Annotated in this window: 129 protein-coding genes, 2 pseudogenes and 1 riboswitch (2 of these 132 only partly in view); of the genes and pseudogenes, 64 read left to right on the forward strand and 67 right to left on the reverse strand. The window is 59.4% G+C overall.

Features of this window, described 5'->3' with window-relative positions; genetic code table 11:
• On the reverse strand, positions 1-3 hold the 5' portion of the coding sequence (locus NOX35_RS19630; RefSeq protein ID WP_256496949.1) for an HNH endonuclease signature motif containing protein. Its footprint begins 294 nt before the window's first position; only the first 3 of its 297 coding nucleotides appear in the window; it begins with the start codon at positions 1-3; the stop codon falls past the left edge of the window.
• A 63-nt stretch (positions 4-66) separates the two neighbouring features.
• On the opposite strand from NOX35_RS19630, the gene NOX35_RS19635 reads away from it, so the two are divergent.
• Positions 67-297 carry a hypothetical protein gene (locus NOX35_RS19635; protein WP_256494454.1) on the forward strand — a complete coding sequence of 77 codons (231 nt, stop codon included), beginning with the start codon at positions 67-69 and terminating at the stop codon, positions 295-297.
• Between the two features lie 475 nt (positions 298-772).
• Here the strand turns inward: NOX35_RS19635 and NOX35_RS19640 are convergent, their stop codons facing one another.
• The 10 genes from NOX35_RS19640 to NOX35_RS19685 all read right to left on the reverse strand — a co-directional run bounded on the left by NOX35_RS19640 (position 773) and on the right by NOX35_RS19685 (position 5,943).
• The gene (locus NOX35_RS19640; protein WP_256494456.1) at positions 773-1,768 is read right to left on the reverse strand and encodes a hypothetical protein; all 996 of its coding nucleotides are present in this window, start codon (positions 1,766-1,768) and stop codon (positions 773-775) included.
• Positions 1,762-2,004, reverse strand: a complete 243-nt coding sequence (locus NOX35_RS19645; protein ID WP_256494462.1) for a DUF3310 domain-containing protein — start codon at positions 2,002-2,004, stop codon at positions 1,762-1,764. Before NOX35_RS19645 ends, NOX35_RS19640 begins: the two co-directional genes overlap by 7 nt.
• Positions 1,995-2,252, reverse strand: coding sequence for a hypothetical protein (locus NOX35_RS19650; protein WP_256494463.1), 258 nt, complete (start codon positions 2,250-2,252; stop codon positions 1,995-1,997). Before NOX35_RS19650 ends, NOX35_RS19645 begins: the two co-directional genes overlap by 10 nt.
• Entirely contained in the window at positions 2,249-2,632 is a 384-nt protein-coding gene (locus NOX35_RS19655) for a DUF1064 domain-containing protein (RefSeq protein ID WP_256494464.1), read from the reverse strand. The genes NOX35_RS19650 and NOX35_RS19655 overlap by 4 nt, the downstream gene beginning before the upstream one ends.
• 8 nt (positions 2,633-2,640) lie before the next feature.
• Positions 2,641-3,420, reverse strand: a complete 780-nt coding sequence (locus NOX35_RS19660) for an ATP-binding protein (RefSeq protein WP_256494465.1) — start codon at positions 3,418-3,420, stop codon at positions 2,641-2,643.
• Positions 3,420-4,199 (reverse strand): helix-turn-helix domain-containing protein, encoded by a 780-nt coding sequence (locus tag NOX35_RS19665; protein WP_256494466.1) that lies wholly within the window; start codon positions 4,197-4,199, stop codon positions 3,420-3,422. The genes NOX35_RS19660 and NOX35_RS19665 overlap by 1 nt, the downstream gene beginning before the upstream one ends.
• Positions 4,196-4,939, reverse strand: a complete 744-nt coding sequence (locus tag NOX35_RS19670; RefSeq protein ID WP_256494468.1) for a phage regulatory protein/antirepressor Ant — start codon at positions 4,937-4,939, stop codon at positions 4,196-4,198. Before NOX35_RS19670 ends, NOX35_RS19665 begins: the two co-directional genes overlap by 4 nt.
• Positions 4,932-5,411, reverse strand: a complete 480-nt coding sequence (locus NOX35_RS19675; protein ID WP_256494470.1) for a phage regulatory CII family protein — start codon at positions 5,409-5,411, stop codon at positions 4,932-4,934. The genes NOX35_RS19670 and NOX35_RS19675 overlap by 8 nt, the downstream gene beginning before the upstream one ends.
• Positions 5,412-5,513: 102 nt before the next feature.
• Complete coding sequence (locus NOX35_RS19680) at positions 5,514-5,696, reverse strand: hypothetical protein (RefSeq protein ID WP_256494472.1); 183 nt, start codon at positions 5,694-5,696, stop codon at positions 5,514-5,516.
• A complete protein-coding gene (locus tag NOX35_RS19685; RefSeq protein WP_256494474.1) occupies positions 5,689-5,943 on the reverse strand; it encodes a YdaS family helix-turn-helix protein in 255 nt (84 codons plus the stop codon). The genes NOX35_RS19680 and NOX35_RS19685 overlap by 8 nt, the downstream gene beginning before the upstream one ends.
• Positions 5,944-6,025: 82 nt before the next feature.
• Here NOX35_RS19685 and NOX35_RS19690 point away from each other — a divergent pair, with 82 nt between their 5' ends.
• From NOX35_RS19690 to NOX35_RS19775, 19 genes and pseudogenes are all read left to right on the forward strand, one after another.
• Positions 6,026-6,646 (forward strand): LexA family transcriptional regulator, encoded by a 621-nt coding sequence (locus NOX35_RS19690; protein WP_256494476.1) that lies wholly within the window; start codon positions 6,026-6,028, stop codon positions 6,644-6,646.
• Positions 6,647-6,717: 71 nt separating this feature from the next.
• A pseudogene (locus NOX35_RS28830) lies at positions 6,718-6,873 on the forward strand (DUF4236 domain-containing protein); the annotation flags it as partial.
• Between the two features lie 117 nt (positions 6,874-6,990).
• Positions 6,991-7,866: a hypothetical protein gene (locus NOX35_RS19695; RefSeq protein ID WP_256494477.1), complete on the forward strand. Its 876-nt coding sequence runs from the start codon at positions 6,991-6,993 to the stop codon at positions 7,864-7,866.
• 829 nt (positions 7,867-8,695) lie between these two features.
• Positions 8,696-9,253 (forward strand): hypothetical protein, encoded by a 558-nt coding sequence (locus tag NOX35_RS19700; protein ID WP_256494478.1) that lies wholly within the window; start codon positions 8,696-8,698, stop codon positions 9,251-9,253.
• Between the two features lie 31 nt (positions 9,254-9,284).
• Positions 9,285-9,506, forward strand: a complete 222-nt coding sequence (locus tag NOX35_RS19705) for a hypothetical protein (RefSeq protein ID WP_256494479.1) — start codon at positions 9,285-9,287, stop codon at positions 9,504-9,506.
• Positions 9,507-10,141: 635 nt separating this feature from the next.
• Positions 10,142-10,279 (forward strand): hypothetical protein, encoded by a 138-nt coding sequence (locus tag NOX35_RS19710; protein WP_202788964.1) that lies wholly within the window; start codon positions 10,142-10,144, stop codon positions 10,277-10,279.
• A 47-nt stretch (positions 10,280-10,326) separates the two neighbouring features.
• Positions 10,327-10,524 (forward strand): hypothetical protein, encoded by a 198-nt coding sequence (locus NOX35_RS19715; protein WP_256494480.1) that lies wholly within the window; start codon positions 10,327-10,329, stop codon positions 10,522-10,524.
• A gap of 64 nt (positions 10,525-10,588) precedes the next feature.
• A complete protein-coding gene (locus NOX35_RS19720) occupies positions 10,589-11,524 on the forward strand; it encodes a recombination-associated protein RdgC (RefSeq protein WP_256494481.1) in 936 nt (311 codons plus the stop codon).
• A 371-nt stretch (positions 11,525-11,895) separates the two neighbouring features.
• The gene (locus NOX35_RS19725) at positions 11,896-12,294 is read left to right on the forward strand and encodes a hypothetical protein (protein ID WP_256494483.1); all 399 of its coding nucleotides are present in this window, start codon (positions 11,896-11,898) and stop codon (positions 12,292-12,294) included.
• 269 nt (positions 12,295-12,563) lie between these two features.
• Positions 12,564-13,784, forward strand: coding sequence for a GGDEF domain-containing protein (locus NOX35_RS19730; protein ID WP_256494484.1), 1,221 nt, complete (start codon positions 12,564-12,566; stop codon positions 13,782-13,784).
• Between the two features lie 123 nt (positions 13,785-13,907).
• Positions 13,908-14,165: a hypothetical protein gene (locus NOX35_RS19735; RefSeq protein ID WP_148728243.1), complete on the forward strand. Its 258-nt coding sequence runs from the start codon at positions 13,908-13,910 to the stop codon at positions 14,163-14,165.
• Positions 14,166-14,302: 137 nt separating this feature from the next.
• The gene (locus NOX35_RS19740; protein ID WP_046462749.1) at positions 14,303-14,995 is read left to right on the forward strand and encodes a hypothetical protein; all 693 of its coding nucleotides are present in this window, start codon (positions 14,303-14,305) and stop codon (positions 14,993-14,995) included.
• A gap of 52 nt (positions 14,996-15,047) precedes the next feature.
• Positions 15,048-16,397: a hypothetical protein gene (locus NOX35_RS19745; protein WP_256494485.1), complete on the forward strand. Its 1,350-nt coding sequence runs from the start codon at positions 15,048-15,050 to the stop codon at positions 16,395-16,397.
• A 102-nt stretch (positions 16,398-16,499) separates the two neighbouring features.
• Positions 16,500-16,742 (forward strand): hypothetical protein, encoded by a 243-nt coding sequence (locus tag NOX35_RS19750; RefSeq protein ID WP_256494486.1) that lies wholly within the window; start codon positions 16,500-16,502, stop codon positions 16,740-16,742.
• Entirely contained in the window at positions 16,726-16,941 is a 216-nt protein-coding gene (locus NOX35_RS19755; RefSeq protein ID WP_034380602.1) for a phage protein, read from the forward strand. The genes NOX35_RS19750 and NOX35_RS19755 overlap by 17 nt, the downstream gene beginning before the upstream one ends.
• On the forward strand, positions 16,938-17,969 hold the full coding sequence (locus NOX35_RS19760) for an integrase (RefSeq protein WP_256494488.1): 1,032 nt from the start codon (positions 16,938-16,940) through the stop codon (positions 17,967-17,969). The genes NOX35_RS19755 and NOX35_RS19760 overlap by 4 nt, the downstream gene beginning before the upstream one ends.
• A gap of 346 nt (positions 17,970-18,315) precedes the next feature.
• Positions 18,316-18,648 carry a hypothetical protein gene (locus NOX35_RS19765; protein ID WP_256494426.1) on the forward strand — a complete coding sequence of 111 codons (333 nt, stop codon included), beginning with the start codon at positions 18,316-18,318 and terminating at the stop codon, positions 18,646-18,648.
• Between the two features lie 520 nt (positions 18,649-19,168).
• Entirely contained in the window at positions 19,169-19,705 is a 537-nt protein-coding gene (locus NOX35_RS19770; protein WP_059441086.1) for a hypothetical protein, read from the forward strand.
• 12 nt (positions 19,706-19,717) lie between these two features.
• On the forward strand, positions 19,718-19,876 hold the full coding sequence (locus NOX35_RS19775) for a hypothetical protein (RefSeq protein ID WP_193751141.1): 159 nt from the start codon (positions 19,718-19,720) through the stop codon (positions 19,874-19,876).
• Between the two features lie 161 nt (positions 19,877-20,037).
• Here the strand turns inward: NOX35_RS19775 and NOX35_RS19780 are convergent, their stop codons facing one another.
• The 9 genes from NOX35_RS19780 to NOX35_RS19820 form a co-directional block, all read right to left on the reverse strand.
• A complete protein-coding gene (locus NOX35_RS19780; protein ID WP_256494427.1) occupies positions 20,038-20,538 on the reverse strand; it encodes a hypothetical protein in 501 nt (166 codons plus the stop codon).
• On the reverse strand, positions 20,535-21,005 hold the full coding sequence (locus NOX35_RS19785; protein WP_256494428.1) for a lysozyme: 471 nt from the start codon (positions 21,003-21,005) through the stop codon (positions 20,535-20,537). Before NOX35_RS19785 ends, NOX35_RS19780 begins: the two co-directional genes overlap by 4 nt.
• Positions 21,002-21,361, reverse strand: coding sequence for a hypothetical protein (locus tag NOX35_RS19790; protein WP_256494430.1), 360 nt, complete (start codon positions 21,359-21,361; stop codon positions 21,002-21,004). The genes NOX35_RS19785 and NOX35_RS19790 overlap by 4 nt, the downstream gene beginning before the upstream one ends.
• Positions 21,362-21,366: 5 nt before the next feature.
• The gene (locus tag NOX35_RS19795; protein WP_256494431.1) at positions 21,367-23,874 is read right to left on the reverse strand and encodes an SGNH/GDSL hydrolase family protein; all 2,508 of its coding nucleotides are present in this window, start codon (positions 23,872-23,874) and stop codon (positions 21,367-21,369) included.
• Between the two features lie 138 nt (positions 23,875-24,012).
• Entirely contained in the window at positions 24,013-26,325 is a 2,313-nt protein-coding gene (locus NOX35_RS19800; RefSeq protein WP_256494432.1) for a hypothetical protein, read from the reverse strand.
• Positions 26,310-26,714 carry a hypothetical protein gene (locus tag NOX35_RS19805; protein WP_256494433.1) on the reverse strand — a complete coding sequence of 135 codons (405 nt, stop codon included), beginning with the start codon at positions 26,712-26,714 and terminating at the stop codon, positions 26,310-26,312. The genes NOX35_RS19800 and NOX35_RS19805 overlap by 16 nt, the downstream gene beginning before the upstream one ends.
• A complete protein-coding gene (locus NOX35_RS19810; RefSeq protein WP_256494435.1) occupies positions 26,711-27,292 on the reverse strand; it encodes a hypothetical protein in 582 nt (193 codons plus the stop codon). The genes NOX35_RS19805 and NOX35_RS19810 overlap by 4 nt, the downstream gene beginning before the upstream one ends.
• Positions 27,279-28,226, reverse strand: a complete 948-nt coding sequence (locus NOX35_RS19815) for a hypothetical protein (protein WP_256494437.1) — start codon at positions 28,224-28,226, stop codon at positions 27,279-27,281. Before NOX35_RS19815 ends, NOX35_RS19810 begins: the two co-directional genes overlap by 14 nt.
• A gap of 176 nt (positions 28,227-28,402) precedes the next feature.
• On the reverse strand, positions 28,403-28,780 hold the full coding sequence (locus NOX35_RS19820; RefSeq protein WP_256496971.1) for a hypothetical protein: 378 nt from the start codon (positions 28,778-28,780) through the stop codon (positions 28,403-28,405).
• A gap of 111 nt (positions 28,781-28,891) precedes the next feature.
• Between NOX35_RS19820 and NOX35_RS19825 the strand changes: the two genes are divergently transcribed.
• A complete protein-coding gene (locus NOX35_RS19825) occupies positions 28,892-30,118 on the forward strand; it encodes an IS256 family transposase (protein ID WP_256493548.1) in 1,227 nt (408 codons plus the stop codon).
• A gap of 522 nt (positions 30,119-30,640) precedes the next feature.
• On the opposite strand, the gene NOX35_RS19830 is transcribed toward NOX35_RS19825, so the two are convergent.
• Positions 30,641-31,606, reverse strand: coding sequence for a phage antirepressor N-terminal domain-containing protein (locus NOX35_RS19830; RefSeq protein ID WP_256494438.1), 966 nt, complete (start codon positions 31,604-31,606; stop codon positions 30,641-30,643).
• Positions 31,607-31,961: 355 nt separating this feature from the next.
• Here NOX35_RS19830 and NOX35_RS19835 point away from each other — a divergent pair, with 355 nt between their 5' ends.
• Positions 31,962-32,534 carry an Arc family DNA-binding protein gene (locus NOX35_RS19835; protein ID WP_256494439.1) on the forward strand — a complete coding sequence of 191 codons (573 nt, stop codon included), beginning with the start codon at positions 31,962-31,964 and terminating at the stop codon, positions 32,532-32,534.
• A 48-nt stretch (positions 32,535-32,582) separates the two neighbouring features.
• Here NOX35_RS19835 and NOX35_RS19840 read toward each other — a convergent pair whose 3' ends face one another.
• The 13 genes from NOX35_RS19840 to NOX35_RS19900 all read right to left on the reverse strand — a co-directional run bounded on the left by NOX35_RS19840 (position 32,583) and on the right by NOX35_RS19900 (position 40,768).
• A complete protein-coding gene (locus tag NOX35_RS19840; RefSeq protein ID WP_256494440.1) occupies positions 32,583-32,924 on the reverse strand; it encodes a DUF3168 domain-containing protein in 342 nt (113 codons plus the stop codon).
• Positions 32,917-33,507, reverse strand: a complete 591-nt coding sequence (locus tag NOX35_RS19845) for an HK97 gp10 family phage protein (protein WP_256494441.1) — start codon at positions 33,505-33,507, stop codon at positions 32,917-32,919. The genes NOX35_RS19840 and NOX35_RS19845 overlap by 8 nt, the downstream gene beginning before the upstream one ends.
• Positions 33,504-33,833 (reverse strand): phage head closure protein, encoded by a 330-nt coding sequence (locus NOX35_RS19850; protein ID WP_256494442.1) that lies wholly within the window; start codon positions 33,831-33,833, stop codon positions 33,504-33,506. The genes NOX35_RS19845 and NOX35_RS19850 overlap by 4 nt, the downstream gene beginning before the upstream one ends.
• A complete protein-coding gene (locus NOX35_RS19855; protein ID WP_256494443.1) occupies positions 33,830-34,171 on the reverse strand; it encodes a head-tail connector protein in 342 nt (113 codons plus the stop codon). The genes NOX35_RS19850 and NOX35_RS19855 overlap by 4 nt, the downstream gene beginning before the upstream one ends.
• 2 nt (positions 34,172-34,173) lie before the next feature.
• On the reverse strand, positions 34,174-34,326 hold the full coding sequence (locus tag NOX35_RS19860) for a hypothetical protein (protein ID WP_256494444.1): 153 nt from the start codon (positions 34,324-34,326) through the stop codon (positions 34,174-34,176).
• A gap of 42 nt (positions 34,327-34,368) precedes the next feature.
• Positions 34,369-35,607, reverse strand: coding sequence for a phage major capsid protein (locus tag NOX35_RS19865; protein ID WP_256494445.1), 1,239 nt, complete (start codon positions 35,605-35,607; stop codon positions 34,369-34,371).
• A 64-nt stretch (positions 35,608-35,671) separates the two neighbouring features.
• Positions 35,672-36,514 carry a head maturation protease, ClpP-related gene (locus NOX35_RS19870; RefSeq protein WP_256494446.1) on the reverse strand — a complete coding sequence of 281 codons (843 nt, stop codon included), beginning with the start codon at positions 36,512-36,514 and terminating at the stop codon, positions 35,672-35,674.
• A complete protein-coding gene (locus NOX35_RS19875; RefSeq protein ID WP_256494447.1) occupies positions 36,492-37,730 on the reverse strand; it encodes a phage portal protein in 1,239 nt (412 codons plus the stop codon). The genes NOX35_RS19870 and NOX35_RS19875 overlap by 23 nt, the downstream gene beginning before the upstream one ends.
• A gap of 11 nt (positions 37,731-37,741) precedes the next feature.
• Positions 37,742-39,445 (reverse strand): terminase large subunit, encoded by a 1,704-nt coding sequence (locus NOX35_RS19880; RefSeq protein WP_256494448.1) that lies wholly within the window; start codon positions 39,443-39,445, stop codon positions 37,742-37,744.
• Positions 39,446-39,447: 2 nt separating this feature from the next.
• Entirely contained in the window at positions 39,448-39,858 is a 411-nt protein-coding gene (locus tag NOX35_RS19885; protein WP_256494450.1) for a terminase small subunit, read from the reverse strand.
• A gap of 182 nt (positions 39,859-40,040) precedes the next feature.
• A complete protein-coding gene (locus NOX35_RS19890) occupies positions 40,041-40,223 on the reverse strand; it encodes a hypothetical protein (RefSeq protein ID WP_256494451.1) in 183 nt (60 codons plus the stop codon).
• Entirely contained in the window at positions 40,220-40,468 is a 249-nt protein-coding gene (locus NOX35_RS19895) for a hypothetical protein (protein ID WP_256494452.1), read from the reverse strand. The genes NOX35_RS19890 and NOX35_RS19895 overlap by 4 nt, the downstream gene beginning before the upstream one ends.
• Before the next feature lie 3 nt (positions 40,469-40,471).
• Positions 40,472-40,768, reverse strand: a complete 297-nt coding sequence (locus tag NOX35_RS19900) for an HNH endonuclease signature motif containing protein (RefSeq protein ID WP_256496949.1) — start codon at positions 40,766-40,768, stop codon at positions 40,472-40,474.
• Positions 40,769-40,831: 63 nt separating this feature from the next.
• Here NOX35_RS19900 and NOX35_RS19905 point away from each other — a divergent pair, with 63 nt between their 5' ends.
• Positions 40,832-41,062 (forward strand): hypothetical protein, encoded by a 231-nt coding sequence (locus NOX35_RS19905; protein WP_256494454.1) that lies wholly within the window; start codon positions 40,832-40,834, stop codon positions 41,060-41,062.
• 475 nt (positions 41,063-41,537) lie between these two features.
• On the opposite strand, the gene NOX35_RS19910 is transcribed toward NOX35_RS19905, so the two are convergent.
• The 10 genes from NOX35_RS19910 to NOX35_RS19955 all read right to left on the reverse strand — a co-directional run bounded on the left by NOX35_RS19910 (position 41,538) and on the right by NOX35_RS19955 (position 46,708).
• Positions 41,538-42,533 carry a hypothetical protein gene (locus tag NOX35_RS19910; RefSeq protein WP_256494456.1) on the reverse strand — a complete coding sequence of 332 codons (996 nt, stop codon included), beginning with the start codon at positions 42,531-42,533 and terminating at the stop codon, positions 41,538-41,540.
• Positions 42,527-42,769 (reverse strand): DUF3310 domain-containing protein, encoded by a 243-nt coding sequence (locus tag NOX35_RS19915; RefSeq protein ID WP_256494462.1) that lies wholly within the window; start codon positions 42,767-42,769, stop codon positions 42,527-42,529. The genes NOX35_RS19910 and NOX35_RS19915 overlap by 7 nt, the downstream gene beginning before the upstream one ends.
• The gene (locus tag NOX35_RS19920) at positions 42,760-43,017 is read right to left on the reverse strand and encodes a hypothetical protein (protein WP_256494463.1); all 258 of its coding nucleotides are present in this window, start codon (positions 43,015-43,017) and stop codon (positions 42,760-42,762) included. Before NOX35_RS19920 ends, NOX35_RS19915 begins: the two co-directional genes overlap by 10 nt.
• Positions 43,014-43,397, reverse strand: a complete 384-nt coding sequence (locus NOX35_RS19925) for a DUF1064 domain-containing protein (RefSeq protein WP_256494464.1) — start codon at positions 43,395-43,397, stop codon at positions 43,014-43,016. Before NOX35_RS19925 ends, NOX35_RS19920 begins: the two co-directional genes overlap by 4 nt.
• Before the next feature lie 8 nt (positions 43,398-43,405).
• Positions 43,406-44,185, reverse strand: a complete 780-nt coding sequence (locus tag NOX35_RS19930) for an ATP-binding protein (RefSeq protein WP_256494465.1) — start codon at positions 44,183-44,185, stop codon at positions 43,406-43,408.
• Positions 44,185-44,964 (reverse strand): helix-turn-helix domain-containing protein, encoded by a 780-nt coding sequence (locus tag NOX35_RS19935; protein WP_256494466.1) that lies wholly within the window; start codon positions 44,962-44,964, stop codon positions 44,185-44,187. The genes NOX35_RS19930 and NOX35_RS19935 overlap by 1 nt, the downstream gene beginning before the upstream one ends.
• Entirely contained in the window at positions 44,961-45,704 is a 744-nt protein-coding gene (locus NOX35_RS19940) for a phage regulatory protein/antirepressor Ant (RefSeq protein ID WP_256494468.1), read from the reverse strand. The genes NOX35_RS19935 and NOX35_RS19940 overlap by 4 nt, the downstream gene beginning before the upstream one ends.
• Positions 45,697-46,176, reverse strand: coding sequence for a phage regulatory CII family protein (locus tag NOX35_RS19945; protein WP_256494470.1), 480 nt, complete (start codon positions 46,174-46,176; stop codon positions 45,697-45,699). The genes NOX35_RS19940 and NOX35_RS19945 overlap by 8 nt, the downstream gene beginning before the upstream one ends.
• Before the next feature lie 102 nt (positions 46,177-46,278).
• On the reverse strand, positions 46,279-46,461 hold the full coding sequence (locus tag NOX35_RS19950) for a hypothetical protein (protein ID WP_256494472.1): 183 nt from the start codon (positions 46,459-46,461) through the stop codon (positions 46,279-46,281).
• Positions 46,454-46,708, reverse strand: a complete 255-nt coding sequence (locus NOX35_RS19955; protein ID WP_256494474.1) for a YdaS family helix-turn-helix protein — start codon at positions 46,706-46,708, stop codon at positions 46,454-46,456. The genes NOX35_RS19950 and NOX35_RS19955 overlap by 8 nt, the downstream gene beginning before the upstream one ends.
• A gap of 82 nt (positions 46,709-46,790) precedes the next feature.
• Here NOX35_RS19955 and NOX35_RS19960 point away from each other — a divergent pair, with 82 nt between their 5' ends.
• The 16 genes and pseudogenes from NOX35_RS19960 to NOX35_RS20030 all read left to right on the forward strand — a co-directional run bounded on the left by NOX35_RS19960 (position 46,791) and on the right by NOX35_RS20030 (position 58,734).
• Positions 46,791-47,411 (forward strand): LexA family transcriptional regulator, encoded by a 621-nt coding sequence (locus tag NOX35_RS19960; RefSeq protein WP_256494476.1) that lies wholly within the window; start codon positions 46,791-46,793, stop codon positions 47,409-47,411.
• 71 nt (positions 47,412-47,482) lie between these two features.
• Positions 47,483-47,638: pseudogene (locus tag NOX35_RS28835) on the forward strand (DUF4236 domain-containing protein); the annotation flags it as partial.
• A gap of 117 nt (positions 47,639-47,755) precedes the next feature.
• A complete protein-coding gene (locus tag NOX35_RS19965) occupies positions 47,756-48,631 on the forward strand; it encodes a hypothetical protein (protein ID WP_256494477.1) in 876 nt (291 codons plus the stop codon).
• An 829-nt stretch (positions 48,632-49,460) separates the two neighbouring features.
• A complete protein-coding gene (locus NOX35_RS19970) occupies positions 49,461-50,018 on the forward strand; it encodes a hypothetical protein (protein ID WP_256494478.1) in 558 nt (185 codons plus the stop codon).
• A gap of 31 nt (positions 50,019-50,049) precedes the next feature.
• Positions 50,050-50,271: a hypothetical protein gene (locus NOX35_RS19975; RefSeq protein WP_256494479.1), complete on the forward strand. Its 222-nt coding sequence runs from the start codon at positions 50,050-50,052 to the stop codon at positions 50,269-50,271.
• A 635-nt stretch (positions 50,272-50,906) separates the two neighbouring features.
• Complete coding sequence (locus NOX35_RS19980) at positions 50,907-51,044, forward strand: hypothetical protein (RefSeq protein WP_202788964.1); 138 nt, start codon at positions 50,907-50,909, stop codon at positions 51,042-51,044.
• A 47-nt stretch (positions 51,045-51,091) separates the two neighbouring features.
• Positions 51,092-51,289: a hypothetical protein gene (locus NOX35_RS19985; protein ID WP_256494480.1), complete on the forward strand. Its 198-nt coding sequence runs from the start codon at positions 51,092-51,094 to the stop codon at positions 51,287-51,289.
• Between the two features lie 64 nt (positions 51,290-51,353).
• Positions 51,354-52,289, forward strand: coding sequence for a recombination-associated protein RdgC (locus NOX35_RS19990; RefSeq protein WP_256494481.1), 936 nt, complete (start codon positions 51,354-51,356; stop codon positions 52,287-52,289).
• Positions 52,290-52,660: 371 nt separating this feature from the next.
• Positions 52,661-53,059 carry a hypothetical protein gene (locus NOX35_RS19995; protein WP_256494483.1) on the forward strand — a complete coding sequence of 133 codons (399 nt, stop codon included), beginning with the start codon at positions 52,661-52,663 and terminating at the stop codon, positions 53,057-53,059.
• A gap of 269 nt (positions 53,060-53,328) precedes the next feature.
• Entirely contained in the window at positions 53,329-54,549 is a 1,221-nt protein-coding gene (locus NOX35_RS20000; protein ID WP_256494484.1) for a GGDEF domain-containing protein, read from the forward strand.
• Positions 54,550-54,672: 123 nt separating this feature from the next.
• Positions 54,673-54,930 (forward strand): hypothetical protein, encoded by a 258-nt coding sequence (locus NOX35_RS20005; protein ID WP_148728243.1) that lies wholly within the window; start codon positions 54,673-54,675, stop codon positions 54,928-54,930.
• A 137-nt stretch (positions 54,931-55,067) separates the two neighbouring features.
• Entirely contained in the window at positions 55,068-55,760 is a 693-nt protein-coding gene (locus NOX35_RS20010; protein ID WP_046462749.1) for a hypothetical protein, read from the forward strand.
• Positions 55,761-55,812: 52 nt separating this feature from the next.
• Positions 55,813-57,162, forward strand: coding sequence for a hypothetical protein (locus NOX35_RS20015; RefSeq protein ID WP_256494485.1), 1,350 nt, complete (start codon positions 55,813-55,815; stop codon positions 57,160-57,162).
• A gap of 102 nt (positions 57,163-57,264) precedes the next feature.
• On the forward strand, positions 57,265-57,507 hold the full coding sequence (locus NOX35_RS20020; RefSeq protein ID WP_256494486.1) for a hypothetical protein: 243 nt from the start codon (positions 57,265-57,267) through the stop codon (positions 57,505-57,507).
• Complete coding sequence (locus NOX35_RS20025) at positions 57,491-57,706, forward strand: phage protein (RefSeq protein WP_034380602.1); 216 nt, start codon at positions 57,491-57,493, stop codon at positions 57,704-57,706. Before NOX35_RS20020 ends, NOX35_RS20025 begins: the two co-directional genes overlap by 17 nt.
• Positions 57,703-58,734, forward strand: coding sequence for an integrase (locus tag NOX35_RS20030; protein ID WP_256494488.1), 1,032 nt, complete (start codon positions 57,703-57,705; stop codon positions 58,732-58,734). The genes NOX35_RS20025 and NOX35_RS20030 overlap by 4 nt, the downstream gene beginning before the upstream one ends.
• 394 nt (positions 58,735-59,128) lie before the next feature.
• Here the strand turns inward: NOX35_RS20030 and NOX35_RS20035 are convergent, their stop codons facing one another.
• The 3 genes from NOX35_RS20035 to NOX35_RS20045 all read right to left on the reverse strand — a co-directional run bounded on the left by NOX35_RS20035 (position 59,129) and on the right by NOX35_RS20045 (position 61,606).
• A complete protein-coding gene (locus NOX35_RS20035; protein WP_182283821.1) occupies positions 59,129-59,275 on the reverse strand; it encodes a hypothetical protein in 147 nt (48 codons plus the stop codon).
• Between the two features lie 322 nt (positions 59,276-59,597).
• Complete coding sequence (locus NOX35_RS20040; protein ID WP_182283823.1) at positions 59,598-59,936, reverse strand: RNA-binding protein; 339 nt, start codon at positions 59,934-59,936, stop codon at positions 59,598-59,600.
• A 356-nt stretch (positions 59,937-60,292) separates the two neighbouring features.
• The gene (locus tag NOX35_RS20045) at positions 60,293-61,606 is read right to left on the reverse strand and encodes a ferric reductase-like transmembrane domain-containing protein (RefSeq protein ID WP_182283825.1); all 1,314 of its coding nucleotides are present in this window, start codon (positions 61,604-61,606) and stop codon (positions 60,293-60,295) included.
• A gap of 328 nt (positions 61,607-61,934) precedes the next feature.
• Between NOX35_RS20045 and NOX35_RS28840 the strand changes: the two genes are divergently transcribed.
• Together NOX35_RS28840 and NOX35_RS20055 are read left to right on the forward strand one after the other, a co-directional pair.
• Complete coding sequence (locus NOX35_RS28840; RefSeq protein WP_371878554.1) at positions 61,935-62,612, forward strand: transposase; 678 nt, start codon at positions 61,935-61,937, stop codon at positions 62,610-62,612.
• 73 nt (positions 62,613-62,685) lie between these two features.
• The gene (locus NOX35_RS20055) at positions 62,686-63,537 is read left to right on the forward strand and encodes an AlpA family phage regulatory protein (RefSeq protein WP_182283827.1); all 852 of its coding nucleotides are present in this window, start codon (positions 62,686-62,688) and stop codon (positions 63,535-63,537) included.
• A gap of 433 nt (positions 63,538-63,970) precedes the next feature.
• Here the strand turns inward: NOX35_RS20055 and NOX35_RS20060 are convergent, their stop codons facing one another.
• A complete protein-coding gene (locus NOX35_RS20060) occupies positions 63,971-64,738 on the reverse strand; it encodes a response regulator transcription factor (RefSeq protein WP_256494492.1) in 768 nt (255 codons plus the stop codon).
• A 578-nt stretch (positions 64,739-65,316) separates the two neighbouring features.
• Between NOX35_RS20060 and NOX35_RS20065 the strand changes: the two genes are divergently transcribed.
• The 3 genes from NOX35_RS20065 to NOX35_RS20075 all read left to right on the forward strand — a co-directional run bounded on the left by NOX35_RS20065 (position 65,317) and on the right by NOX35_RS20075 (position 67,120).
• On the forward strand, positions 65,317-65,940 hold the full coding sequence (locus NOX35_RS20065; protein WP_232538001.1) for a hypothetical protein: 624 nt from the start codon (positions 65,317-65,319) through the stop codon (positions 65,938-65,940).
• Between the two features lie 76 nt (positions 65,941-66,016).
• Positions 66,017-66,757 carry a hypothetical protein gene (locus tag NOX35_RS20070; RefSeq protein WP_256494493.1) on the forward strand — a complete coding sequence of 247 codons (741 nt, stop codon included), beginning with the start codon at positions 66,017-66,019 and terminating at the stop codon, positions 66,755-66,757.
• A 30-nt stretch (positions 66,758-66,787) separates the two neighbouring features.
• Entirely contained in the window at positions 66,788-67,120 is a 333-nt protein-coding gene (locus NOX35_RS20075; protein WP_034349562.1) for a hypothetical protein, read from the forward strand.
• A gap of 481 nt (positions 67,121-67,601) precedes the next feature.
• Here the strand turns inward: NOX35_RS20075 and NOX35_RS20080 are convergent, their stop codons facing one another.
• Positions 67,602-67,736: a hypothetical protein gene (locus tag NOX35_RS20080; protein WP_256494494.1), complete on the reverse strand. Its 135-nt coding sequence runs from the start codon at positions 67,734-67,736 to the stop codon at positions 67,602-67,604.
• Between the two features lie 268 nt (positions 67,737-68,004).
• On the reverse strand, positions 68,005-68,223 hold the full coding sequence (locus NOX35_RS20085) for a hypothetical protein (RefSeq protein WP_003078700.1): 219 nt from the start codon (positions 68,221-68,223) through the stop codon (positions 68,005-68,007).
• Between the two features lie 196 nt (positions 68,224-68,419).
• On the opposite strand from NOX35_RS20085, the gene NOX35_RS20090 reads away from it, so the two are divergent.
• The gene (locus NOX35_RS20090) at positions 68,420-68,809 is read left to right on the forward strand and encodes a CidA/LrgA family protein (protein ID WP_182283834.1); all 390 of its coding nucleotides are present in this window, start codon (positions 68,420-68,422) and stop codon (positions 68,807-68,809) included.
• Complete coding sequence (locus NOX35_RS20095) at positions 68,806-69,546, forward strand: LrgB family protein (RefSeq protein ID WP_182283836.1); 741 nt, start codon at positions 68,806-68,808, stop codon at positions 69,544-69,546. Before NOX35_RS20090 ends, NOX35_RS20095 begins: the two co-directional genes overlap by 4 nt.
• Positions 69,547-69,595: 49 nt before the next feature.
• On the opposite strand, the gene NOX35_RS20100 is transcribed toward NOX35_RS20095, so the two are convergent.
• Entirely contained in the window at positions 69,596-70,534 is a 939-nt protein-coding gene (locus NOX35_RS20100; protein WP_232538002.1) for a DMT family transporter, read from the reverse strand.
• Between the two features lie 87 nt (positions 70,535-70,621).
• Here NOX35_RS20100 and NOX35_RS20105 point away from each other — a divergent pair, with 87 nt between their 5' ends.
• Complete coding sequence (locus tag NOX35_RS20105; RefSeq protein WP_182283840.1) at positions 70,622-71,566, forward strand: LysR family transcriptional regulator; 945 nt, start codon at positions 70,622-70,624, stop codon at positions 71,564-71,566.
• A 9-nt stretch (positions 71,567-71,575) separates the two neighbouring features.
• On the opposite strand, the gene NOX35_RS20110 is transcribed toward NOX35_RS20105, so the two are convergent.
• Entirely contained in the window at positions 71,576-72,046 is a 471-nt protein-coding gene (locus tag NOX35_RS20110; protein ID WP_256494495.1) for a hypothetical protein, read from the reverse strand.
• Positions 72,047-72,416: 370 nt separating this feature from the next.
• Positions 72,417-73,088, reverse strand: coding sequence for a thiaminase II (gene tenA, locus NOX35_RS20115; RefSeq protein WP_182283843.1), 672 nt, complete (start codon positions 73,086-73,088; stop codon positions 72,417-72,419).
• 316 nt (positions 73,089-73,404) lie between these two features.
• On the opposite strand from tenA, the gene NOX35_RS20120 reads away from it, so the two are divergent.
• Together NOX35_RS20120 and NOX35_RS20125 are read left to right on the forward strand one after the other, a co-directional pair.
• Positions 73,405-74,592, forward strand: coding sequence for an aromatic ring-hydroxylating dioxygenase subunit alpha (locus NOX35_RS20120; protein WP_256494496.1), 1,188 nt, complete (start codon positions 73,405-73,407; stop codon positions 74,590-74,592).
• Between the two features lie 312 nt (positions 74,593-74,904).
• Positions 74,905-75,558, forward strand: a complete 654-nt coding sequence (locus NOX35_RS20125; RefSeq protein WP_182283847.1) for a TetR/AcrR family transcriptional regulator — start codon at positions 74,905-74,907, stop codon at positions 75,556-75,558.
• Between the two features lie 14 nt (positions 75,559-75,572).
• On the opposite strand, the gene NOX35_RS20130 is transcribed toward NOX35_RS20125, so the two are convergent.
• Positions 75,573-76,529 (reverse strand): LysR family transcriptional regulator, encoded by a 957-nt coding sequence (locus NOX35_RS20130; protein ID WP_256494497.1) that lies wholly within the window; start codon positions 76,527-76,529, stop codon positions 75,573-75,575.
• Positions 76,530-76,726: 197 nt separating this feature from the next.
• Between NOX35_RS20130 and NOX35_RS20135 the strand changes: the two genes are divergently transcribed.
• The 3 genes from NOX35_RS20135 to NOX35_RS20145 all read left to right on the forward strand — a co-directional run bounded on the left by NOX35_RS20135 (position 76,727) and on the right by NOX35_RS20145 (position 80,552).
• Entirely contained in the window at positions 76,727-77,920 is a 1,194-nt protein-coding gene (locus NOX35_RS20135; RefSeq protein ID WP_256494498.1) for an acyl-CoA dehydrogenase, read from the forward strand.
• Between the two features lie 288 nt (positions 77,921-78,208).
• Entirely contained in the window at positions 78,209-79,471 is a 1,263-nt protein-coding gene (locus NOX35_RS20140; protein WP_182283853.1) for a CaiB/BaiF CoA-transferase family protein, read from the forward strand.
• A gap of 112 nt (positions 79,472-79,583) precedes the next feature.
• A complete protein-coding gene (locus NOX35_RS20145) occupies positions 79,584-80,552 on the forward strand; it encodes a tripartite tricarboxylate transporter substrate binding protein BugE (RefSeq protein WP_182283855.1) in 969 nt (322 codons plus the stop codon).
• 106 nt (positions 80,553-80,658) lie between these two features.
• Here NOX35_RS20145 and NOX35_RS20150 read toward each other — a convergent pair whose 3' ends face one another.
• From NOX35_RS20150 to NOX35_RS20160, 3 genes are all read right to left on the reverse strand, one after another.
• Positions 80,659-81,708, reverse strand: a complete 1,050-nt coding sequence (locus tag NOX35_RS20150) for a porin (RefSeq protein WP_256494499.1) — start codon at positions 81,706-81,708, stop codon at positions 80,659-80,661.
• Between the two features lie 71 nt (positions 81,709-81,779).
• Positions 81,780-82,988, reverse strand: coding sequence for a sugar transporter (locus NOX35_RS20155; RefSeq protein ID WP_182283859.1), 1,209 nt, complete (start codon positions 82,986-82,988; stop codon positions 81,780-81,782).
• Between the two features lie 129 nt (positions 82,989-83,117).
• Complete coding sequence (locus tag NOX35_RS20160; RefSeq protein ID WP_182283862.1) at positions 83,118-83,771, reverse strand: NAD(P)-dependent oxidoreductase; 654 nt, start codon at positions 83,769-83,771, stop codon at positions 83,118-83,120.
• A 108-nt stretch (positions 83,772-83,879) separates the two neighbouring features.
• Between NOX35_RS20160 and NOX35_RS20165 the strand changes: the two genes are divergently transcribed.
• A complete protein-coding gene (locus NOX35_RS20165) occupies positions 83,880-84,791 on the forward strand; it encodes a LysR family transcriptional regulator (RefSeq protein ID WP_182283863.1) in 912 nt (303 codons plus the stop codon).
• A gap of 145 nt (positions 84,792-84,936) precedes the next feature.
• On the opposite strand, the gene NOX35_RS20170 is transcribed toward NOX35_RS20165, so the two are convergent.
• Together NOX35_RS20170 and NOX35_RS20175 are read right to left on the reverse strand one after the other, a co-directional pair.
• On the reverse strand, positions 84,937-86,073 hold the full coding sequence (locus tag NOX35_RS20170) for a branched-chain amino acid ABC transporter substrate-binding protein (protein WP_182283873.1): 1,137 nt from the start codon (positions 86,071-86,073) through the stop codon (positions 84,937-84,939).
• A 240-nt stretch (positions 86,074-86,313) separates the two neighbouring features.
• A complete protein-coding gene (locus NOX35_RS20175) occupies positions 86,314-86,856 on the reverse strand; it encodes a 6,7-dimethyl-8-ribityllumazine synthase (RefSeq protein ID WP_182283875.1) in 543 nt (180 codons plus the stop codon).
• Between the two features lie 93 nt (positions 86,857-86,949).
• Positions 86,950-87,118, reverse strand: a riboswitch (FMN riboswitch).
• Positions 87,119-87,388: 270 nt separating this feature from the next.
• Here NOX35_RS20175 and NOX35_RS20180 point away from each other — a divergent pair.
• Both NOX35_RS20180 and NOX35_RS20185 read left to right on the forward strand, forming a co-directional pair.
• A complete protein-coding gene (locus tag NOX35_RS20180) occupies positions 87,389-87,949 on the forward strand; it encodes a hypothetical protein (RefSeq protein WP_256494505.1) in 561 nt (186 codons plus the stop codon).
• Between the two features lie 87 nt (positions 87,950-88,036).
• Entirely contained in the window at positions 88,037-88,723 is a 687-nt protein-coding gene (locus tag NOX35_RS20185) for a DUF4124 domain-containing protein (RefSeq protein ID WP_256494506.1), read from the forward strand.
• A 118-nt stretch (positions 88,724-88,841) separates the two neighbouring features.
• Here the strand turns inward: NOX35_RS20185 and NOX35_RS20190 are convergent, their stop codons facing one another.
• On the reverse strand, positions 88,842-89,729 hold the full coding sequence (locus NOX35_RS20190; RefSeq protein ID WP_256496950.1) for an SDR family oxidoreductase: 888 nt from the start codon (positions 89,727-89,729) through the stop codon (positions 88,842-88,844).
• Between the two features lie 169 nt (positions 89,730-89,898).
• Here NOX35_RS20190 and NOX35_RS20195 point away from each other — a divergent pair, with 169 nt between their 5' ends.
• Both NOX35_RS20195 and NOX35_RS20200 read left to right on the forward strand, forming a co-directional pair.
• A complete protein-coding gene (locus NOX35_RS20195) occupies positions 89,899-90,945 on the forward strand; it encodes a CDP-6-deoxy-delta-3,4-glucoseen reductase (protein WP_182283882.1) in 1,047 nt (348 codons plus the stop codon).
• 120 nt (positions 90,946-91,065) lie between these two features.
• Entirely contained in the window at positions 91,066-92,034 is a 969-nt protein-coding gene (locus tag NOX35_RS20200; RefSeq protein ID WP_232538003.1) for a tripartite tricarboxylate transporter substrate binding protein, read from the forward strand.
• A 110-nt stretch (positions 92,035-92,144) separates the two neighbouring features.
• Here the strand turns inward: NOX35_RS20200 and folK are convergent, their stop codons facing one another.
• The 4 genes from folK to hda are packed head-to-tail and all read right to left on the reverse strand — an operon-like array spanning position 92,145 to position 95,675.
• The gene (folK, locus tag NOX35_RS20205; RefSeq protein ID WP_256494507.1) at positions 92,145-92,663 is read right to left on the reverse strand and encodes a 2-amino-4-hydroxy-6-hydroxymethyldihydropteridine diphosphokinase; all 519 of its coding nucleotides are present in this window, start codon (positions 92,661-92,663) and stop codon (positions 92,145-92,147) included.
• Entirely contained in the window at positions 92,656-94,221 is a 1,566-nt protein-coding gene (pcnB, locus tag NOX35_RS20210; protein ID WP_182283901.1) for a polynucleotide adenylyltransferase PcnB, read from the reverse strand. The genes folK and pcnB overlap by 8 nt, the downstream gene beginning before the upstream one ends.
• Entirely contained in the window at positions 94,218-94,919 is a 702-nt protein-coding gene (locus NOX35_RS20215; protein WP_256494509.1) for an HAD family phosphatase, read from the reverse strand. Before NOX35_RS20215 ends, pcnB begins: the two co-directional genes overlap by 4 nt.
• Positions 94,920-94,976: 57 nt before the next feature.
• Positions 94,977-95,675: a DnaA regulatory inactivator Hda gene (gene hda / locus NOX35_RS20220; protein ID WP_003070849.1), complete on the reverse strand. Its 699-nt coding sequence runs from the start codon at positions 95,673-95,675 to the stop codon at positions 94,977-94,979.
• A gap of 624 nt (positions 95,676-96,299) precedes the next feature.
• On the opposite strand from hda, the gene purM reads away from it, so the two are divergent.
• Positions 96,300-97,352 carry a phosphoribosylformylglycinamidine cyclo-ligase gene (gene purM, locus NOX35_RS20225; RefSeq protein ID WP_182283907.1) on the forward strand — a complete coding sequence of 351 codons (1,053 nt, stop codon included), beginning with the start codon at positions 96,300-96,302 and terminating at the stop codon, positions 97,350-97,352.
• 37 nt (positions 97,353-97,389) lie between these two features.
• Positions 97,390-98,448 carry an AI-2E family transporter gene (locus NOX35_RS20230; protein ID WP_182283910.1) on the forward strand — a complete coding sequence of 353 codons (1,059 nt, stop codon included), beginning with the start codon at positions 97,390-97,392 and terminating at the stop codon, positions 98,446-98,448.
• Positions 98,449-98,472: 24 nt separating this feature from the next.
• Here the strand turns inward: NOX35_RS20230 and NOX35_RS20235 are convergent, their stop codons facing one another.
• The gene (locus NOX35_RS20235; protein WP_182283912.1) at positions 98,473-99,321 is read right to left on the reverse strand and encodes a SirB1 family protein; all 849 of its coding nucleotides are present in this window, start codon (positions 99,319-99,321) and stop codon (positions 98,473-98,475) included.
• Between the two features lie 104 nt (positions 99,322-99,425).
• Complete coding sequence (gene murJ / locus NOX35_RS20240; RefSeq protein WP_182283916.1) at positions 99,426-100,991, reverse strand: murein biosynthesis integral membrane protein MurJ; 1,566 nt, start codon at positions 100,989-100,991, stop codon at positions 99,426-99,428.
• Between the two features lie 234 nt (positions 100,992-101,225).
• On the opposite strand from murJ, the gene rpsT reads away from it, so the two are divergent.
• From rpsT to NOX35_RS20255, 3 genes are all read left to right on the forward strand, one after another.
• Positions 101,226-101,519: a 30S ribosomal protein S20 gene (rpsT, locus tag NOX35_RS20245; RefSeq protein WP_003052598.1), complete on the forward strand. Its 294-nt coding sequence runs from the start codon at positions 101,226-101,228 to the stop codon at positions 101,517-101,519.
• A gap of 324 nt (positions 101,520-101,843) precedes the next feature.
• Complete coding sequence (gene mqo / locus NOX35_RS20250; protein WP_256494513.1) at positions 101,844-103,538, forward strand: malate dehydrogenase (quinone); 1,695 nt, start codon at positions 101,844-101,846, stop codon at positions 103,536-103,538.
• A gap of 111 nt (positions 103,539-103,649) precedes the next feature.
• A complete protein-coding gene (locus tag NOX35_RS20255; protein WP_182283922.1) occupies positions 103,650-105,026 on the forward strand; it encodes an MATE family efflux transporter in 1,377 nt (458 codons plus the stop codon).
• Positions 105,027-105,105: 79 nt separating this feature from the next.
• On the opposite strand, the gene NOX35_RS20260 is transcribed toward NOX35_RS20255, so the two are convergent.
• Positions 105,106-105,432, reverse strand: coding sequence for a DUF3579 domain-containing protein (locus NOX35_RS20260; protein ID WP_003052588.1), 327 nt, complete (start codon positions 105,430-105,432; stop codon positions 105,106-105,108).
• 236 nt (positions 105,433-105,668) lie between these two features.
• Here NOX35_RS20260 and NOX35_RS20265 point away from each other — a divergent pair, with 236 nt between their 5' ends.
• Positions 105,669-106,865, forward strand: a complete 1,197-nt coding sequence (locus NOX35_RS20265) for an aspartate aminotransferase family protein (protein ID WP_182283924.1) — start codon at positions 105,669-105,671, stop codon at positions 106,863-106,865.
• Positions 106,866-106,883: 18 nt separating this feature from the next.
• Positions 106,884-107,301, forward strand: partial view of an ornithine carbamoyltransferase gene (argF, locus tag NOX35_RS20270; RefSeq protein ID WP_182283926.1) — the start only. It continues 503 nt past the right edge of the window; only the first 418 of its 921 coding nucleotides appear in the window; its start codon is at positions 106,884-106,886; its stop codon lies off the right edge, out of view.

Consider the following 107,301-nt stretch of genomic DNA (forward strand, 5'->3'; position numbering starts at 1 on the left):
CATCGGCACCGCTGACTTCAACGTTTGGAGCTTGGGCATACTGTTAGATCAACTACGGGAGGATCCATGGCTGTTATCAAGAAGGAAACCGCGCGCATTGAAGTGCGCGATGCCCACGGCAGTAAGCTGCAAGTCATTGAATACCAAGACTTCCATTCGACCACTTACCTAGACGGCAAGAGTGATGTCCGCCCAGGATTGAAGTACTACGAGAACATGAACCGCGAGAAGTTAAACGTTCAGTCTGAAACCCAGTTCCAAGTTGTCAGTACTGGCGAAATCCTCACCCGGATCTAAATAGGTGCCGCCACCGAGTGATCCGCCCCTGAAGCAATGCGCGTGATCGTCGGGCGTGCTCGGTGGCAGCGAAAACGAAAAAGCCACCCGAAGGTGGCTGCATGGAAGCAATCAAACTAGGCCTGTATGGCTACGTACCCCGCTCTTGGCACCGTCAATCCGATATGTGAATCGCCTTCACTGTTCAGGATGTTCCTGGCACCCTCGATAACTTCCAACTCTCTGCCTTGAAATTGCTCACTGAGAGGAAATTCCGTCTGCGCCCCAGGCCGCAGCGCTTGAGCAGCATCCGCCAAACTTCTTGCCTCGTTAGCTCTGTCGGTATTAATAATCATGCCCCGCTTTCAACATAAAGCGGCCAGCATACCTAACGAAACAAAAAAGCCCCAGCGGCTAGGCTAAGGCTTCAGAATTTTTGGACGCAGCTATCCCGGTCCGCTTCGTATTCTGCCAAAAAATTGTGGGGCGTCAAGCATCAGAGAACGCCTTTTGCGATGAGGCCGCGCGTGAGCATATTGCGCGCCTCCAGCAGCAGCACCTTCAACTCATCACGCTGAGCGGGGAGACGCGGACTGCTCCAGACCTGGGCGCGGCAAGAGAGGTTGCGAGCCATGAAAGAGATGGCTGTGCGATAGGGCTGCGGGATTGCGTCGATCACAGCATCCACAGTCTCCAAGTCTGCGACCTCCCACACGCCACCGCCTCCCGGGCCGATGCTGCAGGATGCCGAGCGACTCCCATAGCCAGACCCCACGCGAGTGTTTGAGCACCACTGGTGCCACTCTTGCAGAATCTCATTCACCACGCCGCCGGCTTGATCGACGTCGATCTGCTGTGTTGCTGTGCTGCTCAATGCTCTCTCCTGATTGTTGTGATCGTCTGCCAGAGGTCGGGCCTCAACCCACCTCGGCAATGAGGCCGGCCACAGGCCAGCTTTCAGAACCTGCTCGCGCGTGAAGCGCCCAGCCTCCAGGCCGTACTCACGGTGAGCCTCGCGCCCGCCGGCTTCCAGCAGCCGGTAGTTGTCATAGGCCACATGGCAGCCTTCATTGCCAGGACGGCTGCAGCAGAGCGGGAACCCCGTGCGGTCATCCGTCTTCAGTCCCAGGCCCTTGCCGTAATTGAGGTGCGCGTGCTGGCTGTACCCCTCAATGCCACACCACACGCATGGCAGCTGCGCGACCAGGCGGCGATAGGGCTCGCTCTCGATGGCCTTCTCCTTACGCATTGCAATGCCCGTGGCGCCGGCGCCGGGGACCATCACCACATTGGCAGGCACCATCTCAGCGGTTGCTCGGGCGCTCTCCAGCTGGCGCTGGGCGCGATCCTGCAGCCGCTGCTCACGACTGCAAGCCTGGCCAGACTCGTAGTGATGGCCTTCATCCTGCTCATCACGGAGCCCAGCGCCAGCCCATGAGCCGCGAGACCTGAAGCCCTTGCCGGGCTTGAGTGGAGTTCGACGCATCAGCATGTGGAACCGCCTTCCGGCTTTTCGCCGTACTGCAGCTCCAGCGCCAGCTGCGCGTAGTGGATCACCTTGCGCAAATCCTCGGCCCCGTTCTTGGCCTTGTGCCGGGTCGCGTACTTGATGATGTTGCCCTGGAAGAAGTCCAGGCCATTGGCGTGAATGAACTCAATGGGCTGGATCTTGCAGTCCTTGTAATGGCTGCCACCGGCCTGAGTGTCGAGTGCGCTTGTCACCACCATGCGCGCCCCCTGTCCTCTACCGCCACCAGACTGCCGTAGTCGTCGACCACGCAGACCATGCTGCTACCCACCTGCATCAGGTTGCAGCTGCGGTTTTCCATCCAGTGCTCAATGAGGTAGCGGCCATCGCTCAGGCGCTTGTAGGTCGGCCACACCAGCCGCGTGATGCGCGATGCGCTGGGCGGCTTACGCTGGCCAGCCAGGGGAACGACCTTGCCAAAGAATGCGGGGTGCAATGCCTGGGTCATTTTTTGACCACCTTTACTTCCAGGCCCAGCAGAGCCTTCATCAGGTGGCGCTTGAGCTTGAACTCAGGAGTCTCCACGCCCTTCACATCCTCAATCACCTCGATGCCCTGCTCCAGGTACACGAAGTCAGCGATGTAGCGGATTGCAGGCCGGGCGCGCGAAGCGCCAGCAAACTTGACCGATGGGACCATCTCGAACACCACCTGCCGGCGCAGATCGCTGATGTGACCGCCGCGCTGCAGCATCTGCAGGTGTGACCAGCGGTGGAGCTCGGCCAAGCTGTCGAACTTGGTGCCATCCCCTGCAGTGATCTTCCTATTGCCGTACTTGGAGCCCTGGGTCCTGGGAACCAGCTTCAGCGCGTGTCCTGTCAACTTCATTTTCTTGTTCACTCTGTCGCCCTCCCGCGATAGCTTTCCCACTGGAACGGCATAACGTCGCCGCCATCCTCACGCAGGCGGTCCATCACACGCTCCCCCAGGAACGCGGCAACATCGTCTATGGAAAGGTTTGACAAGAACAGCGACGGCTTACGCTTCTCGTAGCGCTCGTTGAGCACGTCAAACAGCAGGTTCTTTTCAAAATCGCTGCCAAACTGCACTCCAACCTCATCCAAGATCAAGAGGTCTGGGAACACCATCGCAGCAATGGCTTCGCCTTCGGTCTCTCCGCTACGCTTGGCCCAGGTGTCCTTAATGCGACGGACAGCGCGGGCGACCGTGCTAAACAGCACTGAAGCACCATGCGTGTGCATGACCTGCATGCCGATACCGACGGCTAAGTGCGTCTTACCTGTGCCGACGTTGCCAACGAAGATCGCGCCACGGCCCTTGCTCTGCACCACGGAGAAGTTGTCTGCGTAGTCCCTGGCGAAGCGCAACGCTGCCTGCTGCTCCGGGGTCTCCGCTATGTAGTTGCGCAAGCGGCAGCTCTGGAAGCGCTCAGGGATGGCGGCCGAGCCAAGGCGCTTCTCCCACGCTTCGCGGGCACGACGCTTTTGCTCGTCCTGGGCCTGAGCCTCCTCTTTCGCCTTCGCTTCTTCGGCACACAGGTTGCATTTGGTCCAAATGTCACCCAGATGGCAACGGCTCAGAAACAGGCCATGCGTCGGGCAGGTGCTCTCGCGCGTCAGGGGCGGGCGATGAATGCGGGATGCAAGCAAGTTCATCAGATCTTCCTCGCTTGGCCGTAGTTCACGCCGCCGAAGTTGTCACGCACCGGGGTTTTGGAGGTCTTGGGACGACCAGTCAAATCAGCAGGCTTGAGCCAATCGGCCTGCAGACCCTGACTGCCGCGCAGACACCAAATCTGCAGAAAGTTCTCCAGGTCCAGCGATGCCTTCTCAGCCTCGGCAATAGCCAGCGTCAGGACGGTCATGCTCACCGGCGCATTTTTTGCTTTACGCAGTGCCAGCCAATCAGCCCAAGTCTGCTCGGTGACGCCATCAGGTCGGGGTAGTGCTGGCGCAGCCATGCGCGGCGCCCTTTCTTTCTTTAAAGGTTCTTTTACAGGTTCAGTTACTGGTTTATGTGAACCTGCTTCACCACCCTGGTGAACGTCGTTCACTACGTTTGGAACGTGGTTCACTACCCCTGGTGAACCTGTTTCACCACCCTGGTGAACGTGCTTCACTACCAAAAATGGATCATTCGGCAGTGCTGGTGCCTTCTCGGGAACACCAAAACTCAGGTTCAGGACATAGTGATTCGACAGCTTCAAGGCACCCTTTGCGCGGTTCATCGCACGGATGTAGCCGGACTCCTCCAGCTTCTTGACCTGATCCATGACAGAGCGACGAGTGAGCCCGCAGTCTTCTGCCAAGCGCTCGTGACTGGGGTCGCATCGTCCCGTATCGCTGTTGTGACGCTCTGCCAGCATGATGAGCACCAACTTTTGGGTGCTGGGCAGTTGCTGACGAACGGCCCATGCAAGTGCAGACCAGCTCATGCAGTCACCTCGCTGCTCATCTTCTCGCGCACCTGGTGCTGGCACCACAGGCCTGCAATCCACTCCACGCCCTTGGCGGTGAACTTGTAGTGAACGAAGGCGTGCGAGGTCTCGCCATGCTCAGCCGTGCCCGTCTTGGCTTCAAAGCGGCCGTTGTGCATGTGCTCGGCGCGCGGGGTGAGCGGCCCCTGTGGCGTGGTGCGGTACATCAGTCCGCGCTTGAGCAGGAAGTCAGTGAATGCGTTCAGCTTGGCGCCGAGGAGCTTGCATACCTCACGAACACCCATGCTGCCAGTACTTGGCTGCACGTAGCGGTCGACAAACTCAACCTTGGGGGCAGCCAGCGCCAGCTGTGCCTCAGCTTCGATGCGGGCCTGCTCCGAAGCCATGGCCAGCTTGAGAATGTCCAGGCGCGTCAGCTGTGCTGGCGCAGGCTGCTGGGCCTCCAGCTCCTGCCAGCGCTTGACCACCTTCATGCGAGCCACTGGGTCATAGCCCAGCAGCAGCGTCAGGCTGGTGTCCTTGTCCAGCTCATACTGGGGATAGCTCTGCTCGTTCTCGCCCACGTAAGTGCTTGAAAAACAAACAGAACGCAATTCTGCGTTTTGCTGCAGCGCGTCCATCATGCTGCGGATGTCGCGCATCACGTCGGCATGGCGCTTGCCCGTCAGTTCCGCAATGTCGCGGCTGCTCATGGTGACGGGCTTCAACGCGGGGGTGCTAACGTTGATGTCAATCATGGTGCCCCCTTGGGTTGTCCGCAGCGTGCTCGGCGTCCAGTGACTGTTGAACAGCCAACAAGGCTGCGACCGCCTCGGCGATTTCACGCTGCACAAGTCGCTTGTCGTTGTCGCTGACGTTGTTGTCCGCCTTTGCAGCGGTGATGGCCATCAGCACATCAGCGCTTTCACGAACCGCGATTGCTGCGGATTTGGAAAGGCACTTCTCAGCGCCTGGCCGCGGTTCGGGCAGCGCCAGCATGCCGGCGTTGAATGAGAAAACCGTCCCCAAGGCGTGCGCTTCAGCGCTACCTGCCTCACGGCACATAGATGCAATCTCTTCAGCGTCAGCAAGGCCCATCTTGTGGCTTGGGGACACGCCGCTCAGCTCCTTGCGCAGAACTTCGTCGGATTTGTTCAAGCGGGCAGCAAGAGCAGCGCGACCGCCTGGGTAGTTGGCGACCATGCGTCGCAGTGCATCAAGAGCATTCATGTCGTCCGGACTCCGAGAAAAAGGACGTTGCGGGCTGAGCCGCTGGGAAAGACACTGGCTGCATGGAAATAAATGCACGCCAAGAAATGAGGAAAGCGCCTGTCATCGGGCCTGGGCTGGCTTGGTGTGCGCAAAGGGTGCGGCAGCCAACGCAGCCGCCTCTCTATCCCTGGCGCGACCACGCTTCACAGTGGTGAACAGTCGAGATGCGCGCCACTCGCGCCGCGCTTTCATGCGCTTGACGGATTCAGGGATGGGGCCGCCGAAGCGATACCGATCAGTCATGGGCGGCCTCCTCGGCGGTCGATTGCTGCGCCAGTTCGGGCCAAATCAGGTGCCAGTCGTCGGGGCGGAGATCTCGGCGGGTTACGGCGCAATGTGTCTTCGCCTCAATCACAGAGCAGTGCGCAATGGGCGTCTTTCGCCCTTGTTGCTTCCATTGCCAGACGGCAGCCTTCGTCACGCCAAGCCAGTCGGCTAAAGCTTTTTCAGATCCGGCAATTTCTGCCGCCTTTTCAATTGGATGCTTCATACCTGAAAGACTAGCATTTCTAGTCTCTGATGGCAAGTATTACTAGCCCACGCAGTATAGAAAATCTTTACGATTCTGAAAAATGGAAATCAAAGACTGGATCAAGGCAGCTCGCCAACACGCGGGACTAACCCAGGAGAAGCTGGGCGAAGCTGTTGGGCGAACAAAGGCCAATGTTGGTCACTGGGAAACAGGCAAGCACGAGCCAAAGCTGGAGCAGATCGAGGCGATATCTAAGGCGACCGGCTATCCTCCTCCCGAATGGAGCGTTGCCATTCAATCCAATGTAGAGTCCGCGCCGGAACTAAAGAAGTCCAGGCGCGTGCCGGTGACGGGCAGCGTGCGCGGCGGGGATGATGGCTACCTCGTCCAGGACAACACGCCAGACGGGTGGGTGGAATACTGGACTGGAGATCCTCGGGCCTACGCCCTACGCATCAAGGGCGACTCTATGCACCCGCGCTACCGCGCCGGAGAGTTTGTGGTGGTCACGCCCAGCATCGAAGCCCAGTCCGGCCGTGACGTGGTCGTGAAGCTGCACAACGGAAAGTGCCTACTGAAGGAGCTGGGCTGGACACGCAATGACGAAGTGCAACTGCGCAGCATCAACAATGGCTATGAGCCAATGACGGTCCCACTGGAAGAAATTGAGTGCATCTGCCGTGTGGCTGGGTCAGTTGGCTCAGACTCTATGGTGTTTTGAAAAGCCCGACCCAAGACGGGAGCGGATCTAGGCTTCTGTATAAGATTTTCCAAAAATAAAACGAGGGATGTATGGGGTGGAGATTTCGGAAAAGCTTTAGTCCAATTCCTGGTGTACGACTGACCATTTCGCCAAGCGGTATCACTACCTCAGTCGGATCGGGCCCATTTCGCATTACCCATGGCTCCAAAGGCACAGCAGCAACTTTCAACGGATTTGGCACAGGGCTTTCGTATCGACAACAGCTGAGCCCATCTCAGTCGCCAGGCTCTAGTTCTAATTTTTTATCGGAGCCTGCAAACCATCAAATACAGCCGCCGGCGGTTTACGAACGTTCTGCGCAAATGTCCAGCATCGAAAGTGCTGGCTCTAGCGTTCTAACAACACCTGGCTTGGCGGATTTTCAGCGCGTCTTGCAGCATGCTCAAACCGAAAGTCGAAAGATCAAGCAAGAACTAAATTCAGCAAAATCAGCTGAAATGTTGCTCCGCCGGCAATCCTCCAGTTGGAGCAATGGCTGGCTGAAGAGGCGCATCTTCAAGAAGAAATTTGCAGAAATCCTTGCTGAGCATGCCCAAGCAAAAGACCTCACAAGTGAGCTTGCCGAACAGGAGGCTCTAACTCGGGTGCAAACTGAAATTGATCTTCCCGATGCGGTAAAACATACCTTCTCTCGCATGTGCGACGATTTCACCGCAATGGCGAAATCGCAAAAAATATGGGATACAACCAGCGAGCGAGCGGCTAATAAGATTATGGAGCGGACCTCAGCCTCGCGGATTGTCACCAGAGAAGTGGTGGAATTTAAGCTCAGCTCGTGCGAACTAATTGACTCAACATGGCGTGTGCCGCACCTTGCGAATGCTAACGGCGGAGACCTGTTCTTATATCCTGGCTTTGTGCTGTACTTCGTCTCTGCAGATGCCTTTGCATTGCTTGAATTAAAAGACCTAAAGGTGAATTTTTCCGCAACTTCATTTCAGGAAGAAGAGGTTATTCCCAGAGACTCTAAACAAATCTCTAGAACTTGGGCCAAGGTAAATAAGGATGGATCACCAGACCGAAGGTTCAACAATAACTACGAAATTCCTGTGATGGAGTATTTCAAGCTCACCCTGATCTCTAAGAGCGGGTTGAATGAGGAATACATGATCAGTAATGCTGATGCAGCACGGCGCTTTGCGAGTGCCTGGCAGCAGTTCATTGCATCCGTCTCCTGAGTCGCACCCAGCACTCGCAAGACAGCTACCCCACCTTAAGCCCGTCTCGTGCGGGCTTTTTTACGCGCAGAAATCCTCAAGGCTAGAAAAACAAGACCAAAAGGCTAGTTTTTCTTGACAAAGAAAGACTAGCTTTTCTATACTTCATCCCATCGTGGCAACGAACGCGACACACCCAAGGCCCAGCGATCCGGGGCCGAAGCCGACAGGAAGCAAAGGCGGGGTTAGCTCCAAGGAGCGCAGCAGGTTGCAGGCGATGGGTGCCAAGCGATCGAGCCGCGTGCCACGGGTCTTTAAAAAGCCAAAGAGGAAATGGCCGGCCGCAGTGATCAACAGCGTCTGGCGCGGGTTAAACCCGTCCCCAAGCCGAGCGAGTCGGTACACGGGGCAAGCAGTCCGGGCATGTGGGTTCACTCCTGCATGTTCACGCCGAGAGGGGACTGCACGCGGAAAGAAGTGCAACGCGTGAGACCAGAGCACTGCTGAATTGATGCCAGCGAAAGCATCCCAACCAGGCAGCCGCGCGCTGCGAAGGAGAACGCATGCGAGACAAATAGGCCAGATGATCCGGCCCAGCAACTGCGAAAGCAGCGTTAAAGCCGCACGAAAGCCGGCACGGGATCAAAGTTGGCCGATGGTTTGAGGAGTCGCCCGCCCTCTTACACCAGATGACGCCGCCACACGTACATGACTGCGCAAGCAGCGCCAGCCCCTGAGCGAGATCAGGGCGCAAACCAAAGCCCTGCTAGCAAGGCTTTGGTTTGAGTTGACCTACAGACCTAACTCGCTCAAAAATACTGTATAAATAAACAGTTATCCAAGGAATGCCATGAACTGTCGTCTTGGTGATCTGGCCATCGTGGTCAACGATCTTGAATACCCCAACAACAACGGCTGTCTGCTGGAAATTCTCAGCCGCGCCACACCGGGAGCCCATTCGATCCCAGCCGACTGGGTAGGGCGCCCTCTCTCCACCTTCAAGTTTGGCGACCTAACTTGCCCTCCCGACCCGCGAAACACTGTCGTCTACAGGGATTGCGAGCTGCGCCCACTGCGAAACAGTGACGGCGCCGACGAAACGCTTGCATGGGCTGAGCTTCCTAAGAAGGTGGACAACCTGATTCCTACCAAAAAGCAGGACGAGGTGGTGACAGCCACCCTGCAGACCTCTTTCCTGGGCGCCACAGTGCAATGCGCCGAGCAATTCGTCAGCGGAGCCTGGAGCCTGACTGTGCGCAGTGGAGACATGGGCTTTGACGTTCGAGTGGATGCCCATATCGCGCCGCCTGGTGGCTTCCACCCTGGCGACCGCATCCGCCTGGAATACAAAAAAGGCGACAACCCATTTTTCGGGCCCTTCATCAAGGCGCACTTGCTGAATGCATAGGCGCCTCTCATTACCAACGGACTTCAAAGCCATGAAAACAGTCAACACCACCCAGCAGCCTCCCAACCCAAACAGCCCCAACGGATGCTGGGCGCGGCACGGCTTCCGAGTGGAGCGCACAGAGCGCGCCATGGGTTCCCCGAAGCGAGACATTTACGCCCCTGACGGCACGCTGGTGCTGGAGGATTCCGACTACGACGAAGAGATGGCCTATTGCCGCGAGCATGGGCTCCTGCAGCCTGCAACGGCCTGATGGAGATTGAGATGTGAGTGATTTGCCAGCATGTGGCCTGCATGCGCCCTCCCTCGCAGGGCTACAGCGGGGCCATCAAGAAAGAGCGCGGCACTGAAAAACTAAACCGGGCGTGGAGTTTGGCAATCCGAGATGCCGCCACCGACAGACCGCAAGCCGGGTGATCCGCTCTTTTTCTTGATGGTGCCGGGGGTCGGCTCCCCGGCTCTTACAAACCAGGCCTGCAAGGCCCGGCTGGAATACTGCAAGAGGGTAATTGCACCGGTCTTAGGTGCCCATCATGAACACCCCGGGAAAGTAGCGGGGGCTATCTGGCGTGACTGCTCGAGCAGGTACGGCAGCACAGGAATGGGCCTGGGCTGGCGGCAGTCACGAACTCGGCGCTTTGCGTCGTGGCGACAGTGGTCACGCCAGATGGCGCAGCAACCTTTTATTAACCCAAGTGCGCATTTCTTCTGCCTGACCCTCATCGGACAGAAGGAAGCTGCGCCATCTAACTTTTCAGCCGGGTCTGGGGCTTCTCCTCCGCCGTCCCTCTCTGAACCATTCCCCAGGCAGACCCGAAAGGTCACCGGCTCTTTATTCAAGCCCGCAGCAACCGCTCGCGGGCTTTTTCTTTGCCCTCAGGAGATTCCATGCATTCGACTCCATCCCCTGCCCACACCACAAAGCTGCTGCTCGCGGCGCAATGGGCGCTCACCGGCTTCGGCCTCTTCTGCCTGGTCGGAGCGGCCGTGGTGATCGCACTCACGCCAGAAGCCTGGCCCCTCTGAGCGTTCAGCTTGGATAGCTGGACACGATTTTTGAACAGGAGATCCTCATGCTGAAGACGATTGTTGACTCCGTGCTGGTCATCGTCGGCGCCCTGCTTCTCGCAGCCTGGCTGTCCGCGCCCGATGCCCAAGCCGACGAACCCCAAAGCATCACACAGAGCCTGCGCGACGAGTTCGCCTGTCCGGGCATGCATGCCGAGTGGCTGGACGACAAGACTGTGCAATGCCTGAAAGAGCTGCCGTGACTGCAGCGCCCACCTCCACCCAATCCGCCACCGCACCGGTGGCTTTCTCTTTTCTGGAGTCCTGATGTTCAAGAACATGATCATTTACCGCTACGCCGAAAGCTGGCAAGGCGATCTGCAGGTGCTGGAAAATGCACTGCAAAAGACAGTCTTTGAGGAGTGCGGCGCCACACAGGAGCGCTCCGTGGGCTGGGTGCCGCCGCGCGGCGAGCAGCACGGCCCGCTGGTCGAGTCCGTGGCCGGTCAATGGGTCATACGCTTCATGACCGAGGCCAAGGTGCTGCCGGCCAGCGTGCTCAATCGCAAGGTCAACGAAAAGGCCGAGCACATCGAAAAGACCCAGGGCCGCAAGCCCGGCAAGAAGGAAAAGCGCGAGCTCAAGGACGAGGCCAAGCTGGATCTGCTGCCCATGGCCTTCACCAAGCAAGGCAGCATGTGGGTCTGGATCGACCCTCAGGCGCGCACCCTGGTGCTCGATACCAGTGCCCAGGGCCGCGCCGATGAAGTGGTGACGCTGCTGGTCGAAAGCCTGCCCGGCTTCGCCCTGGCCCTGCTGGATACCCAGACCAGCCCGCAGGCTGCCATGGCACATTGGCTGATGACGCAGGAGCCGCCCGCCGGCTTCACCGCAGATCGCGAAACGGAGCTGAAAGCATGCGACGAGTCCAAGGCCGTGGTGCGCTACGCCCGCCACCCGCTGGATATTGATGAGGTCCGCAAGCACATCGAGCAAGGCAAGCTTCCCACCAAACTGGCGATGACCTGGGACGACCGTGTGAGCTTTGTGCTGACCGAAGGCCTGCAGCTCAAGAACATCACTCTGCTGGATGCCGTCATGGACGGCAACAGCCAGGACGACAGCGGCTTTGATACCGATGTGGCGATTGCCACCGGTGAGCTGTCGCGCCTGATTCCCGACCTGATCGAAGCCCTTGGCGGAGAAGGCCGCACAGGCCTGGGCGACCTGCCCGCCACGCTGGCTGCCAGCGCAAGCTGGTAACCATCACCTCAGCGCAGATGTGAAAGCAACGGCTAACGCAGCCACTGCGGCACTTCCGAAAGCAAGTCGGCCAGCAATAGAAGTCCAGGGAGTGACTCGGCGTGCCTTAAGCCATAAATAGCAATTTTTTTGCTTCTCACGGTCGAACTCAAACAAGCCCATATCAAGTCTCTTTTGGATGACTGACAGACCGTGCTTGACCTCCCACTCCTCAAGCAATCTGCGCGTTCGATCATCAAGTGCCATACGTGGTCCGTACTCAGGTGAACAAAGCAAAGCGCTGAATGTAACGAATTGTTTATTGGCTTGGGATTGATTTTTCTAATAACCATGTGCCCACCAATGGGTGGGCTTTTTCTTTGGAGGCTCCCATGAGTCTGACTTTCGTGAATCACAACGGCGACCCCATCACCGACTCCCGCATGGCCGCCATGCGAGCTCAAGGAATGGAGCTCGAGCGCCAGCGTCGCCTGGCAGCCAAGGCGGATCCCGTGTCCGTGCACAAGGGCTGGCGTGTCTCAGGTATCGCGCCTGGCCTGCTGGATGAAGCAAAGCAGGCGCACGAGCGGCTTTGCCAAATGGCGCAAAAGGCAGGAGGCAAACCGCCGGAGCCGTTTGATGAAACCGCATGGCTGCGCACAGCCAAGCGCACTGCAGTGCGTAGCAAGCCCTACATCCTTCAGGAGGCAGCTCAACAATGCAAGGAGCTGGCCGTCAAGGCGGGATGGCTGGAAGTCCAGTTGATAGAGATCAAAAAGGTAGTCGCCTGAGTTATCAAAAATCTGATCTGCACACAGTGCCACCCGCGAAGACAAGGCTACACATTTGGAACGATTTTCATTCGTGCAACTGAGGCCGCTTTTGATGACTTTTGGCTGCTTTTGTGCTCGTAACAAGAGTTCGGCTGACAGCAATCTATCAGCCTGCGGTGGTGTAATAATTTGTGACAAAAGCGAAAATACGAGCATCGAGATTCCAGATCGCCGTTTAACGCTCAGGGTTGAAATGATTGCTCTTTGATCGGGGAGGCTCTGGTCAGATGTCCGCGAATTACAACTTGTTGGTACTGACACCACCTCTGGCGCTACTGGTTCTTGCTGCCGTCCTGATGGTTGCTTGGTTTAACCAACGATCCCAGCGCTTTCTGTTTTGGCAAGCCTGCGCCTATTCGCTCACGGCACTGCCCCTCGCTGCTCAAACCTTGATTCCCCTTGAGGTGCTCACGCGCTATGCGCTATTGATTGGCAGCATCTATCTGCTGGGAGCCTGGTGTCTTGCGAAGTGCTGGGCGGACAGGTGGCGTGTATCAACGCATCCGCACATTGCACTGCAGATCTCCATCGTCACCTTAGCCGTTGTGTATCACTTCAGCTGGGTGAATCCGATTTCTTGGGTTCGCATCTGTTCCTTCAGTATAGGCTCGGGCTTGGTTCTAATGCTGCCTATCCTGCAGGTCCGCTCAAGGATGAGCTCTTTACACTGGCTCGATAAATTGCTGCTCTGGCTAAGCATTGCATTCACTACCTATACCTTCACTCGGCCCGGTTTGATCTGGCTGCTGGGCTACTCGGATCTTCGGTCATTGCCAAAGTCGCCCTACTGGCTCCTAACGCTGGTGAGCATCTTGAACTTCGCGCTGCTCTTCAGCTTGGTGATGACTGCTATTGCCGCGAAGGAAACGGTAGACAAGCTACGACGTGAGCGAGACCTTGATGCGTTGACCCAGTTGCTGAATCGCCGCTCTTTTCAAGAATATGCCCAGCAGCGCCTCGCTGACATACGGCTCTATCCGATGGCCGTGCTGGCCTGCGATATAGATCACTTCAAGCGCATTAACGACTCCTGGGGCCACAAGCGCGGCGATGAGGTTCTGCAACTGGTTTCAACGACTCTTAAAGACAGCGTGCGGGAGAACGACCTTGTCGCACGGTTCGGCGGGGAAGAGTTTGTGCTTTTGCTGACGGAGATTTCACTGAAAGATGCCGAGGCCATTGCCCTTCGCATCCAGCGCGACCTCCGCTTGAACAATGAAGTTCTCCCATCAGGCTACACGTTGACCCTGAGCTTCGGGATTTCAGCGCTCGACAGCAACACGCCATTAGATCAAGCCCTGCGAGAGGCCGATCGGCTTCTTTACGAAGCCAAAAATGCTGGGCGAGATCGGGTGCACGTATCCGGGGGCAACTATCCGGATATATCCATCGAACTCGATCCCGTTGCAAACCCAAGCTACCACATGCCCTACAGCAAAAGCACATAGCGCCCTCGCAACGAGCGTTTCACCCGTAATCACCACAGCCCACCACCCGCTTTTTTCATTCCATAGAAAGCGTTCCAGGAATGAAGAAGCGTAATCTATAGGCCGAGTCACCGAGGAGCAGACATGGCGAGCAATGCTTCACAACCCGTACAGGCATATCGCTACGAACTGTTGCCAGAAAATCTTCACGCTGATTGGAAGATCATCGTTGACAGGGTTCGCGCAGCCTATGACAAGAAGCCGGAATCGGCGATACAGCTGGAGAACGCTCGTCAGCACGGGTTCGGCTTTGTACGCGCACTCGCTGCAGCTGGACTTGTCACCGTTGTGGCCAAGACAGACCTGATGGAGCTATTGCTATACCCCAGATCGTCTTGCTGACTACAAGGATCCCCAGTCTATAGACGGCTCGCTGCTTGCCATCGCTTCAGCCGACGTTGGTCAGGACGACCAGTCACTACCTATCCACCCATCACCTGCCCGCCATTGAGCGGGCTTTTTGCTTTCTGGAGACACGAATGCCCCGAGAAATTGCATGCACCGAGGATCGCTTCCTCAAGGATGCGCAAGCGCACCAGATGGAAGTCATGCGCGACGACGGTGTGAACCGTCATTTGCGGTTCAAAGATCCCTCCAGCCGCGCCTACTGGTTCGACATCATCACTTGGCCTGGCACGCTGTGCATTGATGGCGACATGGGAACTTTCGTATTCCGACGCTTGCAGGACATGTTCACGTTCTTTCGCACAGATCAAGAGCACTACAACAAAACAGGCCGCGCTGATCAACTGGCAATCAACCCTGGCTATTGGGACGAGAAGCTGCTCGCACCGGCACCAAGGGATGTCATGGAGTTCAGTGCCGATAGCTTTCGGGAGCATGTCAAAGAGGCATTTGATAGCTGGGTTGAGTGCAGTGAACCCGATGCTGAATACAGCACCCAGGCGGAGCACGACCAATTCAGCGACGACAAGGCCGCGCTTTGGAGCGCTCTGAACGATGAAGTTCTATCGACTGCCGATGATGGCGAAGTACGAGCCTACGACGCTGCCCGCGACTTTCGATGTGATGACGTGCCTGGCTTTCAGATGGATGACTGCTGGGAGTGGAACTGCAAGGAATTCAAATTCCATTTCCTATGGAACTGCTATGCCATCGCGTGGGGAATCAAGGCCTACGACAACGTGAAGCAACAGGCATCAGTCACCTAACCAACACCCCAGCCCGCCGCCGCGGGCTTTTCTCATTCTGGGAGCCACCTATATGCAAGACAAGAACGTAATCAAGCTGAACGACCAAGACGCAGCCCTGCTCGAGCAAGGAGCATCCATGCTTGAAGGCTTAGAGAACGATGAGCGCAATCGCGGGAATTGCAGCACAGCCGAAGGCGCAGGATGCAGCGCCCATGCAGTCCGCCGTCTGGCATCAGCCCTGCTGGCGCATGAGCGAGAAATTGGCCAGTGCCTGCACCAAATCACTGAGCCCCAGGCAGCGCCCGCAGCCGTGGCAGTGCCTGATGGCTGGAAGCTGGTGCCGACTGAGCCTACGCCCCAGATGTGTCACGTCGGACGCTACGGAGGGGACAAGGACGCCCCAGCGTATGGGGAAAAACCAGTTGAAGGAGAGACCGCTTGGCCATTTGTTGCAGATCACACTGCAAAGCAGATTTACTGCGCCATGCTCGCAGCTGCTCCAGCGCTTGCCGCCACCCCGGCAGCCGCGCCAGTGGTGCTGCCTGAGCCTGCTCACTGGCTTGCAGTGCTGGACCCTGAGCAAGTACCCCATCAGCTGAAAACAAGCCTGCATGCCGTCGGCTTCCGCAACAAGAAGTCTGCAGAGGCATTCATCGCGGAACAGCTGGACTTCAGCGGCTGGCGGTACACGCTTGAATCTCTGTTCAAAGAACAGCAGCTGCGCGCCCTGCTGGCTACTGCACCACTGCAGCCAGTGGAAGGACCAACGAATGATCAAGCGACATGGTGCAGCTACATCGCCGGGATGATCGGATGCTATCTCAATGAGCCCGATGACAGTCCCCGCGTCAAAGCCATTGCAGGAATCATTGAGCGCCGCTTGTGGGCACTTCCGTCCGCAGCTACTGCTACCGGACTTCCCGCGCAGGCGGTGCCCGCCTTCTGCCACGTTGCCTCCTTGAAGCTCAAGAGCATGCAGGAGCGCGGCTACCAGATCACCGGCTACGCGCTGGAGAAGCCCGTGGAAGGTGAGCAGCCAGAACGTGGCTTCATCAACCATGGCGGCTTTGTTGGCTGGTGGTGGGATGGTCAATCACCCCAGGCGCAGGCAGACGCGCGGGATGCGGGAAAGCTGCAGTTTCTGATGGAGGCAGACCAGCATCTGCTGCACCGATTCATCGAGACGACAGAGGACGATGAGAGCTACGACCTCAAAAAAGAGGAGATTAAGCGACTCGCGGAACTCGGAGTTGTCAGCAACCACGGGTTTGGACGGTACAGCGTGACGATGTTTGGCTATTGGGCGCACGAACAATTTTGGCACCAGAACCCCAGCCTGCCATTGAAGACCAATTCTGACCGAGACCGCGAGCACCGCGCCGCAATCGCCGCCCAGGCAGCGCAAGGGAGTGAAGCATGAGCCGCCGAGCCCGCGACCGAGGCGACAAGCGCGACAGATGGCGCGAACCTATCAACCACCCTGAGCCCCGCTGATGCGGGGTTTTGCTTTTGGGAGGACTTCATGGCAACCAGCGCCAGCACCGTAGGCCTGCCAGAAGACAAGGCCTACATTGCCCACCACTTCAACTGCCCTACCTGCTGCGCTGCCGGTCTATCCGGCGGGCAGCAGGAACGGTGCACCGACGGATTGTTGCTTTGGGATACCTACAACCAGGCTGCACGCCTTCTGCTCGAACCTTTGAAATCCAACCGCCGGCCCGCAAGGGCCATTTTTAATGGAGGTCGCCATGGATCAAACTGGTGAATTCCTGTTGCCACAAGAAATTAAGCGAATGGCGTCAGCTGGAAAGCTGGACCAGCAAGAAGCGTTTTTGAAGAAAGAGGGAATCCCTCATAAACGCCTGGGCAGGCGTATTCTTGTCTCTCGCGCTCATGCCAGGGCGTGGCTGACTGGAGTGGTTTTCACGCCTTCGCGCGGGATTAACTTAGGAGCTGTCAGATGACTGGAGCCTATCCACGACTGCGCACCAGAACGCGCCGCCGTAAAAGCGGCAAGGTCGTGGTGTATTACTTCTATGACGCATCGACAGAAGGAAACGGGGAAATTCCCCTTGGCACCGACTTCGATAAAGCAATCGCCCAATGGAAAGAAATCACTGAGAACGGCACCCACAGTGCGCGAATAGCTGGCACGCTCGAGGAGGCTTTCTCCGGCTGGGAATCGAAAGTCCTGCCAACGTACAGGAGCGAAGAAACCAAAAAGGGCTATGCCAAGAACCTCAGGATGATGCGCCCGGTCTTTGCCGAGGCGACCTGGGACCAGGTGAGCCTACCGGTAATCAAGGGCTACCTGACGAAGCGCACGGCGAAGACCCAAGGCAATCGGGAGATGGCCTTGCTCTCGGTCATCTGGAACTGGGCGCGCGGCGAAGGCCTTACCTCTTTGCCATGGCCAGCGGCCGGGATGGAGCGCAGCAAGTGGAAGAACAAGGAGAAGCCGCGGAAGATCAAGGTTCGGGACGATGTGTTTGCGGCGATCTATGCAGAGGCAGCCCAGCACATCAAGGACTGCATGGACCTCGGATCCGCCACGGGCATGCGCCTGACTGACTGCATCACGGTCCTGATGCCGCGCGGGAACCTGCTCACGCTGGAGGCCAGTAAGACCGGCAAGGAGGCCGAGTGGGACTTGAACCTTTCCGCAGTTCTGCCTGACTTGGTGCGCAGGCGCAAGGCTCTAGGGGCTGATCACCTGATGCTGCTTTCCACTGCAGACGGGCAGCCAGTGTCACCCCAGGCGCTTCGCTATGGATGGGACAAAGCCCGGAGCACGGCCGCAGAGAAAGCCAGCGAGCGCGGCGAGGATGAGCTGGCCGATGCAATCAAGCAGCTCTACCTGCGGGACATGCGCAAGCGTGCCGCCCAAAAAGCGGGTAGCCTGGAAGAAGCATCGAAGCTGCTGCAGCACAGCGATGAGCGCCTGACAGAACGCCATTACGGCGGTGTCCGGAGGCTGAAACCAGTGGGCTAAAAGTGTTCCGGTTTTGTCTTCTCTACCTATAAATAAGTACACCAAAAAAACCGGAACACATCGGCCTGCAGGCCGCATGAATCCTCATTTCTTCACGGGACTCAAAATCCCCCGCCGCAAGGCGTGCCGGTTCGATTCCGGCCCCGGGCACCACAGATGTAATGCTATAACTTTTGAAGACGTTCCGGGAACTGTTCCGGCATGTGTTCCGGTTTTAGCGAAAAGAAGAGAGCCTGCACGATGACAAATCGCGCAGGCTTTTTTTTTGCCCTCTAGCTGCCAATCTTAAAAATGTGAGCGCTCACCGATAAGACAGGGAAATAGAAATGCTGTATAAATTTGCAGTATGTGGTACACCATCTACCAACTGTACAAAGACGGCCAGCGGCTGCCGCCTGAGGTCGCGCAGGCCAATGGGGTCTATGGCTGGCTGTACATGCACTCAAAGACGCCAGTGGTCGGCATGCCCCTATGCAAGGCCTATCTGCTGCCAGGACCAGATGCACCCACTGTGCCGGAGCTGATCAAGCCGCTTGAGCACTGCCACCTCAAATTGATCAATGGCGGCGGCCTGCGACTGAGTGGACAAGAGTGGAATGTCGACCATCGACACATAGGACAAAGCTGGTGGTGCGTGCCCGGGCCAGCACTGGGGCGCACGTACGATGCACAGCCCTAGTCACCCAACCCTGCTGCGCACGCCCGGACGATATGGCTTTCCCAATGAGCGCATCCTGCCCGGCAACGCCAGCGACTACGTCACAGAAGAAGTTCACCCCGGATGGATGCTTGTGGTCACCCTTGATGACGGGCTTGTGTACTTCGGGCCAGGCCCGACAAGTGTTGCACGCTCCCCTGCGCCTTTTTGAAATGTTGCGCAGCCCATTACGCGAGTCATACCCTATACGGACCATCCCAGGCGAAGAAGATCGGCTCATGATATTTGCAACTTTGCATCATCGGATTTCTTCGTGGGTGAACTCACAAATCAGATGCCAAATAAGATCAAAAACTCCCCATAAGTTATTGATTTTTATAAATACATAAACCACAGAAAGTGAAGCATAAATACAAACAATACATATCAAGATGTGAAAGATTGACATGTCATCCGTGAATAAAACGCGGCACTGTATATATATCTAGTTACACAAGGTACTAACTGCCCATACACTCGGCGAAACAACTTGAAACTAGAGATGGAATTTAGACAATTTGATGAGGCCTCCTACCAAGCAACTCTGAAAAAGTGGCGGGAAGAGGCGGAGACACATGACTGCTTCCCTGAGGAAGTAGAGCGTAAGTTGAACTGGATTCATTGCTCGCTGACTTCCAACAAACAGGAGCAGCATGAGGTTATCCCCTACGGCGTGTTCGTTGGTGATAGCAACATCGCTGCCGCAACGTGCGAGCTGGTTCTGTCTCATCGCGGGCAAATGAACGGCAAGTGGTTGAAATTGCTTAAGGTGACCCTATCTCCAGAGATAGAGTCGCTGATTCAAGAAGACAACTATGAGGCCATTGCTACTGCGGTATCCGCTTACAAGGCGGCAACCGTTGGCGCGTACAATGCTCGACTGAGTCATGCTGCGGACACTTTGAAATTGTTTGGTCGCGACAATGATCAATTGAAATTCTTGATGACGCTGATGTCGTTCATCAAGGAAGATCCCGATAACTCCTCTCTAGTAGCCAGCAAAGAAGGTCGCTGGCTGGTCCTGAGATCCGCAACCTGAAAGAGGCACACTATGCAAAACACTACACATCAATCCGAAGCATTCGTGAGAATCGCCAACCAACATGCAGCGGAACTACGTGTCTTGTCTGGTGCCTTCGACAAGGCCGTCGCGCAACACGGCGCACAAGCGCTGACACAAAACCTTGTTGAAGCCGTGAAGACGAACTGATCGGTTTACAACCCGCAAGAGAGCCCGCAAGCATGCGGGCTTTTTTGTTTCCGGCGTGATGATTGCGGTCGATGGGACGGAAATGCCTTTGGTCGAAGGCTACTGATCGAGTACCAAACGCAAAAAAGCGCCCAGACACCAATCAAGGTATCGGGGCGCTTTCAGTTCAGCTGCTCGAGCAGTGTTCTGTCGGCCGCGATCTGGCCGCGCAACAGGATCACCTGGGCGTCTCGCTTTTGGACCAAGCCGCTAAGGCCTCCAACCAGGCCTGCGCCCTCTGCAGCAAGGGCTGCGAGTCGCTGGTGCTGATCTGCGAGACCTCGGCAGGCAGCGGCGTCACTGGCAAGCTGGGCGTTGCGGGTTGCAGCGCTCCTGATGTCGTGCTGCAGGCCTGCAATGCGGGCAGCATCAGCAGTGCGCCCAGCCTCCAGGCGGGCCATTTCGTGCGTGTAGTCATGGGTGTTTTCCTGTTGGGCGGCGCCGTGCTCCACCACAGCCTCCGCTTTCTTTTCTGTAGCTGCTTGCGCTTTCTGGGCCTGCGCCGCAGCCGCTTTTGCATGTGAAGTCTCGACCTTGGCCAGCCGCTGGGTCTGCACAGCCAGCAGTAGGGCAAGAGCCAGGGCCAGGGCCAGCCAGGGCCAGATGCGGGATGCGCCTGTCATCCCAGGCCTGCCTCGCACAGTTGGCGCTCTGCGGCGCGGCGCTTGACCAGGCCGGGCAGCTCCTTGCCACCGGCATAGATCCAGCGGCTCAGCTCGGCGCAAGCGCCGCCGAAATCGCCCGCATTGGCCTTGCGCACCAGGGTGCTGCGGCAAAAGGCGTCATCCCCCACATTGAACGCGAAGCTCAGGAAGGCCGCACGCTGGCCGTCCGTCAGCGGCGCACGCACGCAGCTCAAGGCGTCGGCATGCTTGGCCAAGTCCTTGTAGAGCATTTCCTCGCACTGCTGGCGGGTGTAGGTCTGACCCATCTTGAGCTCGGGCCCGGTGTGTCCCGTGCAAGCCGTGATGATGCCTACCGGGTCACGGTAGGTGCTGAAGACGGTGCCCTCGTAGTGCTTAACCAGGGGAACCGCCAGAGCGGCTGCGCCGGCGCCGACGATGGTTATGAATTTCGCTTTCCAGCTCATCGGCCACCTCCCGCACGGACAGCAGTCCAGAACCCAAGCAGCGCCGTTCCCAACATGACCACATACGCCACCGGCTTGGCCAGCTTCCCCAGCCAGTTCAACACCTTGAAGGCTCCGCGCATGGCGGTGAAGAACTCCAGCAGATCGGATAGCTGCTGCTTAAGCTCATGCAGTTCCTGCCGGGTCTTCCCCAGCTCTCGCTCTATGGCTGCCATACGTTCGCTTCCTTTATCAAACCGGTCGTTAATCTGCTGCCGGGTCAGTGCTGGCAGTTCGTTTCCGTAATCGTCCATAGCCCTCCCAGGCACAAAATCCGCCAGAAGGCGGACAAAAGAAAACCCGCCGAAGCGGGTCATTTGATTTACTGCAGGTCAATAAGGACGCGGCGCACATTCTCAAAAATGAACTGGTGGCCATAGTCGTTCGGATGCAGACCATCCGGTGCCCATGCCTCCCCGTACATCTTCGCAAGCACGGTGGCCTGGTAGTTGTCGATGAAGTCGAGCCCCATCGCCTTCGACATACTCCGAAGGGCATCCGCTACCCGCCGCTGAGTAAACACCTTGCCAGGCCCGTAATCGATGGCATCGGACACTGCGTTCGACACCATCACCACAACCTTGCGACCCGCCGCGACCAATGCCTGGGCAATGCGCGTTGAGAACAGGTAGGTGCTGTAGTTGCCGGAAGGGTTCACTCGGTCATTGGTGCCCAGTTGCAGAAGGACGAACTCAGCACGCTTTGCGAGCGCCGCCGTCAGGTTCGTATCGCCGGGGAGCCAAGAGCCAGTACTGGTGCCGCTGATCGCGTCGTTGATGACCTTGATAAACCGGTTTGCTCGGAACCCTTCGAGGCGGAAGATGTTGCTCGAGGATTTGACGATCATCTCCATCTTGTAGCGGCCAAACGGGAAATTGAGCGTCTTCTCCGTTTGCCACGCCTCGGCGCCGTAGTAGCTGAACTCCCCCAGCTTGACCCCGTTGCCCCACAGTTCCACGACGGAGCCAGCCTCGTCCGATGCGTTGGTTGGGCAGCAGACGAACGTGAGGTTGTCACCCGTCAGGTCGAACTGGAGCGCCCCCTTGTTCTTGGCAGTGCCCGCAGCAGACGAAAACTCCCACATATTGCTGTATGCCAGCGCGTTGACGTTGTAGGTGTGCACAGGGGCGGCACCCGTCGCTTTCACAGTGAAGCCAAGATTCGCAGACGCAAGGTTCACATTCGACAGCCCGGTCCATGTGCGCTCTGTATAGGTTGCTACGCCGCTAGTGGTCACAAGAGGGCCATCAACAAAGGACTCTCCAAGCCACTTGTGGAACAAGTTCGCCCAGGATTTGTTTGTCATGCCGTTGTGGCCCTGCCCGTCATCTGCCGCGCCGGCTGAGCCGACGCCCCATGTGATGGAGTCGCCGATCAGCTGGACTTCAACAGAGCGCAATGGATTCGTCACCGCACGCATGAGATCCGCCATGGCACGCAATGGAGTGACTGCCGCCTCCAGCGCGGTAATGCGGCTCTGAGCATCCGCAGCCGCAACTGCGGTTGCTGAGACGCTATCTGCCATGCCCATGGCAAACCACTCCAAATCCCAGGAGGTCGCCCCAACCCGGTCAGAGAGGGAAACCCAGACCTGGGTCAGCGTCACACCAGCAGGCCATGCAGTACCGTCCGCACGCTTGGAGATGTCGATGTCATAGACCACATACTCCAGACCATCGCGGCGGCCCACATTCGACGCGTCCACCCTGTAGTAGTGCCCGACGCCTTGAGAGTCCCGCAGAAACACCAGATAGTCACGCGCATCGCTGCCGCCGACCGCACGAATCTTGTATCGCACACGAGTACACGACGCCGGATCGATGGGCGTTGTGAAAGTACGCGATGCCCAGCCAATCCCAGAACCGACACCGCCAGGCACGTAGCGAGTAGCGCCACCGACAACCGACGAGGTAAAGCCAGTGGGAGCAAGAAAGTTGGGATTGATGGTCGCTGTGCTTTCGACCTGCACGCTGCGCAAACCATATTTCTGCGCAGTGCTGACCGGCGCAACTGCTGCCGGAATGTCCGTGTTACGAAGTGCCGATGTTTCACGGCTCAGATCCGCATTGGTGGCCAAATCTGCCCGCTCGACGCCGATGGCAATCCATTCGATATCGAGGATGGCATTGTTCTGAGACGGAGCGTACAGAGCGATATAGACGCCGTTGATGATTTCGCTGCCCCAGTCAGACCCGTCCGGCTTCTTGGACACATCTACGATGTGCGTTGCCCAGCCAGTCAGACGTCCTGTCCCGTAGGGGAACGTGGCATAAGGCCGGTACACATAGGTGACGCCGGCCGTGTCTCGCAGCTGGATCTCATACAAGCGTGCAGCGACAGCCCCTGTGAAGTGACGCATGCGATAGCCAACGCGGTTCTGCACCTTAGGAGAAAACTGCTGCGAAGCGTTCAGCCCGCCATTGGCGAAATATCCCACCGAGGTCGTTACACCGTCTGGAGTGAGGCGAATCACACCATCGACCACCGAGCGCGTGTACCCGGCGCCGGGAGAGAAAATTGTCGAATTGGAAGCGTCTACACGTAGATGGGGAAAGATGCCGCCAGAGCTTTGCGCAACCCCAATAAGCCCGCTGGGAAACGTGGCAAGCAACACACTAACGGAGGCACTGGTGCGGCGGTACAGGTAAGCCGCCACGTCTCCCGCCCCTTGCACTTTGAAGGTATCTCCATCGGCCGATGCCAGCCGCCCGTCGGCCTCCGTGGCGTAGTAGTCGTTCTGAATCAGTTGGCCATCTTTCGCAGCTTGGGCCAGCTCTGCCAATATCTGATTGGCGATATCGACCGTTTCTTGGTTCGTTGCGTCGCTCATTGGCGGGCCCCTTCATTGATTTGCTTGGCCAGTTGCGCCTGGGTCCTCAGCACGGCAAAAAACGTCGCGTTGTCCATGCGACCTCCTTTGGGACATAAAAAAACCGCCTCAAGGGCGGCTGGGTTGGGTTGATACGGTCTATGGCGCTGGCGGTGGAGGAGCTACGTAATCCACGGGCAATCCAGTGATCTGGCTGATCCAGTCCGTGCCATCGCTCACGCAGACAGCTGGCCTGTCCTCCAGGTCCAGCGGGACCAGGATGGCCTTGCGCTTGTTGTCACCACCGGCGGGCGGCAGGTTGTCAATGGCGTACGCCGGCAGGCCAACCACACCGGTAAAAACCGGGTTCTCCTTGTTGGCGTAGCCAGAGACCGCGTTGCTCACATCATCCCCGGTCGCAAATGACGTTTCCGTCACCGTGACGGCACCGGCCAGCCACTGCCCGGACTGCTGTCCGGTGCTGGCCCGCCAGTCCACCTGCACGACATAGACGCCCTTTTGCAGCACCGTGATGACTTGGTCCGTGGCATTGCCTGGAGCGCTTGGCATGCTCACCCAGGCGCTGCTATCCGCCGTGCGCACCTGGATGAGCAATGCACCGCCGTTGGTCACACGCAGATCCACGCTGGGATCGACGTGCACGCCAATTCGGCCGGGCGCAGGGTTGGTGAGCACCAGTCCTGTGGGCGGGTTGACCTTGTAGGTGGGGTCGGGCTGCACCCCAGGCGCCGGCGGCTGCGTGTTGCTGACGCCCGGATAAAAGCGCGGCTCATCCTGCTCGAGCGAGAGCTCCACGGCAGCGGAGCCATGGTCATAGGAGCGTTTGATCACTCTGAAAGTCGCATTGCTCAAAGCCAGCAGCGCGTTGTTGACAATCACCCGGTCACCAACCCGAGCGCGCAAGCAGGCCAGCGTGCCGCGCCAAACAATCTTCTTGGCCCGGCTTTTTTCCATGCTGATGCTGCCCAGCGTGCGGGCGCGCCAGCCCTGGTCTGTGAACGGCAACCGGATCTGCCCCCAGACCTCGCCGCCGTCATCCTCGACGTACTGGGCGTTCTGCAGCGGCTCAAAGTCCACCGCTTGATTGAACTGGGCCGGGTCGATGAACTGGCCTTTGACTCCGTTCCAGGCCTCCGACCGGCTGGGTGCGGGGACCATGCTGATGGAGCCCGCAGCCTGGTCATCGCCCAACACCAGCACTGGCGACACATAGACGCCAGCATGGACACCCCATGTGCCGCCTGGGATTGCATAGCCCGCCATGGCGCCGCAGAGATCCTCGAGCACGTTGTCGGGATCCGTGCCGGACTGCCAGGCTCCATTGCAGGTGTAGCGCCTGGCCGTGCCCGTGCCACCAGGCACCGCAACCAGCTCATCGCAAGCGTTGGCCGCAGCTACCACGCCCTCCACCTGCTCAGGGAACACGCCCTTGCCATAGTCGCCGGCGCGCAGAAAGTCATAGATGCACAGCGCCGGGTTATCGCTCCAGGCGGTCGTGCTGCTGCGCGGGTCCAGGACCTTCTTTCCACGGATGCGCGCCGTGAGCTGCGGCAGGCCGCTCTGCAGCTCCTGGTTATTCAGGTCCAGCGTGATCACGCTGTAGCAGATGCCGCGCAACCGGTCCGTTGCTGTCCAGGCGCCAGGCAGCCCGGCAGAGTCGGCAATGAGCTGGCCATCTGCGGCCTGATCTGCGGCACCCAGGTGATGACGCACGCGCACATAGCTGGTTGTGGTTTCGCGGCTGTACTGGATGCTCACGGACTGGCCAGCCCACATATCCATGGCGTCGGGATTGAGCTGCACCACAAGGCCAGTCAACGTGTATTGCGACTCCCAAAGCTGCATCGCCTCATCGCCACCACCCTTGGTGATCGACACCAGGCGCTGGGTATCCGCAGGTAGGTTCAGCACCCCAGAGAGGCTGAATGCGCCAGTGGCGCCCACTGTGCTGGTGCTGGTGCTCGCCCACTTCGATGCGGTGGCATTGCCACCCCCATCCAACTGCAGCGACTCGCCAGCGATCAACACATCCTCGACGGCATCGCATTCATGCCCAGCCCAGGCAATCACCAAGTCCTTGATCTGGTCCTTGTCGCCGCGGGTGAACATGGCCGCGACCGATCCACCCACCGTGGCGCGGCCGTAAATGTGCCGCACTTCAGGCGATGCCTCGGCCACGGTCGTGTTGCGATCGGTCAGGCTGGCGTTGTAGGCGTCACGCTGCCGGCGCGCCTCGCGCTTGGCCTTCTGGCGCTGGTACATGCCCAAGGCCATGAAGCCGGCCACCTGCAGGCCAATGGCTACGGCAGTGGCGTTCATGATCAGGAACGCCCCGCCCACACCCCCCATCCAGACCCCGACAGCGGCCACGGCCGCCGGCATGGCATTGGCCTGGGTACACAGGCCGGCCAGAGTCAGCGCTGCAGCGATCTTCTTCAGCCCACGCGCCATGCCTGTACCCCGTTTTCCAGCCCAAAAAACAAAAGGCCCGAATCGCTCGGGCCCGCTAGTTGATTGCCAAGGCACAGCGCCAGGGCATCCGTTCCATCTCTTCGGTGCAGCACCAGGTCGCCGCGCTGCGCAAACAGCGGCGCAACCGCCTCCAATCCCAAGGCTGCGACAGCATCAGGCAAGCCGCCCAGTCGGGCGATGACCCGCACCGCCTCGCCACGGCTGGCCCACTGGCCGCGCAAATTGGCTGCCGGGTCTATCCCTGTCATGGTGGCAATGCCATCAGCAGCGAACAGCACGCAGTCGTTGGCGCCCCAGGCGAACGGCTCTGCCAGCCGCTGGCCCACCAGATCGGACAAGCGCTGCTCCCAATCGGGCAGTCGCTTCATACCTGCTGAAACTTCTTGGTCAGCCATGTTTGCGGCCCTCCTGCCAACTCCGCCATTCGGCTGAGCCCGGTGTCACCGGGGTATCTCTTGCTTTGCTGCTGATTCGTCATCCGCTGGCTCATCGCATTGCGGCTGTCCTTGCCGGGCTGCTCACAACGCATGGTCAGCGTGCCCTTGTCTTCGGCGCCGTCTCCGGTACTCATCTGCACCTGGTCCATCACCCCCACATAGAGTGGCTGCGGGTCGTCCACCAGTCGGAACTCGTCGTCCATGATGGCCATGTACAACGTGAACAAGCGGCCTCGATAGGTCTTCTCGCTGCCTACGGCCAGGGCCAGGATGGACGGATCAGGCAGGGCCAGCGTCAAATCTATGGCGGGATACTCGATGTTCTCGGCCTGCTGCACCCCGCTGATGCCCATCACCCCCGGAAGGTAGGCCCACTCATGCCCAAGGGCCTGCAGGCTTCCTTCCCAGGTGCTCAGGCGCATGGTGCCCGTGGTGAACTGCATCTCTGCCAGCAGCGCCACAGCCGTTGCAGGCCGCTGCGCCTGCAGCAGCTGGTTAGGAGTAAGCATTCAGATCTTCCTCAAAGGTAAGCGTCTGCCCCTTGACGGCCATCCCCTCCTGCCGAACCTTGGGACTGACCTTGAGCTTGAACAGGCCTGTGACATTGCGCACCACCACCGGCGCGCCATCGGCGGGACTGCGGCGGATGGGCGGCTCAATCCAGAGCTGCGCCTTGCCGTCCGCGTCCGGCGTGGCGGCCTCCAGCAGCATGTGCATGCCGTCGCCGTAGCTGATCCAGTGCCCGGCCCGCAGAGTCAGTCCCGGCGGCCAGTTGCGTGTAGCCAGGGTTGCCCCGGTCTGGCCGGCTCCATCGACCTGCACGCCGTACTCGTCCCAGACGCTGACGGAATCCGCAGGCACATAGGCTGGCGGCAGCGCCCCCGCCAGCATGGCCAGGATGGGCCGGCGCATCTTGAGGTGGATCAGGCCATGGGCCGGCAGCAGCGCATAAGCCTGGGCCAACACATCGCCGGCTTGGCCGCCAAAGGTCAGCCAGCACCTCCAGCGCCCACCTGCTGCAGTGGCCCCACAGGCATTGACCGGGCCGTACTGGCTGACAACCGCGCCGGTCATGGCATTGAAGACAACCCCCAAGGGAGCCGCTACGCCCGCACCCGCGACCGACAAAGCCACATGTGCCGACACCGTGGCCGATGCCTCCACCACCGCCACATACGGAACCCCGGCCCTCAACGCAGCCGTGGCGTTCTGAAAATAGTCTGTGGTCTGCCTCACCTCCACCTCTTCGCCAGCAATGGCTACTGGCGCAGGTCCGATGCGGCCCCAGCGCGTCCACTGGCTGGACCAGGGGAGCATCTGCACCTCTTTGGCGCCACCGCCCGGCACCACACTCACGCGGCCGGTGCGGCGCATGTCGCCAATACGCAGCAGATTGAGGCCGCCCCGCAGCTGGCGCAATGCAGCCTCAATCTGGGGCAGCATTGACGCCGGCGCATCCGTCAGATCCATTGAAAAGGCCCACCGAGGTGGGCCAATCAATTTGTCGTAAGACGCGCCGCTAAATGCACTCACCGATCCCGTCATGGGTTGCAAAAGCTCCCATTCCTGGGCGCCAGGTCGCATGCGCAGCTGCTTTGGCCAGTCAATGATGCGTTGGGTCATACCATGTTCCGTGACATTTTGTAGAGCAGCTCCTGCTGCGCCTGATCGCTGGCCGTCTTCATTCCCTTGAACACCAATGCCTCCACCTCGGCTCTGTCCGTGCGGCTGTCGATGTGAATCCTGGGCTGCAGGATCATCTGCACGCCACCCAAGCCAGAAGGCCCGCTGAGCGCCGCCACAGGTGCGCCACCCACCAGTCCACCCTCGGCATAGCCATTCAGCCGGCTAAGCAACCCCAGGCCAATGCGCCTTGTGCTCTCTGCGTTGATGACGTACTCACCGCGGTGCACTACGCCGGCAGGCTCATACTTGCCGCCGTCGCCGGTGTAGCCGCCAGAAGAAAGACTGAGGCCGGGCAATGCAGAACCAACCACGCTACCCCACCCGGAAACCCCAGAGGTCACAGCTCCAGAGGCGAGGGTGTGCAGAATTTTGTGTAAACGGACAATCCACCGCAGGCGCAAGTCTGCATGTCCGTAAGCACAATGACAACCAAGAAACACGAAGTCCCTGAAGAACTGCTGGCGAAACTGCTGGCTGATTACAAGAAACCTGAAGACCTGATCGGCGAGAACGGCCTGCTCAAGCAGCTGACCAAGCTGCTGGTAGAAAAGGCGCTGGACGCCGAACTGACCGAGCACCTCGGCCACGACCGACACGAACCGGTGGTCAACACCGGCGGCAACACTCGCAACGGCAAGAGCAGGAAGACGCTCAAGTGCGAGTTCGGCGAACTGCCCATCGAGGTGCCGCGCGACCGCAAGGGCACCTTCGAACCCCAACTGATCCCCAAGCACCAGACCCGCTGGGCCGGCTTCGACGACAAGATCATCTCCCTGTACGCCCGCGGCATGACGGTGCGCGAGATCCAGAGCCACCTAGAGGAGATGTACGGCACCGAGGTCTCGCCCAGCCTGATTTCCTCGGTGACCGACGCCGTGGCCGATGAGGTCAAGACCTGGCAAGCCCGCCCGCTCGATGCAATCTACCCTATCGTCTATCTGGACTGCATCCATGTGAAGGTGCGCGAGGGCGCTGTGCGGGTCAAGGCGGTGTACCTGGCCATCGGCATCACCATGACGGGCGAGAAGGAGGTGCTGGGCCTGTGGCTGGCGCAGACCGAGGGTGCCAAGTTCTGGCTGCAGGTGGTGACCGAATTGCGCAACCGGGGCGTGCATGACATCTTCATTGCCTGCGTCGATGGGCTCAAAGGTTTTCCGGAAGCCATCGAGGCCGTCTTCCCCAAGGCGGTGGTGCAGCTGTGCATCGTTCACATGGTGCGCCACAGCCTGAACTACGTCTCATGGAAGCGCCGCAAAGAAGTAGCTGCCGACCTGCGCCGTATCTACACGGCCGCCACCGCCGAGGAGGCCGAGCTGATGCTCGGTGAATTCGAGCAGCGCTGGGATACCGAGTACCTGCCCATCGGCCAGTCCTGGCGCAGGAACTGGAGCCGCTTGACCCCGTTCTTTGACTACCCGCCGGAAATCCGCAAGGTCATCTACACAACCAATGCCATCGAGTCGGTGAACATGGGCCTGAGGAAGCTGACCAAGAACCGGGGCTCGTTCCCCAGCGACGAGGCGCTGACCAAGCTGTTCTACCTGGCCCTGCGCAACATCAGCCAGAAGTGGACCATGCCCATCCGGGATTGGAAGGCTGCGCTGACCCGCTTTACCATTGAGTTCGGAGACCGCATCTCCGTCAATTGAAGTCCGAACCGTTTACACAAAAATTCGGACACGCCCCGTGCAAGCCACTTCGGGCAAAAGAAAACCGCCCGAGGGCGGTCGTACGTTGAGTCTCAGGGGTTTACGCCCCACCTTTCCCTAAAATCACGCTCCATCTTTTCACAAGCTCCAGCGATAAACCGCGCACTACCACTGGTATTTGACTTTCGCGACTGCTCACTCCAGCACAAGTCGATCGCGGCACGCGCATCTCCACGCTCACGGCCCTCAGGGGTGCTGCTGATATACGCGCCAAAAGCAAGCAGAGCCAAGAACCCGACAACAGGAACTCCAATAACCCACTTCCAAACACCACGCTTTTTTGGCTGCGTTGCAGCCGATTCCCTGGATGATTGGGTGCTCACCCTAAGTGGGGCACCGCAATGCGGGCAACTGAACGCCTTATCGCTAATTTCTTTTCTGCACTCTGAACAAGCAATCAAAGCCATACCCTCTCCTATTCAAATAGGAGGGGATGCTATCAAAGTGAAGCTATTGGCGCGGTCAGTGCGTAATCCGCGAGACCAGTTGCCTGAAGCTCGGATCTTGAGTACCAAGCTTCGGGTGCAGGCCTTGCAACACCCTCACGATCCCAGTCACATCCATGAATTGAGTGGTGCTCGGATGAAACAGACGACTCAACCTGTCAAGACGAGCCATGATTTCTCTTTCTTGCACACTCGGCAGAAAGAATGTGAAACCTTGCTTTTTAAGCACCGCGTTCACAAGCGGCATGAAAAGCAGGGTAGGCGTTCCATTTGGCGTCTCTATCTGGCGAACAAAATCGTCCACCATCACATTAATGGTTCGCTCCTCTGTGCCGCTCGCCACACCATCGACCACTTCCCAATCCGCAAATTCAGCAGTGTGCCGAGCAATGATCGAGACAGCTTCACTGAACTCGTGCCGAGGAATTTCGCGATAGCCCACCTTGAAGTGAGCCTTGAGTTTGCTCCAGCCTTGCATCATCAATGCGCCCTGCTTTGCCTTTGGCTGACGCTCAACTGCGGACTTGAGCATCAAACGCAGGGTTTCAGCTTCTTCAGCGGTCAGCGAGTCACCGGGGTTGACCGCAAATGCTTGGCGTGGGTTGATCGCAATGCCTTCATTCCAGTACTGCCAGAGCACGTCGTCGCATTCATTTTGGTACTGGATCACCTTGGCGCGGGCTTCAGGGCTCTTCACCTTTCCCGACTCGATTCCAGACAGCCATCCAGGCAGCTTGCGCAAAGGCATGCAAAGCATATCTTGCATACCGCCAGCAGAAGGTGTTCTCAACTCAAGAACACCCCAACGATTCGCGTTGGCCTTGATCTTTGCATGTTGCCCGTGCCATGTGAGCCCCATTCCGGTAATGATCGGCTTCATGGGCGCATAAGGCTGGCTATTGTGATCAACAACATACAGCTCAGCTCCCAAGAACGGAACAGTGATTGCGCGATTGACGTTGAGTTCTGTAGAATTCGACATGTTGAATCCTTCTGTCAGAGGTTGGGTTACTTCACTTGAAGCCCTGTCGGTTGCCGCCGCCAGGGCTTCACTCTTTTCAGGCCTACCTATCATTCCGGGCCTCACTTCTCTCTTTTGCCTCTTGAACAACTTTGTTCAATATCCAATTGGCGGAGCGCTCTTGGTCTACTGCTACTTGATGCAGCCACGCGTGAAGCTCGGGCTTGAGTCTTACCTGCACAGGCTTTGGAGCGTATTCAACATGCTTCGTATTCATAGTCACCCTTCCATAATTTCTATGCACCTTCTGTGCACGCTGCAATTCTAAGCACGGTGAATAGAACTTTGCAAGCACTTTTCATGGCACAGTGCATAGATGGCGAGAACAGATCCAACCATTTACATGCGCATACCGCAGGAGTTGAAAGATGCTCTGGATGCGGCAGCCGCCGAAAATAAGCGCTCCCTGACCGCTGAGGTTGTTGCGCGCCTAACAGCTAGTCTCGACCCGCAGAACGACCCCTCCGCTCTTCAGCAGAAGATGCTGGAGATGGAGGGCGATGCAGCAATAGCGGTTCTGCAAGCAAGTAAGACAAAGTCAGATCTCTTGGCAGCTCAGTTGCTCGTCATTCAGATGGCGAAAATGTGCCCTAGCGACCTGATGAACAAAGACTCCAGCATCGGCCAAATCATTCAAGGGATCCTTGATAGGGAAGGCGAAATCATGCAAGAGACGATCACGAACATGATTGATGGCCTGTTGGGCGTTAAAGATGCCATGAACAAGCGCATCGAAAGCGGCCAGTTGAAAGTAGTGCCTGATAGCGAAGAACCAACCGGGTTTTCCGCAGTCATTGATCGCATCAAGGATCTACGGAGCAGCACCCAGGAGCTAAACGAGCTCGTAGCAAAGTCCAAACCACGCTCAAAAAAGCCATCGCAACATTAGTTCATGGTCATGTACTAGACGGCGCAGTCTTTTGCAGCAAAAGAAACCTCAGAACGACACATCAAGATCCTGGTCGCCACTGAACAGCCCCATGTCGTGGTCATAGTCATCGCGCATGCCCCCGCTGGGACGGATCACCAACTCAGGATGCGACCGCAGTGCACTCACGAGTTGCGGCATCAGACGCTTTGGGTCCTGAATGTCAGTGCTGAAGATGCGGACCTGCACCAAAGCAGTTTCGACCTGGGCGTCTTCGTTGTCCAAGTATTCGCTGCTGTTGCCGCCAAAGCGCTGCCAGATCACATAAGGCGTCGGCGCATTGGCCGGGGCCACAGTGCCAAAGCAATTCGGGATCACGGCCGCAATGGCCTCGTGCAAGACTTCATCCATTACTCACCTCTGCGATTGCTGCAAGCAGCACCTCTCGCGCCGCATGGGTGGCCTGCGGCGCAACCACACTTGCCCTGCGCAGGAAGGCCTTGCCGGGAATGTAGACGGGACCTCCTGGGCGCGGCACATAGTAGGCATCCTTCTCCGCTTGACTGGCACGGCGGCCCGGCTTCTTGGTGCCCTGCTTCTCCGGCCGAACCAGCGTTCGCCAGCCATCCTCGGTGATTCGTACTGCGTACCGCTGCCAGTGGCCGTTTTCAAGCAAGTGCCCATGTGGAGCCTTCTTGTGGTTCCAGCTGATGTGATACGTGGCAATGCCATCACTACTGTGCGTCGCAGAAAATGCCTGGTAGATCGACTGCCGCAAGTTACCTGTCACGTAACCAATAGCAGCCACATTGGTCTCTACCCGGTCATACAAAACCTGTGCTGCAGCTTGGGCCGCCGGTCGAGTAGCCCCCTCCACAGCGTCACCCCATTCCTGAAGCAGATCATCAAGGCCGCTGAGATCAACGCCAATATCAACGGTGTTGCGCCCGGTGAGCACCAATCCACCGCCTCGCCTTGACGGAGCGACGCTCATCCTGTCACCTCACAGACCAGATCCACATATTCACGGTGCTGGCGGTCAGGGAGGACGGCCTTGATGGCGTACTCCACGCCGTCGCACATCGCCCGCATCTCGGCAGTGATGCCCGCGCGCTTGCGTATGCGGATACTGGCCTGGGCCTTGCTGGCAATCTGCCCGGCCCGGATAGTCTCACTTCCGGAAGCAAAGCGGATGTTGGCCCAGATGGGCCCGGGCAGCGCATCCTCCCAGGTGTTGGACGGCTGCCCATAGCTCCCACCGGGCAAACGGCGCTGGATGCGGATGCGGTCTCGAAGAGTGCCGGCGCGAAACGTGGTCATAGGCCTTGCACCTTTCGATGGGGACGCAGCAAGTCGCGCGATCCGTTGGGCATTGCAAAGGACTGCGCCCCGACCACCACATCCTCGCGGTTCGCGAACAGATGGCCGCAGATCAGCAGCACCGCTGCCTTGACTGAGTAGGTAGCCACCATCGGCAACTCGCCGGAAGTGCCCGCAGTCACCGCAGCATCCAACTCGGCCTGATCAGCGAACACCCTTCGGCCGAGGTATTCCTGCGCAGCGTCAATCGCCGCGCCCAGATATAGCGAGACCATCGCGGCGTCTGCCGGGTTGGCCCGGCAATGCTCCATAGCCTGCTCGGTGGTCAAAATGGGCATGGTCAGGCCTTCTTGGCCGGCTCTTTCTTTGCATCAGCCGCGCCCAGCTCAACAGCCGCGGCTTCCAGCTCGGGCGGGATTTCATCACCGGCTTTGAACTCGGTGGGGTAGATGTCGCCGTCCTTGACGCCCTTGAATGGCTTGGTTGCTTTCATCGTCTTCTCCTGAATGGGGAAGGGGCCGGAGCCCCTTCTTGGTTAAGCCGCCACTTTCAGGGCACGCAGGCACTCGGGGTTCTGCACGCCGCCGCCCACGCGCTTGGTCGTGTAGAACAGCACGTAGGGCTTCTTGGTGTAGGGATCGCGCAGCACGCGCACGCCCATACGATCGATGATCAGGTAGCCGCGCTTGTAGTCACCGAACAGCACCGGGATGGCATTTGCGGCCACATCGGGCATGTTCTCGTCTTCGGCGAGGCCGTAGCCGTGCAACGTGGCGGGCTGGCCAGCCTGGGCAGAGGGCTGCCAGAGGTAATTGCCCTGGCCGTCCTTGAGCTTGCGCAACTTGGCGATGGTCAGGTTGTTGGTCAGGAAGCGCGCGTTCTGGCGGTACTTCTTGGGCAGACCATAGATCAGATCGAGCACAGCGTCGGAGCTGATGTCCGTTGCGGCACCACTGTTGATGGCCTGAATGGCCCCAAAGGGGTGCTTGGCCGCGTTGGCGCCGCCGGTGACGTAGGTCAGGATGCCTGCAGGCTTCTTGACACCGTCGCCGCTGATGAAGGCCGCACCTTCTTGCTCGGCGAACTCGGCCTGCACTTCGGCGGCCAGCCAGGCCTCGATGTTGATTTCCGAATCGTCCAGCAGTTGCTGGGTGGCTGCGGGGTTGGCGTAGATCTCGCCATGCCCAAAGCCCAGAGATGCCAGAACGGGGGTAGCCGTTTCGGGACGCGCGTCGGTTTCGCCGACCCAGCCGCTGCCGGTGCCGCCCATGTTGAACAGCTTGGACCAGCCGGCCTTGCTGGTAGGTTGCACCTGAGCCAGTTCGCGCATGGGAGATTCGTCGCGCAGCCGGTCGGTGATGGTGCGATCCCACTCCACAGGAGTGAGGAAGCCGCCTTCTTCGGCCACACCCTTGTTCAGCGCGGCCTGGACGTCGCCCTTGCGCATGTGAGCGTTGAACGAGTCGGTGTATTCCTTGTCGCGCAGCGCTGCGCCAGGGCCGCCCATCTGTCCAGCGGCGATCTTGGTGTGCGCGTCTTCGACTTCCTTTTGCAGGCCGCTCAGCGCAGAGTTGATCTTTTCCAGCTTTGCTTCCTGGTCAGCGCCGGAGCGGCCGGCCTTGACCTCTTCGAGCTGTTTGGTGTGCTCGGCCTTGAACTGCGCGAACGCTGCTTGCACGCCTTCCACCAAGGCCTTGACTTCGGCATTAGTGGGGGCTGCGCCTTCAGCGCGGACGGCCATGACGCCGCGTGGAACGGGATAGTGCTTAGCCATGATGGCCCTTTCAGAAACGAAAAAACCGCCTCTGGGGCGGTCTGTAGGTTGGGTGAGTTGCTGCTTACGCGCGGAGCGTGTTCAGCAGCGATTGCAGCGAAGCTGCGACTTCAGGGCCAGCGCTCGGCGTGGCGGTTTCGGCAGCGCCCGGCATGCCAGAAAACAGGGCTTTGAAGGTGTCTCGACGGGAATGACGGGAGATGCCCGCCTTTGCCATGGACGCCTCGATCAGCGCCAGCGGTTTGCTTTTCGTGCTGGCCTGGGTGGATTTGGTGATCTCAGACGATGGGAGCAGGCCGGTGGCGAAACCATCATCGACGGCCTGCTGGGCACCTATCCAGGTTTCCTTGTCCATCATGGCGGCCGCCTCGGCAGCGCTCATGCCCGTCTGGTGCGCGTACAGCGCGGCCATGGCGGCATCGAAAGGCTCCAGCAGCTTGGCCGAATCCATCATGTCGTGACGGTTGCCAACGGCCACGGCCCAAGCGTTGTGGATCATGAAGAACGCACCGTCACCGATCAGGATCTCGTCGCCGGCCATGGCAATGACCGATGCCACAGAGGCCGCCACACCCAGGACCCGCACCGTTACCTTGCCCTGGTGCTCGCGCAGGAGGTTGTAGATGGCCATGCCCTCGAAGAAGTCGCCGCCCGGGCTGTTGATGTTGACCACCACATCCTTGGCGCCGATGGAGCGCAGGGCGGCGCTGATGCGCTTGGAGGTGATGCCCGTTCCCTCCCAGTTCTCCCCGATGGAGTCATAGATGGAGATGCTGGCTTCGGCGTCATCGCCAGCCTTCGCGCACACGGCGGGTTCCCAGCGGTCCACAGCATCAGGCCGCAGGTCAAAACCAGCCTTGGCCAGGCGGTGGTCGGCCCGGATCTCAGGTAGCTTTTTGAGGCTCATTGCTTGCTTTCTTCCCCGAGGGATCGCCCAGGGTGTTGAACTTCGGGTCTGAATCTGCCGGATATTCGGCAAGATCGCGGATTTCATTGGCGGTGTGCCACGGCTGGTGGCCGCCGGAGCCAAGTGCTTTGGCGAAGTAGTCCGCCTGGTCCTTGAGCGTGCCGCGCAGCAGCGCGCGCTCGTTGGTCTTGAAATAGAGCGTCTCGCGCTCGCGGTCGGTGAGCAGAGAGCGGGCCAGCGCCTGCTCCCAGCACACGAAACGCGGCGCCATGGTGAACTGCACAAAGAAGATGGCCAGTTGCTCGATGCCCGAGCCCCAGCTGGTGTCATCCATCATCAGCAAGGGACGCGGCACACCGTAAAGGCGGGCAACCTCTTCAATCTGATGATTGCGGTTCTCGATCTGCTGACCGTCCTTTGCGGTGGAGCTGAACTGGTTGGCCTTCGCGCCCTCTTCCAGGATCATCCACTTGGCCATGTTCTCAGCGCCGCTGTATTCGTCGTTCAGCGACTGCTTCATCCGGTCAAATGCCCGGTCGGACAGCGCGTTCTGCACCTCGATCGAGCCGCCGGCCATGACGCCGGTCTTGAACACATTGACTGCTGCGCGCTGAGCGGATGCTGCGAGCTCGAACACCTCTTCTGACAGTTGGCGCTTGGACAGGCCAAGCACACCATCAAACGAGATCTCGCGAATGTGCAGGATTTCCTCCTGGTCCAGGGTGAGCTGATTGCCGTTTTCCGTGGTGCAGGTGTACTGCATGCGGTAGTTGCTGCCCAACTTGGCCTGCACCCGGCCTTTCTCAAAGGGGATCAGGTGAATAGGTCGAGTGCCTGACCGGATGATGCGTGCATAGGCATTGCCCTCGGTCTCGAGCAGCAACTGCATCTGGCTCTTGAACTCCATGGGCGTCTGCCAGGGGTTCGGCTTGACCCGAATCAACTTGTGCGCCTGATGCTCGCGCATCACCTTCTTGTTCGACCCTGCCTCATAGAGGCTGATGGGAAGCATGCCCAGGCCATTGCTGATGAGCGAAAGGCTGCGCAGCGCGGCCATGTTGCGCACCATTCGGTTTGCGGAGGTCGTCTGCCCATTGCGAATGAACTCCAGCAGCGCCGGATCATCCAGACCCTGAAAGGCAATCCCCTCAGCACTGGCACGCGGGCGCGACTTGGCCTCGGGACTGCGCCCGAACAGCTTGTCGAGTAATTTCATGTAGTCGTGCCCTATAGGAAGCGCATGCCGCGCGTCTCGTAAACAGATGGCCCTTTGGCTTCTGGATTCGTGGCCATCAAAGTGACCGCATTCAAGGAGGCCATCAGCGGGTCAATCTTGGCTGTGCCGCTGGCCTGCTTGGTGATGAGGGAGGCATTGCCAGAGGGCACGACCTTGGCATTGCCAACGCTCCAGGCCATGAGCGGCTGCGCGGCATGCACCAGGCTTCCGTCCAGCAAGCCGCGCTCAGCCACCGCCATCGCGCCGGTGAGCTTCCAGCCCTGCGAGATACCAATGATCAGATCCTCGGGGATGCCGGCATCAATCAATGCCTGGAAAACAACCTTGTGCGTGCGCTCGGGGTCCAGGCCGATCCTGGCCAGCAGGCCCCAATCAAAGATCTGCTTGCACAGCGCGGCGAGTTCCTCCAAGTCCTGGCCCGGTCGCTCCACGACAACCAAGTCCCCATCCTTCTCAAAATCCCGGTACTTCGCCTCTTCGGACTTGCGCCGCTCAATCGCAATGGGATGGATCCATGCCTTGTTCCACAGAGCGCAGTTCTGCGTATCCCGCAAACGCCCATCGATGGCAAAGCCCAGCAAGTCATCCAGCCCGCCGCCGTCGATGCCTACGGTCACCACCTCGCACTCAGCCCGGATGAAGTCCAGACTGATGCGCTTGTCGCCACGCTTCTCCCAGAAGTCGGCACCGGTCCAGCGGTTGGCCCGCAGGTTCAGGCCGATCTGGATATTCAGGTGCTTGGCCAGGAAGCGCTGGAAACCACCGTCCTGCTCCGGAGAGCGCTTTTGCATCTCGTCGGTCAGCCACTCCTTGCTGACTGAGCGGCCCAGGTTCGGATTGGTGATGTAGAAGTTTTCCGGGTCCAGATAGGCCTTGGACTTGATCATCGCCTCGGGGAACTCGTACAGGATGCCCAGCGTCTTGAGGCTGACGACCTTGCCATCGCGCACATCGCGCCAGTAATCCAGCTTGGCCTTGAACACCCCCTCCGGGGCTTCATCGGACTGGGTGGTCAGGAAAATGACCCAGCCCTCTTCGCGCGACACCTGGCCGCCCAGCGCCTCCTGAAACATGGCGTCAGCATTGGCACGCTTGCCAAACAGCCAGAGCTCGTCCACCAGGATCTTGCCCGACTTCTTGCCGGAGACCGTGTCCGTGTCGGCGGCCACCACCTTCAGACTGTTGCGGTTCACCCGATGGGTGATGGTCCGAATATGGTCCTGAATGTGGAACAGCGCAGAAAGCTCCTCATCGGCGCGAACCATGCTGGCCGCCGGCTTGAAGGAGTTATCGGCCACTTCCTTGGTCGGTGCAAGGATCAGGTGCTCCTCATCCTCGCGCCAGCACAGGATCAGCGCCGTGAGCATGATGCCCGCGGCGATGGTGGATTTCGTGTTCTTCTTGCTGATCAGCAGTCCGTATTCACGGATCAGCTGTTTGCCTGTCTCGGCGTCGTAAGCGCCAAAGATGACGCGCACAAAGTCGAAGACCCACTCTTCGGAGCACTCCCCAAATGTCGGGGGGCGGTACTCATCGAGCTCAGCATCCCAGACCTTGGGCAGGTCAACGACCTTGAGTTCCTTGAAGATGGCCAGGGCCTGCTCGGCCCGGTCCTGGAAGATCGGCGGAGGAATGATGGACTTCCGCTTCACCAACCGTTCTTCCCAGTCAATGCAAGCGGTGCTCCATTCCATGTCTATACCTTCTGTCCGTTAGCGGCCACCAACTTTGGAGGCGCGGCCGGCGCAAACCGGCTGGCGATCTTTTTCGCCGCAGCGTTCTTCTCTTCCTTCTTGCCTGCCTCGCCCTTTTTGGGGTGGCAGTAAGGTGCCGCCAACGTGGCGGCCTGCATCCGACGGCCGCGCTCCTCAGTGTGATCCCGCATCACCTCAAGCAGGTAATCCAGCGGCATGAGGTCGCTCAGATCCGGCGGCGGCTCTGGCTCAGCAGGCGGCTGCTTGCCGAATGGCCACTTCGGATCGTCCTTGTAGCCATTTGCATCTACCTGGGGAGGCGCAGCTTGTAGCGCCGCCTTCTTGCTTGGCTTTACCTCTTCGGGCTGTTTTTTTGGGCGGCCAGCCCCGGGCCGCGCGCCACCTCTTGGCATAAGCGGCTCCTTTGAATTCTTTGATTTCTTTGAATTCCACCCCCGGATTTATTCATACAGGGGAAAATTTTCTGCGCGTGCGGAACAGGGCGGTCTAGAGGCCGAGCGCCCCCAGGCTTTGACCTCCCCCCTCCCCCTTCGATGCCATCAGGCCGCGTCAGGAGGCGACTGGCGCCGCGATCTCAGCCCCAAGGGTTCTCGCCCGTCATCTCAACGAACGCATCCTTGAGAGCGCTTACCTTCGCAGGCAGCGAAGACCTAAGTGCTTGTACGTGCGTCGCGTCTGGCATGGGCATGTCGAGCGCAGCACTGAGAGAGTCGAGCTCGTCAATCAGGACGCCGAGCTTTTCCTGGGCTCCGTTCATGACTTGCCTTCCACCATCAACGCAACGGGCGGCATGGTGCTGCCGGCCACCCACAACATGACAGGCTGACCCGCCCTGATCGCCTCAATCTCTGCAGGCGTAGGCTTCCAGAACGAAACCACTGCCGGCACGCCATCCCAGTCGGTGCTGGTGATGGGCAGAGCATTGCAAGGCAATGTCTTCTGATCCCAGCCTGCCGGCGCGCCAAGCACGGCATTGTTTGATGGGTGCTGCATACGTTCCATGGGTCACATCCTTTGCTCGGCGCGCTGCTTGTCACGGGAATGATGAGTACTGCACAGCGACTGCCAGTTGCTCCGGCGCCAGAACAGCGACTGATCGCCTCGATGCGGGGTAATGTGGTCGACCACCGTCGCGGCCTCCACACGACCATCCGCCTCGCACATCACGCAGAGTGGATGCTCACGCAGGAACTGTGCCCGGGCCTTCTGCCACTTGTAGCCATAGCCGCGCTGGGCGGCGGTCTGTTCGCTGGTGCGCCAGCTGCCCGCCTGCATGGTCTGCACTCGCCTGGTGTCCAACATCGGCACCGCTGACTTCAACGTTTGGAGCTTGGGCATACTGTTAGATCAACTACGGGAGGATCCATGGCTGTTATCAAGAAGGAAACCGCGCGCATTGAAGTGCGCGATGCCCACGGCAGTAAGCTGCAAGTCATTGAATACCAAGACTTCCATTCGACCACTTACCTAGACGGCAAGAGTGATGTCCGCCCAGGATTGAAGTACTACGAGAACATGAACCGCGAGAAGTTAAACGTTCAGTCTGAAACCCAGTTCCAAGTTGTCAGTACTGGCGAAATCCTCACCCGGATCTAAATAGGTGCCGCCACCGAGTGATCCGCCCCTGAAGCAATGCGCGTGATCGTCGGGCGTGCTCGGTGGCAGCGAAAACGAAAAAGCCACCCGAAGGTGGCTGCATGGAAGCAATCAAACTAGGCCTGTATGGCTACGTACCCCGCTCTTGGCACCGTCAATCCGATATGTGAATCGCCTTCACTGTTCAGGATGTTCCTGGCACCCTCGATAACTTCCAACTCTCTGCCTTGAAATTGCTCACTGAGAGGAAATTCCGTCTGCGCCCCAGGCCGCAGCGCTTGAGCAGCATCCGCCAAACTTCTTGCCTCGTTAGCTCTGTCGGTATTAATAATCATGCCCCGCTTTCAACATAAAGCGGCCAGCATACCTAACGAAACAAAAAAGCCCCAGCGGCTAGGCTAAGGCTTCAGAATTTTTGGACGCAGCTATCCCGGTCCGCTTCGTATTCTGCCAAAAAATTGTGGGGCGTCAAGCATCAGAGAACGCCTTTTGCGATGAGGCCGCGCGTGAGCATATTGCGCGCCTCCAGCAGCAGCACCTTCAACTCATCACGCTGAGCGGGGAGACGCGGACTGCTCCAGACCTGGGCGCGGCAAGAGAGGTTGCGAGCCATGAAAGAGATGGCTGTGCGATAGGGCTGCGGGATTGCGTCGATCACAGCATCCACAGTCTCCAAGTCTGCGACCTCCCACACGCCACCGCCTCCCGGGCCGATGCTGCAGGATGCCGAGCGACTCCCATAGCCAGACCCCACGCGAGTGTTTGAGCACCACTGGTGCCACTCTTGCAGAATCTCATTCACCACGCCGCCGGCTTGATCGACGTCGATCTGCTGTGTTGCTGTGCTGCTCAATGCTCTCTCCTGATTGTTGTGATCGTCTGCCAGAGGTCGGGCCTCAACCCACCTCGGCAATGAGGCCGGCCACAGGCCAGCTTTCAGAACCTGCTCGCGCGTGAAGCGCCCAGCCTCCAGGCCGTACTCACGGTGAGCCTCGCGCCCGCCGGCTTCCAGCAGCCGGTAGTTGTCATAGGCCACATGGCAGCCTTCATTGCCAGGACGGCTGCAGCAGAGCGGGAACCCCGTGCGGTCATCCGTCTTCAGTCCCAGGCCCTTGCCGTAATTGAGGTGCGCGTGCTGGCTGTACCCCTCAATGCCACACCACACGCATGGCAGCTGCGCGACCAGGCGGCGATAGGGCTCGCTCTCGATGGCCTTCTCCTTACGCATTGCAATGCCCGTGGCGCCGGCGCCGGGGACCATCACCACATTGGCAGGCACCATCTCAGCGGTTGCTCGGGCGCTCTCCAGCTGGCGCTGGGCGCGATCCTGCAGCCGCTGCTCACGACTGCAAGCCTGGCCAGACTCGTAGTGATGGCCTTCATCCTGCTCATCACGGAGCCCAGCGCCAGCCCATGAGCCGCGAGACCTGAAGCCCTTGCCGGGCTTGAGTGGAGTTCGACGCATCAGCATGTGGAACCGCCTTCCGGCTTTTCGCCGTACTGCAGCTCCAGCGCCAGCTGCGCGTAGTGGATCACCTTGCGCAAATCCTCGGCCCCGTTCTTGGCCTTGTGCCGGGTCGCGTACTTGATGATGTTGCCCTGGAAGAAGTCCAGGCCATTGGCGTGAATGAACTCAATGGGCTGGATCTTGCAGTCCTTGTAATGGCTGCCACCGGCCTGAGTGTCGAGTGCGCTTGTCACCACCATGCGCGCCCCCTGTCCTCTACCGCCACCAGACTGCCGTAGTCGTCGACCACGCAGACCATGCTGCTACCCACCTGCATCAGGTTGCAGCTGCGGTTTTCCATCCAGTGCTCAATGAGGTAGCGGCCATCGCTCAGGCGCTTGTAGGTCGGCCACACCAGCCGCGTGATGCGCGATGCGCTGGGCGGCTTACGCTGGCCAGCCAGGGGAACGACCTTGCCAAAGAATGCGGGGTGCAATGCCTGGGTCATTTTTTGACCACCTTTACTTCCAGGCCCAGCAGAGCCTTCATCAGGTGGCGCTTGAGCTTGAACTCAGGAGTCTCCACGCCCTTCACATCCTCAATCACCTCGATGCCCTGCTCCAGGTACACGAAGTCAGCGATGTAGCGGATTGCAGGCCGGGCGCGCGAAGCGCCAGCAAACTTGACCGATGGGACCATCTCGAACACCACCTGCCGGCGCAGATCGCTGATGTGACCGCCGCGCTGCAGCATCTGCAGGTGTGACCAGCGGTGGAGCTCGGCCAAGCTGTCGAACTTGGTGCCATCCCCTGCAGTGATCTTCCTATTGCCGTACTTGGAGCCCTGGGTCCTGGGAACCAGCTTCAGCGCGTGTCCTGTCAACTTCATTTTCTTGTTCACTCTGTCGCCCTCCCGCGATAGCTTTCCCACTGGAACGGCATAACGTCGCCGCCATCCTCACGCAGGCGGTCCATCACACGCTCCCCCAGGAACGCGGCAACATCGTCTATGGAAAGGTTTGACAAGAACAGCGACGGCTTACGCTTCTCGTAGCGCTCGTTGAGCACGTCAAACAGCAGGTTCTTTTCAAAATCGCTGCCAAACTGCACTCCAACCTCATCCAAGATCAAGAGGTCTGGGAACACCATCGCAGCAATGGCTTCGCCTTCGGTCTCTCCGCTACGCTTGGCCCAGGTGTCCTTAATGCGACGGACAGCGCGGGCGACCGTGCTAAACAGCACTGAAGCACCATGCGTGTGCATGACCTGCATGCCGATACCGACGGCTAAGTGCGTCTTACCTGTGCCGACGTTGCCAACGAAGATCGCGCCACGGCCCTTGCTCTGCACCACGGAGAAGTTGTCTGCGTAGTCCCTGGCGAAGCGCAACGCTGCCTGCTGCTCCGGGGTCTCCGCTATGTAGTTGCGCAAGCGGCAGCTCTGGAAGCGCTCAGGGATGGCGGCCGAGCCAAGGCGCTTCTCCCACGCTTCGCGGGCACGACGCTTTTGCTCGTCCTGGGCCTGAGCCTCCTCTTTCGCCTTCGCTTCTTCGGCACACAGGTTGCATTTGGTCCAAATGTCACCCAGATGGCAACGGCTCAGAAACAGGCCATGCGTCGGGCAGGTGCTCTCGCGCGTCAGGGGCGGGCGATGAATGCGGGATGCAAGCAAGTTCATCAGATCTTCCTCGCTTGGCCGTAGTTCACGCCGCCGAAGTTGTCACGCACCGGGGTTTTGGAGGTCTTGGGACGACCAGTCAAATCAGCAGGCTTGAGCCAATCGGCCTGCAGACCCTGACTGCCGCGCAGACACCAAATCTGCAGAAAGTTCTCCAGGTCCAGCGATGCCTTCTCAGCCTCGGCAATAGCCAGCGTCAGGACGGTCATGCTCACCGGCGCATTTTTTGCTTTACGCAGTGCCAGCCAATCAGCCCAAGTCTGCTCGGTGACGCCATCAGGTCGGGGTAGTGCTGGCGCAGCCATGCGCGGCGCCCTTTCTTTCTTTAAAGGTTCTTTTACAGGTTCAGTTACTGGTTTATGTGAACCTGCTTCACCACCCTGGTGAACGTCGTTCACTACGTTTGGAACGTGGTTCACTACCCCTGGTGAACCTGTTTCACCACCCTGGTGAACGTGCTTCACTACCAAAAATGGATCATTCGGCAGTGCTGGTGCCTTCTCGGGAACACCAAAACTCAGGTTCAGGACATAGTGATTCGACAGCTTCAAGGCACCCTTTGCGCGGTTCATCGCACGGATGTAGCCGGACTCCTCCAGCTTCTTGACCTGATCCATGACAGAGCGACGAGTGAGCCCGCAGTCTTCTGCCAAGCGCTCGTGACTGGGGTCGCATCGTCCCGTATCGCTGTTGTGACGCTCTGCCAGCATGATGAGCACCAACTTTTGGGTGCTGGGCAGTTGCTGACGAACGGCCCATGCAAGTGCAGACCAGCTCATGCAGTCACCTCGCTGCTCATCTTCTCGCGCACCTGGTGCTGGCACCACAGGCCTGCAATCCACTCCACGCCCTTGGCGGTGAACTTGTAGTGAACGAAGGCGTGCGAGGTCTCGCCATGCTCAGCCGTGCCCGTCTTGGCTTCAAAGCGGCCGTTGTGCATGTGCTCGGCGCGCGGGGTGAGCGGCCCCTGTGGCGTGGTGCGGTACATCAGTCCGCGCTTGAGCAGGAAGTCAGTGAATGCGTTCAGCTTGGCGCCGAGGAGCTTGCATACCTCACGAACACCCATGCTGCCAGTACTTGGCTGCACGTAGCGGTCGACAAACTCAACCTTGGGGGCAGCCAGCGCCAGCTGTGCCTCAGCTTCGATGCGGGCCTGCTCCGAAGCCATGGCCAGCTTGAGAATGTCCAGGCGCGTCAGCTGTGCTGGCGCAGGCTGCTGGGCCTCCAGCTCCTGCCAGCGCTTGACCACCTTCATGCGAGCCACTGGGTCATAGCCCAGCAGCAGCGTCAGGCTGGTGTCCTTGTCCAGCTCATACTGGGGATAGCTCTGCTCGTTCTCGCCCACGTAAGTGCTTGAAAAACAAACAGAACGCAATTCTGCGTTTTGCTGCAGCGCGTCCATCATGCTGCGGATGTCGCGCATCACGTCGGCATGGCGCTTGCCCGTCAGTTCCGCAATGTCGCGGCTGCTCATGGTGACGGGCTTCAACGCGGGGGTGCTAACGTTGATGTCAATCATGGTGCCCCCTTGGGTTGTCCGCAGCGTGCTCGGCGTCCAGTGACTGTTGAACAGCCAACAAGGCTGCGACCGCCTCGGCGATTTCACGCTGCACAAGTCGCTTGTCGTTGTCGCTGACGTTGTTGTCCGCCTTTGCAGCGGTGATGGCCATCAGCACATCAGCGCTTTCACGAACCGCGATTGCTGCGGATTTGGAAAGGCACTTCTCAGCGCCTGGCCGCGGTTCGGGCAGCGCCAGCATGCCGGCGTTGAATGAGAAAACCGTCCCCAAGGCGTGCGCTTCAGCGCTACCTGCCTCACGGCACATAGATGCAATCTCTTCAGCGTCAGCAAGGCCCATCTTGTGGCTTGGGGACACGCCGCTCAGCTCCTTGCGCAGAACTTCGTCGGATTTGTTCAAGCGGGCAGCAAGAGCAGCGCGACCGCCTGGGTAGTTGGCGACCATGCGTCGCAGTGCATCAAGAGCATTCATGTCGTCCGGACTCCGAGAAAAAGGACGTTGCGGGCTGAGCCGCTGGGAAAGACACTGGCTGCATGGAAATAAATGCACGCCAAGAAATGAGGAAAGCGCCTGTCATCGGGCCTGGGCTGGCTTGGTGTGCGCAAAGGGTGCGGCAGCCAACGCAGCCGCCTCTCTATCCCTGGCGCGACCACGCTTCACAGTGGTGAACAGTCGAGATGCGCGCCACTCGCGCCGCGCTTTCATGCGCTTGACGGATTCAGGGATGGGGCCGCCGAAGCGATACCGATCAGTCATGGGCGGCCTCCTCGGCGGTCGATTGCTGCGCCAGTTCGGGCCAAATCAGGTGCCAGTCGTCGGGGCGGAGATCTCGGCGGGTTACGGCGCAATGTGTCTTCGCCTCAATCACAGAGCAGTGCGCAATGGGCGTCTTTCGCCCTTGTTGCTTCCATTGCCAGACGGCAGCCTTCGTCACGCCAAGCCAGTCGGCTAAAGCTTTTTCAGATCCGGCAATTTCTGCCGCCTTTTCAATTGGATGCTTCATACCTGAAAGACTAGCATTTCTAGTCTCTGATGGCAAGTATTACTAGCCCACGCAGTATAGAAAATCTTTACGATTCTGAAAAATGGAAATCAAAGACTGGATCAAGGCAGCTCGCCAACACGCGGGACTAACCCAGGAGAAGCTGGGCGAAGCTGTTGGGCGAACAAAGGCCAATGTTGGTCACTGGGAAACAGGCAAGCACGAGCCAAAGCTGGAGCAGATCGAGGCGATATCTAAGGCGACCGGCTATCCTCCTCCCGAATGGAGCGTTGCCATTCAATCCAATGTAGAGTCCGCGCCGGAACTAAAGAAGTCCAGGCGCGTGCCGGTGACGGGCAGCGTGCGCGGCGGGGATGATGGCTACCTCGTCCAGGACAACACGCCAGACGGGTGGGTGGAATACTGGACTGGAGATCCTCGGGCCTACGCCCTACGCATCAAGGGCGACTCTATGCACCCGCGCTACCGCGCCGGAGAGTTTGTGGTGGTCACGCCCAGCATCGAAGCCCAGTCCGGCCGTGACGTGGTCGTGAAGCTGCACAACGGAAAGTGCCTACTGAAGGAGCTGGGCTGGACACGCAATGACGAAGTGCAACTGCGCAGCATCAACAATGGCTATGAGCCAATGACGGTCCCACTGGAAGAAATTGAGTGCATCTGCCGTGTGGCTGGGTCAGTTGGCTCAGACTCTATGGTGTTTTGAAAAGCCCGACCCAAGACGGGAGCGGATCTAGGCTTCTGTATAAGATTTTCCAAAAATAAAACGAGGGATGTATGGGGTGGAGATTTCGGAAAAGCTTTAGTCCAATTCCTGGTGTACGACTGACCATTTCGCCAAGCGGTATCACTACCTCAGTCGGATCGGGCCCATTTCGCATTACCCATGGCTCCAAAGGCACAGCAGCAACTTTCAACGGATTTGGCACAGGGCTTTCGTATCGACAACAGCTGAGCCCATCTCAGTCGCCAGGCTCTAGTTCTAATTTTTTATCGGAGCCTGCAAACCATCAAATACAGCCGCCGGCGGTTTACGAACGTTCTGCGCAAATGTCCAGCATCGAAAGTGCTGGCTCTAGCGTTCTAACAACACCTGGCTTGGCGGATTTTCAGCGCGTCTTGCAGCATGCTCAAACCGAAAGTCGAAAGATCAAGCAAGAACTAAATTCAGCAAAATCAGCTGAAATGTTGCTCCGCCGGCAATCCTCCAGTTGGAGCAATGGCTGGCTGAAGAGGCGCATCTTCAAGAAGAAATTTGCAGAAATCCTTGCTGAGCATGCCCAAGCAAAAGACCTCACAAGTGAGCTTGCCGAACAGGAGGCTCTAACTCGGGTGCAAACTGAAATTGATCTTCCCGATGCGGTAAAACATACCTTCTCTCGCATGTGCGACGATTTCACCGCAATGGCGAAATCGCAAAAAATATGGGATACAACCAGCGAGCGAGCGGCTAATAAGATTATGGAGCGGACCTCAGCCTCGCGGATTGTCACCAGAGAAGTGGTGGAATTTAAGCTCAGCTCGTGCGAACTAATTGACTCAACATGGCGTGTGCCGCACCTTGCGAATGCTAACGGCGGAGACCTGTTCTTATATCCTGGCTTTGTGCTGTACTTCGTCTCTGCAGATGCCTTTGCATTGCTTGAATTAAAAGACCTAAAGGTGAATTTTTCCGCAACTTCATTTCAGGAAGAAGAGGTTATTCCCAGAGACTCTAAACAAATCTCTAGAACTTGGGCCAAGGTAAATAAGGATGGATCACCAGACCGAAGGTTCAACAATAACTACGAAATTCCTGTGATGGAGTATTTCAAGCTCACCCTGATCTCTAAGAGCGGGTTGAATGAGGAATACATGATCAGTAATGCTGATGCAGCACGGCGCTTTGCGAGTGCCTGGCAGCAGTTCATTGCATCCGTCTCCTGAGTCGCACCCAGCACTCGCAAGACAGCTACCCCACCTTAAGCCCGTCTCGTGCGGGCTTTTTTACGCGCAGAAATCCTCAAGGCTAGAAAAACAAGACCAAAAGGCTAGTTTTTCTTGACAAAGAAAGACTAGCTTTTCTATACTTCATCCCATCGTGGCAACGAACGCGACACACCCAAGGCCCAGCGATCCGGGGCCGAAGCCGACAGGAAGCAAAGGCGGGGTTAGCTCCAAGGAGCGCAGCAGGTTGCAGGCGATGGGTGCCAAGCGATCGAGCCGCGTGCCACGGGTCTTTAAAAAGCCAAAGAGGAAATGGCCGGCCGCAGTGATCAACAGCGTCTGGCGCGGGTTAAACCCGTCCCCAAGCCGAGCGAGTCGGTACACGGGGCAAGCAGTCCGGGCATGTGGGTTCACTCCTGCATGTTCACGCCGAGAGGGGACTGCACGCGGAAAGAAGTGCAACGCGTGAGACCAGAGCACTGCTGAATTGATGCCAGCGAAAGCATCCCAACCAGGCAGCCGCGCGCTGCGAAGGAGAACGCATGCGAGACAAATAGGCCAGATGATCCGGCCCAGCAACTGCGAAAGCAGCGTTAAAGCCGCACGAAAGCCGGCACGGGATCAAAGTTGGCCGATGGTTTGAGGAGTCGCCCGCCCTCTTACACCAGATGACGCCGCCACACGTACATGACTGCGCAAGCAGCGCCAGCCCCTGAGCGAGATCAGGGCGCAAACCAAAGCCCTGCTAGCAAGGCTTTGGTTTGAGTTGACCTACAGACCTAACTCGCTCAAAAATACTGTATAAATAAACAGTTATCCAAGGAATGCCATGAACTGTCGTCTTGGTGATCTGGCCATCGTGGTCAACGATCTTGAATACCCCAACAACAACGGCTGTCTGCTGGAAATTCTCAGCCGCGCCACACCGGGAGCCCATTCGATCCCAGCCGACTGGGTAGGGCGCCCTCTCTCCACCTTCAAGTTTGGCGACCTAACTTGCCCTCCCGACCCGCGAAACACTGTCGTCTACAGGGATTGCGAGCTGCGCCCACTGCGAAACAGTGACGGCGCCGACGAAACGCTTGCATGGGCTGAGCTTCCTAAGAAGGTGGACAACCTGATTCCTACCAAAAAGCAGGACGAGGTGGTGACAGCCACCCTGCAGACCTCTTTCCTGGGCGCCACAGTGCAATGCGCCGAGCAATTCGTCAGCGGAGCCTGGAGCCTGACTGTGCGCAGTGGAGACATGGGCTTTGACGTTCGAGTGGATGCCCATATCGCGCCGCCTGGTGGCTTCCACCCTGGCGACCGCATCCGCCTGGAATACAAAAAAGGCGACAACCCATTTTTCGGGCCCTTCATCAAGGCGCACTTGCTGAATGCATAGGCGCCTCTCATTACCAACGGACTTCAAAGCCATGAAAACAGTCAACACCACCCAGCAGCCTCCCAACCCAAACAGCCCCAACGGATGCTGGGCGCGGCACGGCTTCCGAGTGGAGCGCACAGAGCGCGCCATGGGTTCCCCGAAGCGAGACATTTACGCCCCTGACGGCACGCTGGTGCTGGAGGATTCCGACTACGACGAAGAGATGGCCTATTGCCGCGAGCATGGGCTCCTGCAGCCTGCAACGGCCTGATGGAGATTGAGATGTGAGTGATTTGCCAGCATGTGGCCTGCATGCGCCCTCCCTCGCAGGGCTACAGCGGGGCCATCAAGAAAGAGCGCGGCACTGAAAAACTAAACCGGGCGTGGAGTTTGGCAATCCGAGATGCCGCCACCGACAGACCGCAAGCCGGGTGATCCGCTCTTTTTCTTGATGGTGCCGGGGGTCGGCTCCCCGGCTCTTACAAACCAGGCCTGCAAGGCCCGGCTGGAATACTGCAAGAGGGTAATTGCACCGGTCTTAGGTGCCCATCATGAACACCCCGGGAAAGTAGCGGGGGCTATCTGGCGTGACTGCTCGAGCAGGTACGGCAGCACAGGAATGGGCCTGGGCTGGCGGCAGTCACGAACTCGGCGCTTTGCGTCGTGGCGACAGTGGTCACGCCAGATGGCGCAGCAACCTTTTATTAACCCAAGTGCGCATTTCTTCTGCCTGACCCTCATCGGACAGAAGGAAGCTGCGCCATCTAACTTTTCAGCCGGGTCTGGGGCTTCTCCTCCGCCGTCCCTCTCTGAACCATTCCCCAGGCAGACCCGAAAGGTCACCGGCTCTTTATTCAAGCCCGCAGCAACCGCTCGCGGGCTTTTTCTTTGCCCTCAGGAGATTCCATGCATTCGACTCCATCCCCTGCCCACACCACAAAGCTGCTGCTCGCGGCGCAATGGGCGCTCACCGGCTTCGGCCTCTTCTGCCTGGTCGGAGCGGCCGTGGTGATCGCACTCACGCCAGAAGCCTGGCCCCTCTGAGCGTTCAGCTTGGATAGCTGGACACGATTTTTGAACAGGAGATCCTCATGCTGAAGACGATTGTTGACTCCGTGCTGGTCATCGTCGGCGCCCTGCTTCTCGCAGCCTGGCTGTCCGCGCCCGATGCCCAAGCCGACGAACCCCAAAGCATCACACAGAGCCTGCGCGACGAGTTCGCCTGTCCGGGCATGCATGCCGAGTGGCTGGACGACAAGACTGTGCAATGCCTGAAAGAGCTGCCGTGACTGCAGCGCCCACCTCCACCCAATCCGCCACCGCACCGGTGGCTTTCTCTTTTCTGGAGTCCTGATGTTCAAGAACATGATCATTTACCGCTACGCCGAAAGCTGGCAAGGCGATCTGCAGGTGCTGGAAAATGCACTGCAAAAGACAGTCTTTGAGGAGTGCGGCGCCACACAGGAGCGCTCCGTGGGCTGGGTGCCGCCGCGCGGCGAGCAGCACGGCCCGCTGGTCGAGTCCGTGGCCGGTCAATGGGTCATACGCTTCATGACCGAGGCCAAGGTGCTGCCGGCCAGCGTGCTCAATCGCAAGGTCAACGAAAAGGCCGAGCACATCGAAAAGACCCAGGGCCGCAAGCCCGGCAAGAAGGAAAAGCGCGAGCTCAAGGACGAGGCCAAGCTGGATCTGCTGCCCATGGCCTTCACCAAGCAAGGCAGCATGTGGGTCTGGATCGACCCTCAGGCGCGCACCCTGGTGCTCGATACCAGTGCCCAGGGCCGCGCCGATGAAGTGGTGACGCTGCTGGTCGAAAGCCTGCCCGGCTTCGCCCTGGCCCTGCTGGATACCCAGACCAGCCCGCAGGCTGCCATGGCACATTGGCTGATGACGCAGGAGCCGCCCGCCGGCTTCACCGCAGATCGCGAAACGGAGCTGAAAGCATGCGACGAGTCCAAGGCCGTGGTGCGCTACGCCCGCCACCCGCTGGATATTGATGAGGTCCGCAAGCACATCGAGCAAGGCAAGCTTCCCACCAAACTGGCGATGACCTGGGACGACCGTGTGAGCTTTGTGCTGACCGAAGGCCTGCAGCTCAAGAACATCACTCTGCTGGATGCCGTCATGGACGGCAACAGCCAGGACGACAGCGGCTTTGATACCGATGTGGCGATTGCCACCGGTGAGCTGTCGCGCCTGATTCCCGACCTGATCGAAGCCCTTGGCGGAGAAGGCCGCACAGGCCTGGGCGACCTGCCCGCCACGCTGGCTGCCAGCGCAAGCTGGTAACCATCACCTCAGCGCAGATGTGAAAGCAACGGCTAACGCAGCCACTGCGGCACTTCCGAAAGCAAGTCGGCCAGCAATAGAAGTCCAGGGAGTGACTCGGCGTGCCTTAAGCCATAAATAGCAATTTTTTTGCTTCTCACGGTCGAACTCAAACAAGCCCATATCAAGTCTCTTTTGGATGACTGACAGACCGTGCTTGACCTCCCACTCCTCAAGCAATCTGCGCGTTCGATCATCAAGTGCCATACGTGGTCCGTACTCAGGTGAACAAAGCAAAGCGCTGAATGTAACGAATTGTTTATTGGCTTGGGATTGATTTTTCTAATAACCATGTGCCCACCAATGGGTGGGCTTTTTCTTTGGAGGCTCCCATGAGTCTGACTTTCGTGAATCACAACGGCGACCCCATCACCGACTCCCGCATGGCCGCCATGCGAGCTCAAGGAATGGAGCTCGAGCGCCAGCGTCGCCTGGCAGCCAAGGCGGATCCCGTGTCCGTGCACAAGGGCTGGCGTGTCTCAGGTATCGCGCCTGGCCTGCTGGATGAAGCAAAGCAGGCGCACGAGCGGCTTTGCCAAATGGCGCAAAAGGCAGGAGGCAAACCGCCGGAGCCGTTTGATGAAACCGCATGGCTGCGCACAGCCAAGCGCACTGCAGTGCGTAGCAAGCCCTACATCCTTCAGGAGGCAGCTCAACAATGCAAGGAGCTGGCCGTCAAGGCGGGATGGCTGGAAGTCCAGTTGATAGAGATCAAAAAGGTAGTCGCCTGAGTTATCAAAAATCTGATCTGCACACAGTGCCACCCGCGAAGACAAGGCTACACATTTGGAACGATTTTCATTCGTGCAACTGAGGCCGCTTTTGATGACTTTTGGCTGCTTTTGTGCTCGTAACAAGAGTTCGGCTGACAGCAATCTATCAGCCTGCGGTGGTGTAATAATTTGTGACAAAAGCGAAAATACGAGCATCGAGATTCCAGATCGCCGTTTAACGCTCAGGGTTGAAATGATTGCTCTTTGATCGGGGAGGCTCTGGTCAGATGTCCGCGAATTACAACTTGTTGGTACTGACACCACCTCTGGCGCTACTGGTTCTTGCTGCCGTCCTGATGGTTGCTTGGTTTAACCAACGATCCCAGCGCTTTCTGTTTTGGCAAGCCTGCGCCTATTCGCTCACGGCACTGCCCCTCGCTGCTCAAACCTTGATTCCCCTTGAGGTGCTCACGCGCTATGCGCTATTGATTGGCAGCATCTATCTGCTGGGAGCCTGGTGTCTTGCGAAGTGCTGGGCGGACAGGTGGCGTGTATCAACGCATCCGCACATTGCACTGCAGATCTCCATCGTCACCTTAGCCGTTGTGTATCACTTCAGCTGGGTGAATCCGATTTCTTGGGTTCGCATCTGTTCCTTCAGTATAGGCTCGGGCTTGGTTCTAATGCTGCCTATCCTGCAGGTCCGCTCAAGGATGAGCTCTTTACACTGGCTCGATAAATTGCTGCTCTGGCTAAGCATTGCATTCACTACCTATACCTTCACTCGGCCCGGTTTGATCTGGCTGCTGGGCTACTCGGATCTTCGGTCATTGCCAAAGTCGCCCTACTGGCTCCTAACGCTGGTGAGCATCTTGAACTTCGCGCTGCTCTTCAGCTTGGTGATGACTGCTATTGCCGCGAAGGAAACGGTAGACAAGCTACGACGTGAGCGAGACCTTGATGCGTTGACCCAGTTGCTGAATCGCCGCTCTTTTCAAGAATATGCCCAGCAGCGCCTCGCTGACATACGGCTCTATCCGATGGCCGTGCTGGCCTGCGATATAGATCACTTCAAGCGCATTAACGACTCCTGGGGCCACAAGCGCGGCGATGAGGTTCTGCAACTGGTTTCAACGACTCTTAAAGACAGCGTGCGGGAGAACGACCTTGTCGCACGGTTCGGCGGGGAAGAGTTTGTGCTTTTGCTGACGGAGATTTCACTGAAAGATGCCGAGGCCATTGCCCTTCGCATCCAGCGCGACCTCCGCTTGAACAATGAAGTTCTCCCATCAGGCTACACGTTGACCCTGAGCTTCGGGATTTCAGCGCTCGACAGCAACACGCCATTAGATCAAGCCCTGCGAGAGGCCGATCGGCTTCTTTACGAAGCCAAAAATGCTGGGCGAGATCGGGTGCACGTATCCGGGGGCAACTATCCGGATATATCCATCGAACTCGATCCCGTTGCAAACCCAAGCTACCACATGCCCTACAGCAAAAGCACATAGCGCCCTCGCAACGAGCGTTTCACCCGTAATCACCACAGCCCACCACCCGCTTTTTTCATTCCATAGAAAGCGTTCCAGGAATGAAGAAGCGTAATCTATAGGCCGAGTCACCGAGGAGCAGACATGGCGAGCAATGCTTCACAACCCGTACAGGCATATCGCTACGAACTGTTGCCAGAAAATCTTCACGCTGATTGGAAGATCATCGTTGACAGGGTTCGCGCAGCCTATGACAAGAAGCCGGAATCGGCGATACAGCTGGAGAACGCTCGTCAGCACGGGTTCGGCTTTGTACGCGCACTCGCTGCAGCTGGACTTGTCACCGTTGTGGCCAAGACAGACCTGATGGAGCTATTGCTATACCCCAGATCGTCTTGCTGACTACAAGGATCCCCAGTCTATAGACGGCTCGCTGCTTGCCATCGCTTCAGCCGACGTTGGTCAGGACGACCAGTCACTACCTATCCACCCATCACCTGCCCGCCATTGAGCGGGCTTTTTGCTTTCTGGAGACACGAATGCCCCGAGAAATTGCATGCACCGAGGATCGCTTCCTCAAGGATGCGCAAGCGCACCAGATGGAAGTCATGCGCGACGACGGTGTGAACCGTCATTTGCGGTTCAAAGATCCCTCCAGCCGCGCCTACTGGTTCGACATCATCACTTGGCCTGGCACGCTGTGCATTGATGGCGACATGGGAACTTTCGTATTCCGACGCTTGCAGGACATGTTCACGTTCTTTCGCACAGATCAAGAGCACTACAACAAAACAGGCCGCGCTGATCAACTGGCAATCAACCCTGGCTATTGGGACGAGAAGCTGCTCGCACCGGCACCAAGGGATGTCATGGAGTTCAGTGCCGATAGCTTTCGGGAGCATGTCAAAGAGGCATTTGATAGCTGGGTTGAGTGCAGTGAACCCGATGCTGAATACAGCACCCAGGCGGAGCACGACCAATTCAGCGACGACAAGGCCGCGCTTTGGAGCGCTCTGAACGATGAAGTTCTATCGACTGCCGATGATGGCGAAGTACGAGCCTACGACGCTGCCCGCGACTTTCGATGTGATGACGTGCCTGGCTTTCAGATGGATGACTGCTGGGAGTGGAACTGCAAGGAATTCAAATTCCATTTCCTATGGAACTGCTATGCCATCGCGTGGGGAATCAAGGCCTACGACAACGTGAAGCAACAGGCATCAGTCACCTAACCAACACCCCAGCCCGCCGCCGCGGGCTTTTCTCATTCTGGGAGCCACCTATATGCAAGACAAGAACGTAATCAAGCTGAACGACCAAGACGCAGCCCTGCTCGAGCAAGGAGCATCCATGCTTGAAGGCTTAGAGAACGATGAGCGCAATCGCGGGAATTGCAGCACAGCCGAAGGCGCAGGATGCAGCGCCCATGCAGTCCGCCGTCTGGCATCAGCCCTGCTGGCGCATGAGCGAGAAATTGGCCAGTGCCTGCACCAAATCACTGAGCCCCAGGCAGCGCCCGCAGCCGTGGCAGTGCCTGATGGCTGGAAGCTGGTGCCGACTGAGCCTACGCCCCAGATGTGTCACGTCGGACGCTACGGAGGGGACAAGGACGCCCCAGCGTATGGGGAAAAACCAGTTGAAGGAGAGACCGCTTGGCCATTTGTTGCAGATCACACTGCAAAGCAGATTTACTGCGCCATGCTCGCAGCTGCTCCAGCGCTTGCCGCCACCCCGGCAGCCGCGCCAGTGGTGCTGCCTGAGCCTGCTCACTGGCTTGCAGTGCTGGACCCTGAGCAAGTACCCCATCAGCTGAAAACAAGCCTGCATGCCGTCGGCTTCCGCAACAAGAAGTCTGCAGAGGCATTCATCGCGGAACAGCTGGACTTCAGCGGCTGGCGGTACACGCTTGAATCTCTGTTCAAAGAACAGCAGCTGCGCGCCCTGCTGGCTACTGCACCACTGCAGCCAGTGGAAGGACCAACGAATGATCAAGCGACATGGTGCAGCTACATCGCCGGGATGATCGGATGCTATCTCAATGAGCCCGATGACAGTCCCCGCGTCAAAGCCATTGCAGGAATCATTGAGCGCCGCTTGTGGGCACTTCCGTCCGCAGCTACTGCTACCGGACTTCCCGCGCAGGCGGTGCCCGCCTTCTGCCACGTTGCCTCCTTGAAGCTCAAGAGCATGCAGGAGCGCGGCTACCAGATCACCGGCTACGCGCTGGAGAAGCCCGTGGAAGGTGAGCAGCCAGAACGTGGCTTCATCAACCATGGCGGCTTTGTTGGCTGGTGGTGGGATGGTCAATCACCCCAGGCGCAGGCAGACGCGCGGGATGCGGGAAAGCTGCAGTTTCTGATGGAGGCAGACCAGCATCTGCTGCACCGATTCATCGAGACGACAGAGGACGATGAGAGCTACGACCTCAAAAAAGAGGAGATTAAGCGACTCGCGGAACTCGGAGTTGTCAGCAACCACGGGTTTGGACGGTACAGCGTGACGATGTTTGGCTATTGGGCGCACGAACAATTTTGGCACCAGAACCCCAGCCTGCCATTGAAGACCAATTCTGACCGAGACCGCGAGCACCGCGCCGCAATCGCCGCCCAGGCAGCGCAAGGGAGTGAAGCATGAGCCGCCGAGCCCGCGACCGAGGCGACAAGCGCGACAGATGGCGCGAACCTATCAACCACCCTGAGCCCCGCTGATGCGGGGTTTTGCTTTTGGGAGGACTTCATGGCAACCAGCGCCAGCACCGTAGGCCTGCCAGAAGACAAGGCCTACATTGCCCACCACTTCAACTGCCCTACCTGCTGCGCTGCCGGTCTATCCGGCGGGCAGCAGGAACGGTGCACCGACGGATTGTTGCTTTGGGATACCTACAACCAGGCTGCACGCCTTCTGCTCGAACCTTTGAAATCCAACCGCCGGCCCGCAAGGGCCATTTTTAATGGAGGTCGCCATGGATCAAACTGGTGAATTCCTGTTGCCACAAGAAATTAAGCGAATGGCGTCAGCTGGAAAGCTGGACCAGCAAGAAGCGTTTTTGAAGAAAGAGGGAATCCCTCATAAACGCCTGGGCAGGCGTATTCTTGTCTCTCGCGCTCATGCCAGGGCGTGGCTGACTGGAGTGGTTTTCACGCCTTCGCGCGGGATTAACTTAGGAGCTGTCAGATGACTGGAGCCTATCCACGACTGCGCACCAGAACGCGCCGCCGTAAAAGCGGCAAGGTCGTGGTGTATTACTTCTATGACGCATCGACAGAAGGAAACGGGGAAATTCCCCTTGGCACCGACTTCGATAAAGCAATCGCCCAATGGAAAGAAATCACTGAGAACGGCACCCACAGTGCGCGAATAGCTGGCACGCTCGAGGAGGCTTTCTCCGGCTGGGAATCGAAAGTCCTGCCAACGTACAGGAGCGAAGAAACCAAAAAGGGCTATGCCAAGAACCTCAGGATGATGCGCCCGGTCTTTGCCGAGGCGACCTGGGACCAGGTGAGCCTACCGGTAATCAAGGGCTACCTGACGAAGCGCACGGCGAAGACCCAAGGCAATCGGGAGATGGCCTTGCTCTCGGTCATCTGGAACTGGGCGCGCGGCGAAGGCCTTACCTCTTTGCCATGGCCAGCGGCCGGGATGGAGCGCAGCAAGTGGAAGAACAAGGAGAAGCCGCGGAAGATCAAGGTTCGGGACGATGTGTTTGCGGCGATCTATGCAGAGGCAGCCCAGCACATCAAGGACTGCATGGACCTCGGATCCGCCACGGGCATGCGCCTGACTGACTGCATCACGGTCCTGATGCCGCGCGGGAACCTGCTCACGCTGGAGGCCAGTAAGACCGGCAAGGAGGCCGAGTGGGACTTGAACCTTTCCGCAGTTCTGCCTGACTTGGTGCGCAGGCGCAAGGCTCTAGGGGCTGATCACCTGATGCTGCTTTCCACTGCAGACGGGCAGCCAGTGTCACCCCAGGCGCTTCGCTATGGATGGGACAAAGCCCGGAGCACGGCCGCAGAGAAAGCCAGCGAGCGCGGCGAGGATGAGCTGGCCGATGCAATCAAGCAGCTCTACCTGCGGGACATGCGCAAGCGTGCCGCCCAAAAAGCGGGTAGCCTGGAAGAAGCATCGAAGCTGCTGCAGCACAGCGATGAGCGCCTGACAGAACGCCATTACGGCGGTGTCCGGAGGCTGAAACCAGTGGGCTAAAAGTGTTCCGGTTTTGTCTTCTCTACCTATAAATAAGTACACCAAAAAAACCGGAACACATCGGCCTGCAGGCCGCATGAATCCTCATTTCTTCACGGGACTCAAAATCCCCCGCCGCAAGGCGTGCCGGTTCGATTCCGGCCCCGGGCACCACAGATGTAATGCTATAACTCTTGAAGACGCTCCGGAAAACTTTCCGGAATGTGTTCCGGTTTGGCAGAAAGAATGCCTGCACGATGACCCATCTTGCAGGCATTTTTTTTACAGCACCCAAGTTCAAGACTGTAGATATCCAGGCACCATTGATCGCGCTTTGGTAAGCCACTGATCTATGTGTCGGCGCGGCTTTTTTGAGACTCTCAAAAGTCGCACCGACACGAAACCTATCCCTTACCTACTTGCGTTCAACCAGCGCCTCAGAGTTCAGGACTGGCGCAGCTGTTTCGGACTCAGCAGCTTTGCGCTGAGCCTTCTCAGCCTTCTTTTTCTTCTTCTCCAGCTCCCGCTGCCTTTTCTCGAATTGGTAGTTAGGTTTTGGCATCAGGCGATTCCTTAGTGGTTTAAGTTACCCACCATAACCGATGAACCGTTCTGCGAAGCCCTAGTTCGTCTGAACTGCTTTGTGTTTTGTTTCCTGCAGGCTAGCGACCTGCATGCTGATGCCAAGGATGAGGCCACAAGCATGGACGTTTCGAGCTTGCCATCAGCCAATGCAACCACAGGCTAGACCTGACAGGCTGCCTTCCTCAAAACCCGTACCTCATAGAAGGCCCGCCAGTGGCCTGCAAGTCGTAGCAATCGGCCCACTCACTAGAACAAAAACGCCCTCGAACTGAGGCCGTTTTCTTGAGTTCGCAACTAGATCACCAGCCCCCATAGCCATCGATGCCATAGCCAACATTTGGACGAGAGCTGGCACGGAATTCGCGGTTGCCACCGAACCCACGACCTTCTTCACGAGGCTTCGCAAGATTGACAACGATCGAACGTCCATCGACGGACATGCCATGCAAACCAGAAATAGCTGCTTGGCATTCGTCCGCAGAGGTCATTTTTACGAACGCAAAGCCCTTAGAGCGTCCAGTCTCACGATCCATCATGACTTTGGCAGAGGTTACGGCTCCGAACTCTGCAAAGTTGCTTCGCAGGCTGGAGTCGGTCACGGAGTAAGGCAGGTTGCCAACGTAAATTTTTGTGCTCATGGGAGCCTTTTCTAGTGGTGACGCATCAAGGATTGACGCATCGTTTGAATGTGGCGGCGCGAGTGAGAGTCCACAGCAACCGAATCAAGTGGAGAGCTCGTTAGCGGCTCAGCACGTCGATGGCTGCATGGTGGTATGCAGCCAGCCATCAGGGAACCTATAGCTAGGCTGCCCCACCTCCCGCACTGTCCCCGCCAGCCGCTGATCAATGTCATGCATCTCGGTCAGGATCACGCTGCGCTTGTCCTGCTGGTCCACAGGCAGCTTGGGAGTCTGGCCTGTGCATGCGACTCATCGAGGGATGAGAGTCGGTATTGAGACTAGATAGCAAATGACGCATGTATGGAGTGATCTAGTCAACGAAACTCGAAGTGCTCCCTGTGCAATTGCCAGCTAGCAGCTGGCAACGATTGCTCCAGTGCTTGCTCCAGCTGCTTGCCCATGGAAGCTGGGCCACAGAACCACACCTGCAATGGCTTGTCGGCTTGATAACGTTGAAGCACCTCTTTGGGCGTCCAGCGATGGCCATCGGAAAAGATATCGAGATGCACATCGGGATGAAGCGCCGAAGCCTCTTCCAGAGCTCGAGCAAGAGGATCGGCAGCATGCTGACAGGCGTATTGGAGCCAGGCTTGGGGAGCATGGCCGTCATGATGAAGCTGGCCCAACCAGGATAAAAAAGGAGTCGCGCCAACGCCAGCACCGACCCAAACATGCACAGCACCATCGTCGTGGTCCGGAGGCACAAAGCGGCCATAAGGACCATCTAGCTCCACAACGGCTCCGGGCTGAAGACGCTCGGGCAAGCTGCGTGTCCAGTCGCCTAGTTGCTTGATGTGAAAGCGCACGACGTGATTTTGCTGGCCCGCATCGGACAGCGTGAAAGGGTGAGCCTCTTGCTCCCCTGACAGGCGCAAAAAGGCGAATTGCCCCGCAGCATGGCCCGGCCAGGAATCATCCATGCGGCATTGCATCTCCAGCACATCACCGAGCTGCGTGAATGACAGTACGGTGCCCACATGGGGATAGCGCGGCCGCAGGTCACGTTTCAGTTGAATCACTGCAGCCACGATGCCGAAAACCATCGTCAACGCCAGCAGCCAGCCGCCCACACCGCTCCAATAGCCAGGGGGAGTCAGCACAAGGCCATGAAACACCAGTAGCAGATATGCCAGGGGCATGAATCGATGAAACCAGTACCAGCGCTTGTATGGCACCGCGCGACGAGCAAGCGTAATGACCAACATCAAGATCAATGCATAGAAGGTCCATTCGCCCAAGGTTTTCGCATAGGGCTTCAGGAGGCTGACCCACTCGGGCACGGGTACCTTGGCCAGCCTGCCAGTGCTACCAATAGCCGTCGCGATGAGGGGCTTGGACTGCTTGGCCAGCCAATGCGCCAAGCTCAACACAATGGCAATGATGCCCAGCCATTTGTGCAAACGGTATGCCTTATCCATGCCACCCAAAGGCGACTCTACCCACCGAGGGCGCAAGGCCAAAACCATGATGGCCGTCATGGCCCCCAAAGCCAAGATACCAGTGAGCAGCATGCCTTCTTGCCGCATCACCCACAGCAGATCGCCTGGCGGCGACGGTGACAGCCAAAAAGCCTCCACTGCCCAGATCAAAAAGAAAGAAGCAAAGACAAGAAGAATGGAACGGCGCAAGACAACACTCCTGTTTGCTCGATTGCCGACAAAACCAGAGTGCGGAAACAGACACACGCAGTAGCGCTGGATCGTTCACCGCAGGCAGCTTCAACACATTCGAGGCTTGTTCAAGGCTGATCCAGTTAAGGCTAACATGGCGCTCGATAGACGCTTTCCATGCCTAGCCGCTTTGCTGAGAAATATTGCTGTTTGTCAGAAAGCGTAGAGTCCGCCCCTGGCTGTGGATTCAACTGGTCAATGCAACACAATGACTGCCTCTGGTGGATGGAGTGTGGGCATGAAGCAAAGACTGCGGATTTACTTCACCGAAGCTCAGAAGGCAGTGATGTGGGATCGCTGGAAAGCTGGCGATACCTTGCGCGAGATCGGCAAGCTGTTTGAGCGACCGTACACCTCGATTCACAACATCCTGAGTTCGACAGGAGGTATCCGGCCACCAGCAAGGCATCGGCAGCGTTTGTCCCTGTCTCTGGCCGAGCGCGAGGAGATCTCTTGCAGCTTGGTCGCAGGTGAATCCATCCGCTGCGTTGCCAGGCGCTTGAAGCGAGCAGCATCCACCATCAGTCGAGAACTCATGCGCAATGGCGACAAGACTTGCTACCGAGCGACAAAGGCAGATGAGGCAGCCTGGCAGCGAGCGCACCGCCCAAAGACGTGCAAGTTGGCCTGCAATCCTGCGTTGGAGCAGATCGTGGCGGGTAAATTGCAGAGTCGATGCTCACCTGAGCAAATAGCAGGACGGCTCAAACGAACTTACCCGGGCGCATATCTTGCAGCTCAATCGGGATACTGCAATACAAAAACCACCCAGATACCGTGCATCCCGTGCATTAGCGCGGGTTCGAGATATCCCGACCAGCTCGTAATTCGCTCCTCACGAAGCAAAAAGGCGCTACGGAAACGTCATGGCGCTCCGAAGGGTGAAAGGAAATCAAAAGACTCATGGAATACAAATCGTTCGTATTCGACAACAATGTCAGTGCCAATCCTACATTGGATATAGCTATCAGAAATCAATACTTATCGCATTAATTAACACTAGCTCATCCACCAAACACCCGAGCTCAAGAAACCACATGTCTACGGATAGCACGTCACGTTTCACTAAGAATGTCATCTCTATGGATGAGGTTCTGACACGGACTGGGTTATCAAGATCCATGCTCTACAAGCTGCTGCGCAAGGACAAGTTTCCTCATCCCACCCCAATGAGCAACAGAGCAGTTGGCTGGTTCGAAACGGATGTCGAAAGCTGGCTGCAGGCGAGCAAGGCAATTCACCAAGCAAGCCAGGTTCTACCTATCGTCTACATGGCGGGAAAAATGGGGGCAGCTTCAGACAATGGGAAGCCGGGCGGGGAGTTTTCATGTTGGCGAATCTTCGACGTATCCAAGTCCAAGGCGCTTGGTGATCTGGGGATCGAGAGTTCAGATACCGATGTACTGATCGCACCGCCGGAAGAAATGCTATTTCACGGAACTTGTACAAGGTTCATGTATTCAGGTCCGTGGAAAGCGAGAAATGGCAACCATGGACACATGCATGGCGCGAATTCTTACTCTCCCACCAACCCACAAAGCGCCGCCTATCGCGGAGCTCTTCAAGGCATCTCACGGGCCGACGTTGTTGTTGCCTATCTCGAAGACCTGGAGGCTTTTGGAACGCTGGTTGAGATCGGCTATGCAAGAGCGGGCAATAAGAGAGTGATCGTTATTACTGCACCTGCCCTCAAGAAGCAGCGACGAGGCAAAGACTGGGACCATGGCATTTGGTTCGCTATTCGAGCTGCTGATAGACACATCGAACTACCAGACCTTCCTGGCTCCAGCCAGAACGACCTCTGGCGATCAGCACATGCACATGCTGCCTCGGTCATTTCGGAGTGGTATCCCCATTCATTGACTCCCCCTCCTAGCGCCGCCGAATAGGGTGTAGTGGCCAGCTCGGGCCTGCCTCATAAGGAAGAAGCCTCACAACCTTCCGTCCCGCCCACTTGTTGAACATCTCGAACAGCTCTTGCAACGGGGCAACCTCATTCTTGTCACCGGCAATGAAGAGGCCGGCAAACGAATCCGCACCATGCCTATGTGCGACATGCGCAACTTCACGGCCGCCCCATCCATGACTTTGATGAAGCGTCAAAGCTGCTGGATCGCAGCCATGTGAAAGCAGCGCGCAAGCTTTGCCCAAGAAGGACCACATGATCGAAATCAGTCAGGTACAACTCCTTCCACCTCATGAAAGAAATTTCCCTATCAAGAAACCTTCAAACAAATACTTCAAATTCAAATATCATTTCAATTTCCAATGTCAGACAAAGTATTCTTACGTATAAGAATCGAACGCAGCCAATAACAGCATTCAAATAATTCCTATCAGGATTGCACATCTGACGGCTTGCGCTCTGGTTCTTACTTGCATTTTTCCGTAAATATTTTTTATATGCGTTGACACAGTCAAAGGGCTTATTTGCAAGGAGGAAGCAACCTCGAGAGAGCTCTTCCCTTGAGCTATCAACTTCAATATTTCCACCTCTCTTTCAGTCAGCGACTCAAAGCTCTTGTTTTTGAAGGTACTTTCCTCATGCAAATTGGCTTTGAATATTTTCGGAATGATTTTCTTCGCCACTACTGGAGATATAGCCGCTCCACCATTGGCCACTTCCAGCACCGCTTGCGAGTAACTTCCAAACCATGAGTTTTTCACCAGGTATCCAACAGCGCCTCTTTTAAGAGCATTCATTGCCGCATCGTCGTTTTCACTTGCAGAAATTGCAATGCTCAGCACGTCGGGCCTCTTTAGTTGGATCGATTCCAGTAACTCTGTTCCTTGGCCTTCACCAATAGATAGGTCAATGAGGAGCACATCGAACTCTTGCAAAAAGACGTTCTTACGAGCCTCTCTGTAGCTGCAGGCCTGCCCGACCAGAAGAGTGCGCGGGTCACGCATGAGCTCCTGCGAGATCACATTGCTGACATGGCTGTCTTCGTCAACCAGAAAGACCCGCACGGGCTGGTTCTGCTGCCCCTTCATGTCGGACGGCCACATGCGCCCAGAGACTGTAGATGTGACTTCTGCACTTGCTGCATCATCAAACCGTGAGTTCATAAATGCGTCGGATAGATACATGTGACACTCCATTTGATGAGTCGATTGCCTAGGAATCTCGCGAAAAATAGAATTCGTCTCATTGAAAATCCACAAAAAACAAATAAAGAAAAATAAGGTTTAGATTTTTACAAATTAATACTGGAATACAAGGTATTAAGCTGTTTTCATCAAAAAATAGATGTAAACCCTTTATTTTTGAAACAATGGATAGATGAAATAAAAAGAAATATAGATTACATTTTTTAGCATTGTAAGAATTTTCCAACAAGCACTATTCTTTCAATAGCGCATCACCCACAAACTACAACAAATCAATCATTTTTTTCATCATTTTTAATTCTTCAAAAAACATCTTTGAATGGGGGATTACTGTTTCCCCGTCGTTTTCTGAAACTGCCTTCACCGAAAGCAGTTTTGGAACGTAACAAAGCACTCCAGAACTTGTTGACGGTTAACACTGGCCTTTGCGAAATTGCATAGGTCTCTCGCTCACACACTCTCAGTTTTCTGAGAACTCGCTATTCAAAGGAATGATCATGAAAAAGTCTCTGATTGCCATGGCGGTTATTGCGTTGGCTGGTGTTGCATCTGCTGCCGTGAGCAGCTCAAGCATTGCAGCCACAAACACGACGTCGAGCGCATCGTCTGCCACGCTGTCGGGAGCTGCCAGCTCGGGCAACGGAAGTGCGCTGAGCATGAATAGTGCAACCTCCGGTGCAACGTCGAATGCAAACGCTGCTGGAGGTGCGATCGGCGCAGGCGGTTTTGGCATCGGTGGGGCAGCTGTCGACGGTAGCGCAACTACTTTTGGTAATGTGAAGAGCCTTTCCGCAACCACCGGCAACGGTGTTGCTGGCGGCGTAGCGGCTACCAATGCCAATGCGGGCTCGGCTGCTGCTGCCGGCTATAACGCAGGACCCGTCAACGGTACTGCGTTCGGCGGCGCCTCTTCTCAGACCGCGAATGTTGCTGCAACTGGCGCAGGCCCTGGCGGCGGCTTGGCCTACGTCAACAACAATGCTGGCACCACCTCCGGCTACAACGCCACATCGGGAGCCATTTCCTCACCTTGGGGCTCGTTGACCAACACCACATCGAACGCAGGCTCTGTGGGTACCGTCCACCAAAATGCCGGCTCCTGGGGTAACGCGGGCTACTTCTCCAACGGTGGCGGCACCTCCGGTACTGCTGGTGCAGGCTCTACTGCCAATGCCAACTAAGGCAGCTGTCCCAAGATAGTTGTGTTTGTCCCGGGCCTGGCTGCCTGGCCGGGCTCGGGCAACGTAGGAGCAAAGCATGAAATTCTCAATAGCTCTGTTAAGTCTTTGCGTTCCTTTGTGCAGTTATGCGCAAAATGCCGACAGCAGCGCGCAAAGCTCCTCCAGCTCCTCTTCCGTGGGGGCGCAACAGAATCAGTCGGTCACCATTGTCAATCCGGTCGTTGCCCCGGCGGAAAGTCGATCTGTATCCACGATGGACAGCAGATCCACTTCAACCTCCGATCAAAACATAACAACGAACGGCACGACCACCCAGAACCTGAACAGCACTGTGTCCGGAACGTCCAAGAACATTGTGGAGTACACAGGCACTTACACCATGAAGAACGTTCCCAGCGTGAACGGCCCCAACCTCACGACCAGCAACGACACCTGCATGGGTAGCAGCAGCGGCAGTGCCAACGGCCCTGGCTTTGGCGTGAGCTTCGGCACAACCTGGACGGACGAGCATTGCAAACGCCTGAAAATGAGCCGTGAGCTCTGGAACAAGGGCATGAAGGCAGCCTCGCTAGCTATGGACTGCATGGATCCTGCCGCTCGCGTGGCACTGGAGATCACGGGTTCGAAGTGCCCACAATCCATGACCGTAGAAGAGCGGCGCAACAACTACGGGCCGGATGCTTCGGCACAAGGTAGCCCCACGCCCGCTTCAGTCCCCGCTGAGGTTCAGTCAAGTTTGGCACCTGAAGTCACTCGCCCCTCGCTTGTAACATCTGTGATGGAAGATTCACGTACAGCACAGCTGTACGACAATTAGTGGGCGTGATTCCTAATCTAGGAGGCCGCTATGGGCAAGACTCTAGCTCTTTTAGCGATTGCACTATGCTGCGCTTCGTCTTTGGCTGCACCCGACTCCAGGGCCATCAATGAACCGTTGAGCATTCAACGCCAGATCTTTGGAAGTGGCGAGCAAGGTGCAGCAGGCTCGCAGCAAGCAGAGCCAGTCGGTGACTATGGGGTATGGCATGTGCCGCAGTACCTGCCTGGTTACCCTACTGCAGCAACTATCTGGCCCCGCGCCATACCTGTGAAATGCAAGGACAGGCAATGCGAAGGCTATGTGATTACCCCGCAGATGGGGCCAGGTGAGTACCTGTTTTTCGTGCCTACAAGCGAATAGACTGGTCAAAGGCATAACAGGACGGCAGCACCCCATTGGTGCTGACAGCAACTCACCTAACAAGGGCGGGCTTCAACCCGCCCTTGTTGATTGGTGCTCTGCAAATATGCTGCCACTCAGCACCGATAGCGACACCAGAAAAGTATCTGCCGATAAAGCGACTTAGCCTCGCCCCCCATGTCGACATCATGGGCGCAACGCGTTTTTGTCCAAAGGAACGCCACGACAATTTTTTGCGCCTAAATATCGAATACAATCCGCATCCCTCCAGGGCGAGTGCTGGGAATTGAAATCCCGCAGCAGGGCGTTCCGGTCCAATCCGGCACGACATACCCAAGCCGAGAAGGCAGCCTCGCGCCATCCAGCCTTCCGTTCTCCACGCGAAAAGCCGGCGCATCAATGACGCCACAGCCGCATGCCTTTCCCTTGCCGGGGTAAGGCAGGATCTCTCTTGCTCGCTCATCTTTTCGAAGTTGCACAGTCACTGTGCATAACTTTGCATAATCTGGTGCGGACCTATATCTTGCAATGCCATGCTCAGCACCGACAGCATCACCCATCTGGCAAACATCCATTCGCTTCCAGCCTTTAGCACATAGCAGGTCACCAGGGTCATTTCTCTCTGAAAAATGCTTTTTGAGCATCGCTGCGTCTGTACTGTCAACGAGATCCTTTGCTGTCAATCCGAGCAACCCTGGCTTGAGTCAAGCCACAAAAAAAGCGCTGTCCATGGCAGCGCTTTTTTCCACAGATCATGTGGACATGATTGTGGATATCCGGTGAAATCCTGGTGATAACAGCACACAAGCCCTTGTACTTGCGGGTTGAAAGGTAGGTTGCCTCCAAATCAGGCAATTGCAAATCAAGGGTTAACCCCGGGCATTTCAGAGCTGGCGCCGGATCACCATACGTCCCGACTCGGTGATATGCCAGTGCTTTTCTGCATCCTGCTCCACCAGCCCCCGCTCCAGCAGGCGCCTGGAGAGATATTCCTTGGCGGCAGACCACAGGGAGACATCCTCACCCAGCTCCAGCTTCTTGAGTGTTTCCAATTCATCGACCGTAGGTTCATACACAGGTGCGCGATAGACTGCGGTTTGCATGGTGACTTCTCCTAAGCTCGTGCGATGACTGGCCGCTCCGGCTCCGAAGCGCCTGAGATCCAAGATAAACCTGTCATCTGCGACGCGCAATAGCTGCACGCCTGCTTTACCTTTATTCACCCGACAATCCCCACCACACCGACCTGGCAGCCCAGCCATCGGCTGCGACTCTTCATTTCAGGAGCTGACCACCTTTATGCTGTATGCGCTTGCTGTACTTTTCGCCTTTCAGCTACTGGGAGAGTTCCTGGCCCGCGTCACGGGCCTACCCCTGCCCGGTGCGCTGATCGGCATCCTGCTTTTGCTGCTGGGTCTGCTGTTTTACAAACGCCTACCCAAGACACTGGAAGATACTGCCCAGGTTCTGTTGCAGAACATGATGCTGCTTTTCATCCCCGTCATTGCGGGAGTGATGCTGGAATTCGACCACCTGCGCCGCGAATGGCTGCCGTTTGTGCTGGCCTGCATTGCCGGAGCTGCCATCACATTCACCGCAACCGCCCTCACCTTCCGCTTCTGCCTGCAGCGCCAGCGCACTCGCAAGCCGGATGACGATTCCGCCGCAAAGCAGGAGCCCGGCGCATGAGCACACCTTTGCTTGAACGCCTGCACACCGCCTGGCTGAGCCTGGCCGAAGGCTCGCCCCTGCCCTGGCTGGTGCTGACCATGCTGGTCTATATGGCGGCCATGGCCATCTACCGAAAAAGCGGCAACCGCCCCATGCTGATTCCGGTGTTTACCGGCGTGGTCGTCATCGTCGCGATTCTGTTGCTCACGGGCACGCCTTATGAAACCTATCGAAACGGCGTATCCCTGCTGGGTCTGATGATAGGCCCGGCCACCGTGGCCCTGGCGATCCCGCTGTACGCCCAGCGCGAGCGCATCAGTCAGCTGTGGTTGCCCATCAGTGTCGCGTTGCTGGTGGGCTGTCTGGTCGCTCTTTTTTCAGCGCTGGGCATTGCCTGGGCCTTTGGCGGCTCGCAAGCTACGCTGATCGCCGTGGCGCCCAAGTCGGCCACCATTCCCATCGCCCTGCCCATGGCCGAGCGCTTTGGCGGAACACCCTCGCTGGCCGCCGTGGCCGTGGCCATTACCGGCATCAGCGGCACCATGATGGCACCGCTGCTGTGCCGCGTCCTGCGTCTCAAGGATCCAGCGGTTCAGGGCTTTGCCATCGGACTTACGGCCCATGCGATTGGCACGGCACGCGCCATTCAGCTCAACCCCACGGCCGCAGCATTCTCCGCTTTGGCCATGGGCTTGAACGGCGTGGCAACGGCTGTACTGATGCCACTGGTGCTGGCGATTACCCCTTGGATCTAAAACAATAGCTGCCAGCGCTTGGTAAATAACCGCTGGCAGCTATTTTTGACTAACTTTTACGCTCGCTACGTCGGTAGGCTGCAAGCGCCCCAAGAATCAGCGCCATCCCCAGCCACTGCACCGGCTGCGGCTTGGCACCAAACCAGAGCAAATCCACCAGCAAAGCCATGACGGGGTAAATAAAGGACAGGCCGGCGATCGCCTGCGCCTGAAGTCTTTGAAATGCCGTGTACATCAGCGTGTACATCCAGGCCGTATGCACCAGGCCCAGCAACAGCACCGCAACCCAGACCTTGGGACTGAAGAGTGCCTGGGCGCGCAGCTCCCACACCCAGGGCAGCAAGCTCAGCGCACCCACCAGCATCTGCAGCATGGCAATCTGCGCCGGCGCAAGCCGCCTGAGCCGCTGTGTGGCCAGGGTGGCCATGGCATAAAGACCGGCGGCCAGCAGTGCCAGCACAATGCCCAGGGATTGCCCTTGCGACGCCTGCTGGTCAGTCAGCCCGATCAGACCGCTGCTCAAACCTACGCCTACCAGCGCCAATACCAGCCATGGCAGCCGACTGAGAGGCAGAGGCTCGCCCTGCAACAGAGCCGCCAGCAGCAACAGCAAGAAGGGCTGTACGTGATAGACCACCGTGGCAATGGCAATGCCGCTGTATTCATAGGCACGAAACAGGCACAGCCAATTGACGATGAGCGCCGCAGCCCCTAGCAAGAGCCAGCCGCTCTCGCGCCAGGTCGGCCTGGACCACTGGCCAGACCAAAGCACCCAGGCTGCCAGCCCGAGGCCGCCGAGCAGACAACGCAACCAGACCACCCACAGCACGGGCAGGCCGCTCTCCAACACCAGCAGGCCAATGGTTCCAGAAAGCGCCATGGCCAGCACCATGCGCCAGTTGCCGCCAGCTGCATTGGACGGAGAGGTGGCGGCCAAAGCTGGTTTGGAAGCCAGCACTTGCAAAGAGGAAGAGGTCTGGGAAGTCATGATGGCATGGTCCATCAATCACACCCAAGCATCAATACAGCCTTATTCCACTTACTATTACCTACAAATCAACAATCAATCCGAACCATGAGCACAGAGCCCGGCCTGCTGCCTGAAATGCTGGTTTTCGCCAAGGTAGTCGAGCTGCGCAGCTTTGCCGCCGCCGCACGGCAACTGGATCTGACCACCTCGGCCGTCAGCCGCAGCGTGGGCCGACTGGAAGCCCATTGGGGCGTGCAGCTGCTGCATCGCACGACCCGCTCCCTGTCCCTGACCGAGCTGGGTGCCGAGATCTATGCCGCCTGCAGCCAGCTGGCTCAGACCGCCAGCGATATCCATGCCATTGCCGGCCATTACAGCGGCGTTCCGCGCGGCACGGTGCGGCTGACGGCACCGACCATCTTTGGGGAAATCTGGCTCAGCGCACAGCTGCCCGCCCTGCGCCGTCAATGGCCCGAGCTCGAGGTCGCCGTCAGCCTCAGCGACCAGATGCAGGACCTGGCTCAGCAAGGCCTGGATCTGGCCATTCGCCTGACCCGACCCGAACAGCTGCCGCCGCATATGGTGGCGCGCGAGCTGCGCCAGGTGCGCTATATCGCCGTGGCCTCGCCAGCCTACCTCAGGGGCCTGATCAAGCCGCCCGAGCATCCGCAGGAGCTGGGACGCGAGCATGGCGTGGCATGCATCACGCTGGGCTATGGCGACTTTCAGAGCCGGCTGCAATGGATGCACGGCCATGCTCGCAGTCCAGAGGCTGTCGTGACCGAGGTCGCTGTTCACTCTCCTTTGTCCATGGACAGCAGCACCGGAATCATCAATCTGGCGCTGCAGCACCAGGGCATAGGCCTGGTGGCAGACTTTGCCGCCCAGGCCGTATTGCACAGTGGCGCGCTGGTACAGGTTCTGCCCGACTGGCAGCTGACGGGCAACTACGCGCCGCGCACCGCTTATGCACTGTATATGCCCTCGCGCCACCTGCCGCTCAAGGTGCGGGCGCTGATCGATCATCTGGTCGAGGCAGGCAAGCATTAAACCCATGACTCAAACTGGCCCAGTCGCAGCGGCCTGATGGCCAGCCGTATCGACAGTCGCTGCAGCGGCTTGCGGCCAGAAAAGCGCACGCACGTCAGCGCAGGCATAAGGCAGGATCAGAGCCATACCGCTCAGCAGAGTGCCGACACTGGCGACAGCGCTGCCCAGACCCGATTGCAAGACAGGCCCCGTAAAACAGGACACCAGCAAGCAGGCTAGCGTCGAGCTGACAGCCAGACTCGGCGCCCAGTTCCTGAAGCGCAGCTGCCCGTAAAAAGACACCAGCATGGTCACAGTCACCACCGCCATGGCAAGCCATACCCCTGGCGGATGACTCTTGATGCCACCGAACTGCACCATGCTGTCATACACCGACTTCAGACTCGCCGGGATCAGTGGGTAAAAGGAATCCAGGCACAGGCCCGCCACAGGGATGAGCATGGAGGCAAGAACAATGGCCTGGTATGTCGATTTCGTCAATTCCCTCTCCCTCGATGCTTTACCGGGCATCGTATCGGGATATCCCCATTCGCCCGCTACAAGCTTGTGGACAATACCAACCACTCACCGGGATAAGCATATCAAGCCATTGTTCTGCAACGACTTTTCAATACGCGCTTAAATTTTAAGCAAACCACACCACAAGACACTCAAAGCCTGCCAACTCCGCATTTCATAGCAGCTCATGCTTGCCAAAATTGGACTGCAGCCCAGTTTTCCCCATCAAATCACTACAAGCTTGTGGACAAACCCCGGCAACACCTTGAATAAGCAAGCTAAGTCCTTGTCAGCGCAGGACAATCGGGAGGCTGATCATTTTTTAATCAACCCCCATCGGGCCACCAGGCTCTCAGCGCAGCGGCCCTTGCCAATCGGCCAGGCGATGGGCACTGTCCCAGAACTGCCATTCCAGCCGGGCCGCATCCTTGTAGGCTGCATGCATGGCCGCACGTGTGGCCTCGCTCGCATCGACTGCCAGACGATCCACCGTGGCGCAGACGCCGCGCACCGCCGCGTGGAACTCCTCGCTGGCATAGGTATCGACCCAGGCCTGATATGGATTGTCTTTGGCCGAGCGCGCATGAATGTCGCGCCCCACCTCGGCATAAATCCAGAAGCAGGGCAGCAGCGCGGCCACGGCCACCGGGTAAGTGGCGCTCCAGGCCGTGGCCAACAGATAGCTGGTGTAGTGATGGCAGGCCGGCGTCAGCGGCGTGGCCGCAAACTGCTCGGGCGTGATGCCGAAATCGCGCATGAAGCCGCCATGCAGGGCCCGCTCCACCACCACGGCCTCATTGGCGGCATTGGCAAACTGCACCACGCCTTCGGCGTTATCGGATTTGGCTGCCGTCACGGCCAGCGCGCGGCCATAGGCTACGAGGTAGTGCGCATCCTGAATCATATAGTGGCAAAAACGCTCCCGACTCAGCGTGCCGGCCGCCAGTTCCTGGTTGAAGGGCAGCTCCAGGGTGCTTTGAAACAGCGCCTGGTTGGCATTCCACAGGCTTTGGCTGAAGGACATGATTCGACTCTCCATTGCAAAAATTCATAGCAGCCAGCGCTTTGCTGACTGCTCTAGAAACTGTTTTTACCTGAAATAAGCCATTTGCTATTCATACCGCTGCGGCTTTGAGGTCAAAGCTGTATTGCAGCGGATGTGCTCCATTCCCCCTCGAACTTGTCCGTCGACTCACACGAGCGCCAAAGCGATGAACAAGGCAGGGGAAACCATAGGCTCCAAAAACCTCGTCAGCCCCATTGACCGACTGATCAGTCAGTTCATAGACTTGAATCAAGGAATCACCAAAACATCACATGTATTGCAAGGAGGCAGGGGAATGGACATCCATTTTGCAAACGAGCTTTACCGCCGCGCCACACATGCCATGCAAACCGGACTGGCCGACGCCGATACACAGGGCGGACAGGTCGCAGTCTCCCAATACACCAGCGACGAGCAGACCACCCAGGAATTGCGCTTGTTGCGCCAGTTTCCCCAGCCCGTGGCCGGTAGCTCATCCATTCCCACGCCCGGCGCCTGGCTGTCGCTGACTCCATTTGATGTTCCGCTGCTTTTGGTCAGGCAGTCCGACGGAGCCGTCCACGCGTTCTTGAATGTCTGCCGCCACCGCGGCGCACGCGTTGTGGCCGAGGGCAGCGGCACCGAAACACGAGCCTTCACCTGCCCCTACCACGCATGGACTTACCAGCCCGATGGTGGCTTGCGAGGTGTTCCCGACTCCTTCGGCTTCCCCCAACTGAAGAAAGAGAAATCCGGTCTCAAAGGGCTGACCGCCGTCGAGCGGGGCGGCGTCATCTGGGTGGTGCTGGACCCCACATCACCCATCAGAGATATCGACACACACCTGGGTCCGCTCATGGAAAACCTGGAGTCGCTGGACGGGCTCCACTCCCCCGTGTCCTATGCGCAGCGCTCGCTCGAAGTCAACGCCAACTGGAAGCTGCTGACAGATGGCATCTTTGAAGCCTATCACTTCAAGGTTGCGCACCGCCAGACCATTGCCCACATGTTCATGAACAACCTGCAACTGGTGGACGAATTTGACCTGCACCGGCGCTTGTACCTCATCAAGTCCCGCTTTCCAAAAGAGCAACCCGAAGCAAACGGCTTCGACCCGCGCAAGTATGGCAACCTGACTTATTACTTCTTTCCCAACACGATGATCCTGGTCCAGCCCGACCACGGGCAGCTCAGCTACCTGGAGCCGCTCAGCGCCTCCCGCACACGGATTCATGAGATCACACTGATTCCGACCGAGCCCGCCACAGACAAGGCCGCAGCGTACTGGAACGCCAACGTGGACCTTTACCGCCGAACCCTGGCCGAAGACTACGCCCTCGCTGAGTCCATACAGGCCGGCCTGGCATCAGGCGCCAATGACAGCCTCACCTTTGGCTCTTTCGAGTACAGTGCGCCCCGCTTTCACACGCAACTCCAACAGCAGCTGGACTCGCTCCACCCCCGCCCTCCGAGCCATAAGCCTGTGAAGACAGCCTCTAGCTGACCCCTGACCTCTGCATTTGCCTCTGCGTTTACTGCTGCATTAGGTTGAGCCACGACCACCTGTTGTGCTTGAAGATTCGGACGCCCGCGTGCTGATCATCGACACGAAGTTTCTGGACCGTATCGGCACTCGCAGCACTTCGTCAGGCAAGTGGGGTACGTCAAACGCCCGAAAAGCATGGACTTTCTGACAAGCCTACCGCGCACGGAATCAGGCAAGCTGCTCAAGCGCCAACTGCGCGCACCGTACTGGGCGGGACAAGAGCGGGCCATCAACTGAACGAGCCACTGCACACGCGCCGCCCTCCGGCCTGTGCCCTCCCATTTCTATAATCACTGGATGCCCTGCAAACCGCTCTCTCGTAAAGAACTGATCCTGGATCGTGCCGAACAGCATTTTGCCGACCACGGATTTCAGGGGGCATCACTATCGGCCATCGCCCGGGACTGCCAGATCGGCAACCCCGGCCTGCTGCACCACTTTCCCAGCAAGGAAGTGCTGTACCGCACCGTGCTCGAGGCTCAGGCACACGAGCTGATGCAGCGCATGGAGCAAGGCGTCCAGTCCGAGGCGCTGCTGCAACAGCGCCTGCAGGCCTTCATCTTGCTGCAGATCGAATGGATGCAGGCCCGCCCTTCGGGCTTCAAACTCATTACTCGCGAGCTGTTGGACAATTCCGAGCGCATTGAACTGGCTCATACCCGGCCGCTAGAGACCTTTTTGCTTCTGAGTGTGGCCTTGATTGAGGAAGGTCAGGCAGCCGGATTGCTACGTCAAGACATCGCTGCCGTTGCTTTGCTGACCATTATTCTGGGCAGCCTCAATTACGCACAGATTGTCCGCCCCACCTTCAGCAGAGCCTTTACCGAGCCAGACCTCAAGATCAACAGCCACTGGATGCGGCGTATCGCTGCCGATGTACTACTACTCATCAGCACTTCAAGCTTCGTCTCAAAAAAGGCATAACGCAGCCAGTTCAATCACTCTGTTTTTCCACCACGAATTTCCTGTGCGCGGCCCTGCAGCCACTGGCTGAACACCCGCAGCGCCGGAGATGGCTGTGCCTCGGCCGCCAGCGCAGGCGTTACCAGGTAATAGGCGCGGTTGCCGCGCAGCGGCTGGGGGCAGGCGATGATGAGATCGCCACGCGCGATCTCCTGCTCGATCAGCATGGGCGGGATCAGCGCCACGCCCAGCCCCTGGCTGGCGGCCACGGCCAGCATGGAAAACAGTTCGAGCCGCATGCCGTCGAGCGCGCGCGGTGCATCGACATGCATCGCGTCGAACCACTGGCGCCAGCCCTGGGGGCGCGTACTTTGCTGCAGCAGCGGCAGGCGCGCAATCACCTCGGGGCCCACCGGCAGCCAGGCGCGGCCTGGATCACGCTGCTGGGCCGTGGCTAGCAGTTGCGGGCTGCACACGGGCACAACTTCCTCGTCCATCAGCCACTGCGCTTGCACGCCGGGCCAGCGGGCCACCTGCTCGGGCGTGCCCGCATAAAGGGCTGCGTCAAACACGGTGTCGGCAAACAGAAACGGCCGGGTCTGCACGTCGATGTGCACTGTGATGTCAGGGTGCTGCTGGGCCAGTTGCGGCAGGCGCGGCAGCAACCAGCGTGTGGCAAAGGTGGGCACTGCCGCCAGATTGATGGGGCCACCCTCGCCCTGATGACTCATCAGATCCAGCGTGTCGCGCTCCAGCCCCTGCAGCCAGCGACCAACCTGGGTGGAGTAATGCCGGCCCGCATCGGTGAGCAGCACGCCATGGCGCGTGCGCTTGAACAGGGCCACGCCCACAAACTCCTCCAGCGCAATGATCTGGCGCGAGACGGCACTTTGCGTCAGCGACAACTCCTGTGCGGCCTTGGTGTAGCTGACATGGCGGGCGGCCGATTCAAAGCAGGCCAGGGCCTGGGTGGAAGGGAGAACTCTGCGCATATCTCTTGTGCCTAGAACGCATCAATCAATTTCAAAACAACGGGAAAACCCTGAATAATTCGTTTATACATGCGTTTTACTCATCCATAGATGATTATTCATCGTTTGCCAGCCCCTGTTCTGCAAACCTAATATGTGTGCAAGCACTCAGGCGGAAATGCGCCTGCAACCCGACACCTTGCATTCAGGAGATGAACATGGCCAATGGCTACCAGTGGGACGACTGCTTCCAGCTCGACCAGCAACTGACCGAAGACGAGCGCATGATCCGCGACGCAGCGCGCGAGTACTGCCAGGACAAGCTCAAGCCTCGCGTGCAAGCCATGTTCCGCAACGAGTCCGTGGACATCAGCATCTTCCGCGAGATGGGTGAGCTGGGCCTGCTGGGCCCCACCATCCCCACGCAATACGGTGGCGCGGGCCTGAACTACGTGAGCTACGGCCTGGTGGCGCGCGAGATCGAGCGTGTGGACTCGGGATACCGCTCCATGGCCTCCGTGCAATCGTCTCTGGTGATGGTGCCCATCAACGAATTCGGCACCGAAGCGCAGAAGCAGAAATACCTGCCCAAGTTGGCCTCGGGCGAGTTCATCGGCTGCTTCGGCCTGACCGAGCCCGACCACGGCTCCGACCCTGGCTCCATGGCCACACGCGCCTACAAGGTCGACGGCGGCTATCGCCTCAAGGGCAACAAGATGTGGATCACCAACAGCCCTGTGGCCGACGTGTTCGTGGTCTGGGCCAAGGAAGTGAGCGAAGACGGCACTGTGGGTCAGATCCGCGGCTTTGTGCTGGAAAAGGGCATGAAGGGTCTGTCCGCCCCGGCCATCCACGGCAAGGTGGGCCTGCGCGCCTCCATCACCGGTGAAATCGTGATGGACGATGTGTTCTGCCCTGAAGAGAACGCCTTCCCCGATGTTCGCGGCCTCAAGGGCCCTTTCACCTGCCTGAACAGCGCCCGCTTCGGCATTGCCTGGGGCGCGCTGGGTGCGGCAGAAGACTGCTGGCACACCGCCCGCCAGTACACGCTGGACCGCAAACAGTTCGGCCGCCCACTGGCCGCCAACCAGCTGATCCAGAAGAAGCTGGCCGACATGCAGACCGAGATCACGCTGGGCCTGCAAGCCGCGCTGCGCGTGGGCCGCATGAAGGACGAGCACCAGAACGTGATCGAGATCACCTCGCTGATCAAGCGCAACAACTGCGGCAAGTCGCTGGACATCGCCCGCATGGCGCGCGACATGCTGGGCGGCAACGGCATCAGCGACGAGTTCGGCGTGGCCCGCCACCTGGTGAACCTGGAAGTGGTGAACACCTATGAAGGCACGCACGATGTGCATGCGCTGATTCTGGGTCGCGCCCAGACCGGCATTGCGGCGTTTGCCAACTGATGGCTCCCCCTGAGCGGCTACGCCGCTTTCCCCCTCCCTGGCGCTTCGCGCCGGAGGGGGACGGCAACCTCGCTGCGGGGCGGCGGGGCCGCCCAGGCCCTTGCTTGTTGCCCTGGCCTCGGGATGATGGCAAAGATTGCTGTCACCGACACCTTCTGCTCACTATCTATTAACGAGCTAGTACCGTTTGATTTGTCTGGGTTTTGAATAGTTTTCAGCTCAGAACCCAGACAAATAAAGCGCAAGCAGCTATTTATTTCATTGTTTCGCTTTACGGGATCATCCGACATGAACGCAAGCTCCACCACTCCCACCGGCGCACTGGCAGGCATCAAGGTGCTGGATCTGTCGCGCGTGCTGGCGGGTCCATGGGCCACGCAGATGCTGGCCGATCTGGGTGCCGATGTGGTCAAGGTGGAGCGCCCGGTTGCCGGCGACGATACGCGCCACTGGGGCCCTCCGTTCCTCAAGGACGATGCGGGCAACGACACCCGCGAAGCCAGCTACTTCACGGCCTGCAACCGCAACAAGCGCTCCATCACCGTGGACATGGCCCACCCCGAGGGCCGGGCTCTGCTGCAGCGCATGGCGCAAGAGGCCGACGTGGTGGTGGAGAACTTCAAGACCGGAGGACTCGCGCAATACGGCCTGGACTATGACAGTCTCAAGGCTCTGAACCCGCGCCTGGTGTACTGCTCCATCACAGGTTTCGGCCAGGACGGCCCCTACGCCGAGCGCGCCGGCTATGACCTCATGGTGCAGGCCATGTGCGGCCTGATGAGCATCACCGGCCATGCAGATGGCGAACCCGGCGGAGGCCCGCTCAAGGTCGGCGTGGCCGTGATCGACGTGTTCACGGGGCTCTATGCCAGCAACGCCATCCTGGCCGCGCTCAACGCCCGTGACAATGCGAGAAACGGCAGCGGTCAGGGCCAGTACATCGATATGGCGCTGCTGGATGTGGGCATGGCTGTGCTGGCCAACCAGGCTGCAGGTTTTCTGGCCACCGGCCAGGCGCCGGGCCGCGCCGGCAACACCCATCCCAGCTTGGCGCCCTATCAAGACTTTCCGACATTGGACGGCAATGTGCTGCTGGCCATCGGCAATGACGGTCAGTTCGCGCGCTTCTGCGCAGCCATCGGCCAGGACGGCTGGGCCCAGGATGCACGCTTTGCCACCAATACCGCCCGTGTACAGAACCGTGCGGCACTGCTGGCGTTGATGAAGCCACAGATGCTTCAGCGCAGCACGGCTGACTGGATTGCGCTGCTGGAAGACAAGGCCGTGCCCTGTGGCCCCATCAACACCGTTGCCCAGGCCTTTGAAGACCCCCAGGTCAGGGCGCGCGGCATTCAGAAAAGTCTGCCGCGAAACGCCAGTGACGGCATTGGCCATATTGCCACCGTCGCCAATCCCATACGTCTGTCGGCCACGCCGGTGACTTACCGCAACGCCCCGCCTGCCCTCGGCCAGCACACCGATGAGGTGCTGCGCGAATTCGGACTTGATGACAACGCCATTGTTGCGTTGCATGAGCAGGGAGTGGTTTGAGGCCTTCACGGCCAAAGCAACCTCCTGACAACAAAAGAGGGCCCAAGCCCCGAAAACCGCAGGCAATTTCAGCAGAAATGCACTGCCAATCACACTTTCCAAGGAGACATTGATGTTCAAGTTCACAGCCACCGTTCTGGCTGCCATGGCTTTTTGCGGCGCTGCACAGGCACAAGGCGCTTATCCCAACAAGCCCATCCGTCTGCTGGTTCCCTTTGCCGCTGGCGGCACGACCGACCTGATTGCCCGCGTCATTGCCGAGCCACTGAGCCGTGAGCTGGGCCAGTCCGTGGTGGTGGAAAACAAGGGCGGCGGCGGCGGCACCATTGGCGCAGCTGAAACGGCACGCGCCAAGCCCGATGGCTACAACCTGGGCATTGCCACCGTGTCCACAACGGCCACCAACCCGGCCATCAACCCCAAGATCACCTACAACGTCGCCACCGATTTCACGCCCATCGTGAACATCGCCGCCACGCCCAACATCATTGCCGCCAATCCCAAGTTTGCGGGCAAGGATTACAAGAGCTTCCTGGCTGAGGTCAAGAGCAACCCCGGCAAGTACTCTTACGCATCGCCCGGTCAAGGCTCCATCACCCATCTGATGATGGAAATGTTCAAGCTGGAAACCAAGACCGACATAGCCCACGTGCCTTACCGTGGCTCCGGCCCTGCGCTGAACGACGCGGTTGCCGGCCAGGTGCCGCTGATTTTTGACAACCTGCCCTCTACCCTGCCCTTCGTCAAGGAAAAGCGCCTGACGGCCCTCGTCGTCGCCGCTCCCCAGCGTCTGGCTGCACTGCCTGATGTGCCTACCTTCAAGGAAATGGGTCTGCCCCAGGTCAACCGCATGGCGTACTACGGCATCGTTGGCCCCAAGAACCTGCCAAAGGAAGTGGTGGACAAGATCAACGCCGCCGTGCGCAAGGCGGTGCAAGATCCTGCGGTGAAAAAGCGCATCGAGGAAAGCGGCTCCATCATCATGGCCGACACCCCCGAAGCCTTTGCCAAGCAAATGGCCGAAGAGCTGGCCGTCTACAAGAACGTGGTGCAAAAGCAGAACCTGAAGATGGAAGACTAAGCGTCTTCATCCCCAAAAAGTCCTCGCAGGTGTGAATGCCTGCGAGGACTTTTTCTTTGTACCGCTCATGCACAAGCAAGGTGCTGGTGCATGAAACTGGTGCAGCTTAGAAACGATGGCGGATACCCACCACCGCGCTGGTGCCGGACTTGTTGGGAATGTCCATGCTCACGCGGTCGTACATGGCCACGGCATAGACATCGGTGCGCTTGGACAGGAAATGGTCGTAGCCCAGGCTGACTGTGGTGCGCGTGCCGCTGACGCTGCCCACTTCCGACTTGGTACGTGCAGCCGCTGCCTTGAAGGTACCGGGCGTGCCGCTGACGGGGATGTCCAGACCCAGCGAGTAGGTGGTGTTCTCGCGATCCTGGGCGTTGATCTTGGCCTGGCCGTAAGTGGCATAGAGCTTGGCCACGCTGAAGTCGTAGCTGCCGCCCACCATCCAGTTGCTCTTGGTCGGCATCACTGCCAGCGATACCGGGTTGTTGATCTGCGCACGCTCGTAGAACGCGGTCAGGCTCAGCGGGCCGCCGAAGTACATCAGGTTCAGGCCCACATTCTTCTTGCCCTTGTTGCCACTGCTGGTCTGCTCGCCGAACTGGTAGTGCACATTGGCCTTCAGGCCGCCGAAGCTGGGCGTGGAATACAGGATCTGGTTGCTCCAGCCGGTGTTGGAGGCTGTGGTCAGGCTGTCCGTTCCCCAGGCTGCGGTCGTCATATTCGCATGCAGCACCAGTGGCGAGACCGTGAAGGAGTCGCCGAACGGGTTGGTCAGCACCGTGGGCAGGAAGTTCGGTGCCAGGCCACGACCCAGGCTCACGCGGCCAAAGCTGCCGGCCAGGCCCACATTGGCATCACGCGAGAAAAAGGGATCGGCATCAAAGCGGCCGGGGGTACCGGTATCGGCACGAAAAAAGCTGGTGATATTGAAGTCGGCCTTGAGACCGCCGCCCAGATCTTCCACGCCCTTCACACCCCACCAGGAAGTGGTCAAACCGCCGGAGCCGACCGAGGCCACACGCTCCTGCCCTGCCAGCTTCATGGAGCCCGCATAGCTATCAATGGTGCCGGTGAGCTGCACGGAACTCTGGGCCTGGGCCGACAGGCTGGCCACAGCCAGGGCGATGGTGGTGAAGGTAGCGACAAACGCTTTCATGGGTGGTTTCCTCTCTAAAAAATTTGAGACAAACCACCCATGCAAGAGTCAGGCCAGTTTTGTATACAAAACTAGGACTTCAAACGGAAGCTGTCGGCCAGCTTCAGCATCATGAACAACCAGAGCGCACCGCCCATGGCAATCAGCAGGCCGCCCACCAGGCCGATATGCGTCATGCCCCATTGCTGGCTGACGATGCTGCCCAGCAGTGCGCCGCCGCCAATGCCGATATTGAAAATGCCAGAGAACATGGACATGGCCACATCGGTGGCATCCGGCGCCAGATTCAGCACCTTGGACTGCATGGACAGCGCAAAGCAGATCATGGCAATGCCCCAGACCGAGCTTTGCAGATACAGGCTCCAGACCTGCGTGCTGCTCATGACCAGCAGCAACAGGCTCAGCGCCAGCACACCGATGGACGCCAGCAGAAAGCCGCGCGGAAAGCGCAGACCGAACCAGCCGAACAGCACGCTGCCCACAATGCCCATGCCGCCATACAGCAGCAGCACAGCCGTGGTCACATCGCCGGCGTGGCCGGCAACGTCCTGCACAAAGGGCTCGATATAGCTATACGCCGTGAACTGGCCGGTAATCACCAGCACCAGCAGCACATAGATGCCGACCAGGGCCGGGCGCCTGAACAGCATGGGCACACTGGACAGGGAGCCGGCGTTCTCGCTGGGCAGCAGAGGTAACAGCTTGCCCAGCACCAGCATCACCGCCGCCGCCACCGCGCCAATGGCCAGAAACGTCATGCGCCAGCCCAGCCATTCGCCCACGATGCGACCCAGCGGAATGCCCAGCACCATGGCCACGGAAGTGCCCGTGGCCAGCAGGCTCAATGCCATGGCCTTCTTGCCCGGAGGCGCCACCCGCACGGCCAGCGAGGCAGTGATGGACCAAAACACAGCATGCGACAGCGCAATGCCGATACGGCTGATGACCAAAGACGCATAGCTCCAGGCCACACCCGAGAGCAGATGGCTGAGTACGAACACCGCGAACACGCCCATCAGCAGCTTGCGCCGCTCCACCTTGCGCGTGAGCAGCATGAAGGGCAGCGAGGCCAGCGCGACCACCCAGGCATAGATGGTGAGCATAAGCCCCACCTGCTCGACCTGCATGTCAAAACTGGCGCCGATGCTGCTGAGCAGGCCGACCGGCACGAACTCGCTGGTATTGAAAACAAAAGCCCCCAGCGCCAGCGCAATCACGCTGAGCCAGGCCTGGGTGGGAGATCGGGTCGATTCGATAGGGGCAGTCAAGGTTTCTGTCATGCAATAAAGGCTTGCCGGCGTCTGGCGCCGCAAAACCCGAAATTGTGCGCTTGCAGCATGACAGCGGACAGACAGCCCGGCCTTGCCCCGCCAATCAATGGGGTCGGGCCTGGCGAAGGCAGGGCCTGATCAATGCGCGACGGTGAAGCGTGCCTTGACGTGTTTGCTCCTGTCCAGTGCATCGATCAGCGCCACGGCCAGGTCCTGCACCGAAATATCGCCGGGCTGACCGTCAGCCTGCATCAACGGTTCGTCCTTGCCCGTGCGGTACTCGGCAGTGCGGCCCCTGGATTGCGCATCGGAGCCGCCATGAAAGCCCACGGCCGGGCTCAGCATGGTCCAGTCCAGAGCGGACTCCTTTTGCAACTCGGCAAACATGTCGCGCGCCGCCGAGGCTCCGGGCTTGATAAACGCCGGGAAGTTGGGCGAATCCACCAACTGCTGGCCATTCACATACAGGCTGCCGGCGCCGCCCACGACCAGATAGCGCTTGATGCCCGCAGCCTTGACGCCTTGCACGATGGCACGCGAGCCCTGCATGAAATCGTCATAGATATTGGGATTTTTCCAGCCTGCGTTATAGGCGCTGACCACCGCGTCGCAACCGGTCACGGCACGCTGCACCTCGTCGGCCTTGAGCACATCGGCCTTGACGAACTGCACATGCTCGCGTGCGGCAGCGGCCTTGCGAACCAGGGCCACGACTTCATGACCGCGACGCAGCAGCTCATCCAGCAATCCGGCACCGACAAAACCCGTGGCGCCAATCAATGCAACCTTCATGGAAAAACCCCTTGTATCTTCAAAAGAGCTAAAGATTAATCGGCATCAATCGCGAGAAAAACCCCTTTCAGCCACCATGACCTTGAAGCAGCACTTCAAAATAGCCTCATGGAAGATTTCAGACGCATGGCCATTTTTGCCGCCGTGGTGGAGCGCGGCAGCATGAGCGCGGCCGCCCGCCAGCTCGACATGACGCCCTCGGCCGTCAGCCAGCATATCCGTCAGCTGGAGCACGATGCTGGCCTGACGCTGCTGCACCGCTCCACGCGCCAGCTGACGCTGACAGATGCCGGCCAGCGCTTTTACATACAGTGCGCCGCCATGTGCGAAGCGGCCAACCGGGCTCGCGCCGAGTTGGCCGCCGAGCATCAGCGGCCCAGCGGCGAACTGCGTCTGGCTGCCCCGGCCGGCTTTACCCAGCATGCGGCCCCTGCGCTGCGCCGATGGCTGGCCATGCATCCTGAGCTACGGCTGCGCCTGCTGATGGATGACACTCCCATAGACCTGATCCAGGCGCGCGTGGATCTGGCGCTGCGCTTCGGCAATCTGCAGGATTCCAGCTGGGTGGCCCGCCACCTGGGACGCAGCGCCACCGTGCTCTGCGCCTCGCCGCATTGGATCAAGGCCCACGGCAGCACGCCTCGACACCCCAGCGAGCTGGCACAACTGCCCTGGCTGGAAATGAGCCGCAGCGACGATCCCCAGGCCGACTTTCTGTGGCGCCAGCAGGGCACGGCGCAGGAGTACCGGCTGCAGGTGCGGCCGCTCATGGTCAGCAACCACCGCAGCGCGGTGCAGCAGTTCTGCGAAGCGGGCCTGGGGCTTGCCCTGCTCTCGGCCCATGACGTGGCGGCAAGCCTGGAAACGGGCAGCCTGGTGCGCCTGCTGCCTGACTGGGATATGGGCATGCTGGATATCTGGGTCGTCACCGCCAGCCGCGACAGCCTGCCCGCCAAGGTGCGCGAGGCCATCGAGGTGCTGCGCGAGTATTTCGCGCAGCTAGAGGGCATGCAGAACTAGCGCAATCCTCGCACACGCAAGGACCCAACCAGCAGCCATCCAGGCCCGCCCCCCAAAGGTCGAAAGCAAAAAAGCCTGCAAATGCGAGGCATCCGCAGGCTTTGCAAAACAGGCCACACCACATGGCCCGGTGCACTCAAGGCAATCAGTTCAGGTCGATAGGCGTCTTGTTGCCGTTCACATAGCGGCTCAGCGTATAGCTGGGATTCTTCATCTCGCCATTCTTCTCGAACTGGATCTTGGAGGTCACCCCCGAGAAGTCGGACTTCTGCAGGAAGGGGATATAGACCTTGGGGTCCCATGAATTGGCACGTTTCATGGCGTCGGCCAGCAGCATGGTGCCGTCATAGAAATAGGGGCTGTAGACCTGGAACTGGCCAGGATACTTGGCGTCATAGCGCTTCTTCCACTCCGTGCCGCCAGGCATCTTGGCAATGGAGGCACCGCCATCGGCGCAGACCACGTTCTCCAGCGGCTTGGCGCCGGCAGCCACCTTGGCCAGCTCGGTCACGCAAATACCGTCACCGCCAAACATCTTGACGTCATTCATGCCCAGCTGGGCCATCTGGCGCAGCATGGGGCCGGCCTGACCATACATGCCGCCGTAGAAGATGGCATCGGGTTTCTTGGCCTTGATGGAGGTCAGAATGGCCATGAAGTCCGTGGCCTTGTCGTTGGTGAACTCGTTGGCCACGATCTTGATGCCGTGCTTTGCGGCATCCTTCTTGAACACATTGGCCAGGCCCTGGCCATAGGCCGTGCGGTCGTCAATCACGGCCACATTCTTGAGCTTGAGATTCTTGGCCGCATAGCTAGCCAGTGCCGCACCCAGGGCATTGTCGTTGGCAATCACGCGGTAGGTGGTGTTCCAGCCGGGTTTGGTCAGATCGGGATTGGTCGCCGCGCCCGTGATCATGGGAATGCCACAGTCCTGGAACACCTTGGAAGAAGGAATCGCCACACCGGAGTTCACAAAGGCCACTGCACCGGCCACCTTGTCATCGCACAGTTTTTGCGAAGCCGCCGTGCCCTGCTTGGGATCAGCCACATCGTCCTCGGCCACCAGCACGAACTTGACCTTCTTGCCGCCGATTTCCATGCCTTTGGCGTTCAGGTCCTCGATGGCCATGCGCACGCCGTTTTCATCGTCCTTGCCGAAGTGAGCCTGAGGGCCGGAGGTCGGGCCGATATGGCCGATCTTGATGATCTGCTCCTGGGCCATCACGCCCCCTGCCATACCTGCTACGACTGTCGCGATACACAACTTGCCAAAATTCTTCATTGCGCACTCCACTCGGTTGAGACAAGACGCAACCTTATGCCCCGCGGCAGGCAATTGGCAATGAGGCAATCACATAGGTGCGGCGAGTGCTACACCGGCACAACAATCAGTGTTTTCAGGGATCGGCAAGTGCGCCGGGCTGTGCTGGACAAACCCGCCGCCAGCCCTTGCTCGCAAAATGGCAGCAGGGCCCCAAAAAAACGCCCCAGACTAGGGCGTTCTTGCATCAACACGTGCCGCTCAGGCTGCCTTGGCCTGCAGGATCGCATCCACCCTGGCATGCTGGTCCAGCGTGCTCAGGCAGGCATGAGCCACCTCCACGCCCTTCTTCACGAAGTGCTGACGGAAGAACTCCACATGATCGCCATGTTCATGGAAGTCGCGCGGCGTCAGCACGGCGGAGAACACGGGCACTTCGGTATCCATCTGCACGCGCATCAGGCCGTCGATCACAGCCGTGGTCACGAATTCATGGCGATAGATGCCGCCGTTGACGATCAGTGCCGTGGCGATCACGGCGTCGAAACGACCGCTTTGCGCCAGCTTCTTGGCCAGCAGCGGGATTTCAAAGGCACCGGGCACGCTGAAATGCGTGATGTTGCCGGCCTGCACGCCCTGTGCCTGAAGCTCGGCCTGGGCAGCATCGCGGGCCTGGTAGACCACTTCGGTGTGCCAGCTGGCGCTGATGATGGCAATGCGGCTGCGGCCTGCTACGGTCTTCCAGGGCGTACCTTCGGAAGTCGCGTGAGTGGCAAAATTCATGGAGATAGGGGTCTGATTCATGGTGGTATTTCCAGAAAATTCCAATGAATCAGGGCGTGCGCTGGTACACCTGCCCATGCGGCAGCGATAGCTGCTGCACCACGGACCGATGCTGCGCGATCTCTTTCATCCGGACTATGACCGTCGGCTCTGGCATCTCACCAGATCTGCTGACCCTTCAGCCTCTGGCGAGACTTCAGGCGCTCGCGGGCTGCCGCAGTCAATGCAATGCATTGCCGCAGATACCGCCGGTGGGGAATTGCACCCCGCCCTGAGAACGCTGCTTTGCAGTGAACCTGAATTCACCGCAAGACGAAGTCATTCTAGCGACGCTTTGGCAGCGCTTTTGACAAAAGGGTCACTATGGCGTCCATCCAAAAATCAAGGTAAAACCGCCCATATCGCACACCCAAAAAGCGAATCAAGCTCTCATTTAATGAGCACTCTGCATCATGAAGTCAACCCGGAACAGCCGCCGGACGTTAAGAGCACAAGGGATTGCGCCCACCCACACCTCACCAGACAAGCCATGAGACCATCCTTGCAGGCATTGATGTCCACCCCCACACGCTGGGCCAGCATGGGGGCTTTGGCCGCCCTGTGCACGGCCTGCGCGGTTCCCGGCGAGTATGACTCCGGCTATGGCGGAGGCTACGGTGGCAGCTATGGCTCCACCACCATCTACAACAGCCAGCCCGTTTATCCGGCCTATCCCGCCTACCCGGTTTACCAGGGCCAGGACCGCAATGACTGGGCATGGCGCGAACGTGAGCGCCGTCAATGGGAGCGCCAGCGCGAGCTGGAACGCGATCGCGCCCAGAACATGCGCGATCGTGAGCAATGGCAGCGTCAGATGGAACGCGACCGCGACCAGCAGCGTATGCAGGATCAGCAGCGCCGCGAATGGGATCGTCAGCAATCCCAGAATCGTCGTGACCAAGACCAGATGCGCCGCCAGCAGGAGCGCGAGCAGCAGCAGCAGCAGTCGCAGCAACGCGAGCGTGACCGCATGCAGGCCGATCGTGATCGTGATCGTGATCGCGATCAGCGCCAGCAGCAACGCCAACGCGAAGGCCAGCAACAAGGCTTTCCTCCTCGCGGTGACTGGCGCTGACCGGACGCTGCGGCACGGCACCGCTTCTGCTTTTCTTGCCGCCACTTCATAATTTGCAGGCACTTAAACGCCTTTGAAGGAGCGTTCATGTCAGAGCCTCTATCTCCCGCCGCCATCATGCGCAAGCTGCCGCTGGGCTTGCTGCTGGGCTGGGCGCTGATCGCAGGCACGGCCCAGGCTCAGGTCATGCGCTGTGTCGATGCCAAGACCGGCGAGGTGACCTATACCAACGGCCGCTGCATCTCGGGCGAAATGAGCACGCAGATTCAGGCGGCGCAAAGCGCCGAGGAAATTGCGACCGAGCGTGCCAATGCCAGCCAGGCTCGGGAGCGCAGCAAGGCCCAGATGGCGCGCGACGATGCCCAGCGCCGTCAGCGTGAAGAGCAGGAGCGCAAGGAACGCGAGGCCGCCGAGAGAGCCCAGGCCCGGGCCGGAGTCAATCTGGAAAACACGCCCGCCTGCCGCCAGGCCCGCGAGCGCTACAACGCCATCCTGGCCGAAGCCAGCCCCGACCCAGCCACCTGGGGTGAGCGCAGCCAGGCAGCCCAGGCCCAGATGGAGATGAGCTGCCTGGGTGCTGCCGCCTACCAGCAGTTGCAGCAAAGCCGGGCGCTGCAGCCCAATGCAATCAACCGTCCGCAATGGGGCTATGGCTATCCTCCCAACCGCTACCCGCCGGCACGTCCCACGCCATCGCAGCCGCCCGCCAAGATCGTCAACTGCAATGTCTTCCGCTGCTATGACAACCGCGGCGGCGTGCATCCGATACCGTAATCCCCTGAAGCGCTTTGCGCCTTCCCCCAGGGGACGACAGCTTCGCCGCGCGGCGGCGTTTGCTTGTCACCCCTTGCTTGGCCGAGCCCATGTTTGAGGGTTGTGCTCTTGGCTCTGCCTAGCTTTGCAGGCCCTCGGTCACCGTGGGATAGCGCAGCCTGAGTCGCAACTCACGCTTGAGCCGCTGATTCGACAGCCGCCGCGACTCGCTCATGAAGCTCAGCAGACTTGCCGGCAGTTCTGCCTGCGCCTGCTCGCGCGAAATGCGCGGCGGCCGGGCCAGGCCGTAGAGATCGGCCGCCAGATCGAAGTAATCCCCCATCTTCAGCTGCGTGTCGTCGCTGGCGTGATAGATGCGCTGCGGCTTGCCGCGCCACAGCGCAAGCAGGCAGGCACGTGCCAGATCGTCGGCATGAATATGGTTGGTATAGACGTCGTCGTCGGCCTGCAGCACGGCGGTGCCTCGCTGCAGCCGGGCGCGGGGCGTACCGCCCTCACGATCCGGTGCGTAGATGCCGGGAATGCGCAAGATGCTGGCCCGCAGACCCAAGCGACCGGCAAAGCGCACGGCGAGCTCGGCATTCACACGGCGCTGAGCTCTGGCGGTCGTCGGCGCAACGGACCGGCTCTCGCTCACCCACTGCCCCTCGCAGTCGCCATAGACCCCCGAGGTCGATGCATAGACCAGGCTGCGCGGCAGACTGCGCAGGCGCAGTGCCCGCATGAGAGCCGTGGTGCGGGTGTCCAGCCACCTGTTGGCATCCTCGGCAGCCAGTGTCGGAGGCGGTGCCAGATGCAGCACCCGCGTCGCGATACCTGCCAGCCTGCGCAGACTGGCCGGATCGTCCAGATCTCCCCACAAAGGCCTCACGGACTGTGCGTGCAGCACCCCGGCCCGCTCCGGGTTGCGGCTCAAGGCCAGCACCTGAATGCCGTGCCTGCCACGACCCGAAGCAACCAGCAATCGGGCCACGCGCCGACCCACATCGCCGTGGCCGACGATCAATAAGCGTTCACGACGAAAGCGCGCTGGCAGCGCGCCCAATGGGCTTTGGTTTGAAGGCAAAATCGGGACCTGCTGCGTACAAGTTCTAAGGAGCCACTGGCGTTGCTGCGACTGCAGCATTGCCGACAAAAAGGCTGCCGTATACGCCTTCAAGGATAACCAAAACGTCATGACCGAGATTGCCCACGCTTCGTTTGAAATTACCGTCCAGCCCAGCGGACGTGCTTTTGCCACTCAGGGCGCTGAAACCATTCTGGCCGCAGCCATTCGCACCGGCGTCGGCCTGCCCTATGGCTGCAAGGACGGTGCTTGCGGCTCCTGCAAGTGCAAGAAGCTCAGCGGCGAAGTCAGCCACGGTACGCACTCGGACAAGGCTCTGACAGCCGAAGAGGAAGCCAGCGGCTATGTGCTGACCTGCTGCGCCACGCCCCACAGCGATGTGGTGCTGGAGTCGCGCCAGGTCACGGACGCCAGCTCCTTCCCCATCAAGAAGATGCCCGTGCGCGTGGCCGCTCTCGAGAAGAAGTCGCATGACGTGATGCAGGTGCGCCTGCAGCTGCCGGCCAGCGAGAAGTTCCGCTACCACGCCGGCCAGTATGTGGAGTTCATACTGCGCGACGGTGCCCGCCGAGCCTATTCCATGGCCACCGCGCCCCATGTGCAGGAGACGGCGCCCGGCATCGAGCTGCATATCCGTCACATGGAAGGCGGCAAGTTCACCGATCATGTCTTCGGCGGCATGAAGGAAAAGGAAATCCTGCGGGTGGAGGGCCCGTTCGGCAGCTTCTTCCTGCGCGAGGACTCGGACAAGCCCATCATCCTGCTCGCCTCGGGCACGGGCTTTGCCCCTATCAAGGCACTGATCGAGCATATGCGCCACAAGGGCATCAACCGCCCCGTCACGCTGTACTGGGGTGGCCGCCGCCCCACCGACCTGTATGACGCCAGCTGGATTGCCGAGCACACGGCCGCCATGCCCCAATTCAGGTATGTACCCGTGATCTCCGATGCCCTGGCCGAAGACGCCTGGACGGGCCGCACAGGCTTTGTCCATCAGGCCGTGCTGGACGACTTTGCCGACCTGTCCGGCTACCAGGTCTATGCCTGCGGTGCTCCCATCGTCGTGGATTCGGCCCGCGCCGCTTATACCAGCGAACGCGCGCTGCCTGCCGAAGAGTTCTACGCCGACGCCTTTACCTCCGAAGCGGACAAGTAAGAACGCTGTTTTGCGCAAACCCCGATGCATTCCATACCGCATCAGGGTTTACGCGCATTTTTCTTGCACAAGTAACCGCCAGTTCCGGAGCCGCTGCAATTTTTTGCACAATAGAACTCTATGAACCGTAGAAACAGCCTTCTCTCGGTCATGGCGGCCGCTGCTGCCTTGGCCTCTCCCCTCTCCCAGGCCCAAGAACCCATCCGTCTGATCGTGCCCTATGCGCCCGGTGGTCCGCTGGACATCACCTCCCGCGCACTGGCAGAGCGGGTGCGCGATTCCCTGGGCGTCGTCATCATCGACAACAAGGCCGGTGCAGGCGGCAACATCGGCGCAGACGCCATTGCCAAGGCCCAGCCCGACGGCATGACCATCGGCCTGGCCGCCACGGCCACCCATGCCGTCAACCCCTGGCTCTACACCAAGATGCCCTATGACGCGGGCAAGGACTTTGCCGGCATCACCCAGATGGTGCGCGTGCCCAATGTGCTGGTGATGAATGCAGCCAAGGCCGAGCAGCTCAAGATCCATGGCGTGGCCGATCTGATCGCCTACGCCAAGAGCCATCCCGGCAAGCTCAACTACGGCAGCGGCGGCAATGGCTCTGCAGGCCATCTGGCGGGCGAGATGCTCAAGCAAAAGGCCGGCATCTTTGCCCTGCACGTGCCCTACCGTGGCGCCAATCCTGCCCAGCTGGCCCTGCTGTCTGGCGAGGTGGACTTCAATATCGACAACCTAGCTGCGGCCGCGCCCAATATCAAGAGCGGCAAGCTGGTGGCTCTGGCTGTGACTTCGCTCAATGCCTCGCCGCTGCTGCCTGGCGTGCCCGCGCTGTCCAAGACCTACCCCGGTTTTGCCATCGACACATGGTGGGGACTGGTTGCCCCGGCCGGCACCCCCAAGCCCGTGCTGGACAAGCTGAGCAAGGCCTTCAATGATGCCCTGCAAGCACCGGAAACCAAGACCCGCTTCAACGCCCTGATGGCCGAACCCGTGGGCTCCACGCCCGCCGAATTCGACAAGTTCATGGCCTCCGAGCGCGCCAAATACCAGCCCATCGTCAAGGCCTCCGGCGCCAAGGTCGACTGACTGGCCCTGACGCTGATTGAAAAAGCCCCGGCAGCCTTACGGCCCCGGGGCTTTTTTATAGGTGATTTCAGTCTCTATCGATTGCCAGGCAATCCCAACAAGCTATTAAATCAGAACTGCGCTGACTGCTCTGTCCACCAACCCTGAGCCAGACTGCGTTCTATGCCCTGGTCTGCCACGGCCTGCAATTGCTCGGCGCTCACGCAGCCAGGCGCAATTTCGGCCAGCGGCAGCAGCACAAAGGCTCGCTGCCACATGCGCGGGTGGGGAAGGATCAGCTCGGGATCCTCCGACTGCCGGTCCCCCCATAGCTCGATATCCAGATCCAGAGTGCGCGGCGCATTGCGGTAGGGACGCTCACGTCCGGCCTGCAGCTCGATCGCCTGCAGCGCGTGCAGCAGATCCAGCGGCTCCTGCCCGGTGCGCAGCAGCGCCACCGCATTCAGATAGTCAGGCCCGGACGAATCAATGGGTTTGCTGCTGTAGAGCGAGGACACGGCCAGCAGCTCGGTCCGGGCCAGCCCGGCCATCGCCGCCACGGCCCAGGACAGGCTCTGGCGTGCATCGCCGAGGTTGGCCCCGAGACCGACCGCAACCATGTCGGCCGCCAAGGCGGCCGGTTTACTCATCACCACCGGCGGCAGGAGCAGCACCGGCAGATGGCTTGCGGCGACGGCGGCGGCGCTTTTTGGGAGCGGCTGCATCGCCTTCTGCGGCGACCTGATCCAGCGGGCTGTCCTGATCGCCTTCGGCTTTTTTCTTGGCCACGCGGTGGACCTTGGGAGCCGTTTGTTGCTGGGCACGCTGGCGGGCGCGCTGCTCGTCGCGTGCCTGGGCAATCAGGTCATCGCGCTGGGCATCGTCGGCCTGCTGGAACTCCTGCCACCAGCTGGCCAGACTTTCCTCGACCTCGCCGATATCGGCACGCAGGCGCATGAAGTCAAAACCGGCACGGAAGCGTGGCTGCGCCACCATGGAGTGCGGGGTGGCTCCGGTGCGCTTGTCAAAGCGCGGCTGCATGACCCAGATTTCGCGCATATCGGCAGCCAGCTTGCCCCGGCCCGACACATCGCCGATGCGCTGATCGAACACTTCGTCGATCGACTCCTGCAGCGCCGGGAAAGGGTGATAGCTCTTGGCCAGACGCTTTTCCCAGCCTTGCTTGACATCCTGCCAAAGCACGCAGGCCAGCAAAAAGCTGGGCGCCACGGGCTTGCCTTCGGCCACACGGCGGTCGGTATCCATCAGTGCGGCCTGCACGAAGGGATGGTCGGCGCGCTCCATGACCACGTCCAGCAGCGGATAGATGCCGCGCGACAGGCCCAGCTCCTTGAGTTGAGCCACCGAGGCCAGCGCGTGACCAGTCTGCAGCAGCTTGAGCATTTCGTCGAACAAGCGGCTTTGCGGCACTTCCTGCAGCAGCGGCTCGCACTCGACCAGAGGCTTGGCGGTCTTGGCTTCGAGCTTGAAGCCCTTGCCGCTGAGCTTGGCGGCAAAACGCACGGCACGAATGATGCGCACCGGATCTTCGCGGTAGCGCGTGGCCGGATCGCCGATCATGCGCAGCACCTTCTTCTTGGCGTCCGCAATGCCGCCGTGATAGTCGACCACGATCTGTGTCTCGGGATCGTAGTACATGGCGTTGATGGTGAAGTCGCGGCGCGTGGCATCCTGATCCTGCGGGCCCCAGACGTTGTCGCGCAGCACGCGGCCGCTGGCATCCACGGCATGCTTCAGCCCCGCCAGCTGATTCTTGCTGGTACGTTCGTTGCCGCTGACCTGCTCGGCCGCGCTGTTGTCCAGAAAGGCGCGGAAGGTGGAAACCTCGATGACTTCGTTTTCACGGCCGCGGCCGTAGACCACGTGCACGATGCGAAAACGCTTGCCGATGATGAAGGCGCGGCGAAACAGGTTCTTGACCTGTTCAGGCGTGGCATCGGTGGCCACGTCGAAGTCCTTGGGACGCAGGCCCAGCAGCAGATCGCGCACGGCGCCGCCGACGATATAGGCCTCGTGGCCCGAGCGCTTGAGGGTCTGCACCACGTCGATGGCGCGACGGTCAACCAGATTCGGGTCTATGCCATGCACCTGAACAGGCACTTCCTCACGCTTGCCGAACTTGGGCTTGCGCGAGCGGGGGGCTGCGGGCGCCTTGCCCAGCAGCTTGTCAATAATGGTCTTGATCATGGTGCTTCGCTAAATAGGTCCACGATGCGCCAGCCGCGTTCCTCGGCCAGGGCACGCAAGCGCGCATCGGGGTTGGTGGCCACAGGGTGATCCACTTTTTCAAGCAGGGGCACATCGTTCATGGAGTCGCTGTAGAAGGTCGCCTCGACATCCTCCCAGCGCAGGCCGCGCTGGGTCAGCCATTCGGTCATGCGCACGACCTTGCCCTCGCGCATATTGGGAATGCCGGCGATCTCGCCTGTGAACCAGCCGCTGCCATCACGCACCAGCTCGGTCGCCAGCAGATGCTGCACACCGAAAGCCTGGGCGATGGGACGCGTTACAAACTCGTTGGTGGCCGAGGTGATGACCACGGTATCGCCCGCATCCAGGTGCTGCTGCACCAAGGCCAGGGCGGCAGGCTTCATTGCAGGGCGAATCACCTCGTCCATGAAGCGCTGATGCGCGGCCGTGGCCTCGGCCTCGCCGCGCTGCACCACGGCAGCCGTGGCAAAGCGCACATAGTCGGGGATGTTGAGACGGCCGGCCAGATAGTCGTCAAAAAAGGCATCGTTCTGGCGCCCGAACTCCTCGCGGTCGCACCAACCGATGGCAATGGAGAACTCGCCCCAGCCATGGTCGGAGTCCAGCGGCAGCAGCGTATGGTCCAGGTCAAACAGGGCCAGCCTGGGCTTGATAGCCAATTCAGAAGTCGACATTCAAATCCAACAAAAAGTGCTGTGGCATGGCCAAAGCGGGGAGCGTGACCGGGGGCCTCACTCGGTTTCCAGCATGGTCTTGAGCAGCGGGATGGTGATGGCGCGCTTGTTACGCAGGGCAAAACCGTCCAGCATGTCCAGCAGCTGCATCAGCGAGCCCAGATCCCGCGAAAAGCGTCTGAGCATGTAATCCATCACTTCGTCGCTCAGGAACACGCCACGGGCATCTGCCTCCTGACGCAGCACGGCACGCCGTGCCGATTCATCGAGCAGATGCAGCTGATAGACATGCCCCCAGCCAAGACGGGTGCGCAAGTCCTCGCGCATCTTGAGATCGGCCACCGGCAACTGACCCGCAGCCAGCACCCAGCGCGGCAGGCCGGTGGCGGGGCTGGTGGCATTCACAAACCAGTTGAAGGCACGCGCCTGCTGGAACGGGGTGTAGATGTCCACATCGTCCATGAGCACGGCGGCCCAGCGTTCGTCGAACTCGGGCGGGAACGGCGTGGATGCATCCATCCAGCCCACCATGGCTCCTTGCTCGCGCAGGGCTTCACGCACCGCCTTGAGCAAATGACTCTTGCCGGACCCGGCCTCTCCCCAGAGATAGGTGGGCACCGGCGTGCGCGACTGCTGCAACTGGCCATCGCCCACCCAGTGACGCAGGTGATCGATCAATGCAGCATTGGGGCCGACAAAGAAACGCGCAAGCGTCGGGCCGGGCGCCATGCTGATATCCAGAGCCAGCTGCTTCATCTGCGACATACGCGCAGCGCCCCCTTTCCTGGGCACTCAACAGCCCATGCGGCGAAATCTGGCAGGAGATTCATCAGCATCAATGGTGGAAGATACAAAGGCCCGGACGCGCACCAGAACGTGTTGACAATCTCCTCGCACCGCGACAGCGGCTTTGCGGAGTGGAATGCTAGGCGCGATACCGCAGCAATAGCTCTGCTATTGCGAGGATTCGCAACACCGCAGACCGTCCGCCAAGCCGCTGTCCCGAAGGGTTGGAGCGAAATCGGGCGATTTCTGCGCGATGACTCTTGCTTGCACCCCGGTGCAAGCAAGAGTCATCGCTTCAAACTCATCCCGATTGCGCTCCAACGCGGCTGCGTAGGGATCGTCAACACGTTCTTAGATCAGGCCCTGCAATATGCCCTAGCATGATCACTCGGTAACAAAAGCACCAATTTTAGTCTGCACTCGCAGCCCCCGAGCGGCTTCGGGCTGATTTTGCCTACTGCCGTTGTTGTAGTCAGGCCATGAATGCTCCAGCAAAACCCTTTGACGCATGTCCGGGCGCCCCCGCTGCACGGGCAAGCGCCGTAGAATCCCGGGGTTTCCGCCCAGCAGGGCGCCCCCGCACCGGATCCATCGATGAGCTCTTCCGCATCCTCCTCTACCCCCATTTCCTACAAAGACGCCGGTGTTGACATCGACGCAGGCGACGCCCTGGTCGAACGCATCAAGCCCCTGGCCAAGAAAACCATGCGCGAAGGCGTGATGGCCGGCATCGGCGGCTTCGGCGCCCTGTTCGAAGTGCCCAAGCGCTACAAGGAACCCGTGCTGGTGTCCGGCACCGACGGCGTGGGCACCAAGCTCAAGCTGGCATTCGAGTGGAATATGCACGACACCGTGGGCATCGACCTGGTGGCCATGAGCGTGAACGATGTGCTGGTGCAGGGCGCCGAGCCCCTGTTCTTCCTCGATTATTTCGCCTGCGGCAAGCTGCATGTGGACACCGCTGCTGCCGTGGTGGGCGGTATTGCCAAGGGTTGCGAGCTGTCCGGCTGTGCACTGATCGGCGGTGAAACCGCCGAGATGCCCGGCATGTACCCCGATGGCGAATACGATCTGGCCGGCTTTGCCGTCGGTGCAGTCGAAAAGTCCAAGATCCTCAGCGGTCAGAACGTCAAGCCTGGCGATGTGGTGCTGGGTCTGGCCTCGCACGGCGTGCACTCCAACGGTTTCTCGCTGGTGCGCAAATGCATCGAGCGCGCCGAGGCCCAGGGCAGCCTGCCCGAGACTCTGGACGGCAAGCCCTTCAAGGCCGCCATCATGGAACCCACCCGTCTGTATGTGAAGAACGTGCTGGCCGCACTGGACAAGCACCCCATCAAGGCCCTGGCCCACATCACCGGCGGCGGCCTGCTGGAAAACATTCCCCGCGTGCTGCCCGAAGGCACCGCAGCCCATCTCAAGGCTGGCAGCTGGCCTCAGACCGAGCTGTTCGCCTGGCTGCAAAAGACCGCCGGCATTGACGACATCGAGATGAACCGCACGTTCAACAACGGTATCGGCATGGTGGTTGTGGTGGCCGCTGAAGACGCGGAAGCCACGACGGCCACACTGGCCGAACTGGGCGAGAAGGTCTACAGCATTGGCGCCATCACGGAAATCGGCTCCGGCAAGCCCGTTGAAGTTCGCTAAGCAAATCTTCATCACAGCCCCTCTACCCCGAGCCTGAATGACGCAGCATTTGCCCGCCCCCATCACTACGCAACCGGGCCCTTCGCCCAAGGTCATACTGGCCAGTTACATATTGATGGGGGCAGCATTGCTGCTCGTCATGCATCAGGGAATACTCCCCGGCCTGCTGTGTGTGTGCGTAGGCTTCATGCTTACCCGCTCGCTGTCACGTCTGCTGTCACGCGCCAACCCTCGCGCCTTTGCCAGCCACCAGCTGCCACGCTGGGCCCAGGTGGTTGCCACCACCATCGTGATTCTGGCGCCGCTGGCCCTGCTCAGCGGCGCACTCTCCCAGACCCGAACCTATATCACCGAAGCCCCCGCCCAATACAAGGAACTGCTGGACTATCTGGCGGCCACGGTGCTGGAGCTACGGGAAAAACTGCCTTCGGACATTGCCGACCAACTGCCTGATGGCGCTCAGGAAATTCAAAGCAAGCTGGCCGGCTATCTGGCCGCCAAGGCCGGTGTGCTGGCCACTGCAGGCAGGGCCTGGCTCACTGGCTTGCTCTATGCCTATGTGGGCCTGATCATCGGCGCGCTGGCAGCCGTTCGCCCCATCGCCACGCGCCACCCGCCGCTGGTGCAGGCCCTGCAGCAGCGCATCGGTCACTTTGCCCTGGCCTTCAAGCAGATCGTGGCCGCCCAGTTCTGGATTGCGGCCTTCAACACTCTGCTGACGTCCATATTCCTGTTGGCCATATTGCCGATCTGGAAGCTGCAACTGCCTTACACCCCCGCGCTGATCACGCTGACTTTTATCGCCGGGCTGATCCCCATCGTCGGCAACTTGCTGTGCAATGCCGTGCTGACGCTGGTTGGCCTGTCCGTATCGCCCATAGCTGCTGCCGCCTGCCTGGGCTTCCTGATCCTGATTCACAAGGCTGAATACGTGATCAACGCCAAGGTGGTGGGAACACGCACGCATATGGGCGTATGGGAGCTGCTGGCCGTGATGTTTGTGGCCGAGTCCGTCTTCGGCCCCGCTGGTCTGGTGGCAGCGCCGCTGTTCTATGCCTATCTCAAGAAAGAGCTGGAAGCCGCACAACTGGTGTAAGCAAGCTGCCTGCCACCAAGGCGCTCAACCCGCGCGGCGCAGCCGGGCAATGGTTTTGGCGATGTAATTGGCCTCCTGCCCCTGTGCGGCAGGCGCATAACGCTCCAGATCCGATAGCGCTCTTTCAATCACTCCCCATTGGGCATACGCCATGCCGCGGTCCCGGAACAGCTCCTCGCGGCCGGGCTGCAGCAGGATCAGGCGATTGAGCACGGCCACCAGCATGGGCCAGTCTTTCTGGACCTGATGAATCTCCTGCAGATTGCGCAGCATGCGCGCCACGACATCGCGCGGATGAGCGGCCTGCAGATACAGACCCAGCGGCGGCGCATCATCGGGCGTTATGCCTGCCTGATCAAGAAACGGCTGCAGGCGCTCTGCCAAGGCGCTTGCGGAATAGGAATCGCCTGTCAACGGATCCTGCACCACCTGCCCCTGCGGCAGCATGACCTTGACCAGAAAATGCCCTGGAAAGCCTATGCCCTCCACCGTCAGACCGATGCCGGCAGCCAGCTCCAGCCAGATCAGCGCCACGCTGATGGGAATGCCGCGCCTGGTCTGCAGCACATGGTGGATATAGCTGTTGGCAGGGTCGTAATAGTTGTTGAGGTTGCCGGCAAAGCCCAACTCACCGTAGAAGAACTTGTTGAGCGCACTGAGCTTGCGCAAACCGTCCTCCTCGCCAGCCAGACGCTGCACCAAGCGCACTTGCAGCCTGTCCAGTTCCGCCAGCACGGCCTGCAGGTCAAGATCAGGTTCGGCATCCTGAGCAATGCTGATGGCGGCTTCCATCAAGGCAAAGTTATCGTCGCTCTGCACCAGGGACGCAAAATACTGCAGGGCCGTGGGGTACTCGTCTATCGTCCAGCTCATAGGCTGATTTGTAAGCCGCCTTGGCAGGTCATGCAAGCGAAATCCCCTTGATACGCCTGTAAAACCTGCGCTGACCGCTCACTTTTCCATGAGCAGTCCAAGCTTTAGCGGCGCAGCAATTGACGCAGATTCAGGCCCGACAGCATCAGCACGCCAAAGTAAAGCACGGCGGCACCGACCATCATCACAGCCAGCAGACCTGCGCGCAGCAAGCCATTGCTGCGCAAGCCCACCCAGTCGAAGTGCTGACTGCCCCAGAGCAGCAGCACCGCCAGCAAGGCACTGGCCGCAATCACCTGCACGATGAACTTCAACCAGCCCGGCCTGGGCTTGTAGGTACCGCGACGCAGCAAGCCCGTGAGCAACCAGCTCGCGTTGACCAGTGCAGCCAGACCGATGGACAGGGCCAGCCCTGTGTGCTTGAGCCAGGGCACCAGCACCAGATTGAGCAACTGCGTAATCACCAGCACCACGATCGCAATCTTCACGGGTGTGCGGATGTCCTGGCTGGCGTAGTAGCCGGGGGCCAGCACCTTGATGGCCACCAGGCCCAGCAGGCCGGCGCCGTAGCCCATCAGCGCCAGGGCAATCTGCCCCACATCGCTGTCATGCAAGGCACCGCGATGGAATAGCGTGGCCACCAGCGGCGTGGCAAAGGTCAGCAGGCCCACGGCGCAGGGCACGGCCAGCAGCACGACCAGGCGCAGACCCCAGTCCAGCATATTGGAATAGCGTTCGCCATCACCTGCCGCCTTGGCTGAAGCCAGCTGCGGCGTCAGCACCACCCCCAGAGCCACGCCCAGCAAGGCCGTGGGAAACTCCATCAGACGGTCGGCATAGAACAACCAGGTCACGCTGCCGGGCGCCATATAGGAAGCGATCTGGGTGTTGATCATCAACGAAACCTGGGCCACCCCTACCCCCAGCAGCGCCGGCCCCATCAGCGTCAGGATGCGACGCACGCCCGCCTCATCCCAGGCTGCGCGAACGGCTGCAGGCGAAAAGCCGATGCGCGGCATCAGCCCCATGGAGCGCAACGCAGGAATCTGCACCGCCAGTTGCAGCACGCCGCCCAGCATCACGCCGCCAGCCATGGCATAGATGGGTTCTATGCCCTGCTTTTCGAACCAGGGCGCTCCCAGCAGGGCCGCCACGATCATGCTGAGATTGAGCAGCACGGGCGTGGCTGCCGACACCGCGAACTTCTTCCAGGTATTGAGAATGCCTGCCGACAGAGCCACCAGCGACATAAAACCGATATAGGGGAACATCCAGCGCGTCATCACCACGGCTGCGTGATAGCCGTCGGGTGACTGGCGCATGCCGCTGGCCAGCAGCCAGACCAGCAGCGGCGCGCCGATCACGCCCAAGACGCAGACCACCAGCAGAGCCCAGAACAGCATGGTCGCGACATGGCTGATCAGGTGGCGCGTGGCCTCCTCGCCATCCCGAGTCTTGCTGGCGGCCAGCACCGGCACAAAGGCCTGGCTGAAAGCCCCTTCGGCGAAGAGGCGCCGGAACAGGTTGGGAATTCTGAAGGCGACATTGAACGCGTCTGTAAGGGCATTGGCTCCAAACATGGAGGCCATGAGCAGATCGCGAACCAGCCCCGAAACACGGGAGGCCAGCGTCATCAGGGATACGGTGGAGGCGGCTTTGAACAGTGACACGCAGCGAAGTGTATGCGTTCACGCCAGCCGCTGCTTGCCCAGATCGCGGTGCCTTGCACTCTGTAGCAAACCACACTCTTCGGCCAGGCACACCTCACACCAGGACAGCGAGCAAGAGCCGCCTCGCAGCGCAGCTGTCGTCCCCCTTTGGGGGAGGCGGCGCAGCCGTTCAGGGGGTATGCTACAATCCACGGTTTTGCTGACATCATCCTCAGACACACAAGGAAATAAATCATGGCAACTAAAGCCAAAAAGAACCCCCGCCTGGCTTCTGGCCGCAAGCGCGCCCGCCAGAACGTCAAGCTGAACGCTGCGAACACTTCGCTGCGTTCCAAGTACCGCACTGCTGTCAAGAATGTCGAGAAGGCTGTTGTGGCCGGCGACAAGACCAAGGCAGCTGAACTGTTTGCCAAGGCTCAGTCCGTGATCGACGCGATCGCTGACAAGGGCATCTTCCACAAGAACAAGGCAGCTCGCGACAAGAGCCGCCTGTCCGCCAAGGTCAAGACCCTGGCTCTGGCTGCTTAATACCAGCCTCCCTCAAGCACGGATGACTTCGGTCATCTGCCGTTTGTAACGGGTGCGCTGTCAGCAAAAACATCAAAACCGCCTCAGGGCGGTTTTTTTGTTGCCTGTACCCGACGGTGACTGCCTCATCAAGGCATACACAGATGCGCCACACGCCTAGCACAAAGCGCCCTAATACGAATTGATTAGCGTCAGATTTTGACTTCCCTAGGACAATCCCTAGGTCGGGGAGTCTCATGTCTTTTATAGGACTTGCCCCGTATCTTCGCAAAAAGCCTGCCGCCTGCCCGCAGGCTTTTTTGATAGTCAAGTCTAGAAAAAGTCATGAAAAAGTCGATCAAAGCAGGACTGGGAGCCGTCGCGGCCCTGGTCCTGGCCGCGCTGTTATTTTTGTTTTGGCCAATATTTCCTCGCTCCGTGCCCAAGGCCGAGAACGAGCAGCCCGTCGATGTGGTGATGGTAGGCGCCGGCGTGATGAGCACGACGCTGGCCACCTACCTGCAGGAGCTGCAGCCCGACTGGAAGATCGAGGTCTTCGAGCGCCTGGACGGCGTGGCCCTGGAAAGCTCCAACGGCTGGAACAACGCCGGCACCGGCCACTCCGGCTTTGCCGAGCTCAACTACACGCCCCAGCTGCCCGACGGCAGCGTGGAAACCAAGCGTGCCGTGAGCATTGCCGAGCAGTTCGAGGTGACGCGCCAGTTCTGGGCCCACCAGGTCGGCCGCGGCCACCTGCAGTCGCCTGAAACTTTCGTGAATGCCACGCCCCACATGAGCTTCGTCTGGGGTGACGACAACATCGCCTTCCTCAAGAAGCGCCAGCAGGCCCTGGTCCAGAACCCCCTGTTCTACGGCATGGAGTACTCCGAAGACCAGGCACAGATCAAGAAGTGGGCCCCGCTGATGATCGAAGGCCGTGACCCGGCCCAGAAGATCGCCGCCACCTACATGCCCCTGGGCACCGACGTGAACCATGGCGTCTGGACCGAGCAGCTGATGGCCTCGCTCCAGAAGAGTCCCAACTTCCAGCTGCACCTGCAAAGCGAAGTCACGGCACTGCGCCAGAACGCCGACAAGACCTGGAACGTGACCGTGGCCGATCTGGCCAAGGGCGGCCAGGAAAAGACCGTCAAGGCCAAGTTCGTCTTCGTCGGTGCCGGCGGTGCCGCACTCAAGCTGCTGCAGGCCTCGGGCATCCCAGAATCCAAGAACTACGCCGGCTTCCCCGTGGGCGGCCAGTTCCTGGCCATCGAGAACCCCGAGCTGGCCAAGCGCCACGACGTCAAGGCCTACGGCATTGCCTCCACCGGCTCGCCTCCCATGTCCGTGCCCCATCTGGACGCCCGCCAGCTCGACGGCAAGCCCGTGGTGCTGTTCGGCCCCTTTGCACTGGCCACCACCAAGTTCCTCAAGAACGGCTCCTGGTGGGACCTGTTCTCCTCGGTCACCCATGACAATCTGATGGGCATGCTGCGCGTGGGCATCCACAACCTGGATCTGGTCCAGTACCTGATGCAGCAGGCCGAGCTGACCGACGCAGACCGTCAGGCCGTGCTGGCCCAGTACTTCCCCGAAGCCAAGCGCGAGGACTGGAAGCTGGTCACCGCCGGCCAGCGTGTGCAGATCATCAAGCGCGACCCTGAAAAAGGCGCCGTGCTGCAGTTCGGCACCGAAATCGTGGGCTCGGAAGACGGCAGCATCGCCGCCCTGCTGGGTGCATCGCCCGGCGCCTCGACCGCTCCGCACATCATGCTGAACCTGCTCAAGAAGTCCTTCCCCGAGCAGATGGCCAGCGCCGAGTGGAAGGCCCACATCCAGCAGATCGTGCCCTCCTACGGCCGCAAGATCAACGAGGATGCTGCCTATACCAACGAGATCCGCCGCATGACCAGCTCGGCCCTGAAGCTGCCCTATGTGGATGTCCCTGCCGATCTGGGCAAAAAGGCCGAAGCGGCTCCCGCGCCTGCCGCCGCCCCCCAGAACCCGACCCAGCTCAACAAGGAAATGCAGGCGCTCTAAGCCCGGCTCTCCCCGCACCGGCCCGCCGGTGCCCACCCCGCCGGCCTGTGCCGCGCGGGGTTTTTTCTTGCCAAGCCCCAGCGCTTGAGCTTGCGCCGCCTCCTTTTGTCCATGCACCAGCCACTGACCCACGCACCGATAGGCCGCGCCCTGCTGCGTTTTTCCCTGCCTCTGTGGGGCGGTTATGTGCTGCAGTCGCTCAATACCTCGGTCAATGCCTTCTGGATCGGACGCCATCTGGGCGAGACCGCGCTGTCCGCGGCCGTGCATGCCAACAACCTGCTGTTTGCGCTGATCGCCCTGGTCTTCGGCATCAGCCAGGCCGCCAATCTGCTCGTGGCTCAGGCCGTGGGCGCGGACCGCTGGGCCCTGGCACGCCGCATCACGGGCACCAGTGCCAGCTTGTTTCTGGGCATGTCCCTGCTGATGGCCACCCTGGGCTGGCCGCTTGCCGCCCCCATGCTGGGCGCCATGGGGGCCGAGCCTGCCACCGCCACACTGGCAGTGGACTATCTGAGGGTGCTCTTTCTCGCACTGCCGCCCATGCTGCTGCTGATCTTCGTGACCGCCGTGCTGCGCGGCACGGGCGACAGCCGCACACCTTTCGTAGCCCTGCTGGGCGTGGCGCTGGGCGATGCCCTGCTCAACCCCTTGTTCATCTTCGGCGCCGGTCCCCTGCCCGGTCTGGGTATGGCGGGCTCGGCACTGGCCACCCTGGCGGCCAACAGCCTCGGCCTTGCGGGCCTGCTGGTCTGGCTGCGTCGGCGGCGCCTGCCGCTATGGATAGGCTGGCGCCAGCGCCGCCATCTACGGCCCGAACCGGCACTGGTGCGCTGCCTGGTCACCAAGGGCCTGCCCATGGGCCTGCAGATGCTGGTGGTCTCGCTCTCCCTGGTGTTGATGCTGGCCCTGATCAACACCCATGGCGCCCAGGTTTCGGCCGCCTACGGCGCGGCCCTGCAACTGTGGGCCTATGTCCAGATGCCGGCCATTGCCGTGGCCTCGGCCTGCACCACCATCGCTGCCCAGAACGTGGGCGCCGGCCACTGGCCGCGTGTGGCGCGCACCGCACGCGCCGGCGTGACGTGCCACCTGTTGCTGACCGGCGCCTGCGTGGCCCTGATCCTGGCCTGCGACCGCTCCGTGCTGGCCCTGTTCCTGCCCGAGGACAGCAAGGCCCTGGAGCCCGCACGCCACCTCAACCACATCGTGCTGGGCTCGTTCATGCTGCTGGGCGTGAGCAGCGTGCTGGCCGGCGTGGTGCGCTCCACGGGCGCGGTGCTGGCGCCCCTGAGCATCCTGGCCCTGGCGCTGTGGGGACTGCGCCTGCCCCTGGCCTGGGGGCTGCAGCCGCTGTGGGGGCAGGATGCGCTGTGGTGGAGCTTTCCGCTCAGCGCGCTGGCATCCATGCTGCTGTCCATCGCCTACTACCGCTGGGGCCCGTGGCGCCGTTCACGGCTGCTGGACAGCACGACAGCGCAGAGCTAGACCCGCAGCGCACAGATACAAAAAAAGCTTCCCGTGGAAGCCTTTGTCGTTTGCGCGGCGCCTCTGGGCACCTGAAAAATCACTTCTTGCCGGCTGGCAGCTTGTCTGGCAGCAGGCAGGCCTCGGCCACTTGCAGATCGTTGTCCTTGGCGAAATTCAGGCAGAAGTCCCATGCCATCGGTTCGTAGTCGCGCAGATCCCGGTTGATGACCACGCATTTGGTGCCGTTCATCACCGTGGGCACACACCAGGGAGAGTAGCTCAGATGGCTTCCGGCGCAGGCACCACCAGGGCGGAACTGACTCATGACACCGGCCAAGCGCTCGGCCCAGTCGCTGGGTCGAAAGGTTTTTCCGGCATGGGTCATACCCATGATGAACAGTTCTTTGCTGGAAGGGGTAACCATCAAATATTCGCCAAAAAGATCCGGCAACCAGGCGGGATCCCCGCCAACATGCCTAAACGAGCATTCTAACTCTTGTATAAGAGCCATGCTGTCAACCCCACAATGGCGTAGGTTGATTGCATGGCAGCGATGCGCAATCCGCAATGTTGGGGTTATCCGGGCACTCTAGAATCAAAGCTCTCATTTTTCAGGCGCCGCCGTGCGCCATTGACCTTCCTTCTCAGGAGATTCTTGCAATGACCGCTTTCATCGAGGCAGCTTCGCCCCACGTTATGCCCACTTACGGCCGCGTACCCATCGCGCTGGAGCGCGGCCAGGGCTGCCGCGTTTGGGACGTGAACGGCAAGGAATACCTGGACGCGCTGGGCGGCATTGCCGTCAACACCCTGGGGCACAACCACCCCAAGCTGGTGCCCGCGCTGCAGGAGCAGGTGGCCAAGCTGATCCACACCAGCAACTACTACCATGTGCCCGGCCAGGAGACTCTGGCCAAGCTGCTGACCGAGCGCTCGGGCATGACCAATGTGTTCTTCTGCAACACCGGCCTGGAAGCCAACGAGGCGGCGATCAAGATCGCCCGCAAGTACGGCGTGGACAAGGGCATTGCCAAGCCCGAGATCGTGGTCTATGACCATGCTTTCCACGGCCGCTCCATCGCCACCATGAGCGCCACGGCCAACCCCAAGGTACGCAACGGCTTTGGCGATCTGCTCGCCGGCTTCACCCGCATCGCCCCCAATGACTACGAAGCCCTGATCGACGCGACCGAAGGCAATCCCAACATCGTCGCCATCATGATGGAGCCCATCCAGGGCGAAGGCGGTCTGCATCCCATGCGCGCCGACTATCTGAAGAAGGTGCGCGAGCTGTGCGATGCCAAGGGCTGGCTGCTGATCATGGATGAGGTGCAGGCCGGCATGGGCCGCACCGGCAAGTGGTTTGCCCACCAGTGGGCCGGCATCACCCCCGATGTGATGACCCTGGCCAAGGGCCTGGGCTCTGGCGTGCCCGTGGGTGCCGTGGTGGCGCACAAGGCGGCTGCCGAAGTGCTCAAGGCCGGCAACCATGGCTCCACTTTTGGTGGCAACCCGCTGTCCATGCGCGCCGGCGTGGAAACCATCCGCATCATGGAAGAAGATGGTCTGCTGGCTCACACCACTGAAGTGGGCGAATATCTGAAGGCTAAACTGCAGGCTGAACTGGGCAGCCTCGAAGGCTTTGTCGAAGTGCGCGGACAGGGTCTGATGATTGGCGTGGAGCTGACCAAGCCCTGTGGCGAGCTGATTGGCCAGGCCGCAGAAGCCGGCCTGCTGCTGAGCGTGACCGCCGACACCGTGATTCGCCTGGTGCCGCCGCTGATCCTGAGCAAGCCCGAAGCCGATGAAATCGTCGCCAGGCTCAAGCCCCTGGTTCAAGCCATTCTGGCTGCCTGATCCTCCAAGGAATTCCGCATGAAGCATTACCTGCAATTTAGCGACTTCACCGCCGACGAATACGACTACCTGCTGGAACGTGCAGCCCTGATCAAGAAGAAATTCAAGGGCTACGAAAAGCACCACACGCTGACCGACCGCACCATGGCCATGATCTTCGAGAAGGCCAGCACGCGCACGCGTGTGAGCTTCGAGGCCGGCATGTACCAGCTAGGCGGCTCCGTGGTGCATCTGACCACGGGCGACAGCCAGTTGGGCCGTTCCGAGCCCATCGAGGACAGCGCACGCGTCATCAGCCGCATGACCGACCTGGTCATGATCCGCACCTTCGGCCAGGACAAGATTGAGCGCTTTGCCCAGTACTCGCGCGTGCCCGTCATCAACGGTCTGACCAACGAGTTCCACCCCTGCCAGATCCTGGCCGACATCTTCACCT

The organism is Comamonas sp. C11 (assembly GCF_024496285.1).
Taxonomy (GTDB): Bacteria; Pseudomonadota; Gammaproteobacteria; order Burkholderiales; family Burkholderiaceae_C; genus Comamonas; species Comamonas testosteroni_F.

Bases quoted from the DNA above. Each gene is read 5' to 3' on its own strand.
- NOX35_RS19970 (WP_256494478.1), top strand. From the start codon at position 49,461: ATGAACTGTCGTCTTGGTGATCTGGCCATCGTGGTCAACGATCTTGAA.
- NOX35_RS20135 (WP_256494498.1), top strand. From the start codon at position 76,727: ATGGCCAATGGCTACCAGTGGGACGACTGCTTCCAGCTCGACCAGCAA.
- NOX35_RS19905 (WP_256494454.1), top strand. From the start codon at position 40,832: ATGGCTGTTATCAAGAAGGAAACCGCGCGCATTGAAGTGCGCGATGCC.
- NOX35_RS19870 (WP_256494446.1), bottom strand. From the start codon at position 36,514: ATGAGCCTCAAAAAGCTACCTGAGATCCGGGCCGACCACCGCCTGGCC.
- NOX35_RS20010 (WP_046462749.1), top strand. From the start codon at position 55,068: ATGCCCCGAGAAATTGCATGCACCGAGGATCGCTTCCTCAAGGATGCG.
- NOX35_RS19790 (WP_256494430.1), bottom strand. From the start codon at position 21,361: ATGACCCGCTTCGGCGGGTTTTCTTTTGTCCGCCTTCTGGCGGATTTT.
- NOX35_RS20080 (WP_256494494.1), bottom strand. From the start codon at position 67,736: ATGACCCTGGTGACCTGCTATGTGCTAAAGGCTGGAAGCGAATGGATG.
- NOX35_RS19875 (WP_256494447.1), bottom strand. From the start codon at position 37,730: ATGAAATTACTCGACAAGCTGTTCGGGCGCAGTCCCGAGGCCAAGTCG.
- NOX35_RS20105 (WP_182283840.1), top strand. From the start codon at position 70,622: ATGAGCACAGAGCCCGGCCTGCTGCCTGAAATGCTGGTTTTCGCCAAG.
- NOX35_RS19800 (WP_256494432.1), bottom strand. From the start codon at position 26,325: ATGGCGCGTGGGCTGAAGAAGATCGCTGCAGCGCTGACTCTGGCCGGC.
- NOX35_RS20020 (WP_256494486.1), top strand. From the start codon at position 57,265: ATGGCAACCAGCGCCAGCACCGTAGGCCTGCCAGAAGACAAGGCCTAC.
- NOX35_RS20075 (WP_034349562.1), top strand. From the start codon at position 66,788: ATGGGCAAGACTCTAGCTCTTTTAGCGATTGCACTATGCTGCGCTTCG.
- NOX35_RS20255 (WP_182283922.1), top strand. From the start codon at position 103,650: ATGCACCAGCCACTGACCCACGCACCGATAGGCCGCGCCCTGCTGCGT.
- NOX35_RS19985 (WP_256494480.1), top strand. From the start codon at position 51,092: ATGCTGAAGACGATTGTTGACTCCGTGCTGGTCATCGTCGGCGCCCTG.
- tenA (WP_182283843.1), bottom strand. From the start codon at position 73,088: ATGTCCTTCAGCCAAAGCCTGTGGAATGCCAACCAGGCGCTGTTTCAA.
- NOX35_RS20155 (WP_182283859.1), bottom strand. From the start codon at position 82,988: ATGACAGAAACCTTGACTGCCCCTATCGAATCGACCCGATCTCCCACC.
- NOX35_RS20130 (WP_256494497.1), bottom strand. From the start codon at position 76,529: ATGCGCAGAGTTCTCCCTTCCACCCAGGCCCTGGCCTGCTTTGAATCG.
- NOX35_RS20235 (WP_182283912.1), bottom strand. From the start codon at position 99,321: ATGAGCTGGACGATAGACGAGTACCCCACGGCCCTGCAGTATTTTGCG.
- NOX35_RS20150 (WP_256494499.1), bottom strand. From the start codon at position 81,708: ATGAAAGCGTTTGTCGCTACCTTCACCACCATCGCCCTGGCTGTGGCC.
- NOX35_RS19730 (WP_256494484.1), top strand. From the start codon at position 12,564: ATGTCCGCGAATTACAACTTGTTGGTACTGACACCACCTCTGGCGCTA.
- NOX35_RS19915 (WP_256494462.1), bottom strand. From the start codon at position 42,769: ATGGTGGTGACAAGCGCACTCGACACTCAGGCCGGTGGCAGCCATTAC.
- NOX35_RS19980 (WP_202788964.1), top strand. From the start codon at position 50,907: ATGCATTCGACTCCATCCCCTGCCCACACCACAAAGCTGCTGCTCGCG.
- NOX35_RS20090 (WP_182283834.1), top strand. From the start codon at position 68,420: ATGCTGTATGCGCTTGCTGTACTTTTCGCCTTTCAGCTACTGGGAGAG.
- NOX35_RS19995 (WP_256494483.1), top strand. From the start codon at position 52,661: ATGAGTCTGACTTTCGTGAATCACAACGGCGACCCCATCACCGACTCC.
- NOX35_RS19895 (WP_256494452.1), bottom strand. From the start codon at position 40,468: ATGGAACGTATGCAGCACCCATCAAACAATGCCGTGCTTGGCGCGCCG.
- NOX35_RS19675 (WP_256494470.1), bottom strand. From the start codon at position 5,411: ATGAATGCTCTTGATGCACTGCGACGCATGGTCGCCAACTACCCAGGC.
- NOX35_RS20215 (WP_256494509.1), bottom strand. From the start codon at position 94,919: ATGTCGACTTCTGAATTGGCTATCAAGCCCAGGCTGGCCCTGTTTGAC.
- NOX35_RS20030 (WP_256494488.1), top strand. From the start codon at position 57,703: ATGACTGGAGCCTATCCACGACTGCGCACCAGAACGCGCCGCCGTAAA.
- NOX35_RS19835 (WP_256494439.1), top strand. From the start codon at position 31,962: ATGGCGAGAACAGATCCAACCATTTACATGCGCATACCGCAGGAGTTG.
- NOX35_RS20055 (WP_182283827.1), top strand. From the start codon at position 62,686: ATGTCTACGGATAGCACGTCACGTTTCACTAAGAATGTCATCTCTATG.
- NOX35_RS20180 (WP_256494505.1), top strand. From the start codon at position 87,389: ATGTCCACCCCCACACGCTGGGCCAGCATGGGGGCTTTGGCCGCCCTG.
- NOX35_RS20230 (WP_182283910.1), top strand. From the start codon at position 97,390: ATGACGCAGCATTTGCCCGCCCCCATCACTACGCAACCGGGCCCTTCG.
- NOX35_RS19935 (WP_256494466.1), bottom strand. From the start codon at position 44,964: ATGAGCTGGTCTGCACTTGCATGGGCCGTTCGTCAGCAACTGCCCAGC.
- NOX35_RS20170 (WP_182283873.1), bottom strand. From the start codon at position 86,073: ATGAAGAATTTTGGCAAGTTGTGTATCGCGACAGTCGTAGCAGGTATG.
- NOX35_RS19805 (WP_256494433.1), bottom strand. From the start codon at position 26,714: ATGAAGCGACTGCCCGATTGGGAGCAGCGCTTGTCCGATCTGGTGGGC.
- NOX35_RS19815 (WP_256494437.1), bottom strand. From the start codon at position 28,226: ATGCTGCCCCAGATTGAGGCTGCATTGCGCCAGCTGCGGGGCGGCCTC.
- NOX35_RS20005 (WP_148728243.1), top strand. From the start codon at position 54,673: ATGGCGAGCAATGCTTCACAACCCGTACAGGCATATCGCTACGAACTG.
- pcnB (WP_182283901.1), bottom strand. From the start codon at position 94,221: ATGATCAAGACCATTATTGACAAGCTGCTGGGCAAGGCGCCCGCAGCC.
- NOX35_RS20140 (WP_182283853.1), top strand. From the start codon at position 78,209: ATGAACGCAAGCTCCACCACTCCCACCGGCGCACTGGCAGGCATCAAG.
- NOX35_RS20195 (WP_182283882.1), top strand. From the start codon at position 89,899: ATGACCGAGATTGCCCACGCTTCGTTTGAAATTACCGTCCAGCCCAGC.
- NOX35_RS19720 (WP_256494481.1), top strand. From the start codon at position 10,589: ATGTTCAAGAACATGATCATTTACCGCTACGCCGAAAGCTGGCAAGGC.
- NOX35_RS19955 (WP_256494474.1), bottom strand. From the start codon at position 46,708: ATGAAGCATCCAATTGAAAAGGCGGCAGAAATTGCCGGATCTGAAAAA.
- NOX35_RS19930 (WP_256494465.1), bottom strand. From the start codon at position 44,185: ATGAACTTGCTTGCATCCCGCATTCATCGCCCGCCCCTGACGCGCGAG.
- NOX35_RS19785 (WP_256494428.1), bottom strand. From the start codon at position 21,005: ATGAGCTGGAAAGCGAAATTCATAACCATCGTCGGCGCCGGCGCAGCC.
- NOX35_RS20120 (WP_256494496.1), top strand. From the start codon at position 73,405: ATGGACATCCATTTTGCAAACGAGCTTTACCGCCGCGCCACACATGCC.
- NOX35_RS20145 (WP_182283855.1), top strand. From the start codon at position 79,584: ATGTTCAAGTTCACAGCCACCGTTCTGGCTGCCATGGCTTTTTGCGGC.
- NOX35_RS19850 (WP_256494442.1), bottom strand. From the start codon at position 33,833: ATGACCACGTTTCGCGCCGGCACTCTTCGAGACCGCATCCGCATCCAG.
- NOX35_RS19670 (WP_256494468.1), bottom strand. From the start codon at position 4,939: ATGATTGACATCAACGTTAGCACCCCCGCGTTGAAGCCCGTCACCATG.
- NOX35_RS19825 (WP_256493548.1), top strand. From the start codon at position 28,892: ATGACAACCAAGAAACACGAAGTCCCTGAAGAACTGCTGGCGAAACTG.
- purM (WP_182283907.1), top strand. From the start codon at position 96,300: ATGAGCTCTTCCGCATCCTCCTCTACCCCCATTTCCTACAAAGACGCC.
- NOX35_RS20060 (WP_256494492.1), bottom strand. From the start codon at position 64,738: ATGTATCTATCCGACGCATTTATGAACTCACGGTTTGATGATGCAGCA.
- NOX35_RS19635 (WP_256494454.1), top strand. From the start codon at position 67: ATGGCTGTTATCAAGAAGGAAACCGCGCGCATTGAAGTGCGCGATGCC.
- NOX35_RS19860 (WP_256494444.1), bottom strand. From the start codon at position 34,326: ATGAAAGCAACCAAGCCATTCAAGGGCGTCAAGGACGGCGACATCTAC.
- NOX35_RS19890 (WP_256494451.1), bottom strand. From the start codon at position 40,223: ATGAACGGAGCCCAGGAAAAGCTCGGCGTCCTGATTGACGAGCTCGAC.
- NOX35_RS19690 (WP_256494476.1), top strand. From the start codon at position 6,026: ATGGAAATCAAAGACTGGATCAAGGCAGCTCGCCAACACGCGGGACTA.
- NOX35_RS19865 (WP_256494445.1), bottom strand. From the start codon at position 35,607: ATGGCTAAGCACTATCCCGTTCCACGCGGCGTCATGGCCGTCCGCGCT.
- NOX35_RS20160 (WP_182283862.1), bottom strand. From the start codon at position 83,771: ATGAAGGTTGCATTGATTGGCGCCACGGGTTTTGTCGGTGCCGGATTG.
- NOX35_RS19950 (WP_256494472.1), bottom strand. From the start codon at position 46,461: ATGACTGATCGGTATCGCTTCGGCGGCCCCATCCCTGAATCCGTCAAG.
- NOX35_RS28840 (WP_371878554.1), top strand. From the start codon at position 61,935: ATGTGGGATCGCTGGAAAGCTGGCGATACCTTGCGCGAGATCGGCAAG.
- NOX35_RS19780 (WP_256494427.1), bottom strand. From the start codon at position 20,538: ATGACAGGCGCATCCCGCATCTGGCCCTGGCTGGCCCTGGCCCTGGCT.
- NOX35_RS19700 (WP_256494478.1), top strand. From the start codon at position 8,696: ATGAACTGTCGTCTTGGTGATCTGGCCATCGTGGTCAACGATCTTGAA.
- NOX35_RS19925 (WP_256494464.1), bottom strand. From the start codon at position 43,397: ATGAAGTTGACAGGACACGCGCTGAAGCTGGTTCCCAGGACCCAGGGC.
- NOX35_RS19750 (WP_256494486.1), top strand. From the start codon at position 16,500: ATGGCAACCAGCGCCAGCACCGTAGGCCTGCCAGAAGACAAGGCCTAC.
- NOX35_RS19660 (WP_256494465.1), bottom strand. From the start codon at position 3,420: ATGAACTTGCTTGCATCCCGCATTCATCGCCCGCCCCTGACGCGCGAG.
- NOX35_RS19840 (WP_256494440.1), bottom strand. From the start codon at position 32,924: ATGGATGAAGTCTTGCACGAGGCCATTGCGGCCGTGATCCCGAATTGC.
- NOX35_RS19810 (WP_256494435.1), bottom strand. From the start codon at position 27,292: ATGCTTACTCCTAACCAGCTGCTGCAGGCGCAGCGGCCTGCAACGGCT.
- NOX35_RS19960 (WP_256494476.1), top strand. From the start codon at position 46,791: ATGGAAATCAAAGACTGGATCAAGGCAGCTCGCCAACACGCGGGACTA.
- NOX35_RS20085 (WP_003078700.1), bottom strand. From the start codon at position 68,223: ATGCAAACCGCAGTCTATCGCGCACCTGTGTATGAACCTACGGTCGAT.
- NOX35_RS20200 (WP_232538003.1), top strand. From the start codon at position 91,066: ATGAACCGTAGAAACAGCCTTCTCTCGGTCATGGCGGCCGCTGCTGCC.
- NOX35_RS19845 (WP_256494441.1), bottom strand. From the start codon at position 33,507: ATGAGCGTCGCTCCGTCAAGGCGAGGCGGTGGATTGGTGCTCACCGGG.
- NOX35_RS20175 (WP_182283875.1), bottom strand. From the start codon at position 86,856: ATGAATCAGACCCCTATCTCCATGAATTTTGCCACTCACGCGACTTCC.
- rpsT (WP_003052598.1), top strand. From the start codon at position 101,226: ATGGCAACTAAAGCCAAAAAGAACCCCCGCCTGGCTTCTGGCCGCAAG.
- NOX35_RS19920 (WP_256494463.1), bottom strand. From the start codon at position 43,017: ATGACCCAGGCATTGCACCCCGCATTCTTTGGCAAGGTCGTTCCCCTG.
- NOX35_RS19795 (WP_256494431.1), bottom strand. From the start codon at position 23,874: ATGAGCGACGCAACGAACCAAGAAACGGTCGATATCGCCAATCAGATA.
- NOX35_RS19665 (WP_256494466.1), bottom strand. From the start codon at position 4,199: ATGAGCTGGTCTGCACTTGCATGGGCCGTTCGTCAGCAACTGCCCAGC.
- NOX35_RS19770 (WP_059441086.1), top strand. From the start codon at position 19,169: ATGGAATTTAGACAATTTGATGAGGCCTCCTACCAAGCAACTCTGAAA.
- NOX35_RS20260 (WP_003052588.1), bottom strand. From the start codon at position 105,432: ATGGTTACCCCTTCCAGCAAAGAACTGTTCATCATGGGTATGACCCAT.
- NOX35_RS20000 (WP_256494484.1), top strand. From the start codon at position 53,329: ATGTCCGCGAATTACAACTTGTTGGTACTGACACCACCTCTGGCGCTA.
- NOX35_RS19990 (WP_256494481.1), top strand. From the start codon at position 51,354: ATGTTCAAGAACATGATCATTTACCGCTACGCCGAAAGCTGGCAAGGC.
- NOX35_RS19655 (WP_256494464.1), bottom strand. From the start codon at position 2,632: ATGAAGTTGACAGGACACGCGCTGAAGCTGGTTCCCAGGACCCAGGGC.
- NOX35_RS19775 (WP_193751141.1), top strand. From the start codon at position 19,718: ATGCAAAACACTACACATCAATCCGAAGCATTCGTGAGAATCGCCAAC.
- NOX35_RS19695 (WP_256494477.1), top strand. From the start codon at position 6,991: ATGTCCAGCATCGAAAGTGCTGGCTCTAGCGTTCTAACAACACCTGGC.
- NOX35_RS20100 (WP_232538002.1), bottom strand. From the start codon at position 70,534: ATGACTTCCCAGACCTCTTCCTCTTTGCAAGTGCTGGCTTCCAAACCA.
- NOX35_RS19765 (WP_256494426.1), top strand. From the start codon at position 18,316: ATGTGGTACACCATCTACCAACTGTACAAAGACGGCCAGCGGCTGCCG.
- NOX35_RS20015 (WP_256494485.1), top strand. From the start codon at position 55,813: ATGCAAGACAAGAACGTAATCAAGCTGAACGACCAAGACGCAGCCCTG.
- NOX35_RS19880 (WP_256494448.1), bottom strand. From the start codon at position 39,445: ATGGAATGGAGCACCGCTTGCATTGACTGGGAAGAACGGTTGGTGAAG.
- NOX35_RS19900 (WP_256496949.1), bottom strand. From the start codon at position 40,768: ATGTTGGACACCAGGCGAGTGCAGACCATGCAGGCGGGCAGCTGGCGC.
- NOX35_RS20165 (WP_182283863.1), top strand. From the start codon at position 83,880: ATGGAAGATTTCAGACGCATGGCCATTTTTGCCGCCGTGGTGGAGCGC.
- NOX35_RS20040 (WP_182283823.1), bottom strand. From the start codon at position 59,936: ATGAGCACAAAAATTTACGTTGGCAACCTGCCTTACTCCGTGACCGAC.
- NOX35_RS19680 (WP_256494472.1), bottom strand. From the start codon at position 5,696: ATGACTGATCGGTATCGCTTCGGCGGCCCCATCCCTGAATCCGTCAAG.
- NOX35_RS19965 (WP_256494477.1), top strand. From the start codon at position 47,756: ATGTCCAGCATCGAAAGTGCTGGCTCTAGCGTTCTAACAACACCTGGC.
- NOX35_RS19910 (WP_256494456.1), bottom strand. From the start codon at position 42,533: ATGCTGATGCGTCGAACTCCACTCAAGCCCGGCAAGGGCTTCAGGTCT.
- NOX35_RS19650 (WP_256494463.1), bottom strand. From the start codon at position 2,252: ATGACCCAGGCATTGCACCCCGCATTCTTTGGCAAGGTCGTTCCCCTG.
- NOX35_RS19940 (WP_256494468.1), bottom strand. From the start codon at position 45,704: ATGATTGACATCAACGTTAGCACCCCCGCGTTGAAGCCCGTCACCATG.
- NOX35_RS20025 (WP_034380602.1), top strand. From the start codon at position 57,491: ATGGATCAAACTGGTGAATTCCTGTTGCCACAAGAAATTAAGCGAATG.
- NOX35_RS19705 (WP_256494479.1), top strand. From the start codon at position 9,285: ATGAAAACAGTCAACACCACCCAGCAGCCTCCCAACCCAAACAGCCCC.
- NOX35_RS20095 (WP_182283836.1), top strand. From the start codon at position 68,806: ATGAGCACACCTTTGCTTGAACGCCTGCACACCGCCTGGCTGAGCCTG.
- NOX35_RS20035 (WP_182283821.1), bottom strand. From the start codon at position 59,275: ATGCCAAAACCTAACTACCAATTCGAGAAAAGGCAGCGGGAGCTGGAG.
- NOX35_RS19645 (WP_256494462.1), bottom strand. From the start codon at position 2,004: ATGGTGGTGACAAGCGCACTCGACACTCAGGCCGGTGGCAGCCATTAC.
- NOX35_RS20265 (WP_182283924.1), top strand. From the start codon at position 105,669: ATGACCGCTTTCATCGAGGCAGCTTCGCCCCACGTTATGCCCACTTAC.
- hda (WP_003070849.1), bottom strand. From the start codon at position 95,675: ATGAAGCAGCTGGCTCTGGATATCAGCATGGCGCCCGGCCCGACGCTT.
- NOX35_RS19685 (WP_256494474.1), bottom strand. From the start codon at position 5,943: ATGAAGCATCCAATTGAAAAGGCGGCAGAAATTGCCGGATCTGAAAAA.
- NOX35_RS19755 (WP_034380602.1), top strand. From the start codon at position 16,726: ATGGATCAAACTGGTGAATTCCTGTTGCCACAAGAAATTAAGCGAATG.
- NOX35_RS20185 (WP_256494506.1), top strand. From the start codon at position 88,037: ATGTCAGAGCCTCTATCTCCCGCCGCCATCATGCGCAAGCTGCCGCTG.
- NOX35_RS19735 (WP_148728243.1), top strand. From the start codon at position 13,908: ATGGCGAGCAATGCTTCACAACCCGTACAGGCATATCGCTACGAACTG.
- NOX35_RS19745 (WP_256494485.1), top strand. From the start codon at position 15,048: ATGCAAGACAAGAACGTAATCAAGCTGAACGACCAAGACGCAGCCCTG.
- folK (WP_256494507.1), bottom strand. From the start codon at position 92,663: ATGAGTAAACCGGCCGCCTTGGCGGCCGACATGGTTGCGGTCGGTCTC.
- NOX35_RS19945 (WP_256494470.1), bottom strand. From the start codon at position 46,176: ATGAATGCTCTTGATGCACTGCGACGCATGGTCGCCAACTACCCAGGC.
- NOX35_RS20070 (WP_256494493.1), top strand. From the start codon at position 66,017: ATGAAATTCTCAATAGCTCTGTTAAGTCTTTGCGTTCCTTTGTGCAGT.
- NOX35_RS19710 (WP_202788964.1), top strand. From the start codon at position 10,142: ATGCATTCGACTCCATCCCCTGCCCACACCACAAAGCTGCTGCTCGCG.
- NOX35_RS19740 (WP_046462749.1), top strand. From the start codon at position 14,303: ATGCCCCGAGAAATTGCATGCACCGAGGATCGCTTCCTCAAGGATGCG.
- NOX35_RS19715 (WP_256494480.1), top strand. From the start codon at position 10,327: ATGCTGAAGACGATTGTTGACTCCGTGCTGGTCATCGTCGGCGCCCTG.
- NOX35_RS19975 (WP_256494479.1), top strand. From the start codon at position 50,050: ATGAAAACAGTCAACACCACCCAGCAGCCTCCCAACCCAAACAGCCCC.
- NOX35_RS19830 (WP_256494438.1), bottom strand. From the start codon at position 31,606: ATGTCGAATTCTACAGAACTCAACGTCAATCGCGCAATCACTGTTCCG.
- NOX35_RS19855 (WP_256494443.1), bottom strand. From the start codon at position 34,171: ATGCCCATTTTGACCACCGAGCAGGCTATGGAGCATTGCCGGGCCAAC.
- mqo (WP_256494513.1), top strand. From the start codon at position 101,844: ATGAAAAAGTCGATCAAAGCAGGACTGGGAGCCGTCGCGGCCCTGGTC.
- NOX35_RS19885 (WP_256494450.1), bottom strand. From the start codon at position 39,858: ATGCCAAGAGGTGGCGCGCGGCCCGGGGCTGGCCGCCCAAAAAAACAG.
- NOX35_RS19640 (WP_256494456.1), bottom strand. From the start codon at position 1,768: ATGCTGATGCGTCGAACTCCACTCAAGCCCGGCAAGGGCTTCAGGTCT.
- NOX35_RS19725 (WP_256494483.1), top strand. From the start codon at position 11,896: ATGAGTCTGACTTTCGTGAATCACAACGGCGACCCCATCACCGACTCC.
- NOX35_RS19760 (WP_256494488.1), top strand. From the start codon at position 16,938: ATGACTGGAGCCTATCCACGACTGCGCACCAGAACGCGCCGCCGTAAA.